Source organism: Xanthobacter oligotrophicus, from assembly GCF_008364685.1.
GTDB lineage: Bacteria > Pseudomonadota > Alphaproteobacteria > Rhizobiales > Xanthobacteraceae > Xanthobacter > Xanthobacter oligotrophicus.
In genome coordinates, this window is sequence record NZ_VTTL01000010.1 from 56,972 (window position 1) to 170,972 (window position 114,001).

Annotated in this window: 98 protein-coding genes (2 of these 98 cut by a window edge); 72 read left to right on the forward strand and 26 right to left on the reverse strand. The window is 67.9% G+C overall.

The window, feature by feature from the left end; all coding sequences use genetic code 11:
* A protein-coding gene (locus FZ033_RS17010; RefSeq protein ID WP_149577285.1) for a hypothetical protein crosses the window boundary here: on the forward strand, positions 1-123 show its 3' portion. The gene continues 72 nt to the left of window position 1, outside the view; the window shows 123 of its 195 coding nt (coding positions 73-195); its start codon lies beyond the left edge, outside the window; it ends in the stop codon at positions 121-123.
* Positions 124-233: 110 nt separating this feature from the next.
* On the opposite strand, the gene panC is transcribed toward FZ033_RS17010, so the two are convergent.
* Positions 234-1,091 carry a pantoate--beta-alanine ligase gene (panC, locus tag FZ033_RS17015; RefSeq protein ID WP_149577286.1) on the reverse strand — a complete coding sequence of 286 codons (858 nt, stop codon included), beginning with the start codon at positions 1,089-1,091 and terminating at the stop codon, positions 234-236.
* 216 nt (positions 1,092-1,307) lie between these two features.
* Here panC and FZ033_RS17020 point away from each other — a divergent pair, with 216 nt between their 5' ends.
* Positions 1,308-2,054, forward strand: a complete 747-nt coding sequence (locus tag FZ033_RS17020; protein WP_232847541.1) for a VWA domain-containing protein — start codon at positions 1,308-1,310, stop codon at positions 2,052-2,054.
* 56 nt (positions 2,055-2,110) lie between these two features.
* Positions 2,111-2,836, forward strand: coding sequence for a DnaJ domain-containing protein (locus tag FZ033_RS17025; RefSeq protein WP_149577470.1), 726 nt, complete (start codon positions 2,111-2,113; stop codon positions 2,834-2,836).
* 15 nt (positions 2,837-2,851) lie between these two features.
* Here the strand turns inward: FZ033_RS17025 and FZ033_RS17030 are convergent, their stop codons facing one another.
* A complete protein-coding gene (locus FZ033_RS17030) occupies positions 2,852-4,858 on the reverse strand; it encodes a D-alanyl-D-alanine carboxypeptidase family protein (protein WP_149577287.1) in 2,007 nt (668 codons plus the stop codon).
* 291 nt (positions 4,859-5,149) lie between these two features.
* Between FZ033_RS17030 and FZ033_RS17035 the strand changes: the two genes are divergently transcribed.
* From FZ033_RS17035 to clpA, 3 genes are all read left to right on the forward strand, one after another.
* Complete coding sequence (locus FZ033_RS17035) at positions 5,150-5,494, forward strand: phasin family protein (protein WP_149577288.1); 345 nt, start codon at positions 5,150-5,152, stop codon at positions 5,492-5,494.
* A gap of 380 nt (positions 5,495-5,874) precedes the next feature.
* The gene (clpS, locus tag FZ033_RS17040) at positions 5,875-6,249 is read left to right on the forward strand and encodes an ATP-dependent Clp protease adapter ClpS (RefSeq protein ID WP_012116508.1); all 375 of its coding nucleotides are present in this window, start codon (positions 5,875-5,877) and stop codon (positions 6,247-6,249) included.
* Between the two features lie 236 nt (positions 6,250-6,485).
* The gene (clpA, locus tag FZ033_RS17045; RefSeq protein ID WP_149577289.1) at positions 6,486-8,954 is read left to right on the forward strand and encodes an ATP-dependent Clp protease ATP-binding subunit ClpA; all 2,469 of its coding nucleotides are present in this window, start codon (positions 6,486-6,488) and stop codon (positions 8,952-8,954) included.
* A 96-nt stretch (positions 8,955-9,050) separates the two neighbouring features.
* Here the strand turns inward: clpA and FZ033_RS17050 are convergent, their stop codons facing one another.
* Positions 9,051-9,557 carry a sterol desaturase family protein gene (locus tag FZ033_RS17050; RefSeq protein WP_149577290.1) on the reverse strand — a complete coding sequence of 169 codons (507 nt, stop codon included), beginning with the start codon at positions 9,555-9,557 and terminating at the stop codon, positions 9,051-9,053.
* Between the two features lie 237 nt (positions 9,558-9,794).
* Between FZ033_RS17050 and FZ033_RS17055 the strand changes: the two genes are divergently transcribed.
* The 3 genes from FZ033_RS17055 to FZ033_RS17065 all read left to right on the forward strand — a co-directional run bounded on the left by FZ033_RS17055 (position 9,795) and on the right by FZ033_RS17065 (position 12,423).
* Positions 9,795-10,175 carry a 4a-hydroxytetrahydrobiopterin dehydratase gene (locus FZ033_RS17055; protein ID WP_149577291.1) on the forward strand — a complete coding sequence of 127 codons (381 nt, stop codon included), beginning with the start codon at positions 9,795-9,797 and terminating at the stop codon, positions 10,173-10,175.
* 271 nt (positions 10,176-10,446) lie between these two features.
* Complete coding sequence (locus FZ033_RS17060; protein WP_149577292.1) at positions 10,447-11,487, forward strand: aminotransferase class III-fold pyridoxal phosphate-dependent enzyme; 1,041 nt, start codon at positions 10,447-10,449, stop codon at positions 11,485-11,487.
* A gap of 162 nt (positions 11,488-11,649) precedes the next feature.
* Positions 11,650-12,423 (forward strand): bestrophin-like domain, encoded by a 774-nt coding sequence (locus tag FZ033_RS17065; RefSeq protein WP_149577293.1) that lies wholly within the window; start codon positions 11,650-11,652, stop codon positions 12,421-12,423.
* A 72-nt stretch (positions 12,424-12,495) separates the two neighbouring features.
* Here the strand turns inward: FZ033_RS17065 and rimO are convergent, their stop codons facing one another.
* Positions 12,496-13,845, reverse strand: a complete 1,350-nt coding sequence (gene rimO, locus FZ033_RS17070; protein WP_149577294.1) for a 30S ribosomal protein S12 methylthiotransferase RimO — start codon at positions 13,843-13,845, stop codon at positions 12,496-12,498.
* Positions 13,846-14,266: 421 nt separating this feature from the next.
* Complete coding sequence (tyrS, locus tag FZ033_RS17075) at positions 14,267-15,517, reverse strand: tyrosine--tRNA ligase (RefSeq protein ID WP_149577295.1); 1,251 nt, start codon at positions 15,515-15,517, stop codon at positions 14,267-14,269.
* A 118-nt stretch (positions 15,518-15,635) separates the two neighbouring features.
* On the opposite strand from tyrS, the gene FZ033_RS17080 reads away from it, so the two are divergent.
* Together FZ033_RS17080 and FZ033_RS17085 are read left to right on the forward strand one after the other, a co-directional pair.
* A complete protein-coding gene (locus FZ033_RS17080) occupies positions 15,636-16,745 on the forward strand; it encodes an anhydro-N-acetylmuramic acid kinase (RefSeq protein WP_149577296.1) in 1,110 nt (369 codons plus the stop codon).
* A 169-nt stretch (positions 16,746-16,914) separates the two neighbouring features.
* The gene (locus tag FZ033_RS17085) at positions 16,915-18,516 is read left to right on the forward strand and encodes an APC family permease (protein WP_149577297.1); all 1,602 of its coding nucleotides are present in this window, start codon (positions 16,915-16,917) and stop codon (positions 18,514-18,516) included.
* Between the two features lie 77 nt (positions 18,517-18,593).
* On the opposite strand, the gene FZ033_RS17090 is transcribed toward FZ033_RS17085, so the two are convergent.
* Entirely contained in the window at positions 18,594-19,265 is a 672-nt protein-coding gene (locus FZ033_RS17090) for an alpha/beta hydrolase (protein ID WP_149577298.1), read from the reverse strand.
* A gap of 310 nt (positions 19,266-19,575) precedes the next feature.
* Between FZ033_RS17090 and FZ033_RS17095 the strand changes: the two genes are divergently transcribed.
* The 12 genes from FZ033_RS17095 to FZ033_RS17150 all read left to right on the forward strand — a co-directional run bounded on the left by FZ033_RS17095 (position 19,576) and on the right by FZ033_RS17150 (position 32,274).
* Entirely contained in the window at positions 19,576-20,835 is a 1,260-nt protein-coding gene (locus FZ033_RS17095) for a cysteine desulfurase family protein (RefSeq protein ID WP_232847542.1), read from the forward strand.
* A gap of 139 nt (positions 20,836-20,974) precedes the next feature.
* Entirely contained in the window at positions 20,975-22,447 is a 1,473-nt protein-coding gene (gene sufB / locus FZ033_RS17100) for a Fe-S cluster assembly protein SufB (RefSeq protein ID WP_149577299.1), read from the forward strand.
* On the forward strand, positions 22,444-22,887 hold the full coding sequence (locus tag FZ033_RS17105; protein WP_149577300.1) for a hypothetical protein: 444 nt from the start codon (positions 22,444-22,446) through the stop codon (positions 22,885-22,887). Before sufB ends, FZ033_RS17105 begins: the two co-directional genes overlap by 4 nt.
* 44 nt (positions 22,888-22,931) lie before the next feature.
* The gene (sufC, locus tag FZ033_RS17110; RefSeq protein WP_149577301.1) at positions 22,932-23,681 is read left to right on the forward strand and encodes a Fe-S cluster assembly ATPase SufC; all 750 of its coding nucleotides are present in this window, start codon (positions 22,932-22,934) and stop codon (positions 23,679-23,681) included.
* A gap of 8 nt (positions 23,682-23,689) precedes the next feature.
* A complete protein-coding gene (gene sufD, locus FZ033_RS17115) occupies positions 23,690-25,030 on the forward strand; it encodes a Fe-S cluster assembly protein SufD (RefSeq protein ID WP_149577302.1) in 1,341 nt (446 codons plus the stop codon).
* A 226-nt stretch (positions 25,031-25,256) separates the two neighbouring features.
* On the forward strand, positions 25,257-26,504 hold the full coding sequence (locus FZ033_RS17120) for a cysteine desulfurase (RefSeq protein WP_149577303.1): 1,248 nt from the start codon (positions 25,257-25,259) through the stop codon (positions 26,502-26,504).
* Positions 26,501-26,875 carry an SUF system Fe-S cluster assembly protein gene (locus FZ033_RS17125; RefSeq protein ID WP_149577304.1) on the forward strand — a complete coding sequence of 125 codons (375 nt, stop codon included), beginning with the start codon at positions 26,501-26,503 and terminating at the stop codon, positions 26,873-26,875. The genes FZ033_RS17120 and FZ033_RS17125 overlap by 4 nt, the downstream gene beginning before the upstream one ends.
* A gap of 7 nt (positions 26,876-26,882) precedes the next feature.
* Positions 26,883-27,320, forward strand: a complete 438-nt coding sequence (locus FZ033_RS17130; protein ID WP_149577305.1) for a VOC family protein — start codon at positions 26,883-26,885, stop codon at positions 27,318-27,320.
* A 705-nt stretch (positions 27,321-28,025) separates the two neighbouring features.
* A complete protein-coding gene (proS, locus tag FZ033_RS17135; RefSeq protein ID WP_149577306.1) occupies positions 28,026-29,348 on the forward strand; it encodes a proline--tRNA ligase in 1,323 nt (440 codons plus the stop codon).
* Positions 29,349-29,455: 107 nt separating this feature from the next.
* Positions 29,456-30,679: a lipoprotein-releasing ABC transporter permease subunit gene (locus tag FZ033_RS17140; RefSeq protein WP_149577307.1), complete on the forward strand. Its 1,224-nt coding sequence runs from the start codon at positions 29,456-29,458 to the stop codon at positions 30,677-30,679.
* Positions 30,679-31,422, forward strand: coding sequence for an ABC transporter ATP-binding protein (locus FZ033_RS17145; protein ID WP_232847543.1), 744 nt, complete (start codon positions 30,679-30,681; stop codon positions 31,420-31,422). The genes FZ033_RS17140 and FZ033_RS17145 overlap by 1 nt, the downstream gene beginning before the upstream one ends.
* A gap of 48 nt (positions 31,423-31,470) precedes the next feature.
* Positions 31,471-32,274 (forward strand): YdcF family protein, encoded by an 804-nt coding sequence (locus FZ033_RS17150; protein WP_149577308.1) that lies wholly within the window; start codon positions 31,471-31,473, stop codon positions 32,272-32,274.
* 2 nt (positions 32,275-32,276) lie between these two features.
* Here the strand turns inward: FZ033_RS17150 and FZ033_RS17155 are convergent, their stop codons facing one another.
* Positions 32,277-32,576, reverse strand: coding sequence for a DUF3253 domain-containing protein (locus FZ033_RS17155; protein WP_188079551.1), 300 nt, complete (start codon positions 32,574-32,576; stop codon positions 32,277-32,279).
* Positions 32,577-32,807: 231 nt separating this feature from the next.
* Between FZ033_RS17155 and FZ033_RS24090 the strand changes: the two genes are divergently transcribed.
* The 4 genes from FZ033_RS24090 to FZ033_RS17170 all read left to right on the forward strand — a co-directional run bounded on the left by FZ033_RS24090 (position 32,808) and on the right by FZ033_RS17170 (position 35,902).
* Entirely contained in the window at positions 32,808-32,945 is a 138-nt protein-coding gene (locus tag FZ033_RS24090) for a hypothetical protein (protein ID WP_188079552.1), read from the forward strand.
* Between the two features lie 197 nt (positions 32,946-33,142).
* A complete protein-coding gene (locus tag FZ033_RS17160) occupies positions 33,143-34,150 on the forward strand; it encodes a hypothetical protein (protein ID WP_149577310.1) in 1,008 nt (335 codons plus the stop codon).
* 23 nt (positions 34,151-34,173) lie between these two features.
* Complete coding sequence (locus tag FZ033_RS17165; protein ID WP_149577311.1) at positions 34,174-34,608, forward strand: DUF1489 family protein; 435 nt, start codon at positions 34,174-34,176, stop codon at positions 34,606-34,608.
* 127 nt (positions 34,609-34,735) lie between these two features.
* Positions 34,736-35,902 (forward strand): hypothetical protein, encoded by a 1,167-nt coding sequence (locus FZ033_RS17170; protein ID WP_149577312.1) that lies wholly within the window; start codon positions 34,736-34,738, stop codon positions 35,900-35,902.
* Positions 35,903-35,958: 56 nt separating this feature from the next.
* Here the strand turns inward: FZ033_RS17170 and FZ033_RS17175 are convergent, their stop codons facing one another.
* The gene (locus tag FZ033_RS17175) at positions 35,959-36,570 is read right to left on the reverse strand and encodes a helix-turn-helix domain-containing protein (RefSeq protein ID WP_149577313.1); all 612 of its coding nucleotides are present in this window, start codon (positions 36,568-36,570) and stop codon (positions 35,959-35,961) included.
* Positions 36,571-36,683: 113 nt separating this feature from the next.
* The gene (thiD, locus tag FZ033_RS17180) at positions 36,684-37,496 is read right to left on the reverse strand and encodes a bifunctional hydroxymethylpyrimidine kinase/phosphomethylpyrimidine kinase (protein ID WP_149577314.1); all 813 of its coding nucleotides are present in this window, start codon (positions 37,494-37,496) and stop codon (positions 36,684-36,686) included.
* A gap of 190 nt (positions 37,497-37,686) precedes the next feature.
* Between thiD and FZ033_RS17185 the strand changes: the two genes are divergently transcribed.
* A complete protein-coding gene (locus FZ033_RS17185; protein WP_149577315.1) occupies positions 37,687-37,923 on the forward strand; it encodes an Lrp/AsnC ligand binding domain-containing protein in 237 nt (78 codons plus the stop codon).
* A gap of 242 nt (positions 37,924-38,165) precedes the next feature.
* On the opposite strand, the gene ugpE is transcribed toward FZ033_RS17185, so the two are convergent.
* The 3 genes from ugpE to ugpB all read right to left on the reverse strand — a co-directional run bounded on the left by ugpE (position 38,166) and on the right by ugpB (position 41,502).
* The gene (gene ugpE, locus FZ033_RS17190) at positions 38,166-39,017 is read right to left on the reverse strand and encodes a sn-glycerol-3-phosphate ABC transporter permease UgpE (protein ID WP_149577316.1); all 852 of its coding nucleotides are present in this window, start codon (positions 39,015-39,017) and stop codon (positions 38,166-38,168) included.
* Entirely contained in the window at positions 39,017-39,901 is an 885-nt protein-coding gene (ugpA, locus tag FZ033_RS17195; protein WP_149577317.1) for a sn-glycerol-3-phosphate ABC transporter permease UgpA, read from the reverse strand. Before ugpA ends, ugpE begins: the two co-directional genes overlap by 1 nt.
* 254 nt (positions 39,902-40,155) lie before the next feature.
* Positions 40,156-41,502, reverse strand: a complete 1,347-nt coding sequence (gene ugpB / locus FZ033_RS17200) for a sn-glycerol-3-phosphate ABC transporter substrate-binding protein UgpB (protein ID WP_149577318.1) — start codon at positions 41,500-41,502, stop codon at positions 40,156-40,158.
* Between the two features lie 400 nt (positions 41,503-41,902).
* Here ugpB and FZ033_RS17205 point away from each other — a divergent pair, with 400 nt between their 5' ends.
* Together FZ033_RS17205 and FZ033_RS17210 are read left to right on the forward strand one after the other, a co-directional pair.
* The gene (locus tag FZ033_RS17205) at positions 41,903-43,942 is read left to right on the forward strand and encodes an acyltransferase family protein (protein WP_149577319.1); all 2,040 of its coding nucleotides are present in this window, start codon (positions 41,903-41,905) and stop codon (positions 43,940-43,942) included.
* A 115-nt stretch (positions 43,943-44,057) separates the two neighbouring features.
* Positions 44,058-46,151, forward strand: a complete 2,094-nt coding sequence (locus FZ033_RS17210; RefSeq protein ID WP_149577320.1) for an acyltransferase family protein — start codon at positions 44,058-44,060, stop codon at positions 46,149-46,151.
* A gap of 27 nt (positions 46,152-46,178) precedes the next feature.
* Here FZ033_RS17210 and FZ033_RS17215 read toward each other — a convergent pair whose 3' ends face one another.
* From FZ033_RS17215 to FZ033_RS17235, 5 genes are all read right to left on the reverse strand, one after another.
* The gene (locus FZ033_RS17215; RefSeq protein ID WP_149577321.1) at positions 46,179-46,490 is read right to left on the reverse strand and encodes an SCP2 sterol-binding domain-containing protein; all 312 of its coding nucleotides are present in this window, start codon (positions 46,488-46,490) and stop codon (positions 46,179-46,181) included.
* A 102-nt stretch (positions 46,491-46,592) separates the two neighbouring features.
* Positions 46,593-48,383 carry an acyl-CoA dehydrogenase C-terminal domain-containing protein gene (locus FZ033_RS17220; RefSeq protein WP_149577322.1) on the reverse strand — a complete coding sequence of 597 codons (1,791 nt, stop codon included), beginning with the start codon at positions 48,381-48,383 and terminating at the stop codon, positions 46,593-46,595.
* 447 nt (positions 48,384-48,830) lie between these two features.
* Positions 48,831-51,200 carry a 3-hydroxyacyl-CoA dehydrogenase/enoyl-CoA hydratase family protein gene (locus FZ033_RS17225; RefSeq protein ID WP_149577323.1) on the reverse strand — a complete coding sequence of 790 codons (2,370 nt, stop codon included), beginning with the start codon at positions 51,198-51,200 and terminating at the stop codon, positions 48,831-48,833.
* Between the two features lie 11 nt (positions 51,201-51,211).
* Positions 51,212-52,348, reverse strand: coding sequence for a thiolase family protein (locus FZ033_RS17230; protein ID WP_149577324.1), 1,137 nt, complete (start codon positions 52,346-52,348; stop codon positions 51,212-51,214).
* 173 nt (positions 52,349-52,521) lie between these two features.
* The gene (locus FZ033_RS17235) at positions 52,522-52,959 is read right to left on the reverse strand and encodes a MerR family transcriptional regulator (protein ID WP_138398445.1); all 438 of its coding nucleotides are present in this window, start codon (positions 52,957-52,959) and stop codon (positions 52,522-52,524) included.
* A 453-nt stretch (positions 52,960-53,412) separates the two neighbouring features.
* Between FZ033_RS17235 and FZ033_RS17240 the strand changes: the two genes are divergently transcribed.
* The 16 genes from FZ033_RS17240 (at position 53,413) to lpxB (ending at position 72,114) form a co-directional block, all read left to right on the forward strand.
* On the forward strand, positions 53,413-54,696 hold the full coding sequence (locus tag FZ033_RS17240; RefSeq protein WP_188079553.1) for an OmpP1/FadL family transporter: 1,284 nt from the start codon (positions 53,413-53,415) through the stop codon (positions 54,694-54,696).
* Between the two features lie 265 nt (positions 54,697-54,961).
* Positions 54,962-56,611 (forward strand): long-chain-fatty-acid--CoA ligase, encoded by a 1,650-nt coding sequence (locus tag FZ033_RS17245; protein ID WP_149577326.1) that lies wholly within the window; start codon positions 54,962-54,964, stop codon positions 56,609-56,611.
* A 235-nt stretch (positions 56,612-56,846) separates the two neighbouring features.
* Positions 56,847-57,851 carry a 30S ribosomal protein S2 gene (locus FZ033_RS17250; protein WP_149577327.1) on the forward strand — a complete coding sequence of 335 codons (1,005 nt, stop codon included), beginning with the start codon at positions 56,847-56,849 and terminating at the stop codon, positions 57,849-57,851.
* 112 nt (positions 57,852-57,963) lie between these two features.
* Positions 57,964-58,887: a translation elongation factor Ts gene (gene tsf / locus FZ033_RS17255; protein ID WP_138398449.1), complete on the forward strand. Its 924-nt coding sequence runs from the start codon at positions 57,964-57,966 to the stop codon at positions 58,885-58,887.
* Positions 58,888-59,029: 142 nt separating this feature from the next.
* Entirely contained in the window at positions 59,030-59,803 is a 774-nt protein-coding gene (gene pyrH / locus FZ033_RS17260; RefSeq protein ID WP_232847544.1) for a UMP kinase, read from the forward strand.
* Positions 59,804-60,163: 360 nt separating this feature from the next.
* Entirely contained in the window at positions 60,164-60,727 is a 564-nt protein-coding gene (frr, locus tag FZ033_RS17265; protein ID WP_149577328.1) for a ribosome recycling factor, read from the forward strand.
* 28 nt (positions 60,728-60,755) lie between these two features.
* The gene (locus tag FZ033_RS17270) at positions 60,756-61,523 is read left to right on the forward strand and encodes an isoprenyl transferase (RefSeq protein ID WP_149577329.1); all 768 of its coding nucleotides are present in this window, start codon (positions 60,756-60,758) and stop codon (positions 61,521-61,523) included.
* 5 nt (positions 61,524-61,528) lie between these two features.
* Entirely contained in the window at positions 61,529-62,341 is an 813-nt protein-coding gene (locus FZ033_RS17275; protein WP_149577330.1) for a phosphatidate cytidylyltransferase, read from the forward strand.
* A gap of 10 nt (positions 62,342-62,351) precedes the next feature.
* On the forward strand, positions 62,352-63,521 hold the full coding sequence (gene dxr / locus FZ033_RS17280) for a 1-deoxy-D-xylulose-5-phosphate reductoisomerase (RefSeq protein ID WP_149577331.1): 1,170 nt from the start codon (positions 62,352-62,354) through the stop codon (positions 63,519-63,521).
* 154 nt (positions 63,522-63,675) lie between these two features.
* On the forward strand, positions 63,676-64,833 hold the full coding sequence (gene rseP / locus FZ033_RS17285; protein WP_149577332.1) for an RIP metalloprotease RseP: 1,158 nt from the start codon (positions 63,676-63,678) through the stop codon (positions 64,831-64,833).
* Between the two features lie 195 nt (positions 64,834-65,028).
* Complete coding sequence (gene bamA / locus FZ033_RS17290; protein ID WP_149577333.1) at positions 65,029-67,524, forward strand: outer membrane protein assembly factor BamA; 2,496 nt, start codon at positions 65,029-65,031, stop codon at positions 67,522-67,524.
* Between the two features lie 93 nt (positions 67,525-67,617).
* Entirely contained in the window at positions 67,618-68,715 is a 1,098-nt protein-coding gene (gene lpxD / locus FZ033_RS17295; RefSeq protein WP_149577334.1) for a UDP-3-O-(3-hydroxymyristoyl)glucosamine N-acyltransferase, read from the forward strand.
* A complete protein-coding gene (fabZ, locus tag FZ033_RS17300; RefSeq protein ID WP_149577335.1) occupies positions 68,712-69,197 on the forward strand; it encodes a 3-hydroxyacyl-ACP dehydratase FabZ in 486 nt (161 codons plus the stop codon). The genes lpxD and fabZ overlap by 4 nt, the downstream gene beginning before the upstream one ends.
* Complete coding sequence (gene lpxA, locus FZ033_RS17305; RefSeq protein ID WP_149577336.1) at positions 69,197-70,003, forward strand: acyl-ACP--UDP-N-acetylglucosamine O-acyltransferase; 807 nt, start codon at positions 69,197-69,199, stop codon at positions 70,001-70,003. Before fabZ ends, lpxA begins: the two co-directional genes overlap by 1 nt.
* 3 nt (positions 70,004-70,006) lie before the next feature.
* Positions 70,007-70,927, forward strand: a complete 921-nt coding sequence (locus tag FZ033_RS17310; RefSeq protein WP_149577337.1) for an LpxI family protein — start codon at positions 70,007-70,009, stop codon at positions 70,925-70,927.
* Positions 70,924-72,114 (forward strand): lipid-A-disaccharide synthase, encoded by a 1,191-nt coding sequence (gene lpxB / locus FZ033_RS17315; protein WP_149577338.1) that lies wholly within the window; start codon positions 70,924-70,926, stop codon positions 72,112-72,114. The genes FZ033_RS17310 and lpxB overlap by 4 nt, the downstream gene beginning before the upstream one ends.
* 129 nt (positions 72,115-72,243) lie before the next feature.
* Here lpxB and gltA read toward each other — a convergent pair whose 3' ends face one another.
* The 4 genes from gltA to FZ033_RS17335 all read right to left on the reverse strand — a co-directional run bounded on the left by gltA (position 72,244) and on the right by FZ033_RS17335 (position 77,939).
* Positions 72,244-73,554, reverse strand: coding sequence for a citrate synthase (gene gltA / locus FZ033_RS17320; RefSeq protein ID WP_012116395.1), 1,311 nt, complete (start codon positions 73,552-73,554; stop codon positions 72,244-72,246).
* 171 nt (positions 73,555-73,725) lie between these two features.
* Positions 73,726-74,355 carry a molybdenum cofactor guanylyltransferase MobA gene (gene mobA / locus FZ033_RS17325; RefSeq protein WP_149577339.1) on the reverse strand — a complete coding sequence of 210 codons (630 nt, stop codon included), beginning with the start codon at positions 74,353-74,355 and terminating at the stop codon, positions 73,726-73,728.
* 160 nt (positions 74,356-74,515) lie between these two features.
* Positions 74,516-77,230 (reverse strand): glycosyltransferase, encoded by a 2,715-nt coding sequence (locus FZ033_RS17330; protein WP_188079554.1) that lies wholly within the window; start codon positions 77,228-77,230, stop codon positions 74,516-74,518.
* Positions 77,231-77,465: 235 nt separating this feature from the next.
* Positions 77,466-77,939 carry a hypothetical protein gene (locus FZ033_RS17335; protein WP_331251184.1) on the reverse strand — a complete coding sequence of 158 codons (474 nt, stop codon included), beginning with the start codon at positions 77,937-77,939 and terminating at the stop codon, positions 77,466-77,468.
* Positions 77,940-78,129: 190 nt separating this feature from the next.
* Here FZ033_RS17335 and FZ033_RS17340 point away from each other — a divergent pair, with 190 nt between their 5' ends.
* Entirely contained in the window at positions 78,130-79,755 is a 1,626-nt protein-coding gene (locus FZ033_RS17340) for a glycoside hydrolase family 17 protein (protein ID WP_149577341.1), read from the forward strand.
* Here the strand turns inward: FZ033_RS17340 and FZ033_RS17345 are convergent.
* Positions 79,715-80,113, reverse strand: a complete 399-nt coding sequence (locus tag FZ033_RS17345; RefSeq protein WP_149577342.1) for a hypothetical protein — start codon at positions 80,111-80,113, stop codon at positions 79,715-79,717. The two genes, FZ033_RS17340 and FZ033_RS17345, sit on opposite strands and share 41 nt — an antisense overlap.
* Before the next feature lie 171 nt (positions 80,114-80,284).
* Between FZ033_RS17345 and glmU the strand changes: the two genes are divergently transcribed.
* Both glmU and glmS read left to right on the forward strand, forming a co-directional pair.
* On the forward strand, positions 80,285-81,643 hold the full coding sequence (gene glmU, locus FZ033_RS17350; protein WP_149577343.1) for a bifunctional UDP-N-acetylglucosamine diphosphorylase/glucosamine-1-phosphate N-acetyltransferase GlmU: 1,359 nt from the start codon (positions 80,285-80,287) through the stop codon (positions 81,641-81,643).
* Between the two features lie 159 nt (positions 81,644-81,802).
* A complete protein-coding gene (gene glmS / locus FZ033_RS17355) occupies positions 81,803-83,626 on the forward strand; it encodes a glutamine--fructose-6-phosphate transaminase (isomerizing) (protein WP_149577344.1) in 1,824 nt (607 codons plus the stop codon).
* Between the two features lie 15 nt (positions 83,627-83,641).
* On the opposite strand, the gene FZ033_RS17360 is transcribed toward glmS, so the two are convergent.
* Both FZ033_RS17360 and recG read right to left on the reverse strand, forming a co-directional pair.
* Positions 83,642-84,100, reverse strand: a complete 459-nt coding sequence (locus FZ033_RS17360; RefSeq protein WP_232847545.1) for a YbaN family protein — start codon at positions 84,098-84,100, stop codon at positions 83,642-83,644.
* Between the two features lie 17 nt (positions 84,101-84,117).
* Positions 84,118-86,211: an ATP-dependent DNA helicase RecG gene (gene recG / locus FZ033_RS17365; protein ID WP_149577346.1), complete on the reverse strand. Its 2,094-nt coding sequence runs from the start codon at positions 86,209-86,211 to the stop codon at positions 84,118-84,120.
* Between the two features lie 121 nt (positions 86,212-86,332).
* Here recG and FZ033_RS17370 point away from each other — a divergent pair, with 121 nt between their 5' ends.
* The 12 genes from FZ033_RS17370 to surE all read left to right on the forward strand — a co-directional run bounded on the left by FZ033_RS17370 (position 86,333) and on the right by surE (position 98,171).
* Complete coding sequence (locus FZ033_RS17370) at positions 86,333-86,992, forward strand: protein-L-isoaspartate(D-aspartate) O-methyltransferase (RefSeq protein ID WP_012116384.1); 660 nt, start codon at positions 86,333-86,335, stop codon at positions 86,990-86,992.
* 103 nt (positions 86,993-87,095) lie between these two features.
* Entirely contained in the window at positions 87,096-88,376 is a 1,281-nt protein-coding gene (locus FZ033_RS17375) for an alpha/beta hydrolase (protein ID WP_269152137.1), read from the forward strand.
* 166 nt (positions 88,377-88,542) lie between these two features.
* On the forward strand, positions 88,543-89,817 hold the full coding sequence (locus FZ033_RS17380) for a M23 family metallopeptidase (RefSeq protein WP_149577348.1): 1,275 nt from the start codon (positions 88,543-88,545) through the stop codon (positions 89,815-89,817).
* A gap of 152 nt (positions 89,818-89,969) precedes the next feature.
* Complete coding sequence (gene nagZ, locus FZ033_RS17385) at positions 89,970-90,983, forward strand: beta-N-acetylhexosaminidase (RefSeq protein WP_149577349.1); 1,014 nt, start codon at positions 89,970-89,972, stop codon at positions 90,981-90,983.
* A 2-nt stretch (positions 90,984-90,985) separates the two neighbouring features.
* Positions 90,986-91,834, forward strand: a complete 849-nt coding sequence (locus FZ033_RS17390) for a segregation and condensation protein A (RefSeq protein WP_149577350.1) — start codon at positions 90,986-90,988, stop codon at positions 91,832-91,834.
* Positions 91,831-92,559, forward strand: coding sequence for an SMC-Scp complex subunit ScpB (gene scpB, locus FZ033_RS17395; protein ID WP_149577351.1), 729 nt, complete (start codon positions 91,831-91,833; stop codon positions 92,557-92,559). Before FZ033_RS17390 ends, scpB begins: the two co-directional genes overlap by 4 nt.
* A gap of 97 nt (positions 92,560-92,656) precedes the next feature.
* Entirely contained in the window at positions 92,657-93,778 is a 1,122-nt protein-coding gene (locus FZ033_RS17400) for an ABC transporter ATP-binding protein (RefSeq protein ID WP_149577352.1), read from the forward strand.
* Between the two features lie 80 nt (positions 93,779-93,858).
* The gene (locus FZ033_RS17405) at positions 93,859-94,095 is read left to right on the forward strand and encodes a twin-arginine translocase TatA/TatE family subunit (protein WP_012116377.1); all 237 of its coding nucleotides are present in this window, start codon (positions 93,859-93,861) and stop codon (positions 94,093-94,095) included.
* A gap of 60 nt (positions 94,096-94,155) precedes the next feature.
* Positions 94,156-94,665: a Sec-independent protein translocase protein TatB gene (tatB, locus tag FZ033_RS17410; RefSeq protein ID WP_149577353.1), complete on the forward strand. Its 510-nt coding sequence runs from the start codon at positions 94,156-94,158 to the stop codon at positions 94,663-94,665.
* Positions 94,662-95,471 carry a twin-arginine translocase subunit TatC gene (tatC, locus tag FZ033_RS17415; RefSeq protein ID WP_149577354.1) on the forward strand — a complete coding sequence of 270 codons (810 nt, stop codon included), beginning with the start codon at positions 94,662-94,664 and terminating at the stop codon, positions 95,469-95,471. Before tatB ends, tatC begins: the two co-directional genes overlap by 4 nt.
* Before the next feature lie 210 nt (positions 95,472-95,681).
* A complete protein-coding gene (gene serS, locus FZ033_RS17420; RefSeq protein ID WP_149577355.1) occupies positions 95,682-97,190 on the forward strand; it encodes a serine--tRNA ligase in 1,509 nt (502 codons plus the stop codon).
* 213 nt (positions 97,191-97,403) lie between these two features.
* Complete coding sequence (gene surE, locus FZ033_RS17425) at positions 97,404-98,171, forward strand: 5'/3'-nucleotidase SurE (protein ID WP_041576102.1); 768 nt, start codon at positions 97,404-97,406, stop codon at positions 98,169-98,171.
* A gap of 18 nt (positions 98,172-98,189) precedes the next feature.
* Here the strand turns inward: surE and FZ033_RS17430 are convergent, their stop codons facing one another.
* Complete coding sequence (locus FZ033_RS17430) at positions 98,190-99,401, reverse strand: bifunctional 2-C-methyl-D-erythritol 4-phosphate cytidylyltransferase/2-C-methyl-D-erythritol 2,4-cyclodiphosphate synthase (protein ID WP_149577356.1); 1,212 nt, start codon at positions 99,399-99,401, stop codon at positions 98,190-98,192.
* Positions 99,402-99,576: 175 nt separating this feature from the next.
* Between FZ033_RS17430 and dusB the strand changes: the two genes are divergently transcribed.
* The 10 genes from dusB (at position 99,577) to hflX (ending at position 112,933) form a co-directional block, all read left to right on the forward strand.
* Positions 99,577-100,614: a tRNA dihydrouridine synthase DusB gene (gene dusB / locus FZ033_RS17435; RefSeq protein ID WP_149577357.1), complete on the forward strand. Its 1,038-nt coding sequence runs from the start codon at positions 99,577-99,579 to the stop codon at positions 100,612-100,614.
* Between the two features lie 80 nt (positions 100,615-100,694).
* A complete protein-coding gene (locus FZ033_RS17440) occupies positions 100,695-101,780 on the forward strand; it encodes a two-component system sensor histidine kinase NtrB (RefSeq protein ID WP_232847546.1) in 1,086 nt (361 codons plus the stop codon).
* A 7-nt stretch (positions 101,781-101,787) separates the two neighbouring features.
* On the forward strand, positions 101,788-103,230 hold the full coding sequence (gene ntrC, locus FZ033_RS17445) for a nitrogen regulation protein NR(I) (protein ID WP_041577670.1): 1,443 nt from the start codon (positions 101,788-101,790) through the stop codon (positions 103,228-103,230).
* Between the two features lie 300 nt (positions 103,231-103,530).
* Positions 103,531-105,768 (forward strand): sensor histidine kinase NtrY-like, encoded by a 2,238-nt coding sequence (locus FZ033_RS17450; protein ID WP_149577359.1) that lies wholly within the window; start codon positions 103,531-103,533, stop codon positions 105,766-105,768.
* A gap of 3 nt (positions 105,769-105,771) precedes the next feature.
* Positions 105,772-107,139 (forward strand): nitrogen assimilation response regulator NtrX, encoded by a 1,368-nt coding sequence (gene ntrX, locus FZ033_RS17455; RefSeq protein WP_149577360.1) that lies wholly within the window; start codon positions 105,772-105,774, stop codon positions 107,137-107,139.
* 117 nt (positions 107,140-107,256) lie between these two features.
* Positions 107,257-108,633: a Trk system potassium transporter TrkA gene (gene trkA / locus FZ033_RS17460; RefSeq protein WP_149577361.1), complete on the forward strand. Its 1,377-nt coding sequence runs from the start codon at positions 107,257-107,259 to the stop codon at positions 108,631-108,633.
* A 65-nt stretch (positions 108,634-108,698) separates the two neighbouring features.
* Positions 108,699-110,111 carry a hypothetical protein gene (locus FZ033_RS17465; RefSeq protein WP_149577362.1) on the forward strand — a complete coding sequence of 471 codons (1,413 nt, stop codon included), beginning with the start codon at positions 108,699-108,701 and terminating at the stop codon, positions 110,109-110,111.
* A gap of 14 nt (positions 110,112-110,125) precedes the next feature.
* Entirely contained in the window at positions 110,126-110,983 is an 858-nt protein-coding gene (locus tag FZ033_RS17470; RefSeq protein ID WP_149577363.1) for a D-amino-acid transaminase, read from the forward strand.
* A gap of 150 nt (positions 110,984-111,133) precedes the next feature.
* Positions 111,134-111,388: an RNA chaperone Hfq gene (gene hfq, locus FZ033_RS17475; protein WP_041576100.1), complete on the forward strand. Its 255-nt coding sequence runs from the start codon at positions 111,134-111,136 to the stop codon at positions 111,386-111,388.
* A 129-nt stretch (positions 111,389-111,517) separates the two neighbouring features.
* Complete coding sequence (gene hflX, locus FZ033_RS17480; RefSeq protein ID WP_149577364.1) at positions 111,518-112,933, forward strand: GTPase HflX; 1,416 nt, start codon at positions 111,518-111,520, stop codon at positions 112,931-112,933.
* A 47-nt stretch (positions 112,934-112,980) separates the two neighbouring features.
* Here the strand turns inward: hflX and mazG are convergent, their stop codons facing one another.
* Positions 112,981-113,817 carry a nucleoside triphosphate pyrophosphohydrolase gene (mazG, locus tag FZ033_RS17485; RefSeq protein WP_149577365.1) on the reverse strand — a complete coding sequence of 279 codons (837 nt, stop codon included), beginning with the start codon at positions 113,815-113,817 and terminating at the stop codon, positions 112,981-112,983.
* A 96-nt stretch (positions 113,818-113,913) separates the two neighbouring features.
* Here mazG and FZ033_RS17490 point away from each other — a divergent pair, with 96 nt between their 5' ends.
* Positions 113,914-114,001: the 5' end (the start) of an SAM-dependent methyltransferase gene (locus tag FZ033_RS17490; RefSeq protein ID WP_149577366.1), read on the forward strand. It continues 380 nt past the right edge of the window; the window shows 88 of its 468 coding nt (coding positions 1-88); it begins with the start codon at positions 113,914-113,916; the stop codon falls past the right edge of the window.

Sequence of the window (114,001 nt, forward strand, 5' to 3'; positions counted from 1 at the left end):
CCGGTGAAGAGCGGGGTCCAGGCCCGCCAGGGCGTCATCTCGGGGCGCATCCTGACCGTGCTGACCGTGGGCCTGGTCCTCGTGGTGCTCGCCCTGACCATAAGCTATTGCAGCGCCGGCTAGAGCGTTCTCGAGCGAAGTGGACACCGGTTCGCGTGAGGAAAACGCGATAATACAAGAGTCTGGAGCGATTGCCGTGAGCCAGGGCGAGCGGAAAACGCTCCAGGGCGTCCTCAGACCGGGATATTGTCGATGAGCCGGGTCTCGCCGAGCCACGCCGCCGCCAGCAGGCGGATGGGCTCGGGACCGGCCTCCGGCCCCTCCTTCAGGGGCGCGAGGGTGTCGGCGTTGCGGGCGGCCACATAGTCCACCTTCAGGCCCAGCGCCTCGATCATGCCGCGCGCGACACCGACCGCCGCCTGCGGCGCAGTGCCGGTACGGATCGCCTCGGCGGCGCGGGTGAGGGCGGTGTAGATCACCGGCGCGATGGTGCGCTGCTCCTCGTCCAGATAGGCGTTGCGGGAGGACAGGGCGAGGCCGTCTTCCTCGCGGATGGTGGGCAGGCCCACCACCTCGACCCCCAGGTCCAGGTCCCGCGACAGGCGGGTCACCACCTTGAGCTGCTGGTAGTCCTTCTCGCCGAACATGGCGTAGTCCGGCGCGCACTGGATAAAGAGCTTGCCCACCACGGTGGCGACGCCGCCGAAGAAATGCGGGCGGAAGTCCGTCTCCAGCCCTTCCGAGGGGCCGCCGACCGCAATGCGGGTAACGAAGCCGGACGGGTACATCTCGGTTGGCGTCGGCGCGTAGACGAGGTCCACGCCCACGTCCGCCAGCTTGTAGAGGTCAGCCTCCAGCGCGCGCGGGTATTGCGAGAAGTCCTCGTGCGGGGCGAACTGGGTTGGGTTCACGAAGATGGACACCACGGTGCGCTGCGCCAGTTCGCGCGCCTTTTCCGCCAGCGCCACATGGCCGGCGTGCAGCGCGCCCATGGTGGGCACCAGCGCCACCCGCGCGCCCTCAGCGCGGAATTCCGCCACCCGCGCCCTGAGGTCGCGAACGCGCCCCACCACCTTCGGCAATGTCGCCATGGTCTCAAACCCTCTCCTGCCGCCCGCCGGAGCACTCGTTCAGGCAGATCCTGCCCCACGGCCCCGGCCGCCGGATGGCAGCGCCGGGAGGAGATAGGGTGTCGCCGTCCCGTCATCAACTGCTGAGTTGGCGTTTCCTTGCGCGTTTCCCGGCGCGGCGCCCCCGCCCCTTGGTTCGGCGGGCGGGCCGGCTTATGTGTGGACCAAGAGGCCCCCATGGCGAAAACCGACGACAAGAGCGCGCGCCTGCCCAAGGCGCGGGATACGGCGCGAGACACGGCATCCCCGGTGGTTTCCGGCGCCGACGACGTGGCGCGTTTCCTGGCCGCCGCGCGGGCCATGCCTCCGGCGCGGCCGGCGGACGGGCGCGGGCGCCTCGCCTTCGCCCTCGATGCCACCGGCTCGCGCCAGCCCACCTGGACGCTCGCCTGCGACATCCAGGCCGACATGTTCGCCTCCGCCGCCGCCCATGGCGGGCTCGACATGCAGATCGTCTATTACCGGGGGCAGGGGGAATGCCGGGCCTCGCCCTTCGTGACCGATGCGGCAACGCTCGGCGCCCTCATGCGTCGCATCGCCTGCCAGGGCGGGCTCACCCAGATCCATCGCGTGCTCGCCCACCTGTCGCGGGAGGCGGAGCGTTCCGGCCTCAAGGCGGCGGTGTTCGTCGGCGACGCCATGGAGGAGGACGCCGCCCGGCTCATCGAGGCGGCGGGTCAGCTGGCGCTGCGCGGGGTGCGGCTGTTCATGTTCCAGGAGGGGCGCGACAGCCGGGTGGAGGAGGTGTTCCGCACCCTGGCGGATGTGACCTCCGGCGCCTATTGCCGGTTCGATGCGCACGCCCCTGATGAGTTGCGCCAGCTTCTGTCGGCGGTGGCGGCCTATGCGGCGGGCGGGCGCCTTGCACTTGCCAACCGGCGCGATGCGGGGGCGCGCCTGCTCATCGCCGCGCTCGGCCGCTGAGGCGGATGCATGCGCCCAAGCCTTGAACCCGCTCGACCTGTGAGGTGGTTTTCGTGATCAGCCTGATTGCCGGTGCCCTGTTGCTGATCATCGGCCTCTACGGCCTCAAGATCTGGACCAAGGCCGACCCCAAGGTGCTGATGGCCATCCTCATGCGCTCGCTGGCCTACGCCGCCTTGCTGGGGGCGGCGGGGGCGCTGGCGACTGGGCGATTCGGGGCGGCGATCCCGCTGGCGGCGGTGGGCATCGGCCTGCTGGGCCGGCTCGATCCGCAGGGGGTGGGCGGCTATCTCGGCAGCCTGTTCCGCAAGCGGGGCGCGCCGCAGGTCTCGAAGGTGCGCACCCAGCTGCTGGAGATGGAGCTGGACCTTGCCAGCGGCGAGATGAAGGGCGTCGTCGTTTCAGGCCCCAATGCCGGCACCACGCTTGATGCGCTGGACGTGCCGGCCCTGCTCGCCCTGCGCCGCATCTGCGATGCGCAGTCGCTGGCGCTACTCGAAGCTTATCTCGACCGCCGGGCGCCCGCCTGGCGTGAGCACGCACAGGCGGATGCGGGTGGCGGGAATATGGGCGCGGGTGAGCGCGTCCGCGCGGGCAGCGACGCGATGACCGAAGAGGAAGCCTATGAGATCCTTGGCCTTCAGCCGGGTGCGGAGGCTGAGGCCGTCCGCGCGGCGCACCGCGCCCTCATGAAGAAGCTCCACCCCGACCTGGGTGGATCCAGCTATCTCGCGGCGAGGATAAATCGCGCCAAGGACGTGATCTTGCGCAAGCATGGCTGAGTCCCGTGCATGACTTCAATTCTTGAACGTCATACAGTCGAAGTCATTACGCTTGAGTAAACGGCAGGCTTCGCGGGCGCCCTTTTCGTCCAGCCCGGCAAAGCGGGCGCGGTAGAGTTCGGACGAACCCTTGGTCACCTTCTCCGTATAGGGATCGGCGCTGCCGAGGACCGACTTGGCGCGGGCCTTGGCGGCATCGAGCTTGGCCTTGGCCTCGCGCTCGCCGCCGAAGGCGCCGATCTGGATCTGCCAGCCGGAATGGGCGGAGGCCGGCACCGGGGACTTGGCCGGAGCGGATTTGGCCGTGGCAGAATTGGCCGCCGGCTCGGGGGCGGCCACCGGGCCGAGGGAGGCGGTGCGCACCGGCCGGGCCGGGGCGGCGGCTGCCGGCTGGGGCGCGCTCTGGGTGCGCTGGGTGGCCTTCATGGCCTGGGCATAGGCGTCGTCGGGTTCCATGGCGGCGATGCGGGCGGCGCGCAGGGCCTGCTCGGAGGCGCCGCTGGCCACAGCCGAGGCGAGGCGCGAGGTGTCCTTGCCGGCCGGCGCTGCGGCCTGCGGGGCGGTTGCGGGCTGGAGCGACGCGGTCTGAACCGGGGCCGTCTGGGCCGGAGTGGTCTGCGCCGGAGCTTGCCGCGCGTGGCCCTGGGCCACGGCCTGCACCGCCGAGGCAGCGGGAGAGAGGGTGCCACCGGAGGGGCCGAGATAGCCGAGCACGCCGGCGGGAGCAGAGAAGCTCGCCGGGGAGGGGGCGGCGGTGGTGGTGGTGGCCGCGGCCTGGACCGGACGCTGCACCGCCACAGTCTTCACCGCCACCGGGCGGATGGGCTCGGCGGAGCCGGGCTTCACCGGCTGGGCGGCGGCCTGCTGGTTCTGGCCCTGGCGGCTGGCCGGGGGAATGGAGGCGGTGGTCGCCGGCTCGGCGGCGGCGATCTGCACGGCGGCCGGCTTGGGCAGCGGAGCGACGGCGTGAGGGGTGTCCTCGTCGCGCTGGGCCACCACCGGCATGGGCGCGGCAAACGAGCGGGTGACGGGAATGGCGGCCTCGGCCACCTCGGTGACCTTGGGCGCGGTGCGCCCGCCGGCATAAGCGACGTTGAGGTTCTGGCTGATGAGATTGGTCATGCGCGCATCGCGCGAACCGGCGCTGGAGCCGCCCAGCACCACGCCCACCAGGAAGCGCCCGTCGCGCTTGACCGAGGTGACGAGGTTGAAGCCGGAGGCCTGGGTATAGCCGGTCTTGATGCCGTCCACGCCCTCCACCCGGCCGAGCAGGCGGTTGTGATTGCCGATGGCCTGCCCGCGATAATAGAAGGTGCGGGTGGAGAAGTACTTGTATTGCTTGGGAAACTTGTCCTGGATCGCGCGGCCGAGCACGGACAGGTCGCGCGCCGTGGTCACCTGGTTGGGGTTGGGCAGGCCGGAGGCGTTGCGGAACACGGTGCGGCTCATGCCCAGGGCGCGGGCCTTGCGGGTCATCATCTCCGCGAACTCGGATTCCGAGCCGCCGAGGTTTTCCGCGATCACCACCGCCACGTCGTTGGCCGAGCGCGTCACCAGCGCCTTGATGGCGTCTTCCACCTCGATGGAGGAGCCGGGCTTGACCCCGAGCTTGGAGGGCTGCTGCGAGGCCGCCTTGGCCGAAACCTGAAGATCGCTGTCCAGCTTCAGGTTGCCTGCCTCCAGCTGCTCGAACAGGAGGTAAAGGGTCATGATCTTGGTGACTGAGGCAGGATGTCGCAGGGCGTCCGGATTGTCCTCATAGAGTACCTTGCCGGTATTCGCGTCCACGATGATGGCGGAGGAGCCATAGCGCCAGCGGCTGGCATCCTCGCTGTCCTGGGCGGATGCGGGCTGGGTCGCGCGCTGTGCGGTTCGGGTCTTGGAGCGCTCCTTCGAGCGTTCCACATGGGCCTTCTTGCGCGGCTTTGCGTCGGCCACGGTCGCGGTCAGTGAAAATGCCGCAAGCACCGCGAAAGCAAGGGCTTTCGAGGTCATGGAGAGGCCGGCCGACGATATGCGCATGCACTTTTGTCCCGTGTCGTTGGTCGCAAACCTGATCCAGTTCCCGCGCCCGTTGTGACCCGGAGCCTTGTGTAAGGCTTGTGCGTCGCACCGAGGGTTGGAGGAAGCGACCAAGTGCAGAGCCTAAAAACGCGGAGTTACCAAGGCGTAAACCTGGCAGCGCTGCCATATTGTGCGCTGCACAAAAATCGCTTGACGAGCGTGCTGCAGTGCATAATATTTACAACTGAGCGGAGGCAATAACCACTCTGCGCGGGGCCGGCCGATTTGCCGGCAAAAAGGGGACTCCCAATGGTTCAGACCGCTGAAGAGCTGCAGAAGATCAGCAAGGACAACATCGAATCCGCCCTCAAGAGCTTCGGCACGCTTTCCAAGAGCGCCCAGGCGATCGCGGTGGAAATCGCCGACTACACCAAGTCTTCCTTCGAGCAGGGCACCGCTGCCCTCGAGAAGCTGCTCGGCGCCAAGACCGTTGAGCAGGCCATCGAGATCCAGCAGACCTACCTGAAGTCGGCCTATGAGGGCGCCGTGGCCCAGGCCACCAAGCTCGGCGAGCTCTACACCGAGCTGGCGAAGGAGACCTACAAGCCCTTCGAGTCGACCCTCGGCAAGACCGGCTTCAAGTTCCCCGGCTGAGGCTGGCATTTCGCCCGTAACGGGCATCGCGCCGGAGGCGGCTGTTCTCGCATCCCTCCGGCGTGCCGGCTCCCTCGGGAGCCACGCGTAAGTGCGTCAGGCGTAAGTGCGTAACAAGTTCTGCGTATGCGTTCGGTTGCGTAAGTTGCGTAAAGAAGCGTTGCGTCACAAGGCCCGGCCCAGCGCCGGGCCTTAGTCGTTCTGGCGGCCCGCATGGACCCGTCGTGCCGCCGCGCCCGGCGCGGATGCGGCACTGTGCGGTCCCGGATTCCGCCGCGGCACTGGCGAAGACGCGTCGCTCTTCCTATTATTCTCCTCATTCAGGGAGCTGCGCCAAACTCCGTGCGACGGCCGGAGCAGCGGAACAGGGCGCGACGGACATGATGCATATTTCCATTTCCACTTTTCAGGCGCCGGCCCTGGCCGGCCCCGACACGCCACCCCGCAGGGGCGGCGATGGTCCCGGCACGGCGGTCATTTCCCGCACCAAGCCGCAGACCAAGCGGCCTTCGCTCTACCGGGTGCTGCTGCTGAACGACGACTACACGCCCATGGAGTTCGTGGTGCATGTGCTGGAACGGTTCTTCAACAAGGACCGTGACCAGGCCAACACGATCATGCTCCACGTGCACAATCACGGCGTGGGGGAGTGCGGCGTTTTCACCTATGAGGTCGCCGAGACCAAGGTGACGCAGGTGATGGATTTCGCCCGCAAGCACCAGCATCCGCTCCAGTGCGTGATGGAAAAGAAATAAGCCGGCTCACGCCCTTCGCGAAAAATCGTGATGAACGAATTTCGGGCCGCTGAGGCCCGGAATGCGAGGCGCTGTCTTGTGCTCGCCATGGGCGACAGGCTAAGGGAAGCGTTTTTCCATCGCAGGAGGGGCTTGCGCACTGCGGCATCCGGTACGAAGTTTGTGTGAATGGTGCACGCGCTCCCCAAGCTGGCGGGGTTTCCAAGGGCCGGGAGCGATGCGCGGAAGAGGTGTCGATGCCTACATTCTCACGCAGCCTCGAACAGTCGCTCCATCGCGCTCTGGCCCTCGCCAACGAACGCCACCACGAATACGCGACCCTCGAGCATCTGCTTCTCTCCCTGGTGGACGATCAGGACGCCGCCGCCGTCATGCGGGCCTGCAACGTCGACATGGAGAAGCTCCGTCGCAATCTCATCGAATACGTGGATACGGAGCTGGAGAATCTCGTCCAGTCCGGGTCCGATGATTCCAAGCCCACCGCCGGCTTCCAGCGCGTCATCCAGCGCGCGGTGATCCATGTGCAGTCCTCGGGCCGGGAAGAGGTGACCGGGGCCAACGTGCTCGTCGCCATCTTCGCCGAGCGCGAGAGCCACGCCGCCTATTTCCTGCAGGAGCAGGACATGACGCGGTACGACGCGGTCAACTACATCTCCCACGGCATCGCCAAGCGCTCCGGCATGTCCGAGAGCCGCCCCGTGCGCGGCGCCGAGGAGGAGACCGAGACCAAGTCCGGCGACGACACCAAGAAGAAGGCCGACGCGCTCGACGCCTATTGCGTCAACCTCAACAAGAAGGCGCACGAGGGCAAGATCGATCCCCTCATCGGCCGCGATCCGGAGATCACCCGCACCATCCAGGTGCTGTGCCGCCGGCAGAAGAACAACCCGCTGTTCGTGGGCGACCCGGGCGTGGGCAAGACCGCCATCGCCGAGGGCCTCGCCAAGCGCATCAACGACGGTGACGTGCCGGAGGTGCTGGCCACCGCCACCGTGTTCGCCCTCGACATGGGCGCGCTGCTCGCCGGCACCCGCTATCGCGGCGACTTCGAGGAGCGCCTCAAGCAGGTGGTGAAGGAGATCGAGGCCTACCCCAACGCGATCATGTTCATCGACGAGATCCACACGGTCATCGGCGCCGGTGCGACCTCGGGCGGGGCCATGGACGCCTCCAACCTGCTGAAGCCGGCGCTGGCCTCCGGCAGCCTGCGCTGCATGGGCTCGACCACCTACAAGGAATACCGTCAGTATTTCGAGAAGGATCGGGCCCTGGTGCGCCGGTTTCAGAAGATCGACGTGGCCGAGCCGTCCGTCGCCGATGCCATCGAGATCCTCAAGGGCCTCAAGCCCTGCTTCGAGGACTACCACAAGCTGCGCTACACCAACGAAGCCATCAAGGCGGCGGTGGAGCTGTCGGCCCGCTACATCCACGACCGCAAGCTGCCGGACAAGGCGATCGACGTGATCGACGAGTCGGGTGCGGCGCAGATGCTGCTGCCTGAGGCCAAGCGCAAGAAGACCATCGGCCTGAAGGAGATCGAGGCCACCATCGCCACCATGGCGCGGATCCCACCCAAGACCATCTCGAAGGACGATGCCGAGGTGCTGGCCACCCTGCGCACCACCCTCAAGCGCGTGGTCTACGGGCAGGACAAGGCCATCGACGCGCTTGCCGCCTCCATCAAGCTGGCCCGCGCGGGCCTTCGGGAGCCGGAGAAGCCCATCGGCTCCTACCTGTTCTCCGGCCCCACCGGCGTCGGCAAGACGGAAGTGGCCAAGCAGCTCGCCTCCGTGCTGGGCGTGCAGCTGCTGCGCTTCGACATGTCGGAGTACATGGAGCGCCACACGGTCAGCCGCCTCATCGGCGCGCCTCCCGGCTATGTGGGCTTCGACCAGGGCGGCCTGCTCACCGACGGGGTGGACCAGAACCCGCACTGCGTGCTGCTGCTGGACGAGATCGAGAAGGCCCATCCGGACCTCTTCAACATCCTGCTGCAGGTGATGGACCACGGGAAGCTGACCGACCACAACGGCAAGCAGATCGACTTCCGCAATGTGATCCTCATCATGACCACCAACGCCGGCGCGGCGGACCTGGCGAAGCCCGCCTACGGCTTCACCCGCACCAAGCGCGAGGGCGACGATTCGGAGGCCATCAACCGGACCTTCGCGCCGGAGTTCCGCAACCGTCTCGATGCGGTGATCCCGTTCGGCCACCTGCCGCCCGAGGTCATCACCCAGGTGGTGGAGAAGTTCGTGCTCCAGCTGGAGGCCCAGCTGGCGGACCGCAACGTCACCATCGAGCTGTCCGACGAGGCCGGGACGTGGCTGGTGGATCGCGGCTACGACGAGCAGATGGGGGCGCGGCCCATGGCCCGCGTCATCCAGGAGCACATCAAGACCCCGCTCGCCGACCTCGTCCTGTTCGGCGCGCTGAAGAATGGCGGCCATGTCCGCGTGGTGGTGGAGGGCGAAGGCACGGACTCGAAGCTCGGCTTCGAGTTCCCCGAAGGCCCCGTCACCCCCAAGCCGGACAAGATCGCCCCGGAACCGGCCAAGCGCCGCAAGCCGGCGGCCAAGGCGAAGGCCTCCCGGCCCGGCTCCAAGGGTCCCAAGAGCGGGCCGAAGGGTCCCAAGTCCGGCGGTCCCGCGGGCGGCCCTGGCCGCGGCAGCCCGGTGCCCAAGCTGCCGCTGGTGAAGGCCTGAGCGCCGCACCGGCACCCGATAAAAGAAAGAGGCGGCTTCGGCCGCCTCTTTTCGTTTCCGGGGTGTGGTGCCGGGAACGGGCGAGGGCGATCCCGCCTACTCCGCCGCCTCGTTGTGCTTCAGGCTGCCGCCGTGGAGCTTCTTCAGCTTCGCCTTCAGGTCGGCCGGCGGCGGGGCATAGATGAAGCCGAAGGAGACGCAGCCCTCTTTGCCATCCACCGCATGGTGCAGCCGGTGGGCCTGCACCAAGCGCTTCAGGTAGCCGTTGCGCGGCACGTAGCGGAACGGCCAGCGCTGGTGGGTGATGCCGTCGTGCACGAAGAAATAGAGGAAGCCGTAGACCGTCATCCCCACGCCCACCCACAGCAGCGCGCCGCCATTGCGGAACGCGTAGATGAGGGCGATGGCGATGCCGGCGAACAGCAGCGCATAAAGGTCGTTGCGTTCGAACACGCCCTCGCGCGGCTCATGGTGCGACTTGTGCCAGCCCCAGCCGAAGCCGTGCATGACATATTTGTGCGCGGCCCAGGCCACCCCTTCCATGGCGGCGACCGTGGCGATCACGATGAGCGCATTGACGAGGAAAGCGAGGGTGGTGGACATGATGTTCCCATCGGCTGCGGCCTGCGGGGCATATGAGCGCCCGGCGGCAGGCTGGATATACAGCATCGGCCGGCGCGCCGCGCCCTGTGGCAGATCAATCCTGCGTACGGTTTCTTTCCGTGCCCGGACCATGTCACGCCGGTGGATACCGTTGCGCGCGCAGAAAATGCGACAAACAAACGAGATAGATCAGTTCGGTGAACCGGCCCGGCCGGAACCGCATCGAGGAGACGGCCCATGACCATCGACCGCAAGCACACCTTCGGCCCCGAGGAGATCGAGGCCCGGCTGAAGGCCGACCTTCCCCACTGGCGCTATGAGGACGGCTGGATCCGCCGCAACTATCGCACCAACAGCTGGAAGGGCACGCTGATGGTGATCAACGCCGTGGGCCACCTCGCCGAGGCGGCCTGGCACCATCCCGACCTCACCGCCTCCTACGCCTGGGTGGAGGTGCGCCTCATGTCCCACGACGCCAAGGGCATCACCGTGCGCGACTTCGCCCTGGCGCAGAAGATCGAGGAAATGGTGACGTGGCAGCCGGGCCTTCAGGCCGACGGGCCGCTGGAAGGCACGCCCCAGCACGATTTGCGCTTCTCTTACCTGAAGTACGATTGAGCGGGGTGCCATCACCCCTGGCGGGAGGCGCACGCTGAGAACCAGTGGCATCCGCGCGGCGGGTGCCCCCTCACCCCCGGCTCCTCTCCCGCGAGGGGAGAGGAGGGGCGGCCGGCAAGCGTGGCGCGCGCGCCCTGCGGTGCTGTGACCGGTTGAGGCCGCGCCCTTGCAGGCGCACGCTGATGCGATTGCCGCCGGCCTGTGCCGGCCCTGTGTGTTGCCCCATGTGTTTGTTGCTTGGCCGCCGGCTTTTGTCGGCGCCGGAGGTGCCATGTCCGAACCTGCGCCGGAGCCGCCCGGGGAAAGCGGCGAGACGAGCGGCGAGACATGCCTCGCGCCCCTCGATTTTTCCGGCGCCTGTCTCATCGCGAAAGCCGAGCAGGCGCAGGAGCCTTCGGAAACCGCGCCCGCCCCGGACCCCGCCGCCCTCGCGGACCTCCTCGTCGCCCACTCCTTCGGCGACAGGGCGGTGCTGCTGCCGTCGGCCGCCACCGTCCGGCGCGTGATCCTAGATGCCATCCGCGCCCAGCATCGCATCGCCGGACGGCCCAAGCGGCGGGAACTGCTGGTCTGCGCCGGGGATGCGCCGCTGCCGCCGGAATTTGCCGGCGATGCGGAGGTCAGCCGCATGCCTGATGAGATCGGCGCGGTGCGCGCCGCCATCGGGCCGAAGACGGGCGGCCTGTTCGTCGCCCCGGTGCGGCTTGCGGCGGGCATCGAGATGCTGCCCGGCTCTTTCCTCGCCGAGCTGCGCGAGGCGGCGGACGAATACGGCCTCGCCCTGATCTTCGATGAGACCGACGCGGGCCTGGGGCGCACCGGCATGGCCTTCGCCCATGAATGGACCGGCGTGACGCCGGACCTGATGCTGGTGGGGGAGGGCGCCGGCCTGCCGCTGGCCGCCTTGGTGCTCACCGCCAAATGGGCGCGGGGCCTTCCCGGTACCCTGCCGGTGGCGCCGCAGGATGCGCTGGCCGCGGCCGCCGGCATTCTGGAAACGGCCTTTGCCCCCGGTTTCGAGGGGAGGTTTCAGGCGTTGGGCTGGCAGCTGGAAGACCGCCTCGCGACCCTGCGCTACCGGCGGGCGGACCTATTCAGCAACCTCGTGGGCACGGGCCTGATGCAAGGCCTCGTCTGCACCGGCCCGGCCGAGGCGCTTGCGGAACAGCTGGAACAGCGGGGCGCGAGGTTACGCGCCATGGGCGAGGTGCTGGCTTTCCTGCCGCCCCTCGACGTGACGGCGGCGGAGATCACCGAGGCCGCCGACCGGCTCGACGTGGTGGTGGCCGGGATGGCCCGCGAGCCGGCGTGAGGTGGCGCCGAGGCGCGTCGCGGGAGGACCTGCCCGCTGATCCCAATTGACAACCGGCCTGGTCAGTAGGCCAATCCCGACAGCACCGCCATGGCGTTACCGGGAGCGGAAGGCGAGGGGGCCAGGCCGATGGCATTTCTTGCTGCAATAGCCGAGCAGAGCATGGCCGCTTTCGGGCTGCTGTTGCTCGCGGTCCAACTCGTCGCCCACAGGATCGGCGTCTGGATGGGGCGGCGGGCCAAGGCCCGGGCGACGGTGCAGATGGAGGGCGTGGGCGTGGTCGTCGGCGGCATGCTGGCCCTGATGGCCTTTGTTCTGGCGCTGACCCTGTCCTTCGCCAACGCAAGGTTCAGCGAACGCCGCACGGGAACGCTCGCCGAGGCCAACGCCATCGGCACCGCCTGGCTGCGGGCCAAGGCGGTGGGAACGCCCCGCGCCGAGGCGATCGCGACCCTGCTGGAGCAATACACCAGGGTTCGCTCGGATTTCGTGACGGCCGGCATCGACATGGCCCGGATCGATGCGCTGAACCAGAAGACCGGCGTGCTGCAATCAGCCATATGGGGGCATCTGGCGGCCATCATCCGCGAGCAGCCCGATCCGGTGTCGGCCTCGCTGATGGCAGCGATCAACGACACGTTCGACATGAGCGCCGCCGAGCGGCTCGCCATGGAGACGAGGCTGCCGCCGCAGCTGTTCTGGCTCTTGATCATTATGACGCTGCTGAGCACGGGTTCGGTCGGCTACCAGCTCGGGCTCAGGGACAAGAGCCAGCCCATGCTGGTGGTGGTGCTGATGTTGATGTGGACGGTCGTGATCGTCGACATTCTGGATCTTGGGGCGCCGCGCCTCGGCAATTTCCGCACCAGCGCTGCGCCCTACGAGTGGACGATCCAGGGCTTTTCAGGGGGCGTGGTCATACCGCCCGCGCCGTGACGGCCGTCGCGGGCGGGGCAGGCGCCGGGCAGGTTTCCCGATCAGGTGGCCTTGCTCCGATCGGGTCGGCCCTCAGAACCCGACGGCGGTGCCGGAGAGGTCATAGGGGCCGGCCGCCTCGATCTTCACGGTGGCGATCTCGCCCACGCGCAGGGGGCGGCGGGCAAACACCTTCACGGTGCCGTCGATCTCCGGCGCGTCGCCCTTGGTGCGGCCGATGCCGCCGTCGGCCGTCACCGTATCGATGATCACGCTCTGCCGGGTGCCCACCTTGCGCTTGAGGCGCCGGGCGGACACCTTCTGCTGGGTGCGCATGAAGCGGTCGTAGCGCTCGGCCTTCACCTCGTCGGGCACGGCACCCTCCAGCGCGTTGGCATCCGCCCCGCGCACCGGCTCGAACTTGAAGCAGCCGGCGCGGTCGATCTCCGCCTCTTCGAGGAAGCCGAGCAGCTCCTCGAACTCGGCCTCGGTCTCGCCGGGGAAGCCGACGATGAAGGTGGAGCGCAGGGTGAGGTCCGGCACCGCCGCGCGCCACGCCTGGATGCGGGCCAGTGTCTTTTCCTGCGAGGCCGGGCGCTTCATGCGCTTTAGCACGGTGGGGCTGGCATGCTGGAACGGGATGTCCAGATAGGGCAGCACCTTGCCCGCCGCCATCAGCTCCATCACCGCATCCACGTGCGGGTAGGGGTAGACATAGTGCAGGCGCACCCACGCGCCGAGGTCACCCAGCGCGCCGGCGAGATCGAGGAAGCGGGCGGCGACTTCCTTGTCGCCCCACGGGCTGGTGGCATAGCGCAGGTCCACCCCATAGGCCGAGGTGTCCTGCGAGATGACGAGCAGCTCCTTCACGCCCGCCTTCACCAGCCGCTCGGCCTCGCGCAGCACATCCCCGGCCGGGCGCGAGACCAGGTCGCCGCGCAGCTTGGGGATGATGCAGAAGGTGCAGCGGTTGGAGCAGCCCTCGGAAATCTTGAGATAGGCGTAGTGGCGCGGCGTGAGCTTCACGCCCTCGGCGGGCACGAGGTCGAGGAAGGGATCGTGGGCCGGCGGCACCGCCTCGTGCACGGCGGCCAGCACGCTCTCATATTGCTGCGGGCCGGTGATGGCGAGGACGCTCGGGTGTACCTCGCGGATCTGCTCGGGCTCGGCGCCCATGCAGCCGGTGACCACCACCTTGCCGTTCTCGGCCAGCGCCTCGCCGATGGCGTTGAGGCTTTCGGCCTTGGCGCTGTCGAGGAAGCCGCAGGTGTTCACCACCACGAGGTCGGCGCCCTGATGGGTCTTGGTCAGCTCATAGCCTTCCGCGCGCAGCCGCGTGACGATGCGCTCGCTGTCCACCAGCGCCTTGGGGCAGCCCAGCGAGACGAAGGAGATGCGGGGCGCAGCCTTGGATGGCGCGGAGTTCAGGGCGGTGTCGGCCATGGGGCGAGCGGGTTTCTCTTGGGCAAGTTTGGCGGGGCGATATGGGCTGTGCGAAGGGCTGGCGCGTAACCGAGCGCCCGCGCCCCGTCAATCCCGCGACTTTGTGGCCGAAGGAGGGTGCGGGCGCGTGAGCGGCGCCTCAAGAGGAGAGAGCACCGTCGCCGTCCGGCTTGACCGGACGGCCCATGGCCCGGCTAGGACAAGGCTGCGGGGTTTGGACAAGAGGCGGGATGGGCCCTCCGGTCAAGCCGGAGGGCGACGATGGGGAGACGGGTGGGGAAGCGCCTGCCAGTCGCTCACCCGCCGCTCCAAAATCGGATGTTTCCGGCTTCGGCTCTTGGGAACCGAACGCGGCACCAGCCGAGTTCGGGCGGGAGAGGGGACGAGATTGCGCCCGGGCATGCGTCCGGGGCGCGCGCCCTCACACCGGCTTCAGCAGCACGTGCTTCTTCTTGCCCAGCGACAGCTTCACCACGCCTTCCGGCGTCAGCGCGGACAGATCGATCACAGCCTTCTCGTCGGTGACGGCGGCATCGTTCACCTTCAGGCCGCCGCCCTTGATCTGGCGGCGCGCCTCGCTGGTGGAGGCGACGAGGCCGGCTTCCACGAAGGCGTTGGCGACGCCAAGGCCCGCCTCCAGCGTGGCGCGGGGCACTTCCACCGTGGGCAGGTCCACCGCCAAAGCGCCGTCGGCGAAGGTGGCGCGGGAGGTCTCCTTCGCCTTCTCGGCGGCCTCGCGGCCGTGGAGCAAAGCGGTGGCCTCGGTGGCGAGCACCTCCTTGGCGAGGTTGATCTCCTGCCCCTGAAGGGCGGCGAGGCGGGCGATCTCGTCCAGCGGCACCTCGGTGAAGAGCTTCAGGAAGCGCTCCACGTCGGCGTCGCCGGCATTGCGCCAGTACTGCCAGTATTCGTAAGGGGAAAGCAGGTCGGCATCGAGCCACACCGCGCCGCCGGCGGTCTTGCCCATCTTCGCGCCGGACGAGGTGGTGAGCAGCGGCGTCGTCAGGGCGAAGAGATCCGCGCCGCGCATGCGGCGGCCCAGCTCCATGCCGTTGACGATGTTGCCCCACTGGTCCGAGCCGCCCATCTGCAGGATGCAGCCGTGGCGGGCGTTCAGCTCCACGAAGTCGTAGGCTTGCAGGATCATGTAGTTGAATTCGAGGAAGGTGAGCGGCTGCTCGCGCTCCAGCCGCAGCTTCACCGAATCGAAGGTGAGCATGCGGTTGATGGTGAAGTGCGGCCCCACCTCGCGCAAAAGCGGGATGTATTTCAGCTCGTCGAGCCAGGACGCGTTGTTCTCCATCTTCGCGCCCGCCCCGAAATCGAGGAAGCGCGCGAACACCTTGCGGATGGAGGCGATGTTGTCGTCAATCTGCTGGTCGGTCAGCATCTTGCGGGCCTCGTCCTTGCCGGACGGGTCGCCGATCTTGGTGGTGCCGCCGCCCATGAGCGCGATGGGGTTGTGCCCGGTGCGCTGGAGCGTGCGCAGCATCATGATGGACAGAAGGTGCCCGGCATGGAGGCTGGAGGCGGTGGCGTCGAAGCCGATATAGGCGGTGATCGGCCCTTCCGCGGCCTTGGCGTCGAGGCGCTCAAGGTCCGAGCACTGGTGGATGTAGCCGCGCTCGGAGAGCGTGCGCAGGAAATCGGAGCGGAAGGTCTGGGAGGTCATCGCTGGAATCGGTCTTCTGGATCGGCCTTGAGGCGGGCGCTCACGCGCCGGAAAGGAGCGGTGGTGTATCAGGTCCCGCGCAAGATTGCACAGGGCGAGCGTTTTTGGGGGTGAGCGGATGCGTGTGGTGGGCCTGATGAGCGGCACGTCCATGGACGGCATCGACGCCGCCGTGATCGACACCGACGGCGAGGAGGTCCAGTGGCTCGGAGCCGCGCTCACCTTGCCCTATGACGCGCCGACTCGGGCGCTGCTGGTTCAGGCCATGGAGGATGCGCGCGGCATCAACGCTCGCACCGACCGGCCCGGCGTGCTGCGCGAGGCCGAGATCCGCATCACCGACCTGCATGCGCAGGCGGTGCGCCGGCTCCTCGACCAGATGCGCCTCACCCCGTCCGACATCGACCTCGTGGGCTTCCATGGCCAGACCGTGTTTCACCGGCCCGATGCCCGCCTCACGGTACAGATCGGCCTTGGCCAGCGTCTCGCCGACAGCCTTGGCGTGCCGGTGATGGCGGATTTCCGCGCCGCCGACGTGGCGGCGGGCGGGCAGGGGGCGCCGCTGGTGCCGGTGTTCCACCGCGCGCTGGTGCGGCGCCTCGCGCTGCCCCATCCGGTGGCGGTGCTCAACGTGGGCGGGGTGGCGAATGTCACCGTCATCGACGGCGATGCCCCGCCCGTCGCCTGCGACACCGGGCCGGGCAATGCGCTGATCGACGATTTCCTGTTCGCCCGCACCAAGGTGCCCTTCGACGCCGACGGCCGCACGGCGGCGCGCGGCACCGTGGACGAGGGGCGCATCGCCGAGGTGCTGGAGCATCCCTTCTTCCGCCAGCCGCCGCCCAAATCGCTGGACCGCAACGATTTCCGCCTGTTCGTGGGCGAGCGCATGGGCCTGGCCGGCATGGGGCTGGAGGATGGCGCGGCGACCCTCACCGCCCTCACGGCGGAGACTGTCGCGGCGCTGATTCCGCTGCTGGCACGCCCGCCCGTAAGCTGGATCGTCGCCGGCGGCGGCGCGCGCAACCCGACGCTTCTGGCCATGCTGGCCGCGCGGCTGGGCGCAGACGTGCGCACGGCGGATGCGGTGGGCTGGTCCGCCGACGCACTGGAAGCCCACGCCTTCGGCTATATCGCCGCCCGGGCGCTGCGGGGGCTGCCGCTGACCTATCCCACCACCACGGGGGCGCCGGAGCCCATGACCGGCGGGGTGCTGTTCCAGCCGTGAGCCTGTGGCGGACGCGCTGGGGTTGAGACAACCAGCGCGGTCTTCCGCCACCGACGCCAAGGCCGCGAAATCCTGAGGGACTCCCGTCGCGACAAGGTGCATGCGGCAGCGGTTCAGCTTAGTCTTCCGCAAAACCGGGGCGTCACATCCGGTCGAGGCGGGGGGATCGATGGGCAAGCTGAAGCGCGAGATCGGGCTGATCGGCCTCACCTTCGTGGCCGTGAGCGGCATCATCGGTTCCGGCTGGCTGTTCGCCCCGCTGCTGGCCGCCCAGCACGCGGGCCCCGCCGCTTTGATCGCGTGGGTCATCGGCGGCGCTGCCATGCTGCTGTTTGCCCTTACGTTCGCGGAAATCTCGGCCATGCTGCCGGTGGCCGGCGGCATTGCGCGCGTTCCCCAGTTCAGCCACGGCAATGTGGTGGCCATGGCCATGGGGTGGAGCGCCTGGGTGGGCTACAACACCACCGCCCCCATCGAGGTGGAGGCCATGCTGCGCTACCTCGGCCCGCACCTGAGCTGGCTTTATACCGCTCCGGGCAGCGGCACCCTGTCGTGGGCGGGGGTGGCCGTGGCGGGGCTGATGATGGTCTGCTTCACCGTCATCAATGCCTTCGGCGTGCGCTTCTTCACCCGCGTGAACACCGCCATCACCTGGCTGAAGATCGCCATTCCCCTCGTCGTCATCGTGGCGCTGCTGGCGGCGCGGTTCGAGCCGGCCAACTTCACGCAAGGGAGCGGCGGGTTCGCGCCGTTCGGCGTTGCCGGCGTGCTGGCGGCGGTGTCGTCCGGGGGCATCGCCTTTTCCTTCATCGGCTTTCGCCATGCCATCGACATGGCGGGGGAGGTGAAGAACCCCGGCGTCACCATTCCCATCGCCCTCGTGCTGGCGCTGGCCATTGCCTTCGTGGTCTACGGCGGTATCCAGTTCGCCTTCACCGGCGCGCTGTTGCCGGCGGACCTCGCCCACGGCTGGGGCGCGCTGGCGCTGCCGGGGGATTTCGGGCCCCTGGGGGCGCTCGCCGCGGCGCTGGGGATGCTGTGGCTGGTGAGCCTTCTGAATTTCGGGGCGGTGGTGGGGCCGTTCGCCGGCGGCCTCGTTTCGGTGGGCTCCAATGCCCGCCTTGCCTTCGCGCTGGCGGAGAACGGCTTCTTTCCCGAGCGCTTCGCTGCGCTTTCGGCGCGCGGCGTGCCGGTGGCCGCGCTGCTGCTGAACCTCGTGTTCTCGCTTGCCGCTTTCGTGCTGCTGCCGTTCAGCGAGGTGGTGCAGCTGAATTCCTCCGCCGTCATCCTCTCCTTCGTGGTAGGGCCGGTGGCGGTGGTGGCCCTGCGCCAGCTATTGCCCGATGCGACGCGGCCGTTGCGGGTGCCGGCGGTGAAGCTGGTGGCGCCGGTGGCCTTCATCATCGCCACCTACATCATCTACTGGAGCGGATGGCCCACCGTGTGGCGCCTGGGCCTGTGCCTGCTGGCGGGGCTGGTGCTGTTCCTGTTCCATGCCCGCCATCGCGCCGCCGGCAGCCTGGACCTTGCGGAAGCGGTGTGGCTCGCGCCCTACCTTGGCGGTCTCGGGCTGGTGTCGTTCCTCGGCAGCTTTGGGGGCACGGGTCTCATCCCCTTCGGCTGGGACCTGTTGGTGCTGGCCGCGCTCGGGGGCGGGGCGTTCGCGCTGGCGGTGCGGGCACGGCTAAGCCAGCTGAAGTTCGATCGCTACATGAGCGAGGAACGGGTCCTGGATGCGGCCACGGAGGAGCAGCCGGAGGTCCGGGTCTAGAGCACGTCTTTTAGCAAAAACGGCCGGTCCCCAGGACCGGCCGTTCATGAAAGTCGGGACAGCGATAAGCATCGCCCTCAGGCGGCGCTGTCCTTGCTGTCCTTGCGGGTGCCGGGCAGGCGCTTGTCGAGATAGGTGCCGACCACGCCCATGAGGTCCTCGGTCTTGCCGTCGAAGAAGTGGTTGGCGCCGGGCACCACCTGCTGCTCGATGACGATGCCCTTCTGCGTCTTCAGCTTCTCCACCAGCGTCTGCACCGCGGAGGTGGGCACCACCGCATCCTTGTCGCCATGGACGAACAGGCCGGAGGACGGGCAGGGGGCGAGGAAGGAGAAGTCGTAGAGGTTCGCCGGCGCGGCGATGGAGATGAAGCCCTCCACCTCCGGGCGGCGCATGAGCAGCTGCATGCCGATCCACGCGCCGAAGGAGAAGCCGGCGATCCAGCACGCCCGCGCATCCGGATTGACCGACTGGGCCCAGTCGAGCGCGGCCGCGGCGTCGGACAATTCGCCCGTGCCGTGGTCGAACGACCCCTGGGAGCGGCCGACGCCCCGGAAATTGAAGCGCAGCACCGAGAAGCCGCGGTTCGCGAACTGGTAATACAGGTTGTACACGACAGGATTGTTCATCGTCCCGCCGAACTGCGGGTGCGGATGAAGAATGATGGCGATGGGCGCATTGCGGGTCTTGGCGGGCTGGTAGCGGCCTTCAAGGCGCCCCTTTTCGCCGGGGAAGATCACTTCTGGCATGGAAGTTTTACAACCTCTGGGTGGCAATGACGCACAGGATGAAGCGGAACCCGCCCGGAAAGCGCGACTCTCGGGGACGAACCCGCCAGCATCACCCTAACGACTTGACGCCGAAACGGTAATGCTTGACTTACAGATCGGAACGACCTATCGATTTAGAATAATTCTAATCTGTTCCTGCCGGCTGCGCGAACCGTAGGGCGCTGCAATGCGGGATCGGGTGAAGTTTGAGCTATGACCGAGATTGCCGGCAATTGCAAGTCTGGCGCGGGTCCGGAGCGTGTTTCGCGCAAGGGGCCAGGAGGCGGAGATGAGCGCGGGCGGCATCTTCAGGTCGCATGATCTGGGATCGCAAGATCGGTCTGAGGCCGGGGCAACTGCGCCCACGGCCAATGCTGCCGTGCGCCGCGCCTATCTCGATCACAATGCCACCAGCCCCCTGAAGCGCGAAGCTCGGGACGCCATGCTGGCCGCGCTGGAATGCGTGGGCAACGCATCGTCCGTCCATGCCGATGGCCGCGCCGCCCGGGCGCGCATGGAGGCGGCGCGGGCTCAGGTGGCCCGCCTTGTCGGCGCGTCGCCCCGTGGGGTGGTGTTCACCTCGGGCGCCACGGAAGCGGCCGCGCTGGCGCTGCATCCGGCGGTGGAGATGGCCGGCCGGCCGAAGCCTTGCCATGTGCTGCTCATGAGCGCCGTGGAGCATCCCGCCGTGCTGCGCGGCCATCGCTTTGCCGCCGAGGCGGTGGAGATGCTGCCCGTGGACGGCGCCGGCCGCCTTGATCTCGACGCGCTGGAGGCATCGCTCGCCCGCCATGCCGCCGCCGGCCGCCGCGCTTTGCTGGCGCTGATGGCCGCCAACAACGAGACCGGCGTGGTCCAGCCCGTGGCCGAGGCCGCGCGGCTGGTGAAGGCGCGCGACGGCGTGGTGTTCTGCGATGCCGTGCAGGCCGCCGGGCGCCTGCCGCTGGACATGGCCGCGCTGGGCGTGGATTTCCTCAGCCTCTCCGCCCACAAGATGGGCGGCCCGCAGGGGGCCGGCGCGCTGGTCGCCGCCGGGCCGGATGATCGCACCCCGGCCCTCATCGCCGGTGGCGGGCAGGAGCGCAGCCGCCGCGCGGGCACCGAGAATGGCCCGGCCATCGTCGGCTTCGGCGCCGTCGCCGGCGTGGCGCGCGCCGACCTTGCCGCCGAGGCCACCCGGCTTGCGAGCTTGCGCGATGCGCTGGAACGGGCTGTGCTGGCCGGCGTTCCCGATGCAGAGGTCATCGGCCTTGGGGCGGAGCGGCTGCCCAATACCAGCATGCTCACTTTTGCCGGACTTCGGGCCGAAACACTGGTGATCGCGCTCGACCTTGCCCACGTAAGTGTTAGTGCGGGCTCGGCCTGCTCCTCGGGCAAGGTGGGCGCCTCCCACGTGCTGTCGGCCATGGGTGTTCCCGAAGCACGCGCGGCGGGTGCCATCCGCCTCTCGCTGGGCTGGTCCAGCACCCGGCAGGATGTGGAGGAGGCCGTGGCGGCCTTGCAAAAGGTGGTGCCGCACCTGAGAAGCCGCGCGGTACGCGCGGCATAGAAACAAAAAGAGCTGGAAGCCGCGCGGGGCGCGGCTGAGAGGCAGAGAGTTCAGGACCCGCGCGTTACGCGCGGCATGAGACACAGGACGTGAACTTGACCCGCGGGCCTTGACCCCGCGCGGGAGAGGAGAAGAGAAGATGCCTGCGGTTCAGGAGACGGTTGAACGCGTCCGCGCGCTCGACGTGGACCAGTACAAGTACGGTTTCGTCACGGACATCGAGAGCGAGAAGGCCCCCAAGGGCCTGTCCGAGGATACGATCCGATATATCTCCGCCAAGAAGAACGAGCCCGAATGGATGCTCGAATGGCGGCTTCAAGCCTATCGGCGCTGGCTCACCATGCCGGAGCCCACCTGGGCGCGGGTGAGCTATCCGAAGATCGATTTCCAGGACTATTATTATTATTCGCAGCCCAAGGCGGCGCCGAAGTCCATCGACGAGATCGATCCGGAGATTCTGAAGACCTACGAGAAGCTGGGCATTCCGCTGCGCGAGCGCGACGCCCTGCTGGGCATCGAGAGCTCCGGCGGCTCGAAGGTGGCGGTGGACGCGGTGTTCGACAGCGTGTCGGTGGCCACCACCTTCAAGGCGGAGCTGGCGAGCGCCGGCGTGATCTTCATGCCCATCTCGGAGGCCATCCGCGAGCATCCCGAGCTGGTGAAGACCTATCTCGGCTCGGTGGTTCCGGTGTCCGATAATTTCTACGCCACGCTGAATTCGGCGGTCTTCTCCGACGGGTCGTTCGTGTACATCCCCAAGGGCGTGCGCTGCCCCATGGAGCTGTCCACCTACTTCCGCATCAACGAACGCAACACCGGCCAGTTCGAGCGCACCCTCATCATCGCCGACGAGGGGGCCTATGTGAGCTATCTGGAAGGCTGCACCGCGCCCCAGCGCGACGAGAACCAGCTGCATGCGGCCGTGGTGGAGCTGGTGGCGCTGAAGGATGCGCAGATCAAGTATTCCACCGTCCAGAACTGGTATCCCGGCGACAAGGACGGCAAGGGCGGCATCTATAATTTCGTCACCAAGCGCGGCGACTGCCGGGGCGACAATTCCAAGATCTCGTGGACGCAGGTGGAGACCGGATCGGCCATCACCTGGAAGTATCCAAGCTGCATCCTGCGCGGCGACAACTCCCAGGGCGAGTTCTATTCCATCGCCATCTCCAACGGCTACCAGCAGGTGGATTCTGGCACCAAGATGATCCATCTCGGCAAGAATACGTCGAGCCGCATCATCTCCAAGGGCATCGCCGCCGGCCATTCGGAGAACACCTATCGCGGCCTTGTCTCGGCCCACCGCAAGGCGACCGGCGCGCGCAACTTCACCAATTGCGACTCGCTGCTCATCGGCGACCAGTGCGGCGCGCACACCGTGCCCTACATGGAGGCCAAGAACGCCTCGGCCCAGTTCGAGCACGAGGCCACCACCTCGAAGATCTCCGAGGACCAGCTGTTCTACTGCCTCCAGCGCGGCCTCGGCCCGGAGGAGGCAGTGGCGCTGATCGTCAACGGCTTCGTGCGCGACGTGCTCCAGCAACTGCCCATGGAGTTCGCCGTGGAGGCCCAGAAGCTCATCGCCGTGAGCCTCGAGGGGAGCGTGGGGTGATGGTGGGCGTGCGGATAGCTCTTGCAGTATCCGCGTGGCTGATCGCGGGTGCCGGAGCTGCGGTCGCTTGCTCCTGTTCTCAGCCTCCCGCCCATGTGAAAGGGCGTGAGGCCATTGAGGCATGGCAGCTCGAAGCAGCCGAGACGGTCGTTCGCGGGCGCGTCACCCAGATGACAGCAGGTGCGAACGCCACACTTGATGGCAAGCCGGTTGTTCGGGCCGATTTTGTTGTCGACGAGGTCGTAAAGGGAGAGATCGGCGGCCGACAGCTTCGGCTGGTGACTCTGTTCGGCCTCGGTGACTGCGGCTCCGCTGGCCTGCTGCTCACGGCCATCGGCTGGAACCGGCCGGTCCGCATCGAGGTGAAGGCCCTCCCGGGGGCCGACGACTATTTCATCCATTCCTGCGGCTACGGGGTCGTGGAACCCCCGCAGCGCTGACATTTCCGCCCGGCCCTGCCGTGGCGCACCAACGGACACAGCACATGCTCGAAATCAAGAATCTCCACGCCCGCATTGGCGACAACGAGATCCTCAAGGGCCTCACCCTCACGGTCCCGGCCGGCGAGGTGCACGCCATCATGGGGCCGAACGGCTCCGGCAAGTCCACCTTGTCCTATGTGCTCTCGGGCAAGCCGGACTATGAGGTCACCGAAGGCTCGGCCACCTTCAACGGCCAGGACATCCTGTCCCTCGCGCCGGAAGAGCGGGCGGCGGCCGGCGTGTTCCTCGCCTTCCAGTATCCCATCGAGATCCCCGGCGTCGCCAACATGCAGTTCCTGCGCGCCGCCATGAACGCGCAGAAGAAGGCGCGCGGGGAGGAGGAAATCTCCACCCCCGACTTCCTCAAGCTGGTGCGCGCCAAGGCCCCCGACCTCGGCATCACCCAGGACATGCTCCGGCGCGGGGTTAACGTGGGCTTCTCCGGCGGCGAGAAGAAGCGCAACGAGATCCTCCAGATGGCGTTGCTGGAGCCCAAGCTGTGCATTCTGGACGAGACCGATTCCGGCCTCGACATCGATGCGCTGAAGGTGGTGGCGCAGGGGGTGAACGCCCTGCGCGCGCCCGATCGCGCCATGCTGGTCATCACCCATTACCAGCGCCTGCTCGACCATATCGTGCCGGACGTGGTGCATGTGATGCACAAGGGCCGCATCGTCCGCTCCGGCGGTGCCGATCTGGCGCTGGAGCTGGAGGAATCCGGCTATGCGGCCTACGGGCAGGATGCGGCGTGAGCGCGGCCATGAACATTCCCGTTCGTCCTGCCCGCACACCGGCTGAAGACGCCATCGCCGCCACGCTCCAGGCCCGGCTCGCCGTCGCGGCCGGGCAGGGGGGCCTTGACGGGCGTCTCGGCGAGCTGAGCGCCGATGCCCTCGAGGCCTTCCGCACCCACGGCCTGCCCAACCGGCGCGTGGAGGAGTGGAAATACACCGACCTGCGCGCGGCGGTGCGCGACTTCCCCCCGCTCGCCGGCACCCCCGGCGCGGCGGACGAGGCGGAAGCCGCCGCCCTCGCCCTCGACGTGCCCCATGCGGCGCGCATCCTGTTCGTGAGCGGGGCGCTGGCGCGCGGGGCCTCCAACTTCGCCGGCCTGCCCGCTGGGGTTTCGGCGCTGCCGCTCGACGCGGCCACGGCGGCGAACGATCCGCTGCTGGACCGCATCGGCTCGCTCCAGCCGGATCGCTATGACGGCGCGCTGGCGCTGAACACCGGCTTCCTCGGCGAGGGGCTGGTGGTGAAGGTGGATGCCGGCACCAAGGCGGCAAAGCCGGTGCATCTGGCCCATGTCTTCCCGGCGGCGGAGGCTGTCGCCGGCTTCACCCGCACCGTGGTGGTGGTGGGCGAGGGCGCCGAGCTGACGCTGGTGGAAAGCTTCGCCGGCCGCGATGGCGTCGCCTACCAGGCCAACCACGCCATGGAACTGGTGTTGGGCGATGGCGCCACCGTCAACCTGGTGCGGTTGCAGGAAGAGGGCGCGGCGGCGCTCCATCTCGGCACGCTCATGGTGGAGCTGGGCCGCACGGCGAAGCTCAACGTGTTCTCGCTGGTGCAGGGCGCGGCGCTGTCGCGGCATTCCGTCTACGGCCGCTTCGCCGGCACCGGCACCCATCTGGGGGTGCGGGGCGCCACCCTGCTGAAGGGCCGCCAGCACGCCGACACCACCATGTTCATCGACCATGCGGTGGCGGGCTGCGAGAGCCGGGAACTGTTCAAGACCGTGCTCTCGGACGAGGCCCACGGCGTGTTCCAGGGCAAGATCGTGGTGCGGCGCGATGCCCAGAAGACGGACGGGCGCATGATGAGCCAGTCTCTGCTGCTGAGCGACAACGCGGAGATGGACAACAAGCCCGAGCTTGAGATCTTCGCCGACGACGTGCAGTGCGGCCACGGCGCCACGGTGGGCACGCTGGACGACAAGATGCTGTTCTACCTGCGCTCGCGCGGCCTGCCGCTGAAGGATGCCGAGCGCCTGCTCATCCAGGCCTTCGTGGGCGAGGCCGTGGAATATGTGGAGGACGAGGCCCTGCGCGAGATCCTTCTCGCCCGCATGGTGGCTTGGCTGGAGAAGCGGGCGGCCTGAGGGGGGATAAGGACCATCGCCACTCAGTTTGGGTGATCCCCGTGAAGTGAAACTTCGTCATGGCCGGGCTTGTCCCGGCCATCCACGCGGTGAGGCTGGAAGAGCTTTAGTAGGCCGTTGCGAGCGGCTCGGCGTGGATGCCCGGCACGAGGCCGGGCATGACGGCGGGATTGCAGGAGTGCAGGCCCTGAGTTTTCAAACGAGCTCTTAGCAAGGACGTTTTGCCATGACGCATATTCACCCCGCCGTGCGCAACGGCAGCTTCGACGTGGAGGCCGTGCGCGCCGATTTTCCGGCGCTGTCGCTGGAGGTGAACGGCCATCCGCTCACCTATCTGGACAATGCCGCCTCCGCCCAGAAGCCGCGGCAGGTGATCCAGCGCATGGTCACCGCCTACGAGCGGGAATATTCCAACGTCCACCGCGGCCTGCACTATCTGGCCAACGCCGCCACCGAGGCCTTCGAGCAGGCCCGCGAGAGCGTGCGCGGCTTCCTCAACGCGGCGTCCGTGGACGAGATCATCTTCACCCGCTCGGGCACCGGGGCCATCAACACGGTGGCCAGCTCCCTCGGCCAGTCCATCGAGCCGGGCGACGAAATCGTGCTCTCCATCATGGAGCACCATTCCAACATCGTGCCGTGGCACTTCCTGCGCGAGCGCAAGGGCGCGGTGATCAAGTGGGCGCCGGTGCGCGAGGACGGTTCGTTCGACTTCGAGGCGTTCAAGGGCCTGCTCACCGAGCGCACCAGGATCGTCGCCATCACCCAGATGTCCAACGTGCTGGGCACGGTGACGCCCATCAAGGAAATCGCGGCGGCGGCCCATGCGGTGGGGGCCAAGGTGCTGGTGGACGGCTGCCAGTCCATCGTCCACATGCCCGTGGACGTGCGCGACCTCGATGTGGATTTCTTCGCCGTCACCGGCCACAAGCTCTATGCGCCCACCGGCATCGGCGTGCTCTACGGCAAGCTCGACCTTCTGGCGCAGATGCCGCCCTATGAAGGTGGCGGCGAGATGATCCGCGAGGTCACGGAAGATTACGTGACCTATGGCGTGCCGCCCCACAGATTTGAAGCTGGAACTCCTCCAATTGTTCAGGCCATCGGGCTCGGCGCGGCGGTGGACTATGTGAACTCCATCGGCCGCGAGCGCATCGCCGCCCACGAGCACGACCTTTCCGTCTATGCCCACGAACGCTTGGGAGCGCTCAATTCCCTGCGCATCATCGGCACCGCGCCGGGCAAGGGCGGCATCATTTCCTTCGAGATGAAGGGCGCCCATCCGCACGATGTGGCCACCATCATCGACCGCTACGGTGTTGCAGTGCGAGCCGGCACCCATTGCGCCCAGCCGCTTTTGGCCCGATATGGGACAACAGCGACGTGCCGCGCATCCTTTGCCCTTTACAACACGCGCGCCGACGTGGACCGTCTGGTGGACGCCCTCGTCAAGGCGCAGGATTTGTTCGCATGACCGAGACGAAGACCACCGAGCAGGCGAATATGCCGCAGATCAAGTCCTCCATTGCCGAGGCTGAGCTGGAGCGCCTGACCGACAGCATCGTCAGCGCGCTGAAGACCGTCTATGACCCGGAAATCCCCGTGGACATCTACGAGCTGGGCCTCATCTACAAGGTGGACATCGCCGACGACCACACCGTCGCCGTGGAAATGACCCTGACCACCCCCAACTGCCCCGCCGCCGCCGAGCTGCCGGGCATGGTGGAAAGCGCCGTGGCTTCGGTGCCGGGCATTTCCGACGTGAAGGTGGACATCACCTTCGACCCGCCGTGGGACCAGGGCCGCATGTCCGAGGAAGCCCGCGCCACCCTCAACCTGTGGTGAGATGACGATGGGCGGCGGCGCCTCAAAAGCTCCGCCCCCGCTCGGCCGGGTGGTGGAAACCGGCCTCTACGTGGACGACCTTGCGCGTGCCACCGCCTTCTATGAGGGCGTGCTGGGCCTCAAGCCCATGCTCTCCGACGCGCGCTTCGCCGCTTATCCCGTTGGCGATACGGTGCTGCTGCTGTTCAAGCGTGGCACGGCGGATGAGGCCATAGCGCTGCCGTTCGGCGGCGCTATCCCGCCCCATGACGGCGCCGGCCACCTGCATTTCGCCTTCGCCGTGGCGGCGGACGCCATCGAGCCGTGGCGCGCACACCTTGCGGCCCATGGCGTCGCCATCGAGGGCGAGGTGCATTGGCCCAGGGGCTCCACCAGCCTCTATTTCCGCGATCCGGACGGCAACCTCGCCGAGATCGCCAGCCCGGGGCTCTGGGCGAATTATTGAGCGGGTGTAGCGAGTTGGAGCCCTTTCCCGCCAGCGGGAGAGGGGGGAATCCGAGACACGACCGGTCGTGGCGCCAGCCACCCTCCAACGAAAAAGGCGAGGCCAAAGAAAAAGGCGAGGCCTGGTGGCCTCGCCTTGTTCAATCCACGGCGTCCTGCGCTGCCTGCGGATCTAAGTCCGCTTTCAAAGCCGCGCGGCCAAGCCGCAATGCCAATTCCGTATGCGCCAAGTGGTGTCACCAACGAGTGGCATCCACCAACAGGCGGCCTTCGGTCGGCTTTTCTTCGATTCCTCCCGAGACCCGGACCGCGTTCACCGTCCATCTGGCCGGCCGGTGACGATCCCCTTTCTTGTGCGAGATCAAAATAGAACAAGATTCTGTCGTTTGTCATCCTTGCGCCGCAATAACTCTCTCGCTGCATTGCAATATGGTTCTGGAGTGGGGCGCTTCGTATGCCAAAGGCGCATGGCTACCTCCCGTAGCCGGCGTCGATGGGGTGCCGGAACGGAATGCGGAACCTGTCCCATCGCGATGCAGTGCCGTGAGGGTGGCTACAGGTCGCCGACCCGTGCGCCCTCGCGCCTCTTCCCGCGGAAGTCGCCCGCGCGGCACCATCGCAGAGCCGCTGGCTCTTGTGTTTTGGCTCCCCTTCCGCTTTCACTCGCGCCGACTTCGTTCCCAGGTTTGAGATCCAGAGCCCGCCGATGCGCCTGTCCCGCTATTTTCTCCCCATCCTGCGTGAAGTGCCCAAGGAAGCGGAGATCGTTTCCCACCGCCTGATGCTCCGCGCCGGCATGATCCGGCAGGAATCGGCCGGCATCTATGCGTGGCTGCCGTTCGGCCTGCGGGTGCTCAACAAGGTGTGCAACATCATCCGCGAGGAGCAGAATCGCTCCGGCGCCATCGAGATGCTGATGCCCACCATCCAGTCGGCGGACCTGTGGCGCGAGAGCGGGCGCTATGACGACTACGGCAAGGAGATGCTGCGCATCAAGGACCGCCACGAGCGTGACATGCTGTTCGGCCCCACCAACGAGGAGATGATCACCGAGATCGTCCGGGCCTATGTGAAGTCGTACAAGGCGCTGCCGCTCAACCTCTACCACATCCAGTGGAAGTTCCGGGACGAGGTGCGCCCGCGCTTCGGCGTCTACCGCTCGCGCGAGTTCCTGATGAAGGATGCCTATTCCTTCGACCTCGACGCGGCCGGCGCCCGCCATTCCTACAACAAGATGTTCGTCGCTTATCTGCGCACCTTCGCAAGGATGGGGCTGAAAGCGATTCCCATGGTGGCGGACACCGGTCCCATCGGCGGCAACCTTTCCCACGAATTCATCATCCTCGCCTCCACCGGGGAGAGCGAGGTGTTCTGCCACGGCGACTATCTGGAGATGGCGCCGCCCTCCGCCGATGTGAACTTCGACGACGCGGCCGGCCTGCAGGCGGTGTTCGACCGATGGACTGAGCTTTACGCCGCCACCTCCGAGAAGCACGACGAGGCCGCGTTCGCCGCCATCCCCGAAGCCAGCCGCATGGCTGCGCGGGGCATCGAGGTGGGGCACATCTTCTATTTCGGCACCAAATATTCCGAGCCCTTCGGCGCCAAAGTGCTGGGCTCGGACGGGGCGGAGCACACCATTCACATGGGCTCCTACGGCATCGGCCCCTCGCGTCTCGTCGCCGCCATGGTCGAGGCGAGCCACGACGACAACGGCATCATCTGGCCGGATGCGGTGGCCCCCTTCCAGGTGGGCATCCTGAATCTCAAAGCCGGCGACAGCACCACCGGCGCCGCCTGCGAAAAGCTTTACGCGGAATTGACCGCTGCGGGCTATGACGTGCTGTACGACGACACCGAGGAGCGGGCGGGCGCGAAGTTCGCCACCGCCGATCTCATCGGCCTGCCGTGGCAGATCCTGGTCGGGCCGAAGGGTCTGGCCGACGGCAAGGTGGAACTGAAGCGCCGCGTGGACGGCTCCCGTGAGCTGATCGCGCCCGGCGACATCCTGGAGAGGCTGAAGGCATGAGCGTCACCGGGTCCACGGCGGCGAGGGGCGGACCCAGGGGGGCCAAAAGCGGCGCTCAAAGCGACGGTGAGCCCACCGGGACGCGTCCCTTCTCGGCGTTCGAATGGATGCTGTCGCTGCGGTATCTCCGGGCCCGGCGCAAGGAAGGCTTCATCTCGGTCATCGCCGGCTTCTCCTTCCTCGGCATCATGCTGGGGGTGGCGACCCTCATCATCGTCATGGCGGTGATGAACGGGTTCCGGCAGGAGCTGCTGGGCAAGATCCTCGGCCTCAACGGCCATGTGCTGGTGCAGCCGCTGGAAAGCCCGCTCACCGATTACGTGGCGGTGGCGGAACGTATCGCCAAGCTCAACGGCATCCGCATCGCGGTGCCGCTGGTGGAGGGGCAGGCGCTCGCCTCCTCGCCGTTCGGCGCCTCGGGCGTGCTGGTGCGCGGCCTTGCGGAAAAGGACCTGCGCGAGCTGCCGTCGGTCGCCCACAACATCCGCCAGGGCACGCTGGAGAATTTCGACCAGGGCCAGGGCCTCGCCATCGGCAAGCGCCTCGCCGACCAGCTGTCCCTGCGCGCGGGAGACAACCTCACCCTCGTCGCGCCACGCGGGGCGGTGACGCCCATGGGCACCTCGCCGCGCATCAAGGTGTACAAGGTGGCGGCGGTGTTCGAGGTGGGCATGTCGGAATACGACAGCGCCTTCGTCTTCATGCCGCTGGCCGAGGCGCAGGCCTACTTCAACCGCAACGCCGACGTGAACGCCATCGAGGTCTACCTCAACAATCCCGACGATGTGGGCGAATTGCGCGGCGCCATCCAGAGCGCGGCGGAGCGGCCGGTGTACCTCGTGGACTGGCGGGTGCGCAACGCCACCTTCTTCAACGCGCTGCAGGTGGAACGGAACGTCATGTTCCTCATCCTCACCCTCATCGTGCTGGTGGCGGCGCTGAACATCGTGTCCGGCCTCATCATGCTGGTGAAGGACAAGGGCCACGACATCGCCATCCTGCGCACCATGGGGGCGACGCAGGGCGCCATCATGCGGGTGTTCTTCATCACCGGCGCCGCCATCGGCGTGGTGGGCACCCTCTCCGGGCTGCTCCTGGGGGTGATCGTCTGCCTCAACATCGAGAGCATCCGCCAGTTCATCTCCTGGCTCACCGCCACCGAGCTGTTCTCGCCGGAGCTGTATTACCTGAGCCGCCTGCCGGCGGAGATGAACTTCAGCGAGACCACGTCCGTGGTGGTGATGGCCATGGTGCTGTCCTTCCTCGCCACCCTCTATCCGTCCTGGCGGGCCGCCCGGCTCGATCCGGTGGAAGCCCTGAGATACGAGTGATGGATCAGCGCGCAAATCCCAATGGACGGCCCGAGGGACAACCCGGCCGGCAGGGCGGCCGCCCGCCGCTGGCGCTGGCGCTCACCGGCGTGGTGCGGCGCTATCCCCAGGGCGCGGGGACCATCGAGGTCCTGCGCGGGGCGGACTTCGCCATTTCCCACGGCCAGTCGGTGGCGCTGGTGGCGCCCTCCGGCTCCGGCAAGTCCACCCTGCTGCACATCGCCGGGCTTCTGGAGCATTCGGACGCCGGCGAGGTCTTCATCGACGGCACGCCCACCGCGCGCCTGCCCGATGCGGAGCGCACCCGCATCCGCCGCCTTTCCATCGGCTTCATCTACCAGTTCCACCATCTCCTGCCCGAATTCACGGCGCTGGAGAACGTGGCCATGCCGCAGATGATCCGCGGCCTCTCCCGCAAGGAGGCCGAGGCGCGGTCCAAGGACATGCTGTCCTATCTCGGCCTCGGGGCGCGCCTTGTGCACCGCCCGTCCGAGCTGTCGGGCGGCGAGCAGCAGCGCGTGGCCATCGCCCGCGCGCTCGCCAACGCCCCGCGCCTGCTGCTGGCGGACGAGCCCACCGGCAACCTCGACCCCAAGACCTCCGACCACGTCTTCGGCGCCCTCACCGAGCTGGTGCGCGCCACCGGCGTGGCGGCGCTGATCGCTACCCACAACCTGGAATTGGCCTCCCGCATGGACCGTCGCGTCACCTTGCGGGAGGGCAAGGTGGTGGAACTGGCCTGAACCCGGTTCAGCGCGAGCCATTGTTTCAACGGAGCCTCTGGAACGCCCATGGATTCCTTCTTCACGGCGTCCAAGGTGCTGTGGTTCCTCGCGGTGCCCTCCAACCTGCTGGTCATCCTCGCGGTGCTGGGGCTGGTGCTGCTCGCGGTGCGCCGCAGGGGGCTGGGCATCGGCCTCATGGTGACGGCGGTGGCCGGCTGGCTGGTGTTCGGCTTCTCGCCGGCGGCCCTCTACATGCTCTCCCCGCTGGAGGAGCGCTTCCCGCTGTTCAAGGATGACGGCACTCCCGTCACCGGCATCATCATGCTGGGCGGGTCGGAGCGGCCGGAGATTGGCAATACGCGGGGCGTGCCCACCTTCGGCGAGGCAGGGGAGCGGCCCATCGCCTTCGCGGCGCTGTCGCGGCGCTATCCGCAGGCGCGGCTCGCCTTCGTGGGCGGCAGCGGGCTGCTGTTTCCCAGCGGCGACGCCGTCGAGGCGCACATGATCCGCATGAGCCTGCCGGACCTCGGCATTCCCGAGGCGCGGGTGGAGTTCGAGCCGAAGTCGCGCAACACCGCCGAAAACGCCGAGTTCGCCAAGGCGCTGCTGCAGCCCAAGCCCGGCGAGCGCTGGCTTCTCGTCACCAGCGCCTGGCACATGCCGCGCGCCGTGGGCTGCTTCCGCAAGGTGGGCTTCGACGTGGTGCCCTATCCGGTGGATTTCCAGACCGCGGGGCCGGACCGGCTGGACCAGCCCTTCTCCCGCGCCGCCGACGGTCTCGACAAGACCGACACCGGCGTGCGCGAGTGGATCGGCCTTGTGGCCTACTACCTGTCCGGCAAGACCAGCGCCCTGTTTCCGGCGCCCTGACCCTATTCGTCCCGCGGCGCGCCGATGCGGTAGACGCCGCGCAGCTCGGCGGGGTCGATGGGCTTGCCCTTGCGATAGATGAGCAGGCGCCCTTCCTGGGCCATGCGCACGGCCACACGGCGCACCACCGGCAGGGCGCGCTGCCATTCGGCCTCGGCCATCAGCGCCTGGGCTGCATCCATGGGGCTGATGGACTTGCCCGGACCGCATTCGGCGGTGAGGCGCAGCAGCGCCGCCTCGGTGGAGAGGTCGTCGGGCAGGGGGGTGGGCGCGGCCGCGTCGCGGCGGGAATCGGTGCTCATGGCGGCCTTCATAGAGCATTTTGGCGGGCAGCGGCCATCCAAGCGCGTGGCGAGAAGGGGTGGAAACACACGCCTCGGCTGCGCCCCGGGGTGACGCTTTCCCATGCGCTTTGGACAACCCTGCGAACCATTCGCACCCCCTTGTCCGGACGTTCACAAAACTTTAATCATTGTGCAGTGCGCAACGCACCGCGTGCCGCGGGGGCACGTGAAGAGATCAATGATCCCATCATGAATCTGAGCCAAGGCTATTCCCATCGCCGCTCCTGCTGGGGCGTCGCGCGTACCGCTTTCGCCGTTTTCCTGGTCGCGGTTGCGGTGGTCTATCTGTTCGGCGGCTTCGAGCAGGCCGTCATGCGGGTCGGCTGAGGCCCCCGCTTTTCCGCGCCGGGCAGATCGCCGAAAGGCTTTACCATAGAGAGCACGGATGGCCCGCGCGCGTTGCCTTGCGGGGCGCGCGGGCGGATGATCCGCGCCCGTCTCCGGGGTGGCGCCCGCCGCCCCGGACGGAAAGTCACGCCGGTGAGGAACCGGCAGTCCTGAGGAATGCGGGCGGAGGACGCCGGATGCAGTGGGTCGATCAGCTTCTGGGCGTCCTGAACGCGAGTTTCGCCGTGCCCGGCTGGGTCGCCGTGGCCGCAGCGGTGGCCGGCGTCGTCTTCGTGGCGCTGCTGTTCGCGCGCTCCGAGCCGAACGACCATCCGGTGACCATCCTGGTGCTGCTCGGCATGCTCGCGGGCGGCCTCGCCGTGGGTGGCGCGGTGGTGCGGGCGATCACCGGAACCAGCGCGGGCGGACAGGCGCAGGCGCTGGAGGCGCGCGCCGCCACCCTCGATTCCGCCGCCGCCCAGACCCCGGCGCTGGGCTGCCTCACGGCCGATGCGACCCTTGCCAGCGCGTGCGAGACGGTGCTGTTCGAGCGGCCGGATTCGGTCTCCGCCGCACGCGGGCTGGTGCGCGAGCGCATCGCTCTGGTGGAGGATGCCGCCGACATCCTGAGCAAGGCCGACGTGCCGGGCCTTTCCGCCCGCGTCATGACCTGGCGCCGGCCGCTGGAGCTGGACCCGTTCGGCTTCACGGCGGCGGTGCTGGTGGAGGAGTTCGGCTGCACCCCCTCGTTCTGCCCGCCGGCGGCGGTGCTGGGCGACAGCTCCCGCGTCGTCGCCAACATGACCGAGGGCCGCTACCAGGCGCTGGTGGCCAAATATGCCCCCATCTGGGAGCGCAACGCCCGTAACCGGGGCACGCTCAATCCCGCCCCGCCGGTGCGCTCCGGCCCGTTCGGCTTCTCCGTCGTTCCGCACGACAATGGGACGAGCGGCTCAGGAGCGCCGCAGGAGCGCCCGCCGGTGGCGAACCTGCCGGTGGAAGACGCGCCCGCGCCTCCTACTCCGGCGCCCGCCGCGACCCAGACCAGCCCGACCCCGCTTCCCCCGTCGCGCCCGTCGCGCCCGGCCGCAGCGCCCGCCGCAGCCACGCCCGCGCCCCGGCCTGCCGTTCAGCCCCGTCCGCGTCCGCAGGCGGCGCCCGCCGCGCCTGCGCCGGATGCCGCCGAGCCGGCTGGCGACGAATAGGTCGAGCCGGTACATAGGCGGTCATGACGCTCCATCTCATCAAGCTGTGCGTGGGCGCGACCTCCATCGCGGACCTCGAAGACTGGATCGCCCAGCGGGCCGAGGCGGCGCGCAAGGCGGGCCAGCCGTTCGAGCAGATCCATGTGACGCGCATGGTCCCGACCCGGCGCGAGGAACTGCTGGACGGCGGCGCGCTCTACTGGGTCATCAAGGGCGAGGTGGCGGCGCGCCAGCGCCTTCTGGACCTGCGCCCGTTCGTGGACGGCGACGGGGTGCGCCGCTGCGGCCTCGTGCTCGATCCCACGGTGGTGCCGGTGGAGCCGCGCCCGTCGCGACCGTTCCAGGGCTGGCGCTACCTGAAGGCCAGCGAGGCGCCGCGGGACCTTGCCCGCGCCGAGGACGGCGGCGCGCTGCCCGAGGGCCTCGCCCGGGAGCTGCGCGAGCTGGGGCTGCTGTGAGCGGGGCGGGCCCCTCTCTTCCGGATCTCTGACCTTCCGTCATCTCCCGTTCAGGAACGTTTCGCCACTGTGCGCCCCGCGAAGGACCGGGCAGTTCGAGCCGCGGTTCGACGAGGGGAAGAGACCTATGACCATACGCATCGTGCCGGCCACTCTCGCGTGCGCGGCGAGCCTCCTGGCGGCGGGCGTCGTGACCGGCGCCACCACGGGCACCGCCGCGGCCCAGCAGAGCCAGGCGCTGAAAGAGATTCCCGCCGACAAGGCGAAGCTCACCGGCGCCATGACCGTGGACTACAATTCCCGCTCCGCGCGCTCCACCAGCGGCACCGACAATTACGAGATTTCCGATCTCGCGGTGGCCGACCTCATGATCCTGAAGGGCTCGGTGCAGCGCACGCCGGGCAAGAGCCTCGTCTATTCGGTGAAGTTCGACGTGATCAACCCGTCGAACCCCTCCCAGATCGCGCGTGAGGTGGCGATCCTGCGCGGCGACCTGCAGATCGACAACAACGGGCGCTACATCCCCGACGCGGGCCGGCTGCGCATCGACGTGGTGAAGGGCAACCAGACCACCTCGGCCTTCGGCGGCTCCATCCAGGGCCGCAACGTGGCGCGCTGGTGGGAGGTGGGCGAGCAGTTCCGCAAGGCCCAGAAGGAGGCCACCAAGATCTATTCGCGCGTGGTGGACGGCAAGACCGTGTCGATCCAGGTGAAGAACCCCGACCCGCTGCGCTTCGAGCGCACCCAGCTCGCCGCCGGCCCGTTCTCGTTCCTGCCCGAGACCCGCGTCTCCGGAAACCTCGACTACGACTATGAGCTGGGCAACTGGCTCACCGACGCCAACGGCGTGAGCTTCAGCTATGCTGTGGCCGACCGCTCCTTCACCGACCGGGTGTCCGGCTCCATCCGCTTCGTGGAGGAGAACGGCACTTTCAGTGACAAGGGCGGCAAGAAGAAGCCCTATACCGGCTATTACGAATACAATCTGCGCTGGAACGAGCAGCCGGCGAACACCGACCAGTCGTTCTTCGACGCTGGCGCGGCGCAGGCGCAGTCGGACGCGTTCTTCTCCAGCGCCGACCAGTCGAAGCCGGGGCTCTACGGCCGCGTCTACTACAATGACAGCGAGGACGCCTGCCGGCGCGTGAAGGGCGAGGACGGCAAGGACAAGTGCGTCGGCCCCACCCGCTCCGAGGTGACCTGGGACCTGAAGGCGGAAAAGCTCACCTATGCCCAGCTCGCCAACTGGGTGAAGCTGGAGCAGCTCATCCTCGGCCCGCTGACCGACGAGTGAGCGGGGCAGGGGGGCAATCGGGGGGAGCGGCTGCCGCTCCCCTCACGCCAGCCCTCTCACTCCAGCACGGCGGCCTTCAGCAGGCACACCATGAAGGCGCGGGCGGGGGCATCGGTGCGGTTGCGGATGACGTGGCGGCGGTCGCAGCGATAGCGCACCGTCTCGCCTTCCTTCACGGTCTCGATGACGCCGCCCACCTCCACCTCCAGCGTGCCCTTGAGCACGGTGAGGCATTCCACCGAGCCGCGCTGGTGTCCGTCGGAATCCAGCTCGCCGCGGGGGGCGGCGTCCATGTCGTAATATTGCAGCCACTCCACCGTCTTGATCCAGCCGATGATGGAAAGCCGCACCAGGCCGTCCTCGGACAACAGGATCGGCGTGTCGGCGCGGGTCAGCTTCTCCACGAAGGGGGCGTCGTCGGAGGAGGCGAGCACCCGCTCCACCGTCATGTCCAGCGCCTGTGACAGGCGCCACACGGTGGCCAGCGTCGGGTTGGTCTCGTTGCGCTCGATCTGGCTGATGATGGATTTGGCCACGCCCGACTGCTCGGCGAGGTCGGACAGGGACAGGTTGTAGGCCTTGCGCAGGCGCTGGATGGTTTTGCCGAGCTGGCCGGTGATGACCTGCGCGCCGGTCTCGAGGGTATTCCCGCGCTCCTTGACTGCCATGCCCCGCGATCCTTAATTCCGAACGAACGTTCGCTGCGCCGGACGATACTCAGCAAAGCGGCGCGAGGGAAGCGGCGCCTGCACGGAAAAGGTGGCGCGGTGCAGGTTGCTGCTCATTTCCCCCACAGCGCGAAGAAATGGTGCACCGGGCCGTGGCCTGAGCCGATGTCCAGCTCGTCCGCGGCGGCGATGGCGCCGGAGATGTAGGCCTTGGCCCGGGCGACGGCGGTCTTCAGGTCCGATCCGCCCGCCAGCCCCGCCGTGATGGCGGAGGAGAGGGTGCAGCCGGTGCCGTGGGTGTTGCGCGAGGGGTGGCGGCGGGCGGCAAAGCGCGTCACCTCGCCGGGGGTGACGAGGAGATCCACGCTCTCGGGACCCGAGCCGTGCCCGCCCTTCATCAGCACCGCGCCGGCGCCGAGGGCGAGAAGGGCCTCGCCCTGCCGGCGCATGTCGTCCTCGTTCTCGGCCACCGTCCCGCCCAGCAGCTCCGCCGCCTCCGGCAGGTTGGGGGTGATGAGGTGGGCGAGCGGGATGAGCACGGCCTTGAGGTCGTTGAGCGAATCGTCGGTGAGCAGGCGCGCGCCGGAGGCTGCCACCATCACCGGATCAAGCACCACCGGGCCGGCGCCGTGGCGGGTGAGCCCCTCCGCCACCGTGCGGATGGCGCCCGGGCGCGACAGCATGCCGATCTTCACCGCATTGACGGCGAGGTCGGAGAAGACCGCGTCCATCTGGGCGGCGATGAAGGCGTCGGGCACATCGTGGATGGCGCTGACGCCCCGCGTGTTCTGGGCGGTGAGGGCGGTGATGACGCTGGCCCCGTAGACCCCCAGCGCGGAGAAGGTTTTCAGGTCCGCCTGGATGCCGGCGCCGCCGCTGGAATCCGAGCCGGCGATGGTGAGGGCGATGGGGACCTTCCGCGACATGGGGTGCCTTGCTTGGTTCTCGGGATGAGGCGCGGCCACCCTTGCCAGTCCCGGCGGTTTTGTCCACCTTGGCGCCGCCGGGCTGCCCCGCCGGGCGTGTCGATACCGCTCTAAAGCCTTTGTTTTATCGCAATTCCGGACGCAAAACCGCTTCGCACTTTTGCTGGAATTGCTCAAGCGGAGTTCAGCCGTGGTTCCCTTCTTTGTCCAGATCAAGTGCCAGCTCGGAAAGTCCTACGAGGTGGCCGACGCCATCGCCAATGCGGAGATCGCTTCCGAGATCTATTCCACGGCGGGCGAGTTCGATCTGCTCATCAAGTTCTACGTGGATGAGGGCACGGACATCGGCCACTTCGTGAACCAGAAGGTGCAGACCTTCCCCGGCATCCAGGACACCCGCACCATCATCACCTTCAAGGCGTTCTGAGGGGGCTCGTGTCCCGGCCGACTGGAACGCAGCGGAAGGAGAGCCGGGACCCAGCGCAGGGAACCGCCGCAGGCGCTTCCAAAGCCCAACCGTCCCCTGATTTTGCCTGCTGCGCAGGGCCTTTGCGCCGGACCCCGGCTCGGCGCTCCGGCACCAGGCGGGCTGCTGCCCGCTTGGCTTCGCAAGGGGCGAACTCGCAAACATGCGAGTTCGCATGCCGTCGCTGGGCCGGGGAACGAGCCTCACTTCTCCGTCTCGGTCAGCCCGCGCACGAACAGCCGTTGCAGCGCCGCGATCACCAGCACCGGCGGCACCAGCGCGAGGATGGCGGTGGCCATCACCAGATGCCAGACCGGGTCGGCCTCCGTCGCCGCGCCCACGAGCCGGCGGATGCCCATCACCACCGTGTAGTAGCTCGCATCGGTCGTCACCAGCAGTGGCCACAGATACTGGTTCCAGCCGTAGAGGAACAGGATCACGAACAGGGCCGCGATATTGGTGCGCGACAGCGGCAAAAGGATCGACCAGAAGAAGCGCAGCGGCCCCGCGCCGTCGATGAGGGCAGCTTCCGTCAGTTCGTCCGGAATGGTCATGAACACCTGCCGGAACAGGAAGGTGGCCGTGGCACTGGCGATCAGCGGCACCGTGAGGCCAGCGTAGGAATTGAGCAGATCCAGCCGCGCCACCACCTCGAAGGTGGGCAATATGCGCACCTCCACCGGCAGCATCAGCGTCATGAAGATGAGCCAGAACGCCGGCACCCGCAGGGGAAAGCGGAAATAGCAGATGGCGAAGGCGGAGAGGATGGAGATGGAAATCTTCCCCGCCGCGATTACCACCGCCACCACCAGCGAGTTCCACAGCATGGGCCCCACCGGCGGGATGCCCGCCGTGGACGAGCCGGTGGTGAGCGCGAGGCGGTAGTTTTCCACCAGATGCGGGCCGGGCAGGAGGCCCACGCGGCCGGAGAGGAAATCCGTGCCCGCATACGTGGAGGCCACGAACGCCACATAGAGCGGCAGCATCATCACCGCCGCCCCGGCGATGAGCACGAGGTGGGCGAACAGCTGGGACAGGCGCGAGGTGCCGGCCATCAATAGCTCACCTTGCGCTCGATATGGCGGAACTGGAGTGCGGTCAGCGCCACCACGATCACCAGCAGCACCACCGACTGGGCAGACGAGCCGCCGAGGTCCAGCCCCTCGAAGCCGTCGCGGAACACCTTGTAGACGAGGATGGTGGTGGCCCGCCCCGGCCCGCCGCCGGTGGTGGCGTGGATGATGCCGAAGGTGTCGAAGAAGGCGTAGGTGAGGTTCACCACCAGCAGGAAGAAGGTGGTGGGCGCGAGCAGCGGCAGCACGATATGGCGGAAGCGCTGGAACGGCCCTGCGCCATCCAGCGCCGCCGCCTCCAGCGCCCCCTGGGGGATGGCGCGCAGGCCCGCGTAGAAGAACAGGAAGTTGTAGCTCACCTGCTTCCACGCGGCGGCGAGGATGACCAGGGTGAGCGCCTGCCCGCCGTCGAGCACGTGGTTCCACGAGAGGCCCATGGTGCGCAGGGCGCGGGCGACCATGCCCACGGACGGGTCGAACATGAACAGCCACAGCACGCCGGCCACCGCCGGCGCCACCGCATAGGGCCACACCAGCAGCACCTGATAGAGCCCGGCCGCCTTGCCCAGCGCATCCGCCGCCGCCGCGAACAGGAGGCCGAGGCCCATGGCCAGCGCGGTGACGCAGAAGGCGAACAGGAAGGATACGCCCACCGCCTCCAGATAGGCCGGATCACGCAGCAGGGCGGCGAAATTGCCGAGCCCCACGAAGCTGCTGCCGAGCCCGAACGCATCCTGCGTGAACAAAGACGAGACCAGCGCCTCCCCCGCCGGCCATACGAAGAACACGAGCGTCACCGCCACCTGCGGCAACAGCAGCAGATAGGGCGTGATCTTGCCGGGGAAGGTGACGCGCTTGGCTTGCATGGGGGATCACAGTGCCGGCGAAGGGCGAGGGGAAAGACCGCCCGCCGATGCAGGAGTCCGAATCTTCCGCAATCCGCGCGGTAAACCCTCTCCAGCTTGCGGGGGAGGGGAGGGAGGGGGCGGGGGCTCCGCGCACCCCTGCCGTTCGTGTTCTTCCCCAGCGTCTCTGCCCCCACCCCAGCCCTCCCCCGCAAGCGGGAGAGGGGGCGCGTTGTGCAGGGGGCGACAGCTCCGCTTCGCGAGAGCAGCATCCCTCACGGATTGGCCTTCTCGAACGCCCGCAGTTGCTCGTTGCCGCGGGCTTCGGCGGCGGCGAGGGCGGCTTGCGGCGTCTTCTGGCCGGCCAGCGTCGCCTCCAGCTCCTCCTCGATCACGTCGCGGATCTGCAGGAAATTGCCGAAGCGCAGGCCCTTGGAATTGGCCGTGGGCGGATTCAGCGTCATCTGGCGGATGGAGACGTCGGTGCCGGGGTTCTTCTCGTAGAAGCCCTGGGCGCGGGAGAGGTCGTAGGCGGCCTGCGTGATGGGCAGGTAGCCCGTGTTCTGGTGCCACCACGCCTGCACTTCGGGCCGCGACAGGTAGCCGAAGAATTTGGCGACGCCCTTGTATTCCTCCGCCGGACGGCCGGTGAGCACCCACAAGGTGGCGCCGCCGATGATGGCATTCTGCGGCGCGCCCTTAACGTCGGGCCAGTAGGGCATCATGCCGTAGCCCAGCTCGAACTTGGAATTGGCGAGGATGCCGGCCCGCGCCGCCGAGGAGCCGATGCTCATGGCGCACTCGCCGGAGAAGAATTTCGGGTCTGCCTTCGACTGGCGGCCGCCATAGTCGTAGATCCTGGTCTTCTGCCAGCGGGCGAGGGCCTCCCAGTGCTTCTGCGTCAGCGGGTTGGCGATGGTGAGGCGGGTGGCGGTGCCGCCCAGCCCATTCTCCAGCGTGCCCACGGGCACATTGTGCCAGGCAGAGAGATTCTCAAGGTTCACCCAGCTCGGCCACTGGGTGGTGAAGCCGCACGGCACCCCGGCCGCCTGCACCTTCAGCGCCGCCGCCTCCATCTCGGGCCAGGTCCTGGGCGGCGTTTCCGGATCAAGCCCGGCTTTGCGGAACAGGTCCTTGTTCACATAGAGGATGGGCGTCGAGGAATTGAACGGGAACGACAGCATGTTGCCGGCGGTGTCGGTGTAATAGCCCGTGACCGCCGGCAGGTAGGCCTTGGGGTCGAACGGCTCGCCGGCGTCCGTCATCAGCTTGTAGGTGGGATAGATGGCGCCCTTGGCGCTCATCATGGTGGCGGTGCCCACCTCGAACACCTGCACGATGGCCGGGTGCTGCCTGGCGCGGAAGGCGGCGATGGCCCCGGTCATGGCCTCGGGATAGGTGCCCTTGAACACCGGGACGATTCTGTACTCGCCCTGGGTGGCGTTGAAATCGGCGGCGAGCTTTTCCAGCTTCTCCCCCAGCGGGCCGGCCATGGCGTGCCACCACTGGATCTGGGTCTGGGTCTGGGTCTGGGTCTGCGCCGCCGCCGGCTGGGCGAGGGGCGCGGCGAAGGCGGAGACCAGTAGCGCCGTGAGCACGCCGCGTCGGGACGAATGGACCATGTGAGCCTCCACGGAAAGCGGCGGTGCCGTGCGGCCCGCGTCAGGTCCGGATGGATGAAGTCCTAGCGTTACCGTTCCATGACAGGCGACGATCAAAGCGCCAACGACAAGCTGCGACCAGACCGCCCCATCCTGCCGCAGGGCATGCCCCCGGCGCCAGAGGCGGGGGAGCGCCGGACGCTTCTAACCATCGTCACCCTCCGGCTTGACCGGAGGGTCCATCTCGCCGCTTTCCAAGTCCCCGCCGCTTGGTCCCGGCGGCGCCATGGGCCGTCCGGTCAAGCCGGACGGCGACGGGGGGTTCAAACTCCCCCGCCCCGGATTTGCCGGCTCCGACCCGCTGGGCTATGGAAAGCGGGCGGAGAGGACGTGAACGCGTCACGGATCAGGGCGGAATCGGATGGGTTTGGCTTATCGGGCCGACGTGGACGGCTTGCGAGCGGTTGCGGTCGGAAGTGTCGTTCTGTACCACAGTCATATCCCGCCGTTTACAGGCGGCTATATCGGAGTTGACGTCTTTTTCGTCGTTTCCGGTTTTCTGATTACTTCGATCCTTTATCGGGAAATCAAGTCCGGCACCTTTTCACTGCTGGATTTCTATGATCGCCGCATCCGGCGCATCTTCCCCGCCTTGTTCCTGGTGCTGGCGGTGACGACGCTGCTCGCCGCGTACGTCCTCCTGCCGCGGCAGATGGTGCTGTATTCCAAATCGCTGCCGCCCTCGGCGCTGTTCTACGCCAACCTCTATTTCGAGCAGACGCTCAATTATTTCGGGCCGAAGGCCAACGATACGCCCCTGCTGCACCTGTGGTCGCTGGCGGTGGAGGAGCAGTTCTACATCGTCTTCCCGCTGCTGCTGTTCGCCCTGCTGCGGTTCGGCGGGCGGGCCCTGGCGGTGGGCGCCATCGTGGTCATCGCGGTGGCCTCGCTCGCCTATGCGCAGATCGCCGTGACCGAGGCGCCCTCCATGGCGTTCTACATGCCCATGAGCCGGGCCTGGGAGCTGATGGCGGGGTCGATTCTCGCCCTCGTGGCATGGCCGCGCGTGGCGCCGAAGATCGCGGCGTGGGTGGCGCTGGCCGGCATGGCGGCGATCATCGTGCCGGTCTTCGCCTATAATTACCTCACCCCGTTTCCCGGCTTTGCCGCCGCGCCCGCCGTGCTCGGCGCGGTGGCGGTGATCTGGGCCGGGGCCTGCGCGCCGGAGGGCGTGGTCTCGCGCGTGCTGAGCCTGCCCGGCTTCGTCTACATGGGCCGCATCTCCTATTCGCTCTATCTGTGGCATTGGCCGCTGCTGGTGCTTGGTGTGGTGTGGAAGGGGCGCTCCCTGACCTATTTCGAGGCCGGGGGCGTGGTGCTGTTCGCGGTGCTGCTGTCGGCGCTGTCGCTGAAATATGTGGAGACGCCCCTGCGCCGGCCGCAGGCGCTGGGCGGCAACCGGCTGGCGCGCTTCGGCGCGGGCGCCGCCGCGATCCTGGTGGCGGTGGGGGTTTCCGCCGGCATCGCGCAGGCGGGGCGGGGCTTCTGGCCGATCTCCCCGCGCGGCGCCGCGGCGGAGGCGGCGGCCGACGACCAGAGCCGGGTTCAGAAGAACTGCAACAACATGCCCGAGGGCTGGCGCCCCCGTGACCTGACCGCCATCGTGGATTGCGCGCGGGGCGCCAAGGCCGCCGAGGGCCGCTATGACGCGGTGGTGTGGGGCGATTCCCATTCCGGTGCCGCCTTCATCGGCTTCGCCGAGGAACTGGAACGCCTGGGCCTGACCACGCGCATGATGACCATGCCCGGCTGCCCGCCGCTGCTCAGCGCCGCGCGCTCCAGGGGCATCGGCCCGCCCGGCGCCTGCAACGCCTTCAACGAGACGGCGCTGGAAGAGATCCGGCAGGTGAGGCCCAAGCTGGTGATTCTGGTGGCCCGCTGGTCCCTGGTCACGCGCGGGCCGGCGCTCAATGCTGCCCTCATGCGCGGCCGCGGCGGCGAGCCGCCGGAGGTCGAGCAGCTCTTCAAGTCCCTGCTGGAGGGGCTCGATACCACCATCGAGGCCGTCACCGCGCTCGGAGCGCGGGTGCTGCTGGTGGGGCAGGCGCCGGAATATCGCTACGCCCCCAACCACTGCTTCGCGTGGAAGGAATTCTACGGCGGCGATTCGAACGCCTGCCTGTCCCAGTCGCGGGCCGATGCCTTCTTCTACCTCGCCGACGGCAACGCCCTGCTGGCGCGGGCGGCGGCGCGGCATCCGGGCACGGACGTGTTCCTGTTGTCCGACGTGTTCTGCGACCAGGACCGCTGCCGGGCCAGCAAGGGCGAGGATTTCTTCTACGTGGACGGCGACCACCTCTCGGCCACCGGCGCCCGTCTGTTCAGCGTCGACGACCGGCTGCGCGGCATCCTGACGGCGGCCCTGGCCGGCGCCGTCCGCCCCGGCGCGAGCGCGGAATAAGGCGCGCGGAGGCCGGACGCCGGTGTGCGTCCGGCCGCTCGGATTTGCCCGCCCGTGGGCGCTGGGCTATGGAACGTCGGCGGCGAGACGTGAAAACGGATCAGGGCGGTTAAGAATGGGTTTGGCTTACCGGGCCGACGTGGACGGCCTGCGGGCGCTTGCGATCGTGCCCGTCGTGTTGTTCCACATCCACCTGTCGGCCTTCCCGGGCGGCTATGTGGGCGTCGATATCTTCTTCGTGATATCGGGGTACCTCATCACGGCCATCCTGTTCCGGGACATGAAGGCTGGCCGCTTCAGCCTGCTCGATTTCTACGACCGGCGCATCCGCCGCATCTTCCCGGCCCTGTTCGTGGTGCTCGTCGCCACCACGCTGGCTGCCGTCTTCATCATGGTGCCGTCCGATCTGCTGCTCTATGCGCGCAGCCTCAGGGCCACCACGCTGTTCTTCTCGAACATCTATTTCGCGAAGAATCTCAATTACTTCCAGCCTGAGGCCGACCTCAACCCGCTGCTCCATACCTGGTCGCTGGCGGTGGAGGAGCAGTTCTACATCTTCTTCCCGCTCATCCTGTTCGCGCTGATCCGCTGGGTGCGCCCAAACCTGCTGCGGCCCATCATCCTGGCGCTGATCGTGGTGTCGCTGGCCCATGCCGAGATCCGGCTGTCGCGCAATCCCATCGAGAGCTTCTTTTCCCTGCCCACGCGGGCGTGGGAGCTGCTCATCGGCTCCGCCCTCGCTTTGGGACTGGTGCCCTTGGTGACGCCGCGCAAGGGGGCCTGGCTGTCGCTGGCGGGCCTCGCGCTGATCGTGTGCGCCATCGCCTTCTATGATCGGCACACCCGCTTTCCTGGCCTTGCGGCGCTGGCGCCGTGCCTTGGGGCCGCGCTCATCCTCCATGGCGGGGCCTCGGGCGCGAAGGGCGTCGTGCAGCGCCTGCTGGCGTCGCCGGTGCTGGTGTTCTTCGGGCGCATCTCCTATTCGCTGTACCTCTGGCATTGGCCGCTGCTGGTGCTGGTCGGCTACTACCTTGAGCGGCGGCTGTCTCCCACCGAGGGGCTTCTGATCGCGGCCGCGAGCGTGGGCCTTGCCACGCTCTCCCTGTTCTATGTGGAAGCCCCCTTCCGCAAACGCCACCGGGCCGGCACCAGCCGGTGGACGCCGGTGTGGGCGGGGGGCGCGGCCATGGCGCTGGTGGTGGCGTTCGCGGTCACCGCCATCGCCCGCGACGGGCGGTTCTGGCCCATGTCCGCCTTCGCCCAGCAGGCTGATGCGCTGGCCCGCGCGCAGGACCCCTATATGTCCTGGTGCAGCGCGCCGCTGAGCGGCCCCATGCGCATGCCGGCCAAGCCCGAATGCGTGGTCGGCGGGCAGGCGCCTGCGGAGGTATCGTCGGGGGCCGTGGCGGCGGCCGTTTCGCCGCCGTTCGACGTGCTGCTATGGGGCGATTCCCATGCCAGCGCGCTCATGGCCGGGCTCGGCGAGGCCGCCGCGAAGGCCGGCGCCTCCCTCCGCCTGGTGATGCTGCCGGCCTGTCCGCCGCTGGGCGAGGTGGTGACCCTGCACGAGAGCATCAAGGGGCTGGAGCGCCAGTGCCCGGCCTTCAACCGCGGGGTGCTGGAGCTGATCGCCGAGAAGCGGCCGAAGCTCGTGATCATGGCCGGGCGCTGGTCGCCCTGGACCAGCCTGCAGCCGGGCTTCGCCATCCGCGACGGCAACGACCGCTATCTCTCGGCGGAGGAGGCGCGGGCGGAATTTGCCCGAGGGCTCAAGCGCAGCGTGGAGGGGGTGACGCGGCTCGGCATTCCGGTGGTGCTGGTGGGGCAGGTGCCGGAATTCGGCTTCTCGCCGCCCCATTGCATCACCCGCGCCGAGTTCTCCGGCGCCGACACCGCCCGCTGCCTGAAGCAGGACCGGGAGAAGACCCTGGCGGGGCTCGCCGCCTCCAACCAGGTGCTGCTGGATCTTGCCAAAGGCAATCCGCTGGTGACCACGGTGCTGCTCTCCGACCGCTTCTGCGGCAAGGAGACCTGCCCTGCCATGGAGGCCGGCGCGCTGATCTATCGCGATCCCAACCACCTGAGCGTCGAGGGCTCGCGCGCCGCCGCCGGCTTCATCAATCTCGCCGGCATTCTGCGCGCCGCCGCCGGCGGCCAGCAGGCGGCGGGGCAGGGGACAGGACAGGCCTCGCCCCCGGCCATCCGCTGAGGGGCCTCGCCCGCGCGCCGCGCCGGCTCAATCCTGGTCGAGCAGGCCGGCGAGCTTGAGCGCCACGCCCTGGGAGCCTTCCACCTTCAGCCGTCCGGTGGAGAACGCCATCAGCGGCCCGATGCGGCCGGTGATCAGCTTGTCCAGCGTATCGGTGGAGAGCTTGAGCACCGCATCCGCCTCGCCCGAGCCCTCGCCCACCTCCACGCCGCCGCCGGTGGCATCCAGCAGGATGGCCTCGCCGGTGTCGGTGAGGTCGAAGCGCACCTTGTAGCCCAGCTCGGACAGCGCATTCGAGCGCTCGCGCATGGCTTCGACGAGGGAGGAAAGATCGGCCATCCGTGTCACCTCAAAAAAAGCCGCCCCGGAAGCGGGGCGGTGGGAGGAAGTCGAGAATCGGTACGTCTGGTTCCAGGGGGCAGGCCCCCAGAACATGACCCCTCAGAACATGGCCTCGTCGAGGGCCATCATGGAGGCCTTTCCGGCCTTGATGGACCCCCACAGCGCCGCCACGTCCGGCAGCAGCTTCTCGATGAAGAAGCGGGCGGTGGCGATCTTGGCCTCGTAGAAGGCGGCGTCGTCCGGGTTGGAGACGCGCTTCTCAAAGGCCACTTCCGCCATGCGCACCCACATGTAGCCCAGCGCGACCATGCCGAACAGGCGCAGGTACTGGGTCGCCGCCGCGCCCGCTTCCTCCGGGTCCTTCAGCCCCTTCTCGGCGATGTGGGCGGTGGCGAGCTGGAGCGCGCCGAACGCCTTGGACAAGGGGGTGATCAGCGGGCCGAGATTCTCGTCGTCCAGCTTGGCATCCATGTAGTTGAGCACGGGATGGAAGAAGGAGCGCAGGTAGCGCCCCATGTGCGCCGGCAGCTTGCGGCCCACGAGGTCGAGGGCCTGCACCCCGTTGGTGCCCTCGTAGATCATGGCGATGCGGGCATCGCGCACATATTGCTCCATGCCGTGGTCGCGGATGTAGCCGTGGCCGCCATAGACCTGCATGCCCATGGAGGTGGCCTCGAACCCGAGGTCCGTGAACAGCGCCTTCACGATGGGGGTCATCAGCGCCGTGAAGTCCTCCGCCCGCTGGCGCTCCTGCGCATCTTCGGCATGCTCCATGAGGTCGAGCGCCCGGGCCACCCAGCCGGCGAGCGCGCGGCAGCCCTCATTGTAGGCGCGCATGGTCATCAGGGTGCGCCGCACGTCCGGGTGGACGATGATGGGATCGGCCGGCTTGTCCGGGTGCTTGGCGCCGGAGAGCGAACGGCCCTGCAGGCGCTCCTTGGCGTAGGCCACGGCGGCCTGGTAGGCGGCCTCGCCGAGGCCAAGGCCCTGGGTGCCCACCGACAGGCGCTCGGAATTCATCATGGAGAACATGGCGCGCATGCCCTTGTGGGGCTCGCCCACCAGCCATCCGGTGGCCTCGTCGAACGACATCTGGCAGGTGGATGAGCCGTGGATGCCCATCTTGTGCTCGATGCCGGTGCAGGTGACACCGTTGCGCGGACCCACCGAGCCGTCGTCGCGCGGCAGGAATTTCGGCACCAAGAACAGGGAGATGCCCTTGATGCCCTTGGGCGCGTCCGGCAGGCGGGCCAGCACCAGGTGGACGATGTTCTCCGCCATGTCGTGCTCGCCGGCGGAGATGAAGATCTTGTTGCCGGTGATCTTGTAGCTGCCATCCGCCTGCGGCTCGGCCTTGGTGCGTACGAGGCCGAGGTCGGTGCCGCACTGGGGCTCGGTGAGGCACATGGAGCCGGACCACACGCCATCCACCATCTTGGGCAAAAAGCGGTCCTTGAGCTCCTGCGAGGCGTGATTCTTCAGCGCCTCATAGGCGCCGTGGGTGAGGCCGGGGCAGATGCCGAAGGCGAGGTTGCCGGAGCAGAGCATCTCCTCCACCAGCTTGTTCAGGCTCGCCGGCAGGCCCTGGCCGCCATACTGCGGATCGCAGGCGATGCCATTCCAGCCGCCCTCGCAGAACGCCTTGTAGGCTTCCTTGAAGCCCTTGGGGGTGCGCACCACGCCGTTCTCATAGGTACAGCCTTCGAGGTCCGCCGACTGGTTGAGGGGGGCGAGCACCTGCGTGACGAATTTTCCGGCCTCTTCCAGCACGGCGTCGATGAGGTCGGGGGTGACCTCCTCGAGGCCCTTGAGGGTGGAGAGCTCGGCGCTGCCGTGCAACTCGTGGAGGACGAAGCGCATGTCGCGCAGCGGCGGGGTATAGACCTGCATGGCGTTTTGCTCCCGTGTCTGTGTTCCTGCCTCGCCGCTCACCAGCCCTGTGGCCGGGAGCGGGGGCGGAGCGTTTCTAACCATCGTCATGCCCGGGCTTGTCCCGAAGTCGGCTGTTGCCGACTTCGGTTCCCGGGAGCCGGAACTCGGGAACACCCGAGTTCCGGGCATCCACGCCGTGCCGCTGGCGCTCCATTCGGAGCTTTGACCCGGCCTGACCGCGTGGATGGCCGGGTCAAGCCCGGCCATGACGGCCTGAACATTCTTCTCCCCGGCCAAGTGGCCGGGAGCGGTGCGAACCCTCCCCCGCTTGCGGGGGAGGGCAGGGTGGGGGCTGGTGCCTTTCCACCCCGGCGGCGACTCTCTGCGGGGAGGCCCTACCCCTCCCCAACCCTCCCCCGCACGCGGGAGAGGGGGTGGACCGCTTCTGCCCGACCGCCGCCGTCCTCAGTTCCTGAGCGGCCGGCCTGTTTCGAGAATGTGCTCGATGCGGTCCAGCGTGGCGGTGGTGCGGATGAGCTTCATGAAGCCGTCGCGCTCCAGCTCCAGCAGCTTGGCGGCGGGCACCGGCTCGATGTGGTCGGCGCTGCCGCCCGTGAGCACTTCCGCCAGCACGCCGGAGACGACCGTGTCGTGCTTCGTCGCCATGCCGCGCTTGGCGAAGCCCGCCACCGCCATGTCCATGGCCACCTTGCCGGTGGGACCCGGCAGGAAGAACTCCACGGGCTTGGGCGGCGCGTAGCCCTCCACCAGCGCCAGGGCTTTCGCCTTGGCGTCTGCAAGCAGCCGGTCGCGGTTCATGGTGATGCCGTCGCTTTCGCGCAGGAACTTCAGCTCCTTCGCCTCGGCGGCGGATTTCGCCACCGTGGCGGTGGAGACCGTCTCGAACACCTTGGAGGGCGCCGGCATGGGACCCTTGGGGAATTTCGGATCGGTGGCCCAGCGCTCCAGCATGGCGGTGCAGCCGCCCCAGGCGGGCAGCACGCCCACGCCGCACTCGACTAGCCCGATATAGCTCTCCGCATGGGCCTGCACGGCGCTGGCGTGGAGCAGGATCTCGCACCCGCCGCCCAGCGCCAGCCCCGAGGGGGCCGCCACCACCGGGAAGGGGGCGTATTTCATGTCCTGGTAGGTCTTCTGCCCGGTGACCACCAGCTTCTCCACCTCGCCGAAGGCGCCGATGTTGCAGGCAAACAGCGCGAGGCCGAGATTGGCACCCACTGAGAAGTTCGAGCCCTCGTTATAGATGACGAGCGCCTTGTGCTTTTCCTTCACCAGCTTCAGCGCCCTGCCGAGCAAGGTGATGATGCCCTCATCCAGCGAATTGCTCTTGGAGGTGAATTCCAGGCACACCACCCCGTCGCCGATATCCCACAAGGCGGCGGAGCCGTTCTTCAGCAGCGGCTGCGACTTCAGCTTGATGTCGGCCAGCAGCAGCACGCCGTCCGGGCGCACCACGTCCTGGTAGCTGCCGTCGAGGGCGAGATACTGCCGCGTGCCGTTTTCCACCCGGTAGAAGGGGGTGTCGGCGGCCAGCGCGAGCAGGGCCGGCACCTCCTCGCCATCGGCCGCGAGCAGGCCGGCAAGGCGGGCGGCGCCGATCTTGTCGATCAGCTCGAACGGCCCGAATTTCCAGTTGTAGCCAAGGCGCATGGCATCATCGATGGCGACAATGTCGTCCGCCGCCTCGGGCACCAGCCGCGCGGCATACGCCAGCGTCTTCGCCATGACCGAACGGGCATAGCGCCCCGCCGTGCCGGGGGCTTCGAGGAGGGCGAAGATGTCCTTGCTCCCGCCGTCCTCCAGCTCCGGCACACTCGCCTTTTCCTGCGCGCGGTAAGCGCCGGTGGCAAGGTCGATGGCTTCCTTCGCCTTGCCGCCATTGTCGCGATTGAGCCGGTAGAAGCCGCCCTTGCCCTTGCGGCCGGTATAGCCGGTCTCGATCATCTTCGCGATCAGCGGCTCGTCGCGCAGGGTAGCGTGGAACGGGTCGGAGGCCGGCAGGGCGCGCTTCAGCGAGCCCTGCACATGGGGCATGAGGTCGAGGCCCACGAGGTCGATGAGGCCGAACACGCCGGTCTTGGGAAAGCCGAAGGGCCGGCCCATCACCGCGTCCGCCTCCTCCACCTTGAGGCCGAGGCGGAAGGCCTCGCCCACGGCGAGCTGCAGCCAGTAGGTGCCGAGCCGGTTGGCGATGAAGCCGGGGGTGTCCTTGCAGGTCACCACCGTCTTGCCCAGCTTCACGTCGGCGAAGCGGGCGACGGCTTCCACGGTCGCGGGAGCTGTATCGGCGCCGGCCACGATCTCCAGCAGCCGCATGTAGCGCGGCGGGTTGAAGAAGTGGGTGATGAGGAAGTCGCGCCTGAAGCTGTCCGGCAGCCCGGCGGTGAGATCGGCGAGCGGAATGGTGGAGGTGTTGGACGACACCGCCGAGCCGGGTCGGCGGGCGGCCTCGATCTTCGCATAGAGCGCCTGCTTGATGTCGAGGCGCTCGATCACCGCCTCCACGATCCAGTCGCAGGAGGCAAGATCGGCGAGGTTGTCCTCGATGTTGCCGGCGGTCACGAGCTTGGCGGCGCGCTTCGACATGAAGGCGGCGGGATCGGCCTTCAGCAGCTTCTCCACCGCCTTTTCGGCGATGGCGTTGCGGTTGGCGGCGCCCTCCGGGACGATGTCGAGGAGTAATGCCTCAATACCGGCGTTGGCCACATGGGCGGCGATGCCGGCGCCCATGACGCCGGCGCCGATGACGGCCACCTTTTTGATGTCGAAGCCGCCGATGTCGGCGAAGCTCTCGATATGGGTTGCGTTGGTCATGACGCGCCCCCTCAGACGCGTTCGAGGACGGTGGCGATGCCCTGTCCGCCGCCGATGCACTGGGTGGCGAGGGCGTATTTCCCGCCCTCCCGCTTCAGCAACGAGGCGGCTTTGCCGACGATGCGCGCCCCCGTGGCCCCCAGTGGATGGCCGAGCGCGATGGCGCCGCCGTCGATGTTGAGGGTTTCGTCGCGGACGCCGAGTTCGCGTTGACAGGCAAGGGCTTGGGAGGCGAAGGCCTCGTTCAGCTCCACCACGTCGATCTGGGAGATGTCGATGCCGGCGCGGGTCAGCGCCTTCTTCGTCGCCGCGACCGGGCCGATGCCCATGATCTCCGGCGCGCAGCCAGCAACCGCAACGCTTTTCAGGCGGGCGAGGGGCTCCAGGCCATGCTTTTGCGCATAGTCCTCCGAGCACACCAGAACGGCAGAGGCGCCATCGGTGAGGGGGGAGGAAGTGCCGGCGGTGACGGTGCCGTGCTCATCAAAAGCGGGCTTCAGACCGGCCAACTGCTCGGCCGTGGCATCGCGGCGGATGCAGCCATCCTGGGTCGCGCTCTTGCCGTTGATGTGGATGGAAACGATCTCGCCGGCGAACTTGCCGGCGGCCTCGGCCGCAGTCGCTTTCGCATGGCTTTTCAAAGCGAAAGCGTCCTGGTCGGCACGGGTGATCTGCCACTTGGCGGCGACGTTTTCCGCCGTCTCGCCCATGCCCATGTAGGCCTGCGGGAGCTTGGCGTAGAGCGCCGGATTGGGCATGGGATTGAAGCCGGTCATGGGCACGCGACTCATGCTCTCGATGCCGGCGCAGATGAAGACTTCGCCGGCGCCGAGCTGGATCTGTCCCGCCGCCATGTGCACAGACTGCATGGACGAGCCGCAGAAGCGGTTCACCGTGGCCCCGGCGATGCTGTCCGGCAATCCAGCGATCATGCCGATGAGGCGGGCGATGTTAAAGCCTTGCTCTGCCTCGGGAAAAGCGCAGCCGACGATGAGGTCTTCGATGTCCTCGACCTTGACGCCGGTGCGGGTCACCAGCTCCGCCACCACCTGTGCGGCGAGGTCATCCGGGCGCACGCGTGCCAGTTCACCCTTCTTGGCAAGGGCGAAAGGCGAGCGGGCGTACCCCGCAATCACAACGTTTTGCATGGGCTCTCCTGCCTATATATCTTGTTGATCCACGCCTGATCCCGCTTTGATCAGATTGCATTGCAACCAAATCAATAAAACGATCTCATTTTTAAACTTAGAGACGTCATTTCTTCGGATTTACACAACCCGAGTACATCCGACTCTGGCGCGGGGGCCGAATGGGGATTCGGTCAGCCGGCGGCCTTCTTCTGGGCCGCCTCCTGTTCGAGGGCGGACAGGGTCTGCTCCTCGATTTCCTTCAGCTCGACGATGCTTTCCTCGAGCGCAAGGCGCTGGTCTTCCAGCATTTCGAGCCGCACCTGCACCTTCTTGAGGAGCAGGCGCATCTGTTCCGCCTGGGTCGGGTCCATGTCGTAGAGATCGAGGTATTCCTTGATCTCGCGCAGGGAAAAGCCGAGCCGCTTGCCGCGCAGGATGAGGACCATCCGCGCCCGGTCGCGCTTGGTGTAGACACGCATGGTGCCGGCGCGGCGCGGGGTGATGAGGGCCTTGTCCTCGTAGAAGCGGATCGTGCGCGGGGTCACGGACAGGTCCCGAGCCAGCTCGGTGACCGTGAAGAACGTGTCCGTCAGGGCGCTTCCGGCGCCGCGCTTGCCTGTGGATGCCACGGCTTCACCTATACGTCATCTATCCGCCCCGAAGATACATGCTTTGACCCTCGGCGCAAGCCCCGATTCGGCAGGATTTTATCGCGATTGCGTCATCGGCCGGGATAGATGCAGGCGCTGGCGAGGGCGTTGAGAGGGCCTGGGGGAAGGCTTGCCGAAGCGCGCGTCTTCGATCTTAAATTGCAAATGTCCCGGCGTACCCTCACTTCACCCCGGCGGGGAGGTTCAGGTCGGACAACTGTGGCGCATTTACAACGAGTTTGTCTTTCCCTTGCGATCATCTTCCAGGTTAAATGAACTCAGTTGACGCAGATATTCGTTTAGGCATGTTAGGTGACGTGTAGGGCATTGAAAAAACCAATACTGCACTGCAATGTGCCGGGCCCAGAGGAAACTGTCTCAAACGGGGGTAACCCAATGATGATGCGCGACTGGGCCGTGCGGGCGGCTCGAGTGCTTGTTCTTCCCATGGTCGCCGGCGCGGCCGGGCAGGCGCATGCCGGCGGCTTCGGCCTGCGCGAGCAGAGCTCCTATTACCAGGGCACGGCTTTCGCCGGCACTGCGGCGGGGGGCGAGGGCCTCGCCTCCATGTTCTGGAATCCGGCAGCCATCAGCTTCACGCCGGGCCTCAGCGTGGAAGGCAACGTCACCTACATTGCGCCCCACGCGTCCCTCGACGTCTATTCCGCCACCGCCCCCCTCACCGGGGCCTCGCTGGGAACGACAGGCGTCAGCGACATCGTGGGCAACGGCGTGCTGCCGACCACCTACATCTCGTATGCCTGGGAAAAATGGGCGGTGGGCTTCGCGGTCACCTCCCCCTTCGGCCTCGTGACCGACGCGCCCTGCAACTTTTCGGGCCGGTATTACGGTTGCTACAATCGCATCTTTGACATGAACGTGCAGGCCTCCGTGGCCTACAAGGTCAATGAGTGGCTGACCATCGGCGGCGGTTTCAATGTCAATTACATCGATGCCAAGCTGACCAACGCGCAGTTCGCCGGATTTACACCGCCCTTGAACAATCTTTACGCCGAGGTGAACGGCGACGACCTTGGCGTGGGCTTCAATCTCGGCGCGTTGTTCACGCTTGCGCCGGGAACGACGCTCGGCATCGGCTACAAGTCCTCTATCGACCAGAACCTGTCCGGCACCCTCAACCTGTCGGTGGCCAACATCACCACGGTCAATCAGGTGGCCGCCAATGCGGGGCTGACCCTGCCTGACCAGGTGACGGCCTCGTTCCGTTCGCAGCTGACGCCGCAATGGACCGTGCTCGGCACGGTGGAGTGGACCAACTGGTCCACGGTCCAGCAACTGGTGGTGACCTCGCGCGGCATCCCGGTGAGCACGCTGGACCTCAAGTGGAACGACGGCTGGTTCTTCTCCGGCGGCGTCGAATACCAGTGGGATCCCAAGCTCGCGCTCCGCGCCGGCATCGCCTACGAGCTGACCCCGGTGCCGGACGAGACGCGCTCGCCGCGCCTGCCCGATACCAACCGCCTGTGGCTGTCGGGGGGCTTCACCTACAACTTCACCCCGCAATTCTCGTTCGACTTCGCCTACAGCCACATCTTCGGCGAGAACAGCCCCATCGGCCTCTACGCGTCCGATCCCGCGAACGCGCTGCGCGGCTCGCTGGTGGGCGAGGTGAACGATGGCTACGTGGACATCGTCTCGGTGGGCCTGCGCTACAAGTTCGGTGCTCCGGTCACCGCCGCGCTGATCACCAAGTAAGCGCATTTCCGGCCATCCGCTGCAGGGCGGGTGGCCGGAAGCTGCCGCCGGGTGAGTTGCATCCATCGTGATCCGGGCGCAATCGCATCCGATACTGCCTGACCTTGCGTGAGAGGCTTGAGCATGCTGCGGTCCAGCGCGGTGTGAAAGTGCTCCGTTTGGTCGCTTTTTAACGCGAACCGGTGCCCACCCCGCCCAGACATGCTCTGCTGTCGACGAGCGCGCGGGATACAATAAGATGGCACCGGCGGAAGGAGGGACGTCCATGCTCCATCGCACCGATGGCGGGGCCGTGGCCCCCGCGCCCGTGCCCGAGCTTCTCGACACCAGCGTCGCCGAATTCGGCGACCGCCCCGCGCTCAGCTTTTTCGGCCGCAAATGGACCTATGCCCAGCTCGGCAAGCTGGTGGACCAGGTGGCGGCCGGGCTCCAGGCGCAGGGCGTGCACAAGGGCATCAAGGTGGGCCTGTGCCTGCCCAACACGCCCTATTCGGTCATCTTCTTCTTCGCCATCATGAAGGCCGGCGGCACGGTGGTGAATTTCAGCCCGCTCTATGTGGAGCGCGAGCTGCGGCACCAGATCCGCGATTCCGGCACGACCATCATGGTGGTTCCGGACCTGAAGCTGATCCATTCGCGCGTCGCGGCCGTGGCGCAGGAAGCGGGCCTGAAGACCATCATCGTGTGCCCCATGTCCGGCATCCTGCCGTTTCCCAAGGGGCTGCTCTTCAACCTTTTCAAGCGCAAGGAGAAGGCGCAGTTCAGCCTCGGTGACGGACTGCACCTCGCTTATGGCACGCTGCTGCGCCACGGCGATCGGCCGCAGAAGGTGGAGGTGGACGTCGAGAACGACGTGGCGGTGCTGCAATATACCGGCGGCACCACCGGCGTGCCCAAGGGCGCCATGCTCACCCATGCCAACATCTCCGCCAATGCGGAGCAGGTGATCATCCATGCCGATTGCCGGCGCATCGGGGTGAAGCGGGTGCTGGGCGTGCTGCCCCTGTTCCACGTCTTCGCCATGCAGACGGTGATGCTGATTCCCATCTGCCTCGGCGCCGAGATCATCCTGGTGCCGCGCTTCCAGCTCTCCGACCTGCTGGACCGCATCGAGCGGGAAAAGCCCACCATGTTCCCCGGTGTGCCCACCATTTATGCGGCCATCAACGGCGTGGCGGACATCGACAAGCGCGACCTGAAATCCCTGACCCTGTGCATTTCCGGCGGCGCTCCGCTCCCGGCGGAGGTGCGCGAGCGCTTCGAGAATCTCACCAGCTGCAAGCTGGTGGAGGGCTATGGCCTCAGCGAGACCTCGCCGGTGGTGACCGCCAACCAGCCTCTCGGCCGGGTGAAGGACGGGTCGGTGGGCACCGCCCTGCCGCAGACGGTGATCGAGATCCGCGACCTCGAGGACGTGCGGCGCATCGTCCCCCAGGGCCAGAAGGGGGAAGTCTGCGTGCGCGGCCCGCAGGTGATGAAGGGCTATTACAATCGCCCGGAGGAGACCGCCTCAGCCTTCATCGACGGCGCGTTGCGCACCGGCGACGTGGGCTATCTGGACGCGGACGGCTTCCTCTTCCTCGTGGACCGCATCAAGGACGTCATCCTGTGCGGCGGCTACAATGTCTATCCACGGGTCATCGAAGAGGCGCTCTATCTGCATCCGGCGGTGGCGGAGGCGGTGGCCATCGGGGTGCCCGATGCCTATCGCGGCCAGGCGCCCAAGGCCTTCGTCACCCTGCGCGCCGATTCCGAGGCGTCCCCCGGTGAGCTGATGGACTTCCTATCGGCCCAGATCTCCAAGATCGAGATGCCGAAGGCGGTGGAGATTCGCGACAGCCTGCCCAAGAGCGTGGTGGGCAAGCTCTCCAAGAAGGAACTGGTGGAGGAAGAGCGCCAGCGCGAGCAGGGGTAGGGCAGCCGTTTTCAGGGAGGAACAGGATGCCCTGCGCTGCCGCATGGTATCCTGTTCCGGTCATGTGACCGGAAACCCCGCCCGGCTTACCTCTGCCCACACTTGCCTCTGGAAGCCGGCTCGCGTATATGGCCGGCCATCCCACACGCGGACATCAGGCCATCTGGCCATCCGGTGCCCTCTCCCTTTCGGGGGTAGGGGTACGTCCGCGGAGGCTCAACCGGAGAATACCCAAATGGCGCTTCCCGATTATTCGATGCGCCAGCTGCTTGAAGCTGGCGTGCACTTTGGACATCAGTCCCACCGTTGGAACCCGAAGATGGCGCCGTACATCTTCGGCGTGCGCAACAACATCCACATCATCGACCTGTCGCAGACCGTGCCCGCGCTGCATCGCGCGCTGCAGGCCGTCTCCGACACGGTGGCCCAGGGCGGCCGCGTGCTGTTCGTCGGCACCAAGCGCCAGGCCCAGGAGCAGGTGGCCGATGCCGCCCGCCGCTCCGCCCAGTATTATGTGAACTCCCGCTGGCTCGGCGGCATGCTCACCAACTGGAAGACCATCTCCAACTCCATCGCCCGGCTGAAGAAGCTGGAGGAGATGCTGTCCGGTCCCGAGCAGGGCTCCGGCTACACCAAGAAGGAGCGCCTGACGCTGTCCCGTGAAAAGGACAAGCTCGACAAGGCGCTCGGCGGCATCCGCGACATGGGCGGCCTGCCCGACCTGCTGTTCGTCATCGACACGAACAAGGAAGACATCGCCGTGAAGGAGGCCCAGCGCCTCGGCATCCCGGTGGCAGCCATCCTCGACACCAATTGCGATCCGGACGGCATCGCCTTCCCGGTTCCCGGCAATGACGACGCCGGCCGCGCCATCCAGCTCTACTGCGAGCTGGTTGCCCGCGCCGCCATCGACGGCATCGGCCGCGGCCACAGCGATCTCGGCTTCGACACTGGCGCCGAAGAGGCTCCGCTGGTGGAAGACCTGCCGGTGGAAACCAGCGCCTGGTCGTCCTTCGAGCCCCTGTCGGGTCCGCGCGGCGTTGCTGACGACCTGAAGAAGCTCACCGGCGTCAGCCCCGAGATCGAGCAGAAGCTCAACGATCTCGGCGTGTTCCACTTCGGCCAGGTGGCCGGGCTCGACGCGCTCGACGCCCACCGCATCGGCGAAGAAGTGGGACTGCCCGGCCGCGTGGACGGCTGGGTGGCCCAGGCCAAGGAGCTGTCTGCCGAGGTCGAGTGACCTTGTCGCAGATCTGATAGCGAATCGAGAGTAATGGGGCGCCTGGGGCGCCCCCACGGCCGGCTCGGGCACCCCCTGGCCGGCCGTGGCGCGAGAAGAAGGGATTTTTGACATGGCTGCGATCACCGCCGGGCTGGTGAAGGAACTGCGCGACAAGACCGGCGCAGGCATGATGGATTGCAAGTCTGCGCTCACCGAGACGAACGGCGACATCGAGGCCGCCATCGACTGGCTGCGCAAGAAGGGCCTCGCCAAGGCCGCCAAGAAGGCCGGCCGCGTGGCCGCCGAGGGCTTGGTGGCGGTGGAATCCTCCGGTCACTATGCCGCCGCCATCGAAGTGAATGCGGAAACCGACTTTGTCGCCCGCAACCCCGACTTCCAGGCGTTCGTGCGCGAGGCGGCAAAGGTCGCCCTCAACACCGACGGCACCGTGGAAGCGGTGGCCGCCGCCAAGTTCCCCGGCGAGAGCGTCACCGTTGGCGAACGCCTGACCGCGCTCATCGCCACCATCGGCGAGAACATGACGCTGCGCCGCTCCGCCAAGCTCTCCGTGTCGGCCGGCGTCATCGCCAGCTACGTGCACGGCGCGGTGGTGGAAGGCCAGGGCCGCATCGGCGTTCTGGTGGCGCTTGAGTCCACCGGCGACGTGGAGAAGCTCTCCACCCTCGGCCGGCAGATCGCCATGCACATCGCGGCGCTGAACCCGCTGGCGCTTGACGCCTCCGGCATCTCCGAGGAGACCATCGCCCGCGAGAAGGCCATCCTGCTCGAGAAGCACCAGGGCAAGCCCGCCAACGTGCAGGACAAGATCGCCGAGAGCGGCATCAAGAGCTTCTTCAAGGAGGTCACCCTCCTCGACCAGGCCTTCGTGCACGACGGCTCCAAGTCGGTCTCCCAGGTGCTGAAGGAGGCCGAGGGCCAGGTCGGCGCGCCGCTCAAGCTCACCGGCTTCGTGCGCTTCGCCCTGGGCGAGGGCATCGAGAAGGAAGAGACGGACTTCGCGGCCGAGGTGGCTGCCGCCGCCGGCCAGTCCTGATCAAGTTTCGGTTCTGACTAGAGCGCTTTCCGTTCGCACCGGCTCACGGGAAGCGCTCTAGAGGCTCGTGTTGACGCGTTTTCTTCACGCGAACCGATATCCACGTCGCTCGAAAACGCTCTAAAGGGCAAGGGGGGCTCTCATGACCGCTTCCACGGCGGACGACTCGGACTTCCCGGAGCCCCAGGTGCCGTTCGCGGCTCCGGGCCTCCCTTATCCCCGCATCCTGGTGAAGGTCTCCGGCGAAGCCCTGATGGGCTCGGAGCCATTCGGCCTCCATCCGCCCACCGTGGCCCGCATTGCCCGTGACTTGGTCGCGGCCCGTGCGCTTGGCTGCGAGGTGGCGGTGGTGGTGGGCGGCGGCAACATCCTGCGCGGTGCCCGGGTGGCCGGCGAGGACCTCGACCGCGCCACCGCGGACCACATGGGCATGCTGGCCACCGTCATGAACGGTCTCGCGCTTGAGGCCGCCATCGAGGCGGCGGGCGCGCCGGCCCGCACCCTGTCGGCGATTCCCATGCCGACCGTCTGCGAGCCCTACGCCCGCCAGCCGGCCAACCGGCACCTGCGGCGCGGGCGCATCGTCGTGCTCACCGGCGGCACCGGCAACCCGTATTTCACCACGGATACCGGCGCGGTCCTGCGCGCCGCCGAGCTGGATTGCGACGCGGTGCTCAAGGCCACCAATGTGGACGGCGTCTACACCGCCGACCCCAAGAAGGACCCCACCGCCACGCGCTACGACCGCATCACCCACGACGAGGCGCTCGCCCGCGACCTCAAGGTGATGGATGCGGCCGCCTTCGCCCTTGCCCGCGAGGCGTCGTTGCCGATAATCGTGTTCGATATTCGCGAGCCGGGCGCCATCGCCACGGCCGCGAAGGGTGAAGGCCGCGTGACGGTCGTCGCCCCTTGAGCCTGCAGTGCGCGGGGCGATTGGGCTTCCGCGCATTATCGGGTCAAGGGGTGCTGGTCGTTGGCTGGGATCTTGGGTTGGGGTTCAGGCTGGAATCGGGGACTGGGGGCGCATCGGGAGGGCTGGACGGTTAGGAGTGGCGGGCTTTGCCGCACCTCCGCCGGGCGCTCTGCATCGCACCCGCGCGCTGCCATCAAGAAGCCGCACCATCCTGTCATCCGCGCCGGCGCAAGTCTTTTGCCCGGAGCTGCTTTTGCCCGGAGCCCCGCATCCTGACGCGGGGTTCGTCCATTCGCATGGAAACCGAAACGTTTCCATGCGAATGGAGCGGGCCCTGACAACAGACTACAGAGGTTAGCCATGACCACCGGGACCTTCGACATGTCCGATCTGAAGCGCCGCATGCAGGGCGCTGTCGGCGTGCTCAGGGACGAACTGGGCGGGCTGCGCACCGGGCGCGCCTCCGCCAGCCTGCTCGACCCCATCACCGTCGAGGCCTACGGCGCGCGCATGCCGCTGAACCAGGTCGCCACCGTGTCGGTGCCGGAAGCGCGCCTGCTGTCGGTGCAGGTGTGGGACCGCAGCATGGTGAGTGCGGTCGAAAAAGCCATCCGCGACAGCAATCTCGGCCTCAACCCGAATACCGAGGGCCAGGTGCTGCGCCTGCGCATCCCGGAGCTGAACCAGGAGCGCCGCCAGGAGCTGGTGAAGGTCGCCCACAAATATACCGAGGCGGCCCGAGTCGCGGTGCGGCATGTGCGTCGCGACGGCATGGACCACCTGAAGAAGGTGGAAAAGGACGGCGAGATGAGTTCCGATGATCTCGACCGCCTGTCCAAGGACGTGCAGAAGGCCACCGACGAGGCCATCGCCGAGATCGACCAGACGCTCGCCCAGAAGGAAAAGGAAATCCTTTCGGTCTGAGGAGCCGCTCTTGAGCCCGGAGCAAGCCATGTCCCTACGCGCCGCTGCGGGCGAGGCCGCCGTTACCGAACGGTCGCCGGCTGTCGTCCCGGTGCATGTGGGCGTGATCATGGACGGCAACGGACGCTGGGCTACCTCGCGCAAGCTGCCGCGGGTGGAAGGCCACCGGCGCGGGGTGGAGGCGCTGCGCCGCTGCGTGCGCGCCGCCCGCGAGGTGGGCATCCGCTTCCTTACCATCTACAGCTTCTCGTCGGAGAACTGGTCGCGGCCGTTGACCGAGGTGCGGGAGCTGATGGGGCTCCTGAAGCTGTTCCTGCGCCACGACTTGGCCGACCTGCATGCCGACAACGTGCGGGTGAAGGTGATCGGCGAGCGGGACAATCTCGCTCCCGACATCCGTCAGCTGCTGGTGGATGCCGAGGCGCTGACCTGCAACAACACCGGCCTCACCCTGGTGGTGGCGTTCAATTACGGCTCGCGGCAGGAGATCGCAGCCGCGGTCTCGCGCATCGCGGCGGATGTCGCCGCCGGTCGGGTGCGCCCCGAGGACGTGGATGTGGACATGATCTCCCAGCGGCTGGAGACGGCCGGCATCCCTGATCCCGACCTCATCGTGCGCACCTCCGGCGAGCAGCGGCTCTCGAACTTCCTGCTGTGGCAGGCGGCCTATTCCGAGTTCGTGTTCCTGCCCATCTACTGGCCGGATTTCGACAAGGCCGCCCTGCTGTCGGCCATTGACGAATATGCCCGGCGGGATCGCCGCTTCGGCGGCGTCACCAAGTGCCCGGGACCCTGACCCCCGTGAATTTCGGTTCCGATCTGAAGCATCGGACGCTCTCGGCGCTCGTCCTCGTGCCGGTGGTGCTCCTGGCCGCCTATCTCGGCGGCATCCCCTTCGCCATCCTGTGGGTGCTGGCCGGGGGCGCGATTCTCTATGAATGGGCGACCCTGGCGCGGCTGGACAACCGGCCGCTCTATCTCGGCATCGGCGGGCTCACGCTGATCGCCGGCGGGGTCCTCGCCGTGTCGGACATGCCGGCCTACGTCTTCAGCGCCGTTGGCCTTGGGGCGGCGGCTGCGGCGCTGGCGACCCCGCGCCAGAGCGGCTGGGCCATGATCGGCCTCATCGTCGCCGGCAGCGCGGCCCTGCCGGTGGTGATCCTGCGCGGCGAGACGCCGCTCGGCCTCATCGCGGTGCTGTTCCTGTGCGCGGTGGTCTGGGCGACCGACATCTTCGCCTATTTCACCGGTCGCGCCCTGGGCGGGCCCAAGTTGTGGCCGCGCGTTTCCCCCAACAAGACCTGGTCGGGCGCCATCGGCGGAACCCTCGCCGGCATGGCGGCGGGCGTGCTGGTGGCGGCGATCCCCGGCGGGGCCGCGCTGCTGCCGGTGGCCGGGCTCGCGCTGGGGCTCAGCATCATCAGCCAGGCGGGCGATCTGGCCGAATCCGCGCTCAAGCGGCTGTTCGGCGTGAAGGATGCGAGCCGCCTCATTCCCGGCCATGGCGGGCTGCTGGACCGGCTCGACGGATTCGCTGCCGCATCCCTTGCCGCCGTGGTGGTGGCGCTCCTGCGCAGCATGAGCGATCCAGCGGCCGGGCTGCTCTTGTGGTAGGACCTGTTGCATGAAGCGCCTTTCCATCCTCGGGGCCACCGGCTCCATTGGCCACAGCGTCCGGACCCTCCTGGCCGATGCGCCTGGCCTCTACGAGGTGGAAGCGGTGGCCGGCGGCCGGGATGTCGCGGCTCTGGCCGAGACCGCCCGTGCACTCAATGCGCGCTTCGCCGCCATTGCCGATCCGGCGGCGGGCAGGGCGCTGGCCGAGGCGCTGGCCGGCTCCGGCATCGCCAGCGGCGCCGGGCCCTCGGCCCTGATCGAGGCGGCGCAGCGCGAGGCGGACGTGGTGGTGAGCGCCATCGTCGGCGTGGCGGGCCTCGCGCCCACGGTGGCGGCCTTCGCGCCGGGCCGGCGCATCGCGCTGGCCAACAAGGAATGCCTGGTGGCCGCAGGCGCCTTCTTCATGGCCGAAGCGGCGCGGCAGGGCACCGAGATCCTGCCGGTGGACAGCGAGCACAACGCCATCTTCCAGGCGCTGGAGGCGGGCCCCCGCAAGGCGGTGGAGAAGATTACGCTGACGGCCTCGGGCGGCCCGTTCCGGCTCAAGAGCCGGGAGGAGATCGCGCGGGCGGTGCCGAAGGACGCGCTGAAGCACCCCAACTGGTCCATGGGCGCCAAGATCACCATCGATTCGGCGACCCTCATGAACAAGGGCCTCGAACTGATCGAGGCGATGCACCTGTTCGCCCTGCCGCCCGAGCGCTTCGATGCAGTGGTGCATCCCGAGTCGGTGGTCCACGGGCTGGTGTCGTTCGTGGACGGGTCGGTCACCGCCGGCCTTGCCATGCCCGACATGTGCGTGCCCATTGCCCATTGCCTCGCCTTCCCGGATCGAATCGTCACCTCCTGCCGCCGGCTGGATCTGGTTGCCCTGGGCCGCCTCACCTTCGAGGCGCCGGACGAGGCCCGGTTCCCTGCGCTGGCGCTCGCCCGCGCCGCCATGGCCGCCGACGGGGTGGCCGCAACCATCCTCAACGCGGCCAACGAGGTGGCGGTCGCCGCCTATCTTGAAGGGCGGATCGGCTTTTACGGCATCACCGATACCGTTGCCGCGACGCTGGACCGCATCAATGGCGGCCCTGCGCCCGCCAGCGTCGCCGATGCCATGGAGGCGGATGCACAGGCACGACGCGCCGCTGCCGTGCTCTTGCCTAAGTTTTCCGCAAAGGCATCTTAGGATCAGTTTGTCGCCTCGGCTGGCGGCAGGATTGTGTACCGTCCGTTGCGGCGGACGATGGTCTTGATGCCGGGTGGCCCGGCAGTATCAGGTCGGTTCAGGCGCGGGACTTCCCTCGTGCCGGGTGCCGCCCGCGGGAAAAGAGGTTCCGATAATGGATGTGCTTTCCGGTTTCGGCGCGCACCTGGGCAGTCTTTCGTCCTCCCTTCTCGGATATATCGTTCCCTTCCTGTTCGTTCTGACCCTCGTGGTGTTCTTCCACGAGCTCGGTCATTTCTGGGTGGCGCGGCGCGCCGGGGTGAAGGTGCTCACCTTCTCCCTCGGCTTCGGGCCGGAGATTGCCGGCTTCAACGACCGGCACGGCACCCGCTGGCGGCTCGCCGCGGTGCCCCTGGGCGGCTATGTGCGCTTCTTCGGCGATGAGGACGCGGCCTCCACCCCCAATCAGGCGCGCCTCGCCGAGATGACCCCGGCCGAGCGGCGCGAGAGCTTCTTCTTCCAGCCGGTCGCCTGGCGCGCCGCCATCGTGGCCGCCGGGCCGATCGCGAATTTCCTGCTCGCCATCGTCATCTTCGCCTTCGTCTTCATGGTGTTCGGCAAGCAGGTGACGGCGCCACGCGTGGATCAGGTCAATCCCGGCAGCGCGGCCGAGAGCGCCGGCTTCAAGCCTGGCGACCTGGTGCTGGAGATCGACGGCGCCAAGGTGGAGAGCTTCTCCGACATGCAGCGCATCGTCGGCAGCCGTGCGGGGGAGGGGCTCGCCTTCACCATCGAGCGCGGCGACCGGCAGCTCACCCTCACTGCCGTGCCCGAGCTGAAGGAGGTGAAGGACCCCTTCGGCAATGTGCACCGCACCGGCCTGCTCGGCATCTCTCGTTCCCTTGCGGCAGGTGACGTGACCACCCACCGCTACGGGCCGGTCGAGGCCGTTGGCCTGGGTGTCCAGGAAACCTGGTTCGTGGTGACGCGTACCTTCGGTTACCTCGGCGGGCTGATCGCCGGCCGCGAGTCGGCCGACCAGCTGGGCGGGCCCATCCGCATTGCCCAGGTGTCGGGGCAGGTTGCGACCTTTGGTATCGGGGCACTGCTATCTCTGGCAGCAGTGCTGTCCGTTTCCATTGGATTGCTTAACCTCTTTCCCATCCCGCTGTTGGATGGCGGCCACCTTCTGTTCTACGCTTTCGAGGCGATCCGTGGGCGTCCGCTGAGCGCGCGCACACAGGACATCGGCTTCCGTATCGGCCTTGCGCTGGTGCTGATGCTGATGATTTTCGCCACGTGGAATGACGTGCTGCATATTGCTGCAATGTAAGGGTTTTTGATTTGCCGCACCGGGGTCGTGGCGTGAGCGCAACGGTCCTCCGGAAAAGGCAGGCTGGAGGGGCGGTTCGGTTTGCACCGCAGGTAAAAGCCTGTACAAGCGGCAACGCAGGGTGAGAATCCGTCATTGCCCTTCAAAGGCTTTCGGCGGTTTCGAGAACAACGAAATTTCAAGGTTGCGCACCATATGACTGCTTCGCTCCGGGTCTTGAGAAATCTGGCTGCCGCCTTTGGGCTCGCCGCGTGCGTCGCGGGAGTTTCGGTGGCCGGTTCCCTCGTCGTGGCAAGTCCTGCCGCTGCGCAGTCGAGCTCCATCGTCGTCGAGGGCAACCGTCGCGTCGATGCTGAGACTATCCGTTCCTATTTCGGTCCCGGTCCGTACACGGGCGCCAAGATCGACGAAGCTTGGAAGGCGCTCTACGCGACCGGCCTGTTCTCTGACGTGCAGGTGTCCCAGTCTGGCGGTCGCATCATCGTGCGGGTGTCCGAGAACGAGGTGATCAACCGCGTCGTCTTCGAGGGCAACCGCAAGATCAAGGACGAGGTCCTTGAGGGCGAGATTCAGTCCAAGGCCCGCGGCGCCCTCTCCAAGGCCACGGTCCAGGCCGACACCCAACGCATCATCGAGGTCTATCGCCGCTCCGGCCGCTCCGGCGTGCGCGTCAATCCGGTGACCATCGACCGCGGCAACGGCCGCGTGGATCTCGTGTTCGAGGTCACCGAGGGCGACAAGACCGGCATCAAGGACATCAAGTTCGTCGGCAACAAGGCTTTCTCGGACTGGAAGCTGAAGGACGTGATCTCCACGACCGCCACCAACTGGCTGTCGTTCCTCAAGTCCACCGACGTGTATGATCCGGACCGGGTGAACTCGGACCAGGAATTGCTGCGCCGCTTCTACCTGAAGAACGGTTATGCCGACTTCCGCATCATTGGCGCGTCTGCCGAGATGGATCCGGCCGGCGGCGGCTACACCATCACCTTCACCCTGGACGAGGGCGAGCAGTATCGCTTCGGCAAGGTGGATGTGGTCTCCAACATCCGCGATGTCTCCGGTGAGTCCCTGCGCCGCTCGGTGCGCGCCACCGAAGGGCAGGTCTACAACGCGGAGCTGGTCGAGAAGTCGGTCGAGAACCTGACCATCGAGGTGTCGAAGAGCGGCTACGCCTTCGCCCAGGTGCGTCCCCGTGGCGATCGCGACTTCGAGGCCAAGCGCATCAATATCGTGTTCGTGGTCGAGGAAGGCCCGCGGGTCTACATCGAGCGCATCGAGGTGCGCGGCAACACCCGCACCCGCGACTATGTGGTGCGCCGCGAGTTCGATATCGGCGAGGGCGATGCCTACAATCGCGTGCTTGTCGACCGCGCCGAGCGCCGCCTGCGCAACCTCGGCTACTTCAAGACCGTCAAGATCACCACCGAGCCCGGCTCCGCGCCCGATCGCGTGATCCTGGTGGTGGACGTGGAAGACCAGCCCACGGGTGAGTTCGCCATCTCCGGCGGCTACTCCACCGCGGACGGCGTCATCGCCGAGGTCTCGCTGGGCGAGAAGAACTTCCTCGGTCGTGGCCAGTACGTGAAGGTGTCCGGCTCCATGGGTCAGAACGCCCAGGGTGCGGAATTCTCCTTCACCGAGCCCTACTTCCTCGGCTATCGGCTGGCTGCCGGCTTCGACCTGTACTGGAAAGAGACCAGCACCACGAGCTACACGCCGTATGGCACCACCACCATCGGAGGCGGCCTGCGCTTCGGCCTGCCCATCACCGACGAGATCACGTTGGCGCTGCGCTACAATCTCTACCAGCGTGAGATCAATCTCTGCGACAGCTACGTCCAGGGCACGCCTTGGTATGATACCTGCGCGGTGGGTGTGTCGTGGGCCATCCGCGATGCGGCGGCTCAGGGTGCCACCATCACCTCGGCGCTGGGTTACACCCTGTCCTTCAACGGGCTGGACAACAACCTGAACCCGACCCAGGGCCTCTATGCGGAGCTCAAGCAGGACTTCGCCGGTATCGGCGGTGACGTGAACTTCATCCGCACCACCGGCGATATCCGTCACTACACGCCTCTGTGGGGTGACTCGGTGCTCATCCTGCGCACCCAGGCCGGCTATGTGACCTCTTGGGGCGGCGACCAGCTGGATGTGCTCGACAACTTCTACATGGGTCCGAACCTGGTGCGTGGTTTCGCTCCGTCCGGTATCGGTCCGCGTGATGCTGCCCCGTGCGCTGCTACGAACCTGAGTTCACCCATCGGTTACAACTGCTACAATAATTCGTTGAACGCCCTCGGCGGTACCACGTACTGGGGTGTATCGGCTGAAGTCCAGTTCCCCTTCGCCTTCCTGCCCAAGGATATCGGCATGAAGGGCGCGATCTTCGCGGATGCCGGCTCCCTGTTCGACTACGGTGGACCTAATACCTTCCCGAGTGTGTATAATTGGAATGGTAACAACGTCTACGGTAACGCGAATTACGTGACTTGCCCTGCGGGTTCGAAGAACACGGCTGGCAACGTCTGCGTGGTCCAGAACGACGACACGGTCCGTTCCTCCATCGGCGCGAGCTTGATCTGGCAGTCGCCCTTCGGCCCGTTGCGCTTCGACTATGCGTGGGTGCTGTCGCAGGCGAGCTACGACCGGACCCAGGCGTTCCGCTTCTCCGGCGGCACGCGCTTCTGATCCCGATCCTGCAAGGCGGGCGCTGGAGGGTGGTGGCTTTGGCCCCGCCCTCCAGCGCCCGCCGCGTTCTTAGCGCCCGGGCGTATCCTTCCCATGAGCCATGACGTCTTCTTCCCGCTTCCGGCGCCCCTCACCCTCGCGGAGGTGGCGACCCTCAGCGGGGCGCAGCTGGCTGTCGCCGATGAGGCGCAGGCCGCCGAACTGGGCGCGCGCATCATCACCGGCGTCGGCACCCTGGAAACGGCGGGACCGGACGAGCTTGCCTTCTGCGATACCGTCCAGTTCGCCGAGAAGCTCGGTACGGTGCGGGCCGGGGCGGTCATTACCTCCGAGCGGTTCGCCGCAAAGGCGCCGCCTGGCCTGACGCTACTCATTGCGGCGCGGCCCGCGGCAGCCTTTCTCGCCGTCACCCGAACCTTGTTCCCCGCAGCGCTCAAACCGCTGTCCATCTTCGGCCAGGATGGCGTCGCTCCGGGCGCGCAGGTGCATCCCAAGGCGCGGCTGGAGGACGGCGTGACGGTGGATCCCGGCGCCGTGATCGGACCCGGCGCTGAAATCGGCGCGGGAACCGTCGTATGCGCGGGCGCCATCATCGGGCCGAATGTCCGCATTGGCCGCAATTGCGCCATCGGGCCCTGTGCCAGCATCATCCATGCGTTTCTCGGCAACGGCGTGATCATCCATGGCGGCGCGCGCATCGGCTCGGACGGCTTCGGCTATCAGCCGAGCCCCAAGGGCCATGTGAAGGTGCCGCAGATCGGCCGGGTGGTGATCCAGGACGACGTGGAAATCGGCGCTAACACCACCATCGACCGCGGCGCCCTGACCGATACGGTGATCGGCGAGGGCACCAAGATCGACAATCTGGTGCAGATCGCCCACAACGTGGTGACCGGCCGGCATTGCATCATCGTGTCCCAGACCGGTATTTCCGGGTCCACCACGCTCGGGGATTTCGTGATGCTGGGCGGCCAGGTGGGCGTGGTGGGCCATGCCACCATCGGCACGGGAGCGCAGATTGCCGCCTCCAGCAACGTGAAGGGCGATGTGCCGCCCGGCGTGCGCTGGGGCGGTTCGCCGGCCAAGCCCGTGCGCGAATGGTTCCGCGAGGTGACGACCCTCAAGCGTCTTGCCGCGGCCAGCGCCCGGCGGGACGCCAATGACGGGGAAGGGGAAGGATCGGGGGAATGAACGATACGACGCACGCCGCCGAAGGTGCGGCGCCGAAGGTGCTCGCCAGCGCCGACATCCTCAAGGTGCTCACCTGCCTGCCCCACCGCTATCCGTTCCTCATGGTGGACCGGGTGGAGCAGATCGACGGCGACCTCTCCTGCGTCGGCATCAAGAATGTGACGGCCAACGAGCCGCACTTCCAGGGCCATTTCCCCGGCAACCCGGTAATGCCGGGGGTGCTCATCATCGAGGGCATGGCGCAGACCGCGGGCGTCGTCTGTGTGCTCGGCAAGGACAAGGAGAAGCCCTCTCTGGTCTATTTCATGACCATCGACGAGGCGAAGTTCCGCCGTCCGGTCGTTCCGGGTGACGTGCTTGAATATCACATGACGCGCATCTCCCGCCGCCGCAACATGTGGTGGTATCGGGGGGAGGCCAAGGTGCGCGGCGAAATCGTCGCGCAGGCCAAGGTGGGCGCCATGATCATGGAGAACAGCTAGTGGCGAAGATCGACCCCACCGCTCGGGTGGAGAACCCGGCGGGGCTCGCGGATGATGTGGAGATCGGCCCTTACGCAGTTCTCGGTCCGGATGTGGTGCTCAAGGAGGGGGTCAAGCTCCTCGCCCACGTGAACATCCAGGGCGCCACCACCATCGGCGCGCGCACCACGGTCTTTCCTTTTGCCTCCCTCGGCACCGCGCCCCAGTCGGTGCATTACAAGGGCGAGCGCACCGAACTTTTCATCGGCTCGGACTGCATCATCCGCGAGCACGCCACCGCCAGCATCGGCACGGCGGGTGGCGGCGGCGTCACCCACATCGGCAACGGCGTCATGATGATGACCGGCTCCCATGTGGGCCACGACTGCACCGTGGGCGACAGCGTCATCTTCGCCAACAACGCGGTTCTGGGCGGCCATGTGAGCGTCGGCGAGTTCACCTTCCTGGGCGGGCAGTGCGCGGTGCACCAGTTCACCCGCATCGGGGCCCAGTGCATGATTTCCGGCCTCACCGGCGTGCGCGAGGATGTGATCCCCTTCGGCAACGTGCTGGGCCAGGCGGGCAAGCTGGTGGGCCTGAATGTCATCGGCATGAAGCGGCGCGGCTTTTCGAAGTCCGACCTGCATGCGGCGCGGGCGGTCTATCGCGATCTCTTCTTCGGCGAGGGCACGTTCGAGGCCCGGCTCGAAACCGTGCGCGAACAGGCGGAGACTTCGGCCTTCGCCGCCGCCGTGGTGAGCTTCATCGATGCCGACCGCAAGCGGCCGATCTGCCAGCCTTCGCGAGGCGTCATCAAGGAGGAGTGAGGCGTGAGCCTTCCAGGGCAGAACGGGCAGGGTCCGGCGCCCGGCCCGGGCACCCCGAAGGCGGCGGGCAATGGGCCCGTGGGCATCGTCGCTGGCGGCGGCGCCTTTCCTGCGGCGGTTGCCGAGGCGGTCATCGCGCAGGGCCGCGGGGTATTGCTTCTTCTCATCCGCGGTTTTGCCGATCCGGCGCTGGAGCGCTATCCCCACCAGTGGTTCCGCCTGGGTTCGCTGGGTTCCGTCACCGCCATGGCCAAGGCGCGGGGCGTTCGCGACGTGGTGATGGTGGGTGCGCTCACCCGCCCGCGCGTGTCGGACCTTGGCTTCGACTGGACCATGCTGCGCTTGTTGCCGCGTATCGCCCGGCTGTTTCGCGGCGGCGACAACCACCTGTTGTCGGGTGTGCTGGGGCTGGTGGCGGAGCAGGGCTTCAATCTGGTCGGCGCGCACGAGGTGGCCCCCGGCCTGCTGCTGCCGCAGGGCGTGCTCGGCGCGCGGGCGCCCTCGGCGCAGGACCGCCAGGACATGGCCCGCGGGCTCGATGTCATCCGCACCCTCGGGCCGTTCGACGTGGGGCAGGGGGTGATCGTGGTGGACGGCCTGGTCGCGGCCGTGGAGGCAGCGGAAGGCACCGACCAGATGCTTGCGCGCTATGGCGAGATGCGCCGCACCGGCCGCCTGCGGTTTCACGCCGGACGCGGGGTGCTGGTGAAGGCGCCCAAGCCCGGGCAGGATCGGCGGGTGGACCTGCCGTCTCTCGGGCCCGCCACCGTGGCGCGTGCCGCCGAGGTGGGGCTTGGCGGCATCGCCTTCGAGGCGGGCGGCGCCATCGTGCCCGATGTGCAGGCGCTGGTGACGGGGGCCGATGCCGCCGGCCTGTTCATTTTCGGCATGGACCGGAGCGGCGTGGTGAGCAGCCAACCATGAGGGAAGACGGGGAGAAGGCGCTCCGCGTTTTCGTGGTCGCGGGCGAGGAATCCGGCGACCAGCTCGGCGGGGCGCTGATGGAGAACCTCCAGGGCGCGGCGCCGGGCATCGCCTTTCGCGGCGTGGGTGGCAGGCGCATGGAAGCGGCCGGGCTCGCGAGCCTTTTCCCCATGGAGGATATCACCGCCATCGGCATCGCCGCCGTGCTCGGTAAGCTGCCCGCCATCCTGCGGCGACTGCGGGAGACGGTGGCCGCGGTGCTTGCCGATCCGCCCGATGTGCTGGTGCTGGTGGATGCGCCGGATTTCACCCATCGCGTCGCCGCGCGGGTGCGGGCGGCCAATCCCAACATCCCCATCGTGAAATATGTCTCGCCCACGGTATGGATCTGGCGGCCGGGACGGGCGGCGGCCATGCGTCCGCACGTGGATGCACTGCTGGCGCTGCTGCCGTTCGAGCCGGAGGTGCATCGCCGCCTCGGCGGGCCGCCCACCTTCTATGTGGGCCACCCTTTGCTGGAGCGGCTGGCCGAGTTGCGCCCCTCGGAAGCGGAGGCCGAGCGCCGCCGCGAGCTGCCGCCCCTGGTCCTGGTGCTCCCGGGAAGCCGGCGGCGCGAGATCGTCCGGCTCGGGGCGGACTTCGGCGCCGCCCTGGCGCGGGTGGGCCGGAACCGGCCTATGGACCTCGTCCTTCCCACCTTGCCGCGCCTTGAACCGCTGGTGCGCCAGACCATCGCCTCCTGGCCGCTGAAGCCACGCATCGTCACCACGGAGGCGGAGAAATACGCGGCCTTCCGCAGCGCGCGTGCCGCGCTCGCCGCGTCGGGAACGGTCACGCTAGAGCTGGCGCTGGCCGGCATTCCCCATGTGGCGGCCTACCGCGTGGGGTGGCTCGAGGCCCAGATCGCCCGACGCATCTTGCAGGGCACCACGGTCATCCTCGCCAATCTGGTGGCGGGGGAAAATGTGGTGCCGGAATATCTGCAGGAATATCTGACCGTGCCGGTGCTGGCCGACGCGCTCGACAAGGTCATCGGCGACACGCCGGAGCGGGCGCGGCAGGACGCCACCTTCGCACGGTTCGACGCCATTTTTGGCATAACCGGGCCGAGCCCTAGTGCGCGGGCGGCCGAGGTGGTCCTGCGCCTCGCCCAAGGCGGGCGCCCCGGCTCGCTGCCACCCGCCTGATTCTGACGCGATCGTCCGGCAACACCGGCTCCGGCTTCGCGCACCCCAATGTCTTGCACACAAACGAAAAGCGCGGCCCCGGGGCCGCGCTTTCCTCATTTCAACCGACCTTGAGGGGCGGCCTTTTGATCACTTGCGCTTGGACATGGCGACGTAGTCGCGCAGGGCGGCGCCGGTGTAGAGCTGACGGGGGCGGCCAATGCGCTGGCCCGGATCCTCGATCATCTCCTTCCATTGGCCGATCCAGCCCACGGTGCGCGCCAGGGCGAACAGCACGGTGAACATGGTGGTGGGGAAGCCCATCGCCTTCAGGGTGATGCCCGAGTAGAAGTCGATGTTCGGATAGAGCTTCTTCTCGATGAAGTAGTCGTCGGAGAGCGCGATGCGCTCCAGTTCGACGGCCACGTCCAGAAGCGGATCGTCCTTGATACCGAGCTCGCCCAGCACTTCGTGGCAGGTCTGCTGCATGATCTTGGCGCGCGGGTCGTAATTCTTGTAGACCCGGTGGCCGAAGCCCATGAGGCGGAAGGGGTCGTTCTTGTCCTTCGACCGCTTGATGTATTCCGGGATGCGGTCCACATGGCCGATCTCGGTGAGCATCTTGAGGGCCGCCTCGTTGGCGCCGCCATGGGCGGGACCCCACAGGCAGGCGATGCCGGCGGCGATGCAGGCGAAGGGATTGGCACCGGAGGAGCCGGCGAGGCGCACCGTGGAGGTGGAGGCGTTCTGCTCGTGATCGGCGTGGAGGATAAAGATCTTATCCATCGCCTTCGCGAGGATGGGGTTGACCTTGTAATCCTCGCACGGAACGGCGAAGCACATATTCAGGAAGTTCGACGTATAGTCGAGTTCATTCTTGGGGTAAACGAACGGCTGGCCGATGGAATACTTGTAGGCCATGGCCGCCAGCGTCGGCATCTTCGCGATCATGCGGATCGATGCGATCAGGCGCTGGGTGGGGTCGGAAATGTCAGTGGAGTCGTGATAGAAGGCGGAGAGCGCGCCGACGGATGCCACCATGATCGCCATGGGGTGGGCATCGCGGCGGAAGCCCTGGAAGAAGCGCGTCATCTGCTCGTGAACCATCGTGTGACGGGTCACGGAGAGGTCGAACTCGGCCTTCTGGGCCGCGGTCGGCAGTTCGCCGTAGAGCAGGAGATAGCAGGTCTCGAGGAAGTCGCCGTTCTCGGCCAGCTGCTCGATGGGGTAGCCGCGATAGAGCAGCACGCCCTCGTCACCGTCGATATAGGTGATCTTGCTTTCACACGAAGCGGTGGAGGTAAAGCCGGGGTCGTAGGTGAACAGCCCGGTCTGGCCGTAGAGCTTCGAGATATCGACCACGTCGGGGCCGATGGTCCCTCCGTGGATCGGCAGGTCCCAGCTCTTCTCCCCCAAGCTCAGCTTGGCCGCTTTTGCCCCGGTATTGGTGGTGGCGTCCATGGATCCCTCATCCTTTGGGCGGACAAGAACCGGATCTCCACGCGGATCCGGAGGTGGCGATCCGGTTCCTCGAGTGGCAAGTCCGTCCCCGCTCTGGCCTCTTCGCGAATGCGAAGCTGCCGTGGTGCAGTCCTAAACCCTCCCCATTCCTGCCGCAAGCGTGACCATGCTTCATTGCCGGGCAGTCCGGCGAATCTCTGCAATGGCAAGGTCTTCCGGTGTGTTCACATTGAAGAAGGGGTCGTCCGGCTCACTGTCCCACCCCTCTGTTACGGCGTTCAGGGTGTCGAGGAGAAGCCCGACTTTCAGCCGTCCCGCCTCAAGGCTATGCCGCAGCGCGGTGCGAGCCGAGGCGGGCCAAAGGGCGATCACCGGATGGCGCTGCCCGAGCGACCCGGCGCAGACCACGCTCCCCGTCTGGGCCTGCCGCTTCTGAAGGCGCGCGGCAAGGTCGGCGGGCAGGAAGGGGGTGTCGGCCGGGACGGTGAGGAGGCTCGCCTGTGCATCCTCGGCCGCCAGCCGCTCCAGGCCCGCCAGAACGCCCGCCAGCGGGCCGGGATGGCCGGCGATGGTGTCGGGGACCAGTTCGCATCCGAGGCCAGCGTAGTCTTGCGCGTCGCTGTTGGCGTTGATCCAGAGTTCGCCGACCTGCGGCCGCAGCCGCGCGATCACGTGGGCAATCAGCGGCGTGCCGCCGAGCCGCACCAGCGGCTTTTCCGGCGCGCCGTGGGCGGGGGCGTCCATCCGCCGGCCGAGGCCGCCGGCGAGGATCAGGGCATGGGGCGGGGGAAAGAGGCTCATGCGCCTTCATACGGCGTAAGACGTTCGGACGGAATTGCCTCTGCTTTGCACGGCGCCATCGGCCTCGGGCGCCGGTCGCCGAATGCTTGCCCCTGAAACGAAAACGCCCGGCACGGTGCCGGGCGTTTGGATTGGCGAGTGGCCTCGCGCGATGCCAGCCTCAGTCCGCCACGGCGGGCGGGGGCGTCAGGCCGGGGCGGCGCGGGGCCAGCGAGAGCTTGGCGCCCACAGCGCGCCAGAAGGCGAGCTGGTTGAAGCGCGAGGGCTCGAAGGCGCCGATGAGGGCGGCGGCGACGAAGGGCAGGCTCTGCACCATCAGCGCGATGCCGTAGAGGTTGATCTCGCGGATATGGCGCCAGTCGTTCTTGGTCAGCGCAACGCCCGGCCAGTTGTTGATGACCAGCAGCGCGATGCCGGCGACCAGCAGCAGGCCGCCCAGCGTCGCCTCCGGCAGGGCCGGGAAGGACCGGGCCGCACCGGCGAGCCAGTTGTTGCCCTTGGCGGTGCGGGCGAAGGCGAGGTCCTTGTAGCGGAATCCGTCGAGCACCGCCTTGGCCACCGTGTACTGCACCGCGCTCGCCGCCACCGCCGCGCCCAGCATGCGCATGGGCGTGGTCTCCACCCGCAGCCGGTAGAGGCTGACGAAGTGCATCAGGTAGACGAGGAAGGTGATCAGGATCGGCAGCGTCAGCACGTGGGCCGGCACCGACACGCCGAACAGCAGCACGAAGGGCACGAAGGCCAGAGAGGCGATGGCCATCACCGCGCCTACCGATTCCGAGCCGAGCCAGGAAATCCAGCCGAGGACGAAATGGCGCTTCTGGGCCGTGGTCAGGCGCGAACGGTTGGGCAAAAACTTGCGCCAATGCTTCTTGATGATCTGGAAGCCGCCGTAGGCCCAGCGGTGACGCTGCTTCTTGAACGCCTCGAACGAGTCGGGCAGCAGGCCATAGCCGTAGCGCTTGCGGGTATAGTGGGTCTTCCAGCCGTTCTCGGCGATGGTCAGGCCGAGGTCGGTGTCCTCGCAGATGGTATCGGACGACCAGTTGCCGGCCTCCAGCATGGCCGCGCGGCGGATGAGGCACATAGTGCCGTGCACCACGATGGCGTCGTCCTCGTTGCGCTGGACCATGCCGATGTCGAAGAAGCCGGCATATTCCGCGTTCATGGCCTCGTGCAGCAGGCTGCGGTCGGCGTCGCGATGGTCCTGGGGCGCCTGGACGAGACCCACCGTGGGGTCGTCGAACACGGGCACCAGCTCCTTCAGCCAGTCGGGCGTCACCACATAGTCCGCGTCGATCACGCCGATGATCTCGGCGTCCGGGGCGGTGGCATCGAGCGCGATGCGCAGGGCGCCGGCCTTGAAGCCCGCCACCTTCTCCGCATTGATGAACTTGAAGCGCTCGCCCAGCGCCGCGCAATAGTCGCGCACGGGCTCCACCATCGCCGGGTCGGGCGTGTTGTTGATGATGATGATGGCCTCGAAATTGGGATATTCGAGCGCCGCCAGGGCATCGATGGTCTGCTTCAGCATCTCCGGCGGCTCGCGATAGGCGGGCACGTGGATGGAGACCTTGGGGAAGCGCGAGGGCACCGTAGGCACGACGGCCTTCTGCGCGTCGATCAGGCGGCGGGGGCCGCTGCCGAAGGCGATCGCCGCCATCTCCTCGATGCGGTAGAGCAGCACGAACACAAGGGGCACCAGCATCACCACGCTCAGTGCCAGGGTGACGTAGTCGCCGCCGGTCACATAGTGGTTGAGCCAATAATCCACCACCATCGCCAACCAGGCCGCGACGCCGTTGGCGGCGCCTGCGAGCACGAGGCCTTGCGACATGGTCAGCTCACGCATGCGCAGCAGCGGCAGGGTGAACAGCACGCCCAGCAGCAGCGCCAGGATGGTGGTCTGGTTGTAGGTGTGGTCGTAGATCGGGCCGCTGAGCGGGAACTTCAGGTCGCGGTCGGCATCGAACACGCCCCAGTACTGGCCGACCGAGCCTTCGTTCTGCTTCTTGGGCAGGTCGAACGCCTCGATGATGTTGTACTCGATGCCCAGTGCGTCGGCGCGGGCCACGAAATCGCGAATGATCATGGCCTGGGCCAGCGGATCGGGCACCGAGGCGCCGCGATTGTAGCCGTGGGAGGGCCAGCCGAACTCGCCGATCACGATGCGCTTGCCGGGATAGGCGGCGCGCAGGCGGTTGTAGGCGTTGATGGTGTAGTCGACCACCTTGTCCGCCGGCACGTCCTCCCAATAGGGCAGGATGTGGGCGAGGATGAAGTCCACCGAGGAGGCAACCTTCGGGTGGTCGAGCCAGGTGTTCCAGATTTCGCCGGAGGTCACCGGCACGTTCACCTGCCGCTTCACGCTGCGGATCAGCTCGGCAAGCTCGTCGTCGTTCATGTCGCCGCGCAGCAGGGTCTCGTTGCCGACGACCACGGCCTGCACGTTGCGGTTCTGGCGCGCCACCTCGATCACGCCCGCGATCTCGCGGTCGTTGCCGGCCTTGGCCTTGGCGATGATCTCGCCGGTGTCCTTGTCGCTCTGGCGGTTCAGCCACGCGCCGGCGGTCACCCGGATGCCCTGTTCGCCGGCGATGGGGGCGATCAGTTCCTTGCCGTTGGTGGAGGAATAGGTTCGCACGCCCCGCGTGTAGGGCGCCACCACCTGCATGTCGGAGCGAATCTGCGCCGCATTGGTGGGGGCCTCGCCCTCGGGGCTCATGTCCCGGCTGAAGGGCGCGAAGGACAGGCTCTGGAAGCGGTCCGTGATGTTCGGAGCGCTCACCTCGGGACGCAGGGAAAGCCACATTGCGGCGTGGATCGAGGTCACAACCGCAATGACCGCCGCCGCAGCAGCAAGACCGGGACGCATGGCGATGCCCACCCTAGAGGGGAAGTGGAACCGTGAACGCCGGCTGACGGCGAAGGGTTCCGGGAAATGGCTTCGGGGCACCCTTTCGACCTGCCCCCGCGGTCGGCAATGCAGCGTTAACGATAAATTTACGCTGCATTGCGTCGAGACACTAACATGCTCACCGTTGGAGATAAATCCCGATCGTGGCGCCGCTGGGACGCCGTTGCGTCAGCGCCATGATCGCCCGGTGGTCTTATTGTTGCGCCGGTGCGGGCGCCGCGGCGGCGGGCTGCGGGGCCGCAGCGATATAGTCCGGATTGACCCAGCACTGGTGCACCCGGCCGCCGAGCCGCTCCTGTGCCTTCGGATCGATGTTGCCCTGCCGCACCAGGCAGCGGAAGGCAAGCTTCAGGTGCTCGGTGGGGCAGCCGAACTGCTGGTACATCTCCAGATGGCGGCGGGCGGTGTCGATGTCGTCGCGCCACAGCAGTGCGGCGATCCGCCGCCCTGTCCAGACGCATTCCGGCAGGCCGGCGGTTCCCGGCAGCTTGGACGCCTCGGTGAACTCCTCCACCGAGCGGCGCTGGGCTTCGGCGGCGGCTTTCTGCTCCGGCGTCAGCTGTTCCGCGGCGGGCTTCTGGTCGGCCGGCTGATTCTGGGCGGCGGCCGGCGAAAGGCAGGCGAAGACGATGGCGGCCGCGAGGAGCGGAAGTCGAAAGCGTTGCATGAGGGCCATTTTCTCAGAAGGACGCGGAGAGAACCGCGGCGACACGTTAGGAGAAGGGAGTGAATTTGTCAGCATGACGGCGCCCGCCAGCGGACATGCCGCTGCGGTGCCCGCGGCTGCGGGAAGGCTTCACACCGCCGGTGCAAGGCTCTATGTGGCGGCGGGGTCCCTCGTCTCGTCTGGAGTTTCGATGCCTTCCTCCGTGCGGCTGCCCTTGGTGCTCGCGCTCGTGGTGGCCGGCCTCATCGCCGGCCTCTGGACCCTGCTCGGCCGACCCGTGGCCATGCCACCCTCGCCGCTGGCACAGGGCGAGAAGCTGCCGTGCGTGTCCTATGCCCCGTTCCGTGACGGCCAGTCGCCGTTCCAGAAGGGGCTGGTGATATCGGAAGCCCAGATCGACGAGGATTTCGCCCGCCTCGCCAAGATCTCGGCCTGCGTGCGCACCTATTCCATCGAGATGGGGCTCGACAAGGCGCCGGCCATCGCCCGCAAGCACGGCCTCACCATGCTGCTCGGCATCTGGCTGGGGCCGGACGTGGACCGCAACCGCGTCGAGCTCGACACCGGCATCCGCCTTGCCCAGGAAAACCCGGACGTGGTGAAGGCGGTGGTCGTGGGCAATGAGGTGCTGCTGCGCGGCGAGATGTCCGCCACGGAACTCGCCAGCACCATCGCCAGCGTGAAGCGGCAGGTGGCCCCGGTTCCGGTCACCTATGCCGACGTGTGGGAATTCTGGGAGCGCAACAAGGGCCTCACCGAGAACGTGGATTTCGTCACCATCCACATCCTGCCCTATTGGGAGGACCTGCCGGTCTCGGCCTCGGAGGCCGGCCCCCATGTGGACGAGATCCGCCAGCGCATGGCCGAGGCCTTCCCCGGCAAGGAAATCCTGATCGGCGAAACCGGATGGCCCAGCGCCGGCCGCATGCGCGAGGAGGCGCTGCCATCGCCCTCCAACCAGGCGCGGGTGATGCACGACGTGGTGGCGCTGGCCAAGCGCCAGGGCTACCGCGTCAACGTCATCGAGGCCTTCGACCAGCCGTGGAAGCGGCGCAGCGAGGGCACCGTGGGCGGCCACTGGGGCATTATCGACGCCGACGCGCGCATGCCGAAATTCGCCTGGGGACAACCGGTGGAGGATTATCCCGGCTGGCGCATGCACATCGGCGTGGGCCTGGTGGTGGTGGCGGGCGTGTTCGCCAGCGCCTTCGCCGGGGGCCGCAGGCGCGAGGATCAACTTCAGACGCGGGACTGGCTGGCGGTGGCGGGAATCGCCCTGTTCGGCGGCGCGACACTCGGCGCCGCCATTTCCGCCATGCCGCTGGAAAGCCTCGGCTTCTTCGGCTGGCTGCGGAACGGCCTGCTGTTCGCCGTGGCGGTGGCGAGCCTGATCGTGATGCCGGCAGTGATCGGGCAGGGCCAGGGGCTGGCGCCGTTCTCTGTGGCCCTTGATGCCCGTCGCTGGGCGGTGTCATCGGGCGCCGCCATCGCTGCCGCGCTGATGCTGGCCCTCGCCGCCGTGGCCGTGGGGTCGGTGGCGTTCGAGCTGGTGTTCGACCCGCGCTACAAGGATTTCCCGGTGTTTCCGCTCACCGCCATCGTGGCGGCGGTGGCCGCCCCCATGCTGGTGCGCCGCGCCGAGCGGGACGGGGCGGGCCTCGGCGAGGTCATCGCCACCTGGGGCCTCCTGGTGGCGGGCATCTACGTGCCGCTGAACGAGACGCTCTCCAACTGGCAGGCGGCCTGGTTCGGCGCGCTCTGCCTCATTCTTTCCTTCACGCTGTGGCGGGTCCAGGCCGTGCAAAGGAAAGGATGAGCATCATCGCCGCCAGCGCGCCAGCCACCTCGTTGTGGAACACCAGTGCGAAGGCGGAGAACACCATCCCCACCGAAAAGGTGGCGAGGCCCGGCGCGATCAGCTGGATCAGCGCCACCACCAGCGCCACCGTGCCGAACACGTTCCACAGCGACAGCGCCAGCACCGCCGCGCGGCCATAGCAGCCGGCGCTTTCCAGCCCCGCCTCGCAGGCGAGGGAGACGAGCGTCGGCTCCACCACCATGTAGCGCATGTACAGCGCCCACCCCACGGCACCCATGCCCAGGGGGATCAGCCAGTTGAGGGTGTGCGGGCCGGGGCGGAAGAGCGGGCGCTCGGAATAGGGGATGTTTGGCATTCAAGGTCTCTTCGCAGTCTCTTCAGCCACCGGAACGGAGCATGCTCCTTATGAAATGGCGCCGGACGGGTCCAGTGGCAAGCCGGGCGGCAAAGCCGGGATGGCCAAGGCGGGATGGCGCATGCGGCTGAGCCGGGGTAAGGGACAGCGCTTCGCCGAGGAGGGGTGAGAATGAGTGACCGGAGCCTGCTCGTTGTGGTTCTCGCGGCCGGAGAGGGCACCCGCATGGCCTCGCGGCTGCCGAAGGTGCTGCACAAGGTCGCCGGCCGAACCATGCTGCACCACGTGCTGGCCGCCACCCGCGCCGCCGGCGCCACCCGCACCGCGGTCGTGGTCGGTCCCGGCCGGGAAGATGTCGCCGCCGAGGTGCGCAAGATCGTGCCCGACGCGGAGGTCTTCGAGCAGACCGAGCGCCTCGGCACTGCCCATGCCGTCCTTGCCGCCCGCACGGCCCTCGAAAAGGGCGCCGACGATGTGCTGGTGCTCTATGCCGACACGCCCCTGGTGCGGCCGGAAACCCTCGGCCTGCTGCGGGAGCCGCTTGCGGCCGGCGCGGCGGTGGCGGCCCTGGGCTTCGAGCCCGCCGACCCCACCGGCTATGGCCGCCTCGTGACGGCCGGCGAAGAGCTTGTCGCCATCCGCGAGGAGAAGGACGCGAGCGCGGCGGAAAAGGCCATTCGTTTCTGCAATGCCGGCCTCATGGCGCTGGCCGGCACCCAGGCCCTCTCCATCCTGGAGCGCATCGGCAACGCCAATGCCAAGGGCGAATATTACCTCACCGACGCGGTGGAAATCGCCCGCGCGGATGGGCTTTCCGCCGTGGCCGCCCGCGCCGAGGCGGACGAGGTGGCCGGCGTCAATAGCCGGGTCCAGCTCGCCGAGGCGGAAGCCATCCTGCAACGCCGCCTGCGCCTTGCCGCCATGGCTGGCGGCGCCACGCTGGTGGCCCCGGAGACGGTGTTCCTGTGCGCCGACACCGTGCTGGGCCGCGACGTGATCGTGGAGCCCCACGTGGTGTTAGGCCCCGGGGTGAGTGTCGGCGACGACGTGGTCATCCACTCCTTCTGCCACCTGGAGGGGGCGCGGCTGGAATCGGGGGTCACCATCGGCCCCTATGCGCGGTTGCGGCCGGGCACCCAGCTCGATTCGGGGGTGCGCATCGGCAATTTCGTGGAGACCAAGGCCGCCCATATTGAAAGCGGGGCCAAGGTGAACCACCTGTCCTACGTGGGCGATGCCCACGTGGGGGCGGACGCCAACCTCGGCGCCGGGACCATCACTTGCAATTATGACGGTTTCGGTAAGTACCGCACCGAAATCGGGGCAGGGGCCTTTATCGGCGTGAATTCCGCGCTGGTCGCGCCCGTGACCATCGGCAAGGGCGCCTTCGTCGGCACCGGCGCCGTCATCACCTCGGATGTGCCGGACGATGCCCTCGCCATCGCCCGCAGCCGGCAGGTGGTGAAGGAAGGCTGGGCGCGGGAGTTCCGCGCCGCCCGCGCCAAGACCCCTGCCAAACCGAAGGGGTGAGCCTGCTCTTCGGACCTGTCCTGACAGGAAGCGAAAGCGGAAGTGATGCCGTCCGGACTTGAGCGAACGGGCGGGAACGGTCCATTCAGCTTTGGAGTGGACCTTGGGGCCTAAGCGGGCGCCGACCTTTGGCGACCGGAACGAGCGGAGTTTTTGTGCATGTGCGGCATCGTCGGCATTCTCGGGAAGGGCGCTGTCGCGGACAAGGTGGTGGAGGCGCTCCGCCGCCTCGAATATCGCGGCTATGATTCCACCGGCATCGCGACCCTCGAGAACGGCCACCTGGAAGTGTGCCGGGCCGAAGGCAAGCTGAGGCACCTGGAAACCAAGCTCGACAGGCACCCGCTGAACGGCCATTCAGGCATCGGCCACACCCGCTGGGCCACCCACGGCAAGCCCTCCGAGCGCAACGCCCATCCCCACGGCACCAAGCGCGTGGCGGTGGTGCACAACGGCATCATCGAGAATTTCCGCGAGCTGAAGCACGAGCTGGAGGCCCAGGGCGTCAGCTTCAAGAGCGACACCGACACCGAGATCGTCGCCCAGCTGGTGGACCGCGAGCTGCTCGCCGGCCGCGAGCCGGTGGCGGCGGTGGCCGCCGTGCTGCCGCGCCTGAAGGGCGCCTTCGCCCTCGCCTTCCTGTTCGACGGCAAGACTGACCTGTTGATCGGCGCGCGCCGCGGCTCGCCGCTGGCCATCGGCTACGGCAAGGGGGAGATGTTCCTCGGCTCGGACGCCATCGCGCTCGGCCCGTTCACGGACACCATCGCCTATCTGGAGGAGGGCGACTGGGCCGTCCTCACCCGCGAGGGCGTCCAGATCCGCGACGAGACCGGGCGGCTGGTGGAGCGCACCATCCAGAAGGTGCCCGCCGGCGCCATGCTGGTGGACAAGGGCAACCATCGCCACTTCATGGCGAAGGAAATCTACGAGCAGCCGGAGGTCATCTCCCACACCTTCGGCCATTATCTGGACCTCGCTGCCGAGACCGTGACCCTGCCGGAGCTGCCGTTCGATCCCAAGGCGGTGACGAACATCTCCATCACCGCCTGCGGCACGGCGCTCTATGCCGGTGCGGTGGCGGAATACTGGTTCGAGCGGTTCGGGCGGGTGCCGGTCTCCACCGACATCGCCTCCGAATTCCGCTACCGCGAGACGCCGCTGACGCCGGACGGCATCACCATCGTCATCTCCCAGTCGGGCGAGACGGCGGATACGCTGGCCTCCCTGCGCTACGCCAAGGAGTGCGGGCAGAAGGTGGTGGCCGTGGTGAATGTGCCCACCTCCACCATCGCCCGCGAGGCGGATGTGGTGCTGCCCATTCTTGCCGGCCCGGAGATCGGCGTCGCCTCCACCAAGGCCTTCACCTGCCAGCTGGCGACGCTGGCCTGCCTCGCCGTTGCGTTCGGGCGGGCCAAGGGCGTGCTGGGCGAGGATGACGAGCACAAGCTGGTGCGCGCCTTCATGGAGGTGCCGCGCCTGATGACCGAGGCGCTGAAGCTCTCGCCCGAGATCGAGGTGCTGGCGCGCACCCTCGCCAAGGCGCGGGACGTGCTCTATCTCGGCCGCGGCACCAATTACCCGCTGGCCCTTGAGGGCGCGCTGAAGCTCAAGGAAATTTCCTACATCCACGCCGAGGGCTATGCCGGCGGCGAGCTGAAGCACGGACCCATCGCCCTCATCGACGAGAAGATGCCCGTGGTGGTCATCGCCCCCCACGACCGCATCTTCGACAAGACCGTCTCCAACATGGAGGAAGTGGCGGCGCGTGGCGGCCGGATCATCCTCGTCACCGATCCCAGGGGCGCCGCGGCGGTGGACGTGGGCGCGGTGCAGAAGCTGATCCTGCCGGAGATGCCCTCCACCGTGTGCCCCATGGTCTATTCCATCCCGGTGCAGCTGATCGCCTATCACACGGCGGTCATCATGGGCACGGACGTGGACCAGCCGCGCAACCTCGCCAAGTCGGTGACGGTGGAATAGGGGGCGGCGAAAGGCTCAGTGGTTCGGGCGGCTCGCCACGAACACTGCGAGCAGGGTGAACATGACCCCCAGCACCGCCAGCACCGGCACCGGCATCCCGAAATACCATGAGCCGGTAAAGGTGCCGACGAAGCTCGCCAGGGCGAACAGCTTCACCACCGGCGGGATGGCGCCGGTGTCGCGCCAGCGCACCACGCCGGGCCCGAGATAGCGGTGGTTCAACAGCCACGCCTCGAAGCGTGGCGAGGAGCGCGTAAAGCACCACGCGGCGAGGATCAGGAACACCGTGCCCGGCAGCATAGGCACCACCATGCCGATGGCGCCGATGACCAAAAAGATGATGCCCGCCGCAAACAGCAGCTTTCGGTAGATGGCCGCGCGCGACCAGCGCCGCGCCGCCAATTGCTCGCTTGCCGAGTGATGCGGCAGGCCAGAGGGCGGCGGAGCACCGGAGGTGTCTGGATCAGGCATCATGGCCGGACCATGGTCCCTCATCCCGCCGAGAGCAAGCGCATGGCCCCATCGCGCTCGGCCAGATGCAGCAGGGTGTGGAGCGGGGCTGCTTCCAGTGCCGCTAGGTCCGGATCAGCCTTGACGCGCTGGGCCGCTGCGTCCCGCGCCGCCTCCACCTCGCCGGAATGGAATTCGAGCCGCGCGGTGCGGAAGCCCGGCATGCCGCTCTGCCGGGTGCCGAGCACGTCGCCTTCGCCGCGCAGGCGCAGGTCCTCCTCTGCGAGGCGGAAGCCGTCCTGGCTCTCGCGCAGGATGGCGAGGCGCGCCTTCGCCGTCTCCCCCAGCGGCGCGCGATAGAGCAGGAGGCAGACGGACGGCTTGTCGCCGCGCCCCACCCGCCCGCGCAACTGGTGGAGCTGGGCGAGGCCGAAGCGTTCCGCGTGCTCGATGACCATCACGGTGGCCTCGGGCACGTTCACCCCCACCTCGATGACGGTGGTGGCGACCAATAGCCGGGTCTCGCCAGAGGCGAAGCGGGCCATGGCCTCGTCCTTGGCGGCACCAGACATGCGGCCGTGCACCAGCCCCACCTTGTCGCCAAAGATGGATTTCAGCACCTCGAAGCGCTCGGTGGCGGCGGCAAGGTCCGAGGTGTCGGTCTCCTCCACCAGCGGGCAGATCCAGTAGGCCCGGGCGCCGGATGACAAGGCGCGGCCGGCCGCCGCCACCACCTCGTCCAGCCGGTCGAGGGGGATGGCGCGGGTATCGATGGCCTGCCGGCCCGGCGGCTTCTCGCGCAGCTCGCTGGAATCCATGTCGCCGAACAGGGTCAGGACCAGGGTGCGCGGGATGGGGGTGGCGGTCATCACCAGCATGTCCACCGCCTCCCCCTTGCGGGCCAGCGTCAGGCGCTGCTCCACGCCGAAGCGGTGCTGCTCGTCCACTACCACCAGGGCGAGGTCGCGGAAGATCACGTCGTCCTGGATAAGGGCATGGGTGCCGATGACGATGTCGGTGCGGCCATGCTGCAGCTCGGTGAGCACGGCGGTGCGCGCGCGCCCCTTCTCCCGCCCGGTGAGGACGCTGACGGACAGGCCCGCCGCCTCGGCCAAGGGCGCGATGGTCTCGTGATGCTGGCGGGCGAGGATTTCGGTGGGCGCCATGAGGGCGGTCTGGCGGCCGGCCTCGGCCACGGTGGCGGCGGCCATCAGCGCCACCACGGTCTTGCCGGAGCCCACGTCGCCCTGAAGCAGGCGCAGCATGCGGGTATCGGCGGCAAGATCCGCGCGGATGGCCGCCACTGCCTGCTCCTGCCCACCGGTGAGGCGGAAGGGCAGGGCGGAAAGAAGCTGGGCGCTGATGTGCCCGTCGCCCACGGTGGCGCGGCCGCCGGCCTTCTCCTCCTGCGCCCGCAGCAGGGCGAGGGTGATCTGGTGGGCGAACAATTCGTCGAAGGCCAGCCGCCGCCATGGGCCGCCGGCCGGGGTCGCCTCATGGGGATTGGCTGGCCGATGCACGCGGGCGAGGGCTTCCCGGAAGCCGGGCCAGCCGCGTTCGGCCAGGAGGTCCTGAGGGATCCATTCGGGAAGCTCGGGCACGCGCTGGAGCGCTGCCTCGATGGCGCGGCGCACATAGCCGGCGGCTAGGCCCTCCACCAGCGGATAGACCTGCTCCACCGCCGGCAGCTTGGCGAGGCCCGCCGCATCGAGCACCCGGTCGGGATGGGTCATCTGCCGCATGCCGTCATAGAGCGAGATGCGCCCGCACAGCCAGCGGGTCTGCCCCACGGGCAGCATGTGCTCCAGCCGCGCCGGGTCCATCTTGAAATGCACCACCACCATGTCGCCGGAGGCGTCGGACACATAGGTGCGGTGGGGCGCGCGGCTGCCGGGGGGCGGGGACTGGTGGGAGTCCACCCGCACCTCCAGCGTCACGTCGGTCTCGGGGAGAGCCTCGGCGATGGTGGGGCGAGCGCGCCGGTCCACGAAGCCGGACGGCATGTGGAACAAGAGGTCAATGACGCGCGGCATCTCCCGCCCGAGCAGCCGGCCATAGGGCCGCACCAGCTTGGGGCCGATGCCGGGCAGGCTGGTGAGCGGCGCGAACAGGGGGAGGAGGGCATCCGGGCGCATGGCGGCGGAAGGTGTCCTGTTCGCCTGCGCCGTGCAAGCCGCTCCTGCTCCGCTTCAACTGGAGGTCACAAGCGATCTCCTATATCTATCAACATTCAACCCTCAGCGATGAGTGTCCCGCATGAGCACCGGCGAGAGCGAAGGCGAACAGGCGGAACGCATGGCCTTCATCCTCGGCCTGCGGCAGCGGGGGATTCGCGACGTGGGCGTATTGCGCGCCATGGAGCTGGTGCCGCGCCCGCTGTTCGTCGATCCCGCGCTGCGCCGGCATGCCTATGACGACGTGGCCCTGCCCATCGCCTGCGGCCAGACCATGTCCCAGCCCAGCCTCGTCGCCGCCATGACCGAGGCCCTGTCGCTGACCGCCGACCATTCGGTGCTGGAGGTAGGGACGGGATCAGGCTACCATGCCGCCGTGCTTTCCCACCTCGCTGCGCGGGTGGTGACTGTGGATAGATACCGTTCTCTGGTGGCGGAAGCGCAGGCGCGGTTCGAGGTGCTGGGCCTGCGCAATGTCACCGCCTATGTGGGCGACGGCACGCTGGGCATGCCAGCGCGCGCGCCCTTCGACCGCATCCTGGTGACGGCGGCGGCGCCCGACATTCCCTTTGCTCTGATCGACCAGCTCAAGTTCGGCGGCGTCATCGTGATGCCGCTGGGGGCGCCGGAGGAGATCCAGACCCTGGTGCGCTACGTGAAGGAGCAGTCCGGGCGCACCCGCACCGAACTCATGAAGGTGCGGTTCGTGCCGCTGATTCCGGGCGCTGCGGCCACACTTTGATGCAAAGCGCCATGCCGGCGCCCAATTGGTCCCGTCTACGCTGCACTGCGATTGCCGCCCGGGGTCCGGTCAGCTATCGAACCTTTAGGTTTCGTTTCGGGGGATGAACGCAGTGGCGGTTGTCGTGTCGCGCCAAGTGTGGCGGGTTCTGGCGTGCGCGATGCTGCTCGGCGCCCTTTCGGGCTGCGGTGGCCGGCCGGCCGGCGTGCTCATCCCGGTGCCGGACGACGTGCCGGGTACCTCCCGCGTCAACATGGTGGTCGCCACCGTCCGCGAGCGCGCTGACGGGCCGGATATCTTCAATGGCGAGCGCTCGCGCAAGTCGAGCTTCGCGGAGGTCACCGTCTCCATCCCGCCGGCCGGCGCCCGCAAGCCGGGCGACGTGCAGTGGCCGAAGTCGGTCCCCGGCAACCCGGCCACCGACTTCGTCACCACCCAGCTCGACGAGCTGACCCAGGAACAGGCCATCAAGTGGTTCCACCAGCGCATCGGCCGTACGCCGAACCGGCAGGCGCTGGTGTTCGTCCATGGCTTCAACCAGCGCTTCGATGACGCGGTGTTCCGCTTCGCCCAGATCGTCCACGATTCCAACGCCCCGGTGACGCCGGTGCTGTTCACCTGGCCGTCGCGCGGCAGCCTGCTGGCCTATGGCTACGACCGGGAGAGCACCTCCGTCTCGCGCGACGCTCTTGAACGGCTCCTCACCTTCATGGCGAAGGACCCGAACGTGGGCGAGATTTCCATCCTCGCCCACTCCATGGGCAACGTGGTGACGCTGGAAGCGCTGCGGCAGATGGCCATCCGCAATGGCCGCATCCTGCCCAAGATCAAATATGTGATGCTCGCCGCGCCCGACGTGGACGTGGACGTGTTCGCCTCCTTCTTCAACGAGATCGGCCCGGACCGGCCCGCCTTCACCCTGTTCGTCTCCCAGGACGACAAGGCACTGGCGCTCTCCAAGCAGGTGTGGGGCGACGTGCCGCGCGTGGGCGCGGTCAATCCCGAGCTGGAGCCCTATCGCTCCGAGTTCGAGCGCAACAAGATCAACGTCATCGACCTCACCAAGCTGAAGACCGACGACGCGCTGGCCCACGGCAAGTTCGCCGCCAGCCCGCAGGTGGTGCAGGCCATCGGCGCCCGCCTGGCCGAGGGCCAGACCATGACGGATTCCCGCGTGGGCGTGGGTGAGCACATCATCCAGATGACCTCCGGCGCCGCCTCCACCGTGGGTACGGCCGCGGGCCTCGTCATCGCCGCGCCGGTGGCGGTGCTGGACGAGAATACCCGCGCCCATTACGGCCAGCACGTGAACAAGCTGGGCAGTTCGGTGACCGAAACCGCAACCAGCGGCGCCAACGTGGTGACGGCCCCGGCCGCCCACTGATCCTGTCCTGACCCTGCGGTGCGTGCGCGCCCGCCGGTGTTGCTTCCGGGCAACGGGCCAGGTGAAACGTGGATGGCCGTGCGCTGGTTCGGGCTGACTTAAGCCGCCGTTTACGCATGGGACCCTTAACTGCCGCATGTATTTCGTTGCGTGCGAGTTCGATCACATGCGTATTTCCAGCGAGACTCACGGGCATAATGTCTTCGCGCGACTGGCGCTGATCGGGCTTGTGTCCGGTACGGTTGCCGGGTGCAGTGCGGACTCGACCCGGTTCCTGACGGATGGCTTCCCGCCCCAGCAGCAGGCGAATGCCGGCTATAGCGGCGGCTACCAGGGCCAGTCCGGCGGCGGAGATGTCACCGGCTCCCTCGGCGCCGCGCCGTCCGGTCGGGTGGATGCCGTTCAGTTGCCCCCGCCCGGCCAGGGTGGCACGGGCATGCAGCCTTCTTCCTACGCCGCTCCCGGCGCGGCCCAGCCGCTCTATGGCGCGTCGGGCTATGGCGCAACGGCGCCCGCCCCGGTGACCGCCTCCACCCGCCCGGCGGTGCCCGGAACCCACGTGGTGGTCGGTGGCGAGACGCTGGCCTCCGTCGCCCGCATGTATGGCGTGACCCCGGCGGCGCTCGGCGCGGCCAACAATATTGCGCCGGGCAACACGGTGCGCACCGGCCAGACCCTCGTCATTCCCCCCGGCGGCAACGGCGCCTCCCAGTCCCGCGCCGCCCAGGCTGCGGCCCAGCCGGCGCTCGCCGCCAAGCCGCCGCAGGTGGCTGCCGCGCCTAACACCCTGACTGTGCCGGGCAAGCCCGCCAGCCAGCCGGCGACGGTTGCCGCCAAGCCGCTGACGACCGCTCCGGTGCTGTCCCAGAACCTGACGCCGCCTCCGGCGTCGCCGGCTCCGGTCGTGACCGCGTCCGCCAAGCCGGCTCCCGCCACCAAGCCCGGAGCCGCTCCCACCCAGGCGGTCGCCAAGTCCTCCGCGCCCGAGCCCAAGGTGGAAACCGCTGCCAAAGTCACGCCCGCCGACGATGCGGACGACGGCCCCCGCGCTTCGGGCTCCGGTCCCCAGTTCCGCGCCCCGGTGCGCGGCCGCGTCATCGCCTCCTTCGGCCCCAAGCCGGGCGGCGCCCACAATGACGGCGTGAACTTCGCCGTGCCGGAAGGCACCGGCGTCCGCGCCGCCGAAGACGGCACGGTGGCCTATGCCGGCAACGAGCTGAAGGGCTACGGCAACCTCGTGCTGGTGAAGCATGCGGATGGCTATGTGACCGCCTATGCCCACAACAGCGAGCTGAACGTGAAGCGCGGTGACACCGTGCGGCGCGGCCAGATCATCGCCAAGGCGGGCCAGAGCGGCAACGTCAACTCGCCGCAGCTGCACTTCGAGATCCGCAAGGGTTCCACCGCCGTGGACCCGAGCCGCTACGTGGCCGGCCTCTGAGCCGACCGGAAATTCTCCTGACGACGGCCGGGCTTGCCCGGCCGTTTTCATGTCCGGGATCCCGTTTCCGGCATGGACGGACGGGGAGGGGCGTGGTGCCGGCGCGCCTTCCCGAACTTGACGGCGCTTCCCCCCGCTTATAGGCCCAGCATATGACCTCCCGCGCCTTCATCGCCGGCTGCGCCGGTCCGCACCTGACCCCAGACGAGCGCGCCTTCTTCGCGGATGCCGCGCCGTGGGGTTTCATCCTGTTCGCGCGCAATGTGGAGACGCCGGACCAGGTCCGCGCCCTCGTTGCGGATTTGCGCGCGGCGGTGGGCTGGCAGGCGCCGGTGCTGATCGATCAGGAAGGCGGGCGCGTGCAGCGCCTCAGGCCCCCCCACTGGCCGGAATATCCGCCGGCCGAGCCGTTCGGCGCGCTCTACCTGAGCGACCCCGTGGCGGCGCTGGAGGCGGTGCGGCTCAATTCCCGCGCCATCGCGGCCGACCTCTACGCCCTCGGCATCGACGTGGACTGCCTGCCCTGCGCCGACCTGCGGCACCCGGACGGCCACGGCATCATCGGCAACCGGGCCTATGGCACCGCGCCCGAGCCGGTGGCCGCCCTCGCCCGCGCGGCGGCGGTGGGGCTGCTGGAAGGCGGCGTGCTGCCGGTGCTCAAGCACATTCCCGGCCATGGCCGCGCCCCGGCCGACAGCCACGAGCGGCTGCCGGTGGTCACCGCTCCCCGTGCCGAGCTGGAGGCGGCGGACTTCGCCGCCTTCCGTGCGTTGGCCGACCTCCCCCTCGGCATGACCGCTCACGTGGTCTATGCCGACATCGATCCGGATCGGCCCGCCACCACCTCGCCGAAGGTGATGGATGAGGTGATCCGCGGCAGCATCGGATTTACCGGCCTGCTCATGAGCGACGACCTCTCCATGGGGGCGCTCGCCGGCGACATGGCGACCCGTGGCCGCGACGCCCTTGCCGCCGGCTGCGACCTGCTGCTCCATTGCAACGGTCGCCTGGATGAGATGACCATCGTGGCCAGCGTGTCGCCCCGGCTGTCGGGTGTCGCACAGGAGCGGGCGGAGCGCGCCCTGGCCCTGCGCCAGCCTCCGGCGGAGGTGGACGCCGCGGCCCTGCGAGCGACCGTCGCTGCGCGCATCCGGCAGGTTGCCTGACCATGGCGGGCGAGGTCGCACCGGACCCCTTCGAGGCTGGCGCCGACCGCGTCGAGCCCGGGTCCGGCGAGGCCTTCATGGTGGATGTGGACGGCTTCGAGGGTCCCCTCGACCTGCTGCTGGCCCTCGCCCGCACCCAGAAGGTGGACCTCACCCGCATCTCCATCCTGGCGCTGGCGGACCAGTATCTCACCTTCATCGAGGAAGCGCGGCGCGGCCGGCTGGAACTGGCCGCCGACTATCTGGTGATGGCCGCCTGGCTCGCCTACCTCAAATCCCGCCTGCTGCTGCCGGCCCCGCCGCAGGAGGACGGGCCGAGCGCCGAGGAGCTGGCCGCCGCCTTCACCCGGCGGCTGCGGCACCTGGAACGTATCCGCAAGGCGGCGCAGGAGCTGATGGCGCGCCCCCAGATGGGCCGGGACAGTTTTCCCCGCGCCGTGCCGCCGTCCTCGGGCGAGCCGCTCTACACCGTCTGGACCGCCACCATCTACGATCTCCTGTCGGCCTACGCCCGGCAGCGGCAGACGCAGGTGCTGTCCCATGTGACGCTCAAGACGCGGGCCGTCTGGTCGCTGGCCGAGGCGCGTTCGCGTCTCGAGCGGCTGCTGGGCGCGGATGCCGTGGGCGAATGGATGCGGCTCGACCAATTCCTGCTAGATTACATGGCTGAGCCCGAGCAGCGGGCGACCGCGCTCGCGTCGAGCTTTTCCGCCAGCCTGGAGATGGTGCGCGAAGGCATGCTGGACATCCGGCAGGATGCCCCCTTCGCTCCCCTGTGGCTGCGGTCGCGCCCGGCGGCGCCTGTGTTGCCGTTTGAGGCGCCGCATCCGGCGCCCGGAGAGGAGACATGAACCGGCCTGCACCGCGCATCGACCTGTTCGACGTGCGTCCGGAGGATGAGCGTGCCTATGCCTTCGCGCGCGACCTGCGCGTGATCGAGGCGCTGCTCTTCACCTCCTCCGGGCCGGTGGATGCGCGCGCCCTGAAGCCGCATCTCTCCAAGGAGGCCGACCTTGGCGCGCTGATGGAGGCGCTGACGGCCGATTATGCCCGGCGCGGCGTCAACATCCTGAAGGCCGCCGGCGGCTGGATGCTGCGCACCGCGCCGGACCTTGCCCGTGTGGTGGCCGGCCCCGTGCCCGAGGCGCGCAAGCTGTCGCGCGCCGCCGTCGAGGTGCTGGCCATCGTCGCCTATCACCAGCCGGTGACGCGGGCGGAGATCGAGGAGATCCGCGGTGTCTCCACCTCCAAGGGCACGCTGGACGTGCTGCTGGAGACCGGATGGGTGCGCCTGCGTGGCCGCCGCAAGGCGCCCGGCCGCCCGGTGACCTACGGCACCACGCCGGCCTTCCTCGTCCAGTTCGGCCTCGACGCAGTGCAGGACCTGCCGGGGCTCGACGAGATGAAGGGCGCCGGCCTCATCGACGGGCGCCTGCCGGCGGGCTTCGCCATGCCGCTGCCTTCCGATGACCCTTCGCTCAGGGAGGACGAGGAGGCGCTGGAGCCGGAGGCCCTCGATTTCACCCTTTCCCCACCCCCGGACGAGGACGATTCGGACACGCCCGCCGAGGTTTGATACCATCGGCATCGGTCTTCAACCGATGCCGAGTGGGTACGCTCAAGCGCCGCGCGGGCTTGACCAATGCCCGTGAGTCAAGCTCACGGGCATTGGTATGAGAGGAAGAGTTCCGGTGCTGATCGACGACATCGTGGAGACCAATTCCGTGCGCAGCCGCACGCCTGCCGCCATCGCCAAGGGCCTCGCCTTCGATGCCGTGGAACTCGCCTATGGCGGCGTGCCGGCCGTGAAGGGCGTGAGTCTTGCCGTGAAGCCGGGGGAGGTCTTGTGCCTGCTCGGCCAGTCGGGCTGCGGCAAGACCTCGCTGCTGCGCCTCGCCGCCGGCATCGAGCGGCCGGACCGGGGCCGCATCCTCATCGACGGCGAGGCGGTGGCCGGGCAGGGGGCCTTCGTGCCGCCGGAGCGGCGGGGCGTGGGGCTGGTGTTCCAGGACTATGCGCTGTTTCCCCACCTCACCAATCTGGAGAACGTGCTGTTCGGCCTCGGCGGCCTGAAGCGGGCCGAGGCCGAGCGCGAGGCGCGCCTGGCGCTGGCCCGCGTGGACCTCGCCGACCTCGCCGACGCCTATCCCCATGAACTCTCCGGTGGCCAGCAGCAGCGCATCGCGCTCGCCCGCGCCATGGCGCCGCGCCCGGGCATCCTGTTGCTGGACGAACCGTTCTCCGGCCTCGACAAGCGCCTGCGCGACCAGGTCCGCGCCGATACGCTGGCGGTGCTGCGCGACGCGAAGGCCACCGCCATCATCGTCACCCACGATCCGGAAGAGGCCATGCGGCTTGCCGACCGCATCGCGCTGCTCCGCAAGGGCGAGCTGGTGCAGCTTGGCCCGCCGGCGGAGCTGTATCGCCGCCCGGTGGACCTCGGCGTCGCCCGCTTCTTCTGCGAGCTGAACGAGATGGAGGCGGTGGCGCTGGACGGGCAGGTGGATACGCCACTGGGCCGCTTCGCCGCTCCCGTCGGGCAACAGGACGGCGAGGTGGTGGTGGCGGTGCGCCCGCAGGGCATCGCGCTTGCGCCCGCCGGCACCGGCATCGCCGGCCGGGTGGTGGAGCGGCGCTTCCTGGGCGAGCTCGATCTCGTGGAAGTGATCGTGGACGGTCTCGATCGCCCGCTTCTGATCCGCCTTCGGGATGCTGGCGCCGTGCGCAAGGGCGACGAGGTGGGGCTTGTGGTTGACCCCGCCGATGTCCTTGTTTTCGCCGCGGGCGGGGCCTAGTGTCCCCCTCCGAGAAAATCCGTGCGCGAAAATCGCGCGAGGCGCGCTACGGCGCGAAAAGCTTCCTTGGAGGACGTTAAATGGGTTCGCTGAGCATCTGGCACTGGATCGTGGTGCTGGCCGTGGTGCTCCTCCTGTTCGGTCGTGGCAAGATCTCCGATCTCATGGGCGACGTGGCGAAGGGCATCAAGTCCTTCAAGAAGGGCCTGGCGGAGGACGACGAACCGGCGAAGACCCCGGCCGCCCCGCCCGAGGCGCCGCGCCCCCTTCCGCACCAGACATCGAGCGCCGCCGAGGCCGAGAAGAAGCCCGTCTGACGACGGGCTCCCCTTAACCCTTGAGGAGGGCGGCGGCGGGTCCGCCGGGTTCAGGCGCTCATGTTCGAAATCGGCTGGTCCGAGCTGATGCTGATCGGCATTGTCGCGCTGATCGTCATCGGCCCTAAAGAGTTGCCTTCGGTGCTGCGCACCGTCGGCCGCACCGTCACCAAGGTGCGCCGCATGGCCGGCGAGTTCCAGGGCCAGTTCCAGGAGGCCCTGCGCGAGGCCGACCTTGCGGACATGCGCAAGGAAATCTCCGACGTCACCGAGAGCGCCCGCTCCACGCTGGCCACCTCGGAGATGTTCGACCCGTTGCGCTCCATCCGCGAGGAAATCCGCACCACGGTGGAGGGCGGCAATCCGCCGCCCAAGGCGCCCGAGACGCCGGCCGTGGACGCCTCTTCGGCGCCGCTGGAGCTGCCTGCCGCCGCGTCTGAGGCGGTTCCCGATCCTATGGCCGCGATCCGCGACGAAATCCGCCGCATGGTGGAGGCCGGATCGCCGCCTGCGGCACCCGCCGAACCCGTTTCCGCCCCCGCCGCCGGTGAGACCAAGAGCGCGTCATGAGCGACGAGGACGAAATCGACGCCTCCAAGGCCCCGCTCATCGAGCACCTCATTGAACTGCGGTCGCGGCTCATCAAGTCGCTGATCGCGTTCCTGATCGCCTTCTTCATCTGCTTCATGTTTGCCAAGCAGATCTACAATATCCTGTTGTGGCCCTATGAGTTTGCATCCGGCTTCGCGCCGGGCATCAAACTCATCTACACGGCGCCGCAGGAGTTTTTGTTCACCCAGATCAAGCTCGGCATGTTCGGGGCGGCGTTCATCTCGTTCCCGGTTGTGGCGACGCAGGTCTACATGTTCGTGGCGCCAGGCCTCTACAAGCACGAGAAGAACGCCTTCCGGCCCTATCTGGTGGCGACCCCCATCTGCTTCCTCATCGGCGCGGCGTTCGTCTATTTCATCGCCATGCCGCTGGCGATGAAATACTTTCTCGCCATGCAGCAGACCGGCGGCGACGGAAGGGCGGAAATCTCGCTTCTGCCGCGCGTGTCGGAATATCTGTCCCTCATCACCACGCTCATCCTCGCCTTCGGCATCTGCTTTCAGCTTCCGGTCATCCTGACGCTGCTGGGGCAGATCGGGGTGGTGACGCAGGACATGCTGCGCAAGGCCCGCCGCTACGCCATCGTCGGCGTGTTCATCGCGGCGGCGGTGCTCACCCCGCCGGATGTGATCAGCCAGCTCTCCCTTGCCCTGCCGACGCTGCTTCTCTACGAGGTGTCGGTCTATCTGGTGGGCATCGTCGAGAAGCGGCGGCTGGCGGCAGAGGCGGCGCGCAACGCGGCCGACGCCGCGACAGCCGACTGACGGCGGGGCTTCCGGATCGTTGGAATTTTCTGGGCGCGCGGTGGTTCTCCCCCCATGCGTCATGGCCGGGCTTGACCCGGCCATCCACGCGGATGGGCCGGGACGCGCACCGTCAATCTGGTGCAGTCGGCCCGGCGTGGATGCCCGGCACAAGGCCGGGCATGACGGTGGTGCGGGTGGTCCTGCGCTGTCCCCATGCGGAGCCTTGCCATGCACGACATCAAGTGGATCCGGGACGAGCCGGAAGGGCTCATCAACGCGCTGGTGCGGCGCGGCGGCGGGTCCGAGGAGGCGAAGTCGGCGGCTGAGGCGCTGGTGACCAAGCTGCGCGGCCTTGATGAACAGCGCCGCGCCACCCTGACCCAGCTCGAAACCCTGCTCGCCCGCCGCAATGCTGCCTCCAAGGAGATCGGCCAGGCCAAGGCGAAGAAGGACGAGGCCACCGCCTCCGCCCTCATGGCCGAGGTGGCCGAGCTGAAGGAGAAGGTGCCGGCGCTGGAGGCCGAGTCCAAGCGCCTCGAGGCGGAACTGAACGGCGAACTCGCCGCCATCCCCAACGCCCCGCTCGCTGAGGTGCCCGATGGCGCCGACGAGCACGCAAATATCGAACGAAAAGACCATCGATTCGGCATCCAGAAGACTGCCGCTAACATGGGTTTCAGCCCGAAGCAGCATTTTGAGGTGGGCGAAGCCCTCGGCCAGATGGATTTCGAGACCGCCGCCAAGCTCTCCGGCGCCCGCTTCGTGGTGAACAAGGGTCCGCTGGCCCGGCTGGAGCGCGCGCTGGGGCAGTTCTTCCTCGATACGCATACGGCGCCGGAGCAGGACGGCATCGGCGGTTATATGGAGGTCAACCCGCCGTTGCTGGTGCGGGACGAGGCGATGTTCGGGACGGCGCAGTTGCCGAAGTTTGAAGAGGATCAATATCGGGTCGTCCAGCAGCTTGCAAAATTCGAATATTCTCACCTTGAGATTGACAGTTCTGGGCGTATTATAAGCAATAATATTGTTTCATATTCAGATTATGTGAAATACATTAAGCAGCCTAACACCTCTTATGTCTTTCCAGATGCAGGTGCGGAGCGGCGTGGTCGTATCGTGGAAGAGGCCCTCTGGCTCATCCCCACCGCCGAAGTCCCCCTGACCAACCTCGTCCGCGAAAGCATCCTCTCCGAGGAAGAGCTGCCCCTGCGCCTCACCGCCTGCACCCCCTGCTTCCGGGCCGAGGCGGGTGCGGCGGGGCGGGATACAAGGGGGATGATCCGCCAGCACCAGTTCACCAAGGTGGAGCTGGTCTCCATCACCACGCCGGAGAAGTCGGGCGAGGAGCACGAGCGCATGCTCGCCTGCGCCGAGGCGGTGCTGAAGAAGCTGGACCTGCATTATCGCGTGGTCACCCTGTGCACCGGCGACATGGGCTTTGCCTCGCAGAAGACCTACGACATCGAGGTGTGGCTGCCGGGGCAGGGGGCGTTCCGCGAAATCTCCTCCTGCTCGGTGTGCGGCGATTTCCAGGCCCGGCGCATGAATGCCCGCTATCGTCCGGCGGAGGGCAAGGGTCCGCGCTTCGTCCATACGCTGAACGGCTCGGGCGTGGCAGTGGGCCGTGCGCTTGTAGCGGTGCTGGAGACCTACCAGCAGGAGAACGGCGCCGTCACAGTGCCGGATGCACTACTGCCCTATATGGGCGGGCTGAAGACCATCGAGAAGCTGAAGTAGGGGCGGCCCTCGCTTGAGGACGCCCGCGATACCACCGTCGTCCCCCGGCTTGACCGGGGGACCCACCCCTCCGCGACACAAGTGACAGACGCCGAACAGCCTGCGCGTCGGCCCCATGGATCCCCCGGTCAAGCCGGGGGATGACGACGGTTCTGGGCTAGGCGCCGGTTGCGGCGTTCGTCGGCTGCGACATCAAGCTACGGAAAAGGTCCCATGCGCATCCTGGTCACCAATGACGACGGCATCCACGCGGCGGGCCTCGAGGCCTGCGTCCGCATCGCCCAGAGCTTCACCGACGACGTGTGGGTGGTGGCGCCAGAGTTCGACCAGTCCGGCGTCGCCCACTCCCTGTCGCTCAGCGATCCCCTGCGCCTGCGGCAGGTGGAGGAGCGCCGCTACGCGGTGAAGGGCACGCCCACGGACTGCGTGATCATGGCGGTGCGGCACATCCTCGCCGACAATCCGCCCGACCTCGTGCTCTCCGGCGTCAACCGGGGCCAGAACATCGCCGAGGACGTGAGCTATTCCGGCACCGTGGCGGGCGCCATCGAGGGCACCATCCTGGGCATTCCCTCCATCGCCCTGTCGCAGGCCTTCGGCATCAAGACCCGCGAGAATCCCAACTACATCACCGCCGAGACCCACGCGCCCAAGATCATCCGCACCCTTTTGGGCGAGGGCATTCCCCCCGGCATCGTGATGAATGTGAACTTTCCGGATCGCGCGCCGGACGAGATCACCGGCATCGCCGCCACCTTCCAGGGCAAGCGCGACCAGCGCCTCATGCGCATCGACGAGCGGCGCGACGGGCGGGGCAATCCCTATTACTGGATCGCCTTCGAGCGCCGCATCTTCGAGACCTCACCGGGCTCGGACCTGCGGGCGCTGGACGAGGGCCGCATCTCCGTCACGCCGCTGCGCCTCGACATGACCGACGAGCCGCAGATGACGCGGCTCGCGCTGCTGTTCGACGCCAAGTAGGGGCGGGGGCAGGGGCGTTCAGCCCTCAGCCTCGTCCGCGAAGGGCAGGCGGATGGTGGCGCTGGCCATGGCGGCGATGCCTTCCCGCCGGCCGGTGAAGCCGAGCTTCTCGGTAGTGGTGGCCTTCACCGAGACGCGGGCGAGGGGCACGCCGGTGATACGCGAAATGGCGGCGCGGATGGCATCGCGGTGCGGCCCCACCTTCGGCGCCTCGCAGATGAGGGTGAGGTCGAGATGGGCGATGCGCCCGCCCCGTGCCGTCACCTTCTCCACCGCGTGGGCAAGGAAGCGGTCCGAGGACGCGCCCTTCCATTGCGGGTCGGAGGGCGGGAAATGGGCGCCGATGTCGCCGTCGCACAGCGCGCCGAGGAGTGCGTCGGTGAGGGCGTGCAAGCCCACGTCCGCATCCGAATGGCCGACGAGGCCGGCGCTGTGGGGTACCGCGACGCCGCCCAGCATCACATGGTCGCCGGGGCCGAAGGCGTGCACGTCGAAGCCGGTGCCGGTGCGCACGTCGGCGAGGTCAGCGAAGGAGGCGCCGGCGGCGCGGGTCATGTCGTCGGGGGTGGTCAGCTTCACGTTGGTGCTCTCGCCTTCGAAGGTGGCCACTGGATGGCCGGCCCATTCCATCACCGCCGCATCGTCGGTCAGCGTCTCTACCCCGGCCGCGGCGGCGGCGGCATGGGCGGCGCGCAGGGCCGCGAAGCGGAACGCCTGAGGGGTCTGCACCGTGCGCAGCGCCGCGCGGTCCAGGGTTTCGGCGACGATGCCGGCGGTATCCACGCGCTTCACCGTGTCGGTCACGGCGAGCACGGGAATGGCGGCATCCGCCACGCCCGCCGCCGCCACCGCGCGGGCGATGAGGTCCGGCGAGGTGTAGGGGCGTGCCGCATCGTGCACCAGCACGAGGTCCGGCCCCGTGCCCCCTGCGGCGGCAAGGGCTTCCAGCCCTGCGCGAACAGACGCCTGTCGAGTCGCGCCGCCGAAGGCCGGTGCCAAGATCTTGGGCAGATCGCGGGCCGTGTCCGCAAAGCGGACAGAATCATCGCTATGGATGACCGCCAGCACAGCCGTGATCTGTGGATGGGTCGCGAAAAGGCGTAGAGTGCGGCGCAGCACCGGCTCGTCGGCGATGTTTTGATACTGCTTCGGCAGCGGTCCACCGGCACGTGTGCCGCGTCCGGCGGCAACCACGATGGCCACGCATGAGGGATTCGCCACCTCGCTCATGCCCGGCTCCCCTGGTGCGAGCGGGGATGAATCCCGTCCCGGCATGGGTCGGAACACCGGTGCAGGTAGCCGGCGGTGGGGCAAATTCTGCTGCGCTGCACTTCCACGCAGACTGCCCTTGCGTGTGCCGTGCACTTGTCTAAGATGTAGGCAGAAGCGAGGTGGCCTAATTTCTGTGCAAGAGACTGTCGCATTTTCCATTCCGGCGTTGCGGATCGGCTCCCACACGCTGCCCAATGCGGTGATCCTCGCCCCCATGGCGGGAATCACGGATGCACCGGTGCGGCGGATGGCTGTTCGTTACGGCGCCGGCCTCGTCATATCAGAAATGGTGGCGAGCGAAGCGCTGCTGGAAGGCCATCCCGAGATGGTGCTCCGAGCGGAGGGGGAGGGCGTGCCGCTCCACGCCGTGCAGATCGCCGGCAATGATCCCTACCTGATGGGCGAGGCCGCCCGTGTGGCCGAGGCTGCTGGGGCGGGCATTATCGACATCAACATGGGCTGCCCGGCCAAGCGCGTCACCACCGGCGCGGCCGGTGCCGCCCTGCTGCGCGACCTGCCGCTGGCCCGAGCGATTCTGGAGGCGGTGCGCGGCGCGGTCTCCGTCCCGGTCACGGTGAAGACCCGGCTGGGCTGGGACGATGCGGCCTCGACAGCCGTGGATCTGGCGCGCATGGCGCAGGAGAGCGGCCTTGCCATGGTCACCATCCATGGCCGCACCCGCTGCCAGTTCTATACCGGCCGTGCCGACTGGGCCGCCATCCGCGCGGTGAAGGAGGCGGTCTCGATCCCGGTGATCGCCAATGGCGACGTGGTGGCGCCGTCGGACGGCCCCGCCATCCTTAAAGCCTCGGGGGCGGACGGGGTGATGATCGGACGCGGGGCGCAGGGCCGGCCGTGGTTTCCCGGCCGGGTGGCGCACGCCATCGCCGGGCTCCGCGGCACCGCCGATCCGGACCTGGACGAGCAGCGCGCGGTGCTGCTGGAGCTTTATGAGGGCTGGCTCGGGCTTTATGGCCGGGCGGTGGGGGTGCGGCAGGCGCGCAAGCATGTGGGCTGGGCGCTGGATGCGGCGGCCGCCGGCACCGGCGAGGTGCGGGCCAGCATCGTGGCGGGCTGGCGCAAGCGCCTCCTCGTATTGGAGGACCCCGCCCAGGTGAAGGCCGGCATCGCCGCTGCCTTCGACGACATCATGTGGAGGGCCGCGGCATGACGGCCGAAGCCAGAAAGCAAGACACACGGAAGATGGATCAAAAGCGCAAGGCTGAGCAGGAAAACGGCAAGGAGTCGGGGATGACGCGCGCCATCCTGGACGCCGTCCCGCACCCCGTCTTCACTATCGCCGGCAACGGGCATGTGGTGGAAGCGAACGTGGCGGCCGAGGCGTTCTTCGAGGTCAGCGCGCCGCTGCTGCGCCGCCGGCCCCTGAGCGATCTCGTGCCGTTCGGCACGCCACTGCTCGGCCTGATCGAGCAGGTGCGCCAGCGTGGCGCGCCGGTGAACGAATATCGCGTGGACCTCGGCACGCCGCGCAACGGCGGCGAGCGCATCGTGGATATCCATGTGGCGCCGGTGTCGGAGCATCCCGACCAGGTGGTGGTGATGCTCCAGGAGCGGACCATCGCCGACAAGATGGACCGCCAGCTCACCCATCGCGGCGCCGCCCGCTCGGTGAGCGCGCTCGCCTCCATGCTGGCCCACGAGATCAAGAACCCGCTCTCCGGCATCCGTGGCGCGGCCCAGCTGCTGGAGCAGTCGGCGGACGACGACGACCGCGCCCTGACGCGCCTCATCTGCGAGGAAGCCGACCGCATCGTGAAGCTCGTGGACCGCATGGAGGTGTTCTCCGACGAGCGCCCGGTGGAACGCGAGCCGGTGAACATCCACGCGGTGCTGGAGCATGTGCGCACCCTCGCCGCGTCGGGATTCGCGCGGCACATCCGCATCGTGGAGGAATACGACCCCTCCCTGCCGCCGGTCCTCGCCAATCGCGACCAGCTGATCCAGGTGTTCCTGAACCTGGTGAAGAACGCGGCCGAGGCCATCGACAGCGACCAGGACGGCGAGATCCAGCTCACCACGGCGTTCCGGCCGGGTGTGCGCCTGACCGTTCCGGGTGCCTCCACGCGGGTGAGCCTGCCTTTGGAATTCTGCGTCCGCGACAACGGCAAGGGCGTGCCGGACGACCTCATTCCCCACCTGTTCGACCCGTTCGTCACCACCAAGCCCACGGGCTCTGGCCTCGGTCTTGCTTTGGTGGCGAAGATCATCGGCGACCATGGCGGCATCGTCGAATGCGACAGCCAGCCCCGCCGTACAACCTTCCGCGTGCTCCTGCCCATGTATCGCGGCAAGAGCACGGCTCAAGAGGATAACTGAGGTGTCGATGCCTACCGGAAGCATCCTGGTCGCCGACGACGACGCCGCCATCCGCACCGTGCTCAACCAGGCGTTGTCGCGCGCCGGGTATGAGGTTCGGTCCTGCGGCAACGCCGCCACGCTGTGGCGCTGGGTGAGCCAGGGCGATGGCGACCTCGTCATCACCGACGTGGTGATGCCAGACGAGAACGCCTTCGATCTCCTGCCGCGCATCAAGAAGGCGCGGCCGGACCTGCCGGTCATCGTCATGAGTGCGCAGAACACCTTCATGACCGCTATCCGCGCCTCCGAGCGCGGGGCCTATGAATACCTGCCCAAGCCGTTCGACCTGAAGGAGCTGATCTCCATCGTCGGGCGCGCGCTGGCGGAGCCGAAGAAGGGCGACGGCCACCACCACTCCCACGAGGAGCAGGACAATATCCCGCTGGTGGGCCGCTCGCCCGCCATGCAGGAGATCTACCGCCTGCTCGCCCGGCTGATGCAGACCGACCTCACCGTGATGATCGCGGGCGAGAGCGGCACCGGCAAGGAGCTGGTGGCCCGCGCGCTCCATGATTACGGCAAGCGCCGCACCGGTCCGTTCGTCGCCATCAACATGGCGGCGATCCCGCGCGACCTCATCGAATCGGAGCTGTTCGGCCACGAGAAGGGATCGTTCACCGGCGCCACCACGCGCAACCCCGGCCGCTTCGAGCAGGCGGAGGGCGGCACGCTCTTCCTCGACGAGATCGGCGACATGCCCATGGAGGCGCAGACGCGCCTGCTGCGCGTGCTCCAGCAGGGCGAATACACCACCGTTGGCGGGCGCACGCCCATCAAGACCGACGTGCGCATCATCGCCGCCACCAACAAGGATTTGCGCACGCTGATCCAGCAGGGCCTGTTCCGCGAGGACCTGTTCTTCCGCCTGAACGTGGTGCCCCTGCGCCTGCCGCCTTTGCGCGAGCGCTCGGAGGACGTGCCGGACCTGGTGCGCCACTTCTTCCTCCAGGCGGAGCGGGAGGGCCTGCCGGCGAAGCAGATCGACACCGCCGCCCTGGACCGGCTGAAGCGCTACCGCTGGCCCGGCAACGTGCGCGAGCTGGAAAACCTGGTGCGGCGCCTCGCTGCCCTCTATCCGCAGGAAGTCATCACCCCCGCCATCATCGAGGCGGAGCTGTCGGAGCCCATGCCGAGCGCCCTCTCGGAGGAGGGGCCGGTGGACGCGACGCTGGCGGCCTCGGTGGAGCGTCACCTCAACACCTATTTCTCCGGCTTCGGCGAGGACCTGCCGCCCCCCGGCCTCTATCACCGCATCCTGAAGGACGTGGAATATCCCCTGCTTTCGGCGGCGCTGGCGGCCACACGGGGCAACCAGATCAAGGCCGCGGAACTGCTGGGGCTGAACCGCAACACCCTGCGCAAGAAGATCCGGGACCTCGATATCCAGGTGATCCGGACATCCAGATGATCCGGACATCCTGGTAGGGACGGGGAGGGCGGCTTCGGCCGCCTTCCTGACGTTTTCGAATCACGGTTGGCTTCGCCGAGCCTGAATGCGCCAGTGGCTCAAGCCCCACGTGTGCCCGGCCACCCTGTGCACAACACCCGGTAAAATGGACCCCGCTACCGACTGCCGGCATCGATTGGGCGAATTCGGGCCGCGTTAGGTCCTCTGTCACATTTTTGCACCAGTGTCGTTCCACTGCATCACCCCCGTCGCGCGACTCGGCTCGCGGCGGCGGCGGAAGCCTGGGGGACTGTGGCAAGGATGACGGACGCGCCGGTCAAGGACGCAGTGGAAGGCGTTGTGCCACGTCGCGGCATCACCGCCCGCTTGTTTGCGCCAATTGTCGTGGTCCTGTCGCTGGTGCTGGCGGTGGCCACCTTCCTGATCCTGATGGGCCTCACCTCCATCGTGCCGACGCCGCAGGTGGTGGTGGGCGTGCTCACCGCCTCGGGCATCGCGGTGCTGATCCTTCTGGCCATCATCGGCCGGGAGGTGTGGCGCATCCTGCGGGCACGGGCGCGCGGGCGGGCCGCCTCGCGGCTGCATGTGCGCATCGTCGGCCTGTTCGCCGGGGTCGCGGTGGTGCCGGCCATCGTGGTGGCGCTGGTGGCTAGCCTCACCCTCGACCGCAGCCTTGATCGCTACTTCTCCGGCCGGACCCGGGAGATCGTCGGCACCGCCGCTTCGGTGGCGCAGACCTATGTGCGCGAGCATGCGCTCTCCATCCGCGGCGACGTGCTCGCCATGAGCAACGACCTGTCGCGGATGAAGCAACTCTACGACACGGATATCGAGAAATTCCGGCAGATCCTCACCGCCCAGGCGGCGCTGCGCAACGTGCCGGGCGCGCAGATCATCCGGCGCGACCTCTCGGTGGTGGAGCGGGCGAACCTGCGCACCGACCGCGAATATATCGTCCCCACCAACATCGCCATCGCCGAGGCCTCCGCCGATCAGCCCATCATCTATTTGCCGTCGGACGCGGACTTCGTCGGAGCGGTGGCGCCGATCACCGGTTTCGACGACCTGTTTCTTTACGTGGCGCGGCCCGTCGACCCGCGGGTCATCGGCTTTCTCAAGGTGACGCAGGAGACCCTTGCCGATTACCGGTCGCTGGAGGAGCGGCGCTTCAACGTGCAGCTCGCCTTCGCGCTGATGTATTCCATCGTCACGCTCATCGTGCTGCTGTCGGCGGTCTGGCTCGGGATCAACTTCTCCAAGTGGCTGGTGTCGCCCATCCGACGCCTCATGTGGGCGGCGGGCCGGGTGGCGGCAGGCAATCTGGAAGTGCAGGTGCCCGTGAACCGGGCCGAGGGCGACCTCGCCACCCTGGGCGAAACCTTCAACAAGATGACGGTGGAGCTGAAAACCCAGCGCAACGCGCTGGTGACAGCGCGCGACCAGATGGACAGCCGCCGCCGCTTCACCGAGGCGGTGCTCTCGGGCGTGGGCGCGGGCGTCATTGGCCTCGACGCCGAGGCGCAGGTGACCATCCTCAACCGCTCCGCCGAGAAGCTCCTGGGTCTGACCGAGGACGAGGCGCTCGGCCGCAAGCTCGCGGATGTGGTGCCGGAAACCGATGCCCTGGTCGCCGAGGCCATGGGCGCGGGCCAGCGTGCGGTGCAGGGCAACATCACCATCCAGCGGGAGGGCCGGGAGCGGATCTTCGCCGTGCGCGTCACCACCGAGCAGTCGGCGGCCGAGGATCACGGCTGGGTGGTGACGCTGGACGACATCACCGCCCTCGTCTCGGCCCAGCGCACCTCCGCCTGGGCCGACGTGGCCCGGCGCATTGCCCACGAGATCAAGAACCCGCTTACCCCCATCCAGCTCTCAGCGGAGCGGCTGAAGCGCAAGTACGGCCGCCACATCACCCAGGACCGCGACGTGTTCGACCAGTGCACCGACACCATCATCCGCCAGGTGGGCGACATCGGCCGCATGGTGGACGAGTTCTCGTCCTTCGCCCGCATGCCCAAGCCCGTGGTGGACGCGCAGGACCTCGCCGAGACCGTGCGCCAGGGCGTGTTCCTCATGCGCGTCGGCCATCCCGACGTGACCTTCGAGACCGAGCTGCCGCCCTCCATGCCGGCGCGCTTCGACCGTCGCCTGATCTCCCAGGCGCTCACCAACATCCTCAAGAACGCCGCCGAGGCCATCGAGGGGGTGCCCGAGGCCGAGCGCGGCAAGGGCCTCATCCGCGTGCGCGTGGTCGCGGAGGGCGAGGACCGCGTCATCGACGTCATCGACAACGGCGCCGGACTGCCGAAGGAAAAGCGCAGCCGGCTGCTGGAGCCGTATGTGACCACCCGCGAGAAGGGCACCGGGCTCGGCCTCGCCATCGTGGGGAAGATCATGGAAGAGCACGGCGGCTTCATCGAACTCAACGATTCCCCCGAGGGCCGGGGGGCCTGGATCCGGCTTCGGATGCGGGCGGACGGTCAACCACCGGCCGGCGCGGGCGGGGCGCAACCGGTCCCTGAAACAGGGAGGGCCTGACACATGGCCATGGACATTCTCATCGTGGACGATGAGGCCGACATCTGCGAACTGGTGGCCGGCATCCTGGAGGACGAGGGCTATGCCGCCCGTACCGCCCGGGACGCCGATAGTGCGCTCGCGGCCATCTCGGCGCGACGGCCCAACCTGGTCTTCCTGGACATCTGGCTGCAGGGCTCACGGCTCGACGGGTTGGAACTGCTCAACGAGATCAAGGCCCAGCACCCCGAGGTGCCGGTGGTGATGATCTCCGGGCACGGCAACATCGAGACCGCGGTGGCGGCCATCAAGCGCGGCGCCTACGACTTCATCGAGAAGCCGTTTAATGCCGATCGCCTCGTGATGGTGGCCGAGCGCGCGCTCGAGACGCTGCGCCTGAGGCGTGAGCTGAAGGAGCTGAAGCAGCTGGCGCCCCACGGCCATGTGCTGGTGGGCCGTTCCAGCGCCGTCCAGCAGCTGAAGGCCACCATCGACCGGGTGGGCCCCACCAACAGCCGCATCCTGATCGTCGGCCCCTCCGGCTCCGGCAAGGAGCTGACGGCCCGGCTCATCCACACCACCTCCACCCGCGCCCAGGGGCCGTTCGTGGTGCTGAATTCGGCGGCCATCACGCCGGAGCGGCTGGAGTTCGAGCTGTTCGGTGTCGCCGAAGGGGAGGGGCGGGAGCCCAAGCGCGGGGCGCTCGACGAGGCCCACGGAGGCACGCTGTTCCTGGATGAAATCTCTGACATGCCGCGCGAGACCCAGAACCGGGTGCTGCGCGTGCTGGTGGAGCAGACCTTCTCGCGCATCGGCTCCAACGACAAGGTGAGCGTGGACGTGCGCATCATCTCCTCCACCGGCCGCAACCTGGAGGAGGAGATCGCCAAGGGCCGCTTCCGGGAGGACCTCTACCACCGCCTCTCGGTGGTGCCGATCCGGGTGCCGCCACTGGCCGAGCGACGCGACGACATTCCGGACCTGGTGGAATTCTTCGTCGACACCATCTCGCAGACCACCGGGCTGCCGCGCCGGCCCATCGGCGAGGACGCCATGGCGGTGCTCCAGTCCCACGACTGGCCGGGCAACGTGCGCCAGCTGCGCAACAATGTGGAGCGCCTGCTGATTCTCGCCGGCGGCGATCTGGAAGCCACCATCACCGCCGCCATGCTGCCGCCGGACGTGGGCGCGCTGGTGCCCAACCTGCCCAACGGCAATGGTGGCGAGCATCTCATGGGCCTTCCGTTGCGGGAGGCGCGCGAGGTGTTTGAGCGGGAATACCTTGCCGCCCAGATCAACCGCTTCGGCGGCAACATCTCGCGGACGGCGGAATTCGTCGGCATGGAGCGCTCGGCCCTTCATCGAAAGCTTAAGGCTCTCGGGGTAGGCTGATCGACCAGTTGACGGGATACCCGAAAAAGGGGCTGCATCGGAGCTGAGGCTCGGGGTGCGATCGGTTTTGCCGCGATCTTTTAGGTCGCGATTCGCCTGGGCGCCGGGGGAGGGTTCATGAAGGTCGTGATCTGCGGCGCGGGGCAGGTGGGGTTCGGCATCGCCGAGCGCCTCGCCGGTGAGCAGAACGACGTGTCCATCATCGACACGAGCCCGCGGCGCATCCAGATGGTGACCGAGCAGCTGGACGTGCGCGGCGTGGTGGGGCAGGGCTCCCATCCGGACGTGCTGGCGCGCGCCGGCGTCGAGGCGGCCGACATGCTCATCGCCGTGACCCTACACGACGAGGTGAACATGGTGGCCTGCCAGGTGGGCCACGCCCTTTTCAACGTGCCCACCAAGGTCGCCCGCATCCGCGCCCAGACCTATCTCGCGCCGGAATGGCGCGACCTGTTCTCCCGCGACCAGCTGCCCATCGACGTCATCATCTCCCCGGAGATCGAGGTGGGCGAGATGGTGCTGCGGCGCCTGTCCCTGCCCGGCGCCACCGATACGGTGAGCTTCTCCGACGGGGCGGTGCAGGTGGTGGGCGTGCTGTGCGGCGAGGACTGCCCGGTGGTGGATACCCCCCTCAGCCAGCTTACCCAGCTGTTCCCGGACATGCCGGCCACCATCGTGGCGGTGAGCCGGAAGGGCAAGACGCTGGTGCCGCGCTCCAACGACCAGCTTGCGGTCGGCGACAACGTCTATTTCGTGGCCCAGGCGGACCAGGTGCAGCGCGCCCTGTCCCTGTTCGGGCACGACGAGGTGCCGGGCCAGCGCATCGTCATCGCCGGCGGCGGCAACATCGGCTACTACGTGGCGAGCGAGCTGGAGCGGCGCAATGCAGCCGCGCGGGTCAAGCTCATCGAGTTCTCGCGCGAGCGGGCCCAGACCATCGCCGAAGTGCTCTCGCGCACCGTGGTTCTGAACGGCGACACGCTGGAGCGCGCCATCCTCGACGAGGCGGGCGTGCGCGAGGCGGACACCATGATCGCCCTCACCAACGACGACCGCATCAACATCCTGTCCTGCCTTCTGGCCAAGCAGATCGGGGCCAAGCGCATCCTGGCTCTGCTGAACGAGCAGGGCTACGCCACCTTCGCCCGGGGCCTGGGCATCGACGCCCATGTGAACCCGCGCCAGATCACCGTTTCCAAGGTGCTCCAGCATGTGCGGCGGGGGCGCATCCGGGGCGTCCATGCGCTGCTCGACGGCTCGGGCGAGATGATCGAGGCGGAAGCGCTGGAAACCTCGCCGCTGGTGGGCAAGCCGCTGAAAGATCTCGACCTTCTGGAGGGGCTGCGCATCGGCGCCATCGTGCGGAACGGGCAGGTGCTGCTGCCGCGCGGCGATTTCGTGGTGCGGGCTCACGACCGGGTGGTGCTGTTCGCCCTCGCCGATCGCATCAAGCGCGTGGAACAACTGTTCCGCGTGGCGCTAGAATTCTTCTGATCTCCCAAGACCTTCTGGTTCCAGAGTTCTCCTGCTCGCCAAGTTTTCCTGCTCGTAAGGCGCACATGGTCAACGCCGCCCGCCCGCTTGCCGCCGGTCTTTTCGCCGTCGGCCTCCTCGCGCTTCCGCCGGCCGTGGTCGCGGCGCGGGGCGGGGAGGGGCATGTGCCGGTCTTCCTCGCCACCTGCGGCTTCTGCCTGTTCCTCGCCGGGCTGCTGCGCTTCACCACGGATGGCATGGACAAGCGCCTGACCCGGGCGGGCGGCGTGGGGCTGGTGGCCGGCCTTTGGCTGCTGCTGCCGCTGGCGGCGACCCCGGCGGTCGCCATCGTCTCCGGCCTGCCGCCGCTGGCGGCGTGGCTCGAGGCGGTATCCGCCTTCACCACCACCGGGGCGACCGCGCTCAAGCAGGGGCCGGCGAGCCTCTATGTGTGGCTCGCCCTGCTGCAATGGACCGGCGGGCTGCTGACCATCGTCGCGGCGGTGGCGGTGCTTGCGCCGGCGGGCCTCGGCGGTCTGCCGGACCGCACCCCGCGCGGCGGCGCCACCCTCGACGTGGTGGATCTCATCGCCGTGCTGCGCGAGATCGCCCCCGCCTATGTGGGCGCGACCCTGCTTGCCGTGATCGTGCTGCTGGTGAGCGGGGAGAGCCCCTATGTGGCCTTCACCCTGGCCACGGCCGTGGTCTCCGCCGGCGCCCACCTGCCGCCGGAAGCCCAGCTTGCGCTGACCTTGGACGAGAGCCCGAAATGGCTCCTGCTGCCGTTCCTGCTGTGGAGCGCCACCAGCGTGCGCTGGCATCGCGCGCTGCTGACCCGGCGCATCAATGCCGCCCCGGAGCAGACGGAGAGCCTCGTCATCCTCGGCTGGTGGGCGGTGCTCGGCATCGTGCTCGGCGCTATCCTCTACCGCTCGGCCGACGTGCCCACGCTGGATGCAATCCGCGACGGCCTGTTTTCTGCCGCCTCGCTCATCTCCACCAGCGGCATCGGCCCGCGCGAGGGCACCTATATGAGCCTGCCGCTGGGCCTCGTCATCCTGGTGGTGCTGCTGGGCGGCGGGGCGCTGTCGGTGGCGGGTGGGCTGAAGATGCTGCGGCTGCGCGCGATTCTGCTCAACACCCGGGGCGGCCTGATGCGCCTCGTCTACCCGCACCTCGTGCAGCCGGCGGCCTATGAGGGCGGCGTGGGTTCGGTGATGCTGGGCATCTGGGCGGGCGCGGCGAGCCTCGCTCTGGTGTTCGGCATCTGCGTCATCGCGCTGAGCCCCGGCCTGCCCGGCCTCGATGCGGCGCTGGCCGCCGCGGCGGCGGTGGTGACCAATACCGGGCCGGTCTACGACGCCGGAGGCGCCGGCTGGCCGCCGCTGTCCTCGCTGCCGGTGGGTTCCGTCCTCGTGGCCGGGCTTGGCATGGTGGCGGGACGGTTGGAGATGATCGGCCTGCTCGTCGTCATCCATCTCGCCCTCTGGCGCACCTGAAGAAGCGTTCTGCCATGTCCCGCATCGCCTATGTCAACGGCCGCTACCTGCCGCACCGCAACGCCAGCGTGCATGTGGAGGATCGCGGCTACCAGTTCGCCGACGGCGTCTACGAGGTCTGCGAAGTGCTCAACGGCCATCTGGTGGACGAGCGGCGCCACCTCGACCGGCTGGAGCGCTCCCTGCGCGAACTGCTCATCCCCGCGCCCATGAGCCGCATCGCCCTTGCCAATGTGCTGGAGGAGGTGGTGCGGCGGAACGGGGTGCGCGACGGGCTGGTCTATCTCCAGATCACCCGCGGCGTGGCGCGGCGCGACCATGCCTTCCCGCCGGCCGGCACCAAGCCGGCGGTGGTGGTCACGGCGCGCCGGTCCGACCGCAAGGGTCAGGAGGCGCTGGCCGCCAAGGGCGTCGCGGTCATCACCGTGCCGGAGAACCGCTGGCCGCGGGTGGACATCAAGTCCACCTCGCTGCTGCCCAACGTGCTGGCCAAGCAGCAGGCGAAAGAGGTCGGCGCGCGGGAAGCCTGGTTCGTGGACGGCGCGGGCTTTGTCACCGAGGGCGCCTCCACCAATGCCTGGATCGTGACGGGCGACAAGACCATCGTCACCCGCCCGGCGGAGAGCGGGATCCTGCGCGGAATCACCCGCACGGTGGTGTTTGAGGTGGCGGCGTCCCTCGGCTACGCGGTGGAGGAGCGTCCCTTTACCGTAGCGGAAGCCCTAAACGCAGAAGAAGCCTTCATTACCGCCGCCACCACGGTGGTGATGCCCGTGGTGCGCATCGACGGCCATGCGGTCGGGGCCGGCAAGCCCGGTGTGGTGGCGACCACCTTACGCTTGAAATTTCACGATTTTTCCGAAATTTCCTGAGGTATCCACGGCCGCGCTCATGTTGCGGAGCAAAATAATATTGCGCCGCCATGGAGCTGTGCCATTCTAGGTGGCCAACTCCCGTGGCGGCACGTACAGCATTTTTGTGCGTCCGCGACGGACTTAACGCCCAAAAAAACGGATACGAAAATGGCGGCGGAACGGACACAAAACCTGCAGGACACCTTTCTCAATCACGTCCGCAAGAACAAGACACCCCTCACAATCTTCCTGGTGAACGGGGTGAAGTTGCAGGGCGTCGTCACTTGGTTCGATAATTTCTGCGTACTCTTGCGTCGCGACGGGCATTCCCAGCTTGTTTACAAGCACGCGATTTCCACCATTATGCCGGGTCATCCGGTGCAATTGTTCGATCCCACCGACGACGTGGGCGAGAAGGCTTAAAGCAGCGTGGAGCGTGCCACCGGCAAGGGGTCCAGAACGACGTTGAAGACAGGGTCCAAGCTGGGGTCCAAAGGGGGCACCACCACTCGGGGCGTTCCAACTCGGGGCGCTACCGAAACCCACGGGGCCGTGGCCGATGCTGCGGTTTCCGGCGGTTCCGGGGAGGCACCGGGGGACGTTTCCGCATTTTCACCTGCGCGGGAAGAGGGCCGCGGCGGCATCGACCGCCGTGCGCCGCCGACGCGGTGCGCCGTCATCACGCCAGCGCTGGCGAAGCGTGCTACCCGCGGTGCGCCGGAGCGGCGCAGCCCCCAGTCACGGCTGGAGGAGGCGGTGGGCCTTGCCGCCGCCATCGACCTCGACGTGGTCTATTCCGCCACCATTCCCCTGTCCGAAATCCGTCCCGCTACCTTTCTCGGTTCGGGGAAGGTGGAGGAACTGGAGGGTGTGGTGCGCGCCGAGGCGGTGGACCTCGTCTTCTTCGATGCGGCGCTCTCCCCAGTGCAGCAGCGCAATCTTGAAAAGGCCTGGTCCGCCAAGGTGGTGGACCGCACGGCGCTGATTCTTGAAATCTTCGGCATGCGCGCCCGCACCAAGGAAGGCGCGCTACAGGTGGAGCTTGCCCACCTCAATTACCAGCGCTCGCGCCTGGTGCGCTCCTGGACCCATCTGGAGCGCCAGCGCGGCGGCTTCGGCTTCCTCGGCGGTCCGGGCGAGACACAGATCGAGGCGGACCGCCGGCTCATCGGCGATCGCATCTTGCGCATTGAGAAGGAGCTGGAGCAGGTCAAGCGCACCCGCGGCCTGCACCGCGCCAGCCGCAAGCGCGTGCCGTATCCCATCGTCGCGCTGGTGGGCTACACCAATGCCGGAAAGTCCACGCTCTTCAACCGCCTGACCCGGGCGGAGGTGATGGCCAAGGACCTGCTGTTCGCAACCCTCGACCCGACGCTTCGGGCGGTGGACCTGCCCCACGGCACCCGCATCATCCTCTCCGACACGGTGGGCTTCATCTCCGAACTGCCGACGCAACTCGTCGCCGCCTTCCGCGCCACCCTGGAGGAGGTGCTGGAAGCCGACCTCATCCTGCATGTGCGCGACATCTCCCATCCGGACACCGACGCCCAGGCTGCCGATGTCTCCGACGTGCTGGAGGATCTGGGCGTCGACCCCCAGCCGGGCGGGCGTGTGATCGAGGTCTGGAACAAGATCGACCGGCTGGCGCCGGAAGAGCGCGAGCAGGTGGAAAACCGGGCTGCGCGCGGCGGCGCCGAAGCGCCGGTGCCGGTTTCCGCGCTGACGGGGGAGGGGACCGAAGACCTCCTCGGCCTGATCGAGCGCCGCATCACCGCCGGCCGGGTGACGGTCTCGGTGACGCTGGCGGCGGAGGACGGGGAGGGGCTCGGCTGGCTCTATCGCCACGGCGAGGTGCTGGAGCGCACCACGGACGAGGATGGAGCCATCCACGTGGCCCTGCGCATTCCGCCCGACCGCGCCGGACTTGTCACCCGCCGGTTCGGTGCGCGGCGCGTGCATCCGACCTGAGCCGGCGGTAAGTCACAGCTCAGGCAAAGCGGTTCAGACCGCTTTGCCTATGCGCCCTCGCGCTCCTTCAGCTTCGCCTCCTGCCAGAGAGCTTCCATCTCGTCGAGGCTCGCCTGTTCCGGCCGGCGGCCGGCACCGGCGAGCCGGTCTTCCACATGGCCGAAGCGCCGGGTGAACTTGTCGTTGGTGCCGCGCAAGGCGTCCTCGGGGTCTACGCCCGCATGCCGGGCGAGGTTGACCACGGCGAACAGCAGGTCGCCCATCTCGTCCCTGATGGCCGCGGTGCCGCCTTCCTCCAGCGCCTCGGCGACCTCCTGCGTCTCCTCGCGGATCTTGGCAAGCACCTGCCGCGCATCGTTCCAGTCGAACCCCACGCGGCTGGCTTTCTCCTGAAGCTTCAGCGCGCGGGTGAGGGCAGGCAGCGGCAGGGGCACGCCGGCAAGGGCGCCCTGCTGCGCCTCCTCCTGCGGCAGGCCGGCCGCTGCTCGAGCCTGCGCCCGCTCGCGCTTTTCCTGCGCCTTGATCTCGGCCCACAGGCCCTTCACCGCCTCCGGTGACAGATCCCGCGCGGTGCCGAACACATGGGGGTGCCGGCGGATGAGCTTGGCGGTGATGGCCTCCACCACGCCGCCGAAATCGAAGGCGCCGTCCTCCTGCGCCATCCGGGCGTGGAAAACCACCTGCAGCAGCAGGTCGCCCAGTTCCTCCCTCAGGTCGCCCATGTCGGCGCGGGCGATGGCATCGGCCACCTCGTAGGCTTCCTCCAGCGTGTAGGGCGCGATGGTGGCGAAGCTTTGCTCCAGGTCCCACGGGCAGCCGGTTCCCGGCGTGCGCAAGGCGGCCATGATCTCGATGAGGCGCGCGATGTCGCGGGAGGCGTCCATGAGGTTCTCCATGCTCGAGTGCGATCTTTACCGCAGGCTGCGCCGTCCTATGCTCCGGCCAGCCAGGAAACGTCAAAGGGTTCGGAGGAAGAGACCATGGTCGAGATCGCGCCCGCCGGCCCCATCGATGATGACATGCGGCCGGGCGAAAAGGCCGTGGCGCTGCCGGAGCGCTTCGACGTCG

Excerpts from the sequence above, each read along its gene's own strand:
- panC (WP_149577286.1), bottom strand. The coding sequence starts at position 1,091 with ATGGCGACATTGCCGAAGGTGGTGGGGCGCGTTCGCGACCTCAGGGCG.
- FZ033_RS17020 (WP_232847541.1), top strand. The coding sequence starts at position 1,308 with ATGGCGAAAACCGACGACAAGAGCGCGCGCCTGCCCAAGGCGCGGGAT.
- FZ033_RS17030 (WP_149577287.1), bottom strand. The coding sequence starts at position 4,858 with ATGCGCATATCGTCGGCCGGCCTCTCCATGACCTCGAAAGCCCTTGCT.
- FZ033_RS17035 (WP_149577288.1), top strand. The coding sequence starts at position 5,150 with ATGGTTCAGACCGCTGAAGAGCTGCAGAAGATCAGCAAGGACAACATC.
- clpS (WP_012116508.1), top strand. The coding sequence starts at position 5,875 with ATGATGCATATTTCCATTTCCACTTTTCAGGCGCCGGCCCTGGCCGGC.
- clpA (WP_149577289.1), top strand. The coding sequence starts at position 6,486 with ATGCCTACATTCTCACGCAGCCTCGAACAGTCGCTCCATCGCGCTCTG.
- FZ033_RS17050 (WP_149577290.1), bottom strand. The coding sequence starts at position 9,557 with ATGTCCACCACCCTCGCTTTCCTCGTCAATGCGCTCATCGTGATCGCC.
- FZ033_RS17055 (WP_149577291.1), top strand. The coding sequence starts at position 9,795 with ATGACCATCGACCGCAAGCACACCTTCGGCCCCGAGGAGATCGAGGCC.
- FZ033_RS17060 (WP_149577292.1), top strand. The coding sequence starts at position 10,447 with ATGTCCGAACCTGCGCCGGAGCCGCCCGGGGAAAGCGGCGAGACGAGC.
- FZ033_RS17065 (WP_149577293.1), top strand. The coding sequence starts at position 11,650 with ATGGCCGCTTTCGGGCTGCTGTTGCTCGCGGTCCAACTCGTCGCCCAC.
- rimO (WP_149577294.1), bottom strand. The coding sequence starts at position 13,845 with ATGGCCGACACCGCCCTGAACTCCGCGCCATCCAAGGCTGCGCCCCGC.
- tyrS (WP_149577295.1), bottom strand. The coding sequence starts at position 15,517 with ATGACCTCCCAGACCTTCCGCTCCGATTTCCTGCGCACGCTCTCCGAG.
- FZ033_RS17080 (WP_149577296.1), top strand. The coding sequence starts at position 15,636 with ATGCGTGTGGTGGGCCTGATGAGCGGCACGTCCATGGACGGCATCGAC.
- FZ033_RS17085 (WP_149577297.1), top strand. The coding sequence starts at position 16,915 with ATGGGCAAGCTGAAGCGCGAGATCGGGCTGATCGGCCTCACCTTCGTG.
- FZ033_RS17090 (WP_149577298.1), bottom strand. The coding sequence starts at position 19,265 with ATGCCAGAAGTGATCTTCCCCGGCGAAAAGGGGCGCCTTGAAGGCCGC.
- FZ033_RS17095 (WP_232847542.1), top strand. The coding sequence starts at position 19,576 with ATGAGCGCGGGCGGCATCTTCAGGTCGCATGATCTGGGATCGCAAGAT.
- sufB (WP_149577299.1), top strand. The coding sequence starts at position 20,975 with ATGCCTGCGGTTCAGGAGACGGTTGAACGCGTCCGCGCGCTCGACGTG.
- sufC (WP_149577301.1), top strand. The coding sequence starts at position 22,932 with ATGCTCGAAATCAAGAATCTCCACGCCCGCATTGGCGACAACGAGATC.
- sufD (WP_149577302.1), top strand. The coding sequence starts at position 23,690 with ATGAACATTCCCGTTCGTCCTGCCCGCACACCGGCTGAAGACGCCATC.
- FZ033_RS17120 (WP_149577303.1), top strand. The coding sequence starts at position 25,257 with ATGACGCATATTCACCCCGCCGTGCGCAACGGCAGCTTCGACGTGGAG.
- FZ033_RS17125 (WP_149577304.1), top strand. The coding sequence starts at position 26,501 with ATGACCGAGACGAAGACCACCGAGCAGGCGAATATGCCGCAGATCAAG.
- FZ033_RS17130 (WP_149577305.1), top strand. The coding sequence starts at position 26,883 with ATGGGCGGCGGCGCCTCAAAAGCTCCGCCCCCGCTCGGCCGGGTGGTG.
- proS (WP_149577306.1), top strand. The coding sequence starts at position 28,026 with ATGCGCCTGTCCCGCTATTTTCTCCCCATCCTGCGTGAAGTGCCCAAG.
- FZ033_RS17140 (WP_149577307.1), top strand. The coding sequence starts at position 29,456 with ATGCTGTCGCTGCGGTATCTCCGGGCCCGGCGCAAGGAAGGCTTCATC.
- FZ033_RS17145 (WP_232847543.1), top strand. The coding sequence starts at position 30,679 with ATGGATCAGCGCGCAAATCCCAATGGACGGCCCGAGGGACAACCCGGC.
- FZ033_RS17150 (WP_149577308.1), top strand. The coding sequence starts at position 31,471 with ATGGATTCCTTCTTCACGGCGTCCAAGGTGCTGTGGTTCCTCGCGGTG.
- FZ033_RS17155 (WP_188079551.1), bottom strand. The coding sequence starts at position 32,576 with ATGAGCACCGATTCCCGCCGCGACGCGGCCGCGCCCACCCCCCTGCCC.
- FZ033_RS24090 (WP_188079552.1), top strand. The coding sequence starts at position 32,808 with ATGAATCTGAGCCAAGGCTATTCCCATCGCCGCTCCTGCTGGGGCGTC.
- FZ033_RS17160 (WP_149577310.1), top strand. The coding sequence starts at position 33,143 with ATGCAGTGGGTCGATCAGCTTCTGGGCGTCCTGAACGCGAGTTTCGCC.
- FZ033_RS17165 (WP_149577311.1), top strand. The coding sequence starts at position 34,174 with ATGACGCTCCATCTCATCAAGCTGTGCGTGGGCGCGACCTCCATCGCG.
- FZ033_RS17170 (WP_149577312.1), top strand. The coding sequence starts at position 34,736 with ATGACCATACGCATCGTGCCGGCCACTCTCGCGTGCGCGGCGAGCCTC.
- FZ033_RS17175 (WP_149577313.1), bottom strand. The coding sequence starts at position 36,570 with ATGGCAGTCAAGGAGCGCGGGAATACCCTCGAGACCGGCGCGCAGGTC.
- thiD (WP_149577314.1), bottom strand. The coding sequence starts at position 37,496 with ATGTCGCGGAAGGTCCCCATCGCCCTCACCATCGCCGGCTCGGATTCC.
- ugpE (WP_149577316.1), bottom strand. The coding sequence starts at position 39,017 with ATGGCCGGCACCTCGCGCCTGTCCCAGCTGTTCGCCCACCTCGTGCTC.
- ugpA (WP_149577317.1), bottom strand. The coding sequence starts at position 39,901 with ATGCAAGCCAAGCGCGTCACCTTCCCCGGCAAGATCACGCCCTATCTG.
- ugpB (WP_149577318.1), bottom strand. The coding sequence starts at position 41,502 with ATGGTCCATTCGTCCCGACGCGGCGTGCTCACGGCGCTACTGGTCTCC.
- FZ033_RS17205 (WP_149577319.1), top strand. The coding sequence starts at position 41,903 with ATGGGTTTGGCTTATCGGGCCGACGTGGACGGCTTGCGAGCGGTTGCG.
- FZ033_RS17210 (WP_149577320.1), top strand. The coding sequence starts at position 44,058 with ATGGGTTTGGCTTACCGGGCCGACGTGGACGGCCTGCGGGCGCTTGCG.
- FZ033_RS17215 (WP_149577321.1), bottom strand. The coding sequence starts at position 46,490 with ATGGCCGATCTTTCCTCCCTCGTCGAAGCCATGCGCGAGCGCTCGAAT.
- FZ033_RS17220 (WP_149577322.1), bottom strand. The coding sequence starts at position 48,383 with ATGCAGGTCTATACCCCGCCGCTGCGCGACATGCGCTTCGTCCTCCAC.
- FZ033_RS17225 (WP_149577323.1), bottom strand. The coding sequence starts at position 51,200 with ATGACCAACGCAACCCATATCGAGAGCTTCGCCGACATCGGCGGCTTC.
- FZ033_RS17230 (WP_149577324.1), bottom strand. The coding sequence starts at position 52,348 with ATGCAAAACGTTGTGATTGCGGGGTACGCCCGCTCGCCTTTCGCCCTT.
- FZ033_RS17245 (WP_149577326.1), top strand. The coding sequence starts at position 54,962 with ATGCTCCATCGCACCGATGGCGGGGCCGTGGCCCCCGCGCCCGTGCCC.
- FZ033_RS17250 (WP_149577327.1), top strand. The coding sequence starts at position 56,847 with ATGGCGCTTCCCGATTATTCGATGCGCCAGCTGCTTGAAGCTGGCGTG.
- tsf (WP_138398449.1), top strand. The coding sequence starts at position 57,964 with ATGGCTGCGATCACCGCCGGGCTGGTGAAGGAACTGCGCGACAAGACC.
- pyrH (WP_232847544.1), top strand. The coding sequence starts at position 59,030 with ATGACCGCTTCCACGGCGGACGACTCGGACTTCCCGGAGCCCCAGGTG.
- frr (WP_149577328.1), top strand. The coding sequence starts at position 60,164 with ATGACCACCGGGACCTTCGACATGTCCGATCTGAAGCGCCGCATGCAG.
- FZ033_RS17270 (WP_149577329.1), top strand. The coding sequence starts at position 60,756 with ATGTCCCTACGCGCCGCTGCGGGCGAGGCCGCCGTTACCGAACGGTCG.
- dxr (WP_149577331.1), top strand. The coding sequence starts at position 62,352 with ATGAAGCGCCTTTCCATCCTCGGGGCCACCGGCTCCATTGGCCACAGC.
- rseP (WP_149577332.1), top strand. The coding sequence starts at position 63,676 with ATGGATGTGCTTTCCGGTTTCGGCGCGCACCTGGGCAGTCTTTCGTCC.
- bamA (WP_149577333.1), top strand. The coding sequence starts at position 65,029 with ATGACTGCTTCGCTCCGGGTCTTGAGAAATCTGGCTGCCGCCTTTGGG.
- lpxD (WP_149577334.1), top strand. The coding sequence starts at position 67,618 with ATGAGCCATGACGTCTTCTTCCCGCTTCCGGCGCCCCTCACCCTCGCG.
- fabZ (WP_149577335.1), top strand. The coding sequence starts at position 68,712 with ATGAACGATACGACGCACGCCGCCGAAGGTGCGGCGCCGAAGGTGCTC.
- lpxB (WP_149577338.1), top strand. The coding sequence starts at position 70,924 with ATGAGGGAAGACGGGGAGAAGGCGCTCCGCGTTTTCGTGGTCGCGGGC.
- gltA (WP_012116395.1), bottom strand. The coding sequence starts at position 73,554 with ATGGACGCCACCACCAATACCGGGGCAAAAGCGGCCAAGCTGAGCTTG.
- mobA (WP_149577339.1), bottom strand. The coding sequence starts at position 74,355 with ATGAGCCTCTTTCCCCCGCCCCATGCCCTGATCCTCGCCGGCGGCCTC.
- FZ033_RS17330 (WP_188079554.1), bottom strand. The coding sequence starts at position 77,230 with ATGCGTCCCGGTCTTGCTGCTGCGGCGGCGGTCATTGCGGTTGTGACC.
- FZ033_RS17335 (WP_331251184.1), bottom strand. The coding sequence starts at position 77,939 with ATGCAACGCTTTCGACTTCCGCTCCTCGCGGCCGCCATCGTCTTCGCC.
- FZ033_RS17340 (WP_149577341.1), top strand. The coding sequence starts at position 78,130 with ATGCCTTCCTCCGTGCGGCTGCCCTTGGTGCTCGCGCTCGTGGTGGCC.
- FZ033_RS17345 (WP_149577342.1), bottom strand. The coding sequence starts at position 80,113 with ATGCCAAACATCCCCTATTCCGAGCGCCCGCTCTTCCGCCCCGGCCCG.
- glmU (WP_149577343.1), top strand. The coding sequence starts at position 80,285 with ATGAGTGACCGGAGCCTGCTCGTTGTGGTTCTCGCGGCCGGAGAGGGC.
- glmS (WP_149577344.1), top strand. The coding sequence starts at position 81,803 with ATGTGCGGCATCGTCGGCATTCTCGGGAAGGGCGCTGTCGCGGACAAG.
- FZ033_RS17360 (WP_232847545.1), bottom strand. The coding sequence starts at position 84,100 with ATGATGCCTGATCCAGACACCTCCGGTGCTCCGCCGCCCTCTGGCCTG.
- recG (WP_149577346.1), bottom strand. The coding sequence starts at position 86,211 with ATGCGCCCGGATGCCCTCCTCCCCCTGTTCGCGCCGCTCACCAGCCTG.
- FZ033_RS17370 (WP_012116384.1), top strand. The coding sequence starts at position 86,333 with ATGAGCACCGGCGAGAGCGAAGGCGAACAGGCGGAACGCATGGCCTTC.
- FZ033_RS17375 (WP_269152137.1), top strand. The coding sequence starts at position 87,096 with ATGAACGCAGTGGCGGTTGTCGTGTCGCGCCAAGTGTGGCGGGTTCTG.
- FZ033_RS17380 (WP_149577348.1), top strand. The coding sequence starts at position 88,543 with ATGCGTATTTCCAGCGAGACTCACGGGCATAATGTCTTCGCGCGACTG.
- nagZ (WP_149577349.1), top strand. The coding sequence starts at position 89,970 with ATGACCTCCCGCGCCTTCATCGCCGGCTGCGCCGGTCCGCACCTGACC.
- FZ033_RS17390 (WP_149577350.1), top strand. The coding sequence starts at position 90,986 with ATGGCGGGCGAGGTCGCACCGGACCCCTTCGAGGCTGGCGCCGACCGC.
- scpB (WP_149577351.1), top strand. The coding sequence starts at position 91,831 with ATGAACCGGCCTGCACCGCGCATCGACCTGTTCGACGTGCGTCCGGAG.
- FZ033_RS17400 (WP_149577352.1), top strand. The coding sequence starts at position 92,657 with ATGAGAGGAAGAGTTCCGGTGCTGATCGACGACATCGTGGAGACCAAT.
- FZ033_RS17405 (WP_012116377.1), top strand. The coding sequence starts at position 93,859 with ATGGGTTCGCTGAGCATCTGGCACTGGATCGTGGTGCTGGCCGTGGTG.
- tatB (WP_149577353.1), top strand. The coding sequence starts at position 94,156 with ATGTTCGAAATCGGCTGGTCCGAGCTGATGCTGATCGGCATTGTCGCG.
- tatC (WP_149577354.1), top strand. The coding sequence starts at position 94,662 with ATGAGCGACGAGGACGAAATCGACGCCTCCAAGGCCCCGCTCATCGAG.
- serS (WP_149577355.1), top strand. The coding sequence starts at position 95,682 with ATGCACGACATCAAGTGGATCCGGGACGAGCCGGAAGGGCTCATCAAC.
- surE (WP_041576102.1), top strand. The coding sequence starts at position 97,404 with ATGCGCATCCTGGTCACCAATGACGACGGCATCCACGCGGCGGGCCTC.
- FZ033_RS17430 (WP_149577356.1), bottom strand. The coding sequence starts at position 99,401 with ATGAGCGAGGTGGCGAATCCCTCATGCGTGGCCATCGTGGTTGCCGCC.
- FZ033_RS17440 (WP_232847546.1), top strand. The coding sequence starts at position 100,695 with ATGACGCGCGCCATCCTGGACGCCGTCCCGCACCCCGTCTTCACTATC.
- ntrC (WP_041577670.1), top strand. The coding sequence starts at position 101,788 with ATGCCTACCGGAAGCATCCTGGTCGCCGACGACGACGCCGCCATCCGC.
- FZ033_RS17450 (WP_149577359.1), top strand. The coding sequence starts at position 103,531 with ATGACGGACGCGCCGGTCAAGGACGCAGTGGAAGGCGTTGTGCCACGT.
- ntrX (WP_149577360.1), top strand. The coding sequence starts at position 105,772 with ATGGCCATGGACATTCTCATCGTGGACGATGAGGCCGACATCTGCGAA.
- trkA (WP_149577361.1), top strand. The coding sequence starts at position 107,257 with ATGAAGGTCGTGATCTGCGGCGCGGGGCAGGTGGGGTTCGGCATCGCC.
- FZ033_RS17465 (WP_149577362.1), top strand. The coding sequence starts at position 108,699 with ATGGTCAACGCCGCCCGCCCGCTTGCCGCCGGTCTTTTCGCCGTCGGC.
- FZ033_RS17470 (WP_149577363.1), top strand. The coding sequence starts at position 110,126 with ATGTCCCGCATCGCCTATGTCAACGGCCGCTACCTGCCGCACCGCAAC.
- hfq (WP_041576100.1), top strand. The coding sequence starts at position 111,134 with ATGGCGGCGGAACGGACACAAAACCTGCAGGACACCTTTCTCAATCAC.
- mazG (WP_149577365.1), bottom strand. The coding sequence starts at position 113,817 with ATGGACGCCTCCCGCGACATCGCGCGCCTCATCGAGATCATGGCCGCC.